The 115,343-nt window shown below is 69.7% G+C and carries 97 protein-coding genes and 1 other RNA gene (2 of these 98 running past the window's edge); 60 read left to right on the top strand and 38 right to left on the bottom strand.

Annotated features, from left to right (window positions below; all coding sequences use genetic code 11):
* The 6 genes from IG98_RS0107325 to IG98_RS0107300 all read left to right on the top strand — a co-directional run.
* Positions 1-357: the 3' portion of a helix-turn-helix domain-containing protein gene (locus IG98_RS0107325; RefSeq protein ID WP_051751716.1), read on the top strand. 474 nt of this gene lie to the left of the window's left edge; 357 of the gene's 831 nt are visible here — the last part of the coding sequence; the start codon falls outside the window, past its left edge; the stop codon is at positions 355-357.
* Complete coding sequence (locus IG98_RS0107320; protein ID WP_037969496.1) at positions 336-548, top strand: DUF397 domain-containing protein; 213 nt, start codon at positions 336-338, stop codon at positions 546-548. Before IG98_RS0107325 ends, IG98_RS0107320 begins: the two co-directional genes overlap by 22 nt.
* A 201-nt stretch (positions 549-749) precedes the next feature.
* Positions 750-1,019: a putative ATP-grasp-modified RiPP gene (gene tgmA / locus IG98_RS0107315; protein WP_030907403.1), complete on the top strand. Its 270-nt coding sequence runs from the start codon at positions 750-752 to the stop codon at positions 1,017-1,019.
* Positions 1,020-1,031: 12 nt separating this feature from the next.
* Positions 1,032-2,009: an ATP-grasp ribosomal peptide maturase gene (tgmB, locus tag IG98_RS0107310; RefSeq protein ID WP_030907400.1), complete on the top strand. Its 978-nt coding sequence runs from the start codon at positions 1,032-1,034 to the stop codon at positions 2,007-2,009.
* Entirely contained in the window at positions 1,997-3,139 is a 1,143-nt protein-coding gene (gene tgmC / locus IG98_RS0107305; protein ID WP_030907397.1) for an ATP-grasp peptide maturase system methyltransferase, read from the top strand. Before tgmB ends, tgmC begins: the two co-directional genes overlap by 13 nt.
* A gap of 107 nt (positions 3,140-3,246) precedes the next feature.
* Entirely contained in the window at positions 3,247-4,056 is an 810-nt protein-coding gene (locus IG98_RS0107300) for a hypothetical protein (protein ID WP_030907394.1), read from the top strand.
* A 78-nt stretch (positions 4,057-4,134) separates the two neighbouring features.
* On the opposite strand, the gene IG98_RS0107295 is transcribed toward IG98_RS0107300, so the two are convergent.
* Positions 4,135-4,356 carry a hypothetical protein gene (locus tag IG98_RS0107295; RefSeq protein ID WP_211263889.1) on the bottom strand — a complete coding sequence of 74 codons (222 nt, stop codon included), beginning with the start codon at positions 4,354-4,356 and terminating at the stop codon, positions 4,135-4,137.
* A 308-nt stretch (positions 4,357-4,664) separates the two neighbouring features.
* On the opposite strand from IG98_RS0107295, the gene IG98_RS50175 reads away from it, so the two are divergent.
* On the top strand, positions 4,665-5,153 hold the full coding sequence (locus IG98_RS50175; protein WP_157594192.1) for a hypothetical protein: 489 nt from the start codon (positions 4,665-4,667) through the stop codon (positions 5,151-5,153).
* 245 nt (positions 5,154-5,398) lie between these two features.
* Here the strand turns inward: IG98_RS50175 and IG98_RS0107285 are convergent, their stop codons facing one another.
* Both IG98_RS0107285 and cofD read right to left on the bottom strand, forming a co-directional pair.
* Positions 5,399-6,718, bottom strand: a complete 1,320-nt coding sequence (locus IG98_RS0107285) for a coenzyme F420-0:L-glutamate ligase (protein ID WP_051751712.1) — start codon at positions 6,716-6,718, stop codon at positions 5,399-5,401.
* Positions 6,715-7,680 carry a 2-phospho-L-lactate transferase gene (gene cofD, locus IG98_RS0107280; protein ID WP_030907382.1) on the bottom strand — a complete coding sequence of 322 codons (966 nt, stop codon included), beginning with the start codon at positions 7,678-7,680 and terminating at the stop codon, positions 6,715-6,717. Before cofD ends, IG98_RS0107285 begins: the two co-directional genes overlap by 4 nt.
* 236 nt (positions 7,681-7,916) lie before the next feature.
* Between cofD and IG98_RS50170 the strand changes: the two genes are divergently transcribed.
* The 4 genes from IG98_RS50170 to IG98_RS0107250 all read left to right on the top strand — a co-directional run bounded on the left by IG98_RS50170 (position 7,917) and on the right by IG98_RS0107250 (position 15,198).
* The gene (locus tag IG98_RS50170; RefSeq protein ID WP_157594191.1) at positions 7,917-9,983 is read left to right on the top strand and encodes a cation:proton antiporter; all 2,067 of its coding nucleotides are present in this window, start codon (positions 7,917-7,919) and stop codon (positions 9,981-9,983) included.
* Positions 9,984-10,388: 405 nt separating this feature from the next.
* Entirely contained in the window at positions 10,389-10,649 is a 261-nt protein-coding gene (locus tag IG98_RS0107260) for a WhiB family transcriptional regulator (RefSeq protein WP_037969494.1), read from the top strand.
* 254 nt (positions 10,650-10,903) lie between these two features.
* Positions 10,904-13,786 carry a glycosyltransferase family 2 protein gene (locus IG98_RS0107255; RefSeq protein ID WP_030907369.1) on the top strand — a complete coding sequence of 961 codons (2,883 nt, stop codon included), beginning with the start codon at positions 10,904-10,906 and terminating at the stop codon, positions 13,784-13,786.
* Complete coding sequence (locus tag IG98_RS0107250) at positions 13,783-15,198, top strand: DUF5719 family protein (RefSeq protein ID WP_030907367.1); 1,416 nt, start codon at positions 13,783-13,785, stop codon at positions 15,196-15,198. The genes IG98_RS0107255 and IG98_RS0107250 overlap by 4 nt, the downstream gene beginning before the upstream one ends.
* Before the next feature lie 17 nt (positions 15,199-15,215).
* Here the strand turns inward: IG98_RS0107250 and IG98_RS0107245 are convergent, their stop codons facing one another.
* Positions 15,216-15,671 carry a metallopeptidase family protein gene (locus tag IG98_RS0107245; protein ID WP_030907365.1) on the bottom strand — a complete coding sequence of 152 codons (456 nt, stop codon included), beginning with the start codon at positions 15,669-15,671 and terminating at the stop codon, positions 15,216-15,218.
* A gap of 249 nt (positions 15,672-15,920) precedes the next feature.
* Between IG98_RS0107245 and IG98_RS0107240 the strand changes: the two genes are divergently transcribed.
* From IG98_RS0107240 to IG98_RS0107220, 5 genes are all read left to right on the top strand, one after another.
* Positions 15,921-16,289, top strand: coding sequence for a DUF3499 domain-containing protein (locus tag IG98_RS0107240; RefSeq protein ID WP_030907363.1), 369 nt, complete (start codon positions 15,921-15,923; stop codon positions 16,287-16,289).
* 356 nt (positions 16,290-16,645) lie between these two features.
* Complete coding sequence (locus IG98_RS0107235; protein ID WP_030907361.1) at positions 16,646-18,001, top strand: phosphomannomutase/phosphoglucomutase; 1,356 nt, start codon at positions 16,646-16,648, stop codon at positions 17,999-18,001.
* A gap of 4 nt (positions 18,002-18,005) precedes the next feature.
* Complete coding sequence (locus tag IG98_RS48405) at positions 18,006-18,179, top strand: Trm112 family protein (RefSeq protein WP_012888128.1); 174 nt, start codon at positions 18,006-18,008, stop codon at positions 18,177-18,179.
* Positions 18,176-19,282 carry an SIS domain-containing protein gene (locus IG98_RS0107225; RefSeq protein ID WP_030907359.1) on the top strand — a complete coding sequence of 369 codons (1,107 nt, stop codon included), beginning with the start codon at positions 18,176-18,178 and terminating at the stop codon, positions 19,280-19,282. Before IG98_RS48405 ends, IG98_RS0107225 begins: the two co-directional genes overlap by 4 nt.
* Before the next feature lie 48 nt (positions 19,283-19,330).
* Positions 19,331-20,260: a cation diffusion facilitator family transporter gene (locus IG98_RS0107220; protein WP_030907357.1), complete on the top strand. Its 930-nt coding sequence runs from the start codon at positions 19,331-19,333 to the stop codon at positions 20,258-20,260.
* Here the strand turns inward: IG98_RS0107220 and IG98_RS0107215 are convergent.
* The gene (locus IG98_RS0107215; RefSeq protein ID WP_037969490.1) at positions 20,252-20,608 is read right to left on the bottom strand and encodes a MerR family DNA-binding transcriptional regulator; all 357 of its coding nucleotides are present in this window, start codon (positions 20,606-20,608) and stop codon (positions 20,252-20,254) included. The genes IG98_RS0107220 and IG98_RS0107215 overlap by 9 nt on opposite strands.
* 221 nt (positions 20,609-20,829) lie before the next feature.
* Here IG98_RS0107215 and ahcY point away from each other — a divergent pair, with 221 nt between their 5' ends.
* The gene (gene ahcY, locus IG98_RS0107210) at positions 20,830-22,257 is read left to right on the top strand and encodes an adenosylhomocysteinase (protein WP_030907351.1); all 1,428 of its coding nucleotides are present in this window, start codon (positions 20,830-20,832) and stop codon (positions 22,255-22,257) included.
* 80 nt (positions 22,258-22,337) lie between these two features.
* Positions 22,338-23,579: an adenosylhomocysteinase gene (locus IG98_RS0107205; RefSeq protein WP_084195173.1), complete on the top strand. Its 1,242-nt coding sequence runs from the start codon at positions 22,338-22,340 to the stop codon at positions 23,577-23,579.
* 132 nt (positions 23,580-23,711) lie between these two features.
* Here the strand turns inward: IG98_RS0107205 and IG98_RS0107200 are convergent, their stop codons facing one another.
* Complete coding sequence (locus tag IG98_RS0107200; RefSeq protein WP_051751710.1) at positions 23,712-24,365, bottom strand: DUF305 domain-containing protein; 654 nt, start codon at positions 24,363-24,365, stop codon at positions 23,712-23,714.
* A 383-nt stretch (positions 24,366-24,748) separates the two neighbouring features.
* Between IG98_RS0107200 and IG98_RS0107195 the strand changes: the two genes are divergently transcribed.
* Together IG98_RS0107195 and IG98_RS0107190 are read left to right on the top strand one after the other, a co-directional pair.
* Entirely contained in the window at positions 24,749-26,188 is a 1,440-nt protein-coding gene (locus IG98_RS0107195) for an LVIVD repeat-containing protein (RefSeq protein ID WP_051751709.1), read from the top strand.
* Positions 26,189-26,425: 237 nt separating this feature from the next.
* Positions 26,426-27,808, top strand: coding sequence for an LVIVD repeat-containing protein (locus IG98_RS0107190; protein ID WP_030907339.1), 1,383 nt, complete (start codon positions 26,426-26,428; stop codon positions 27,806-27,808).
* A 166-nt stretch (positions 27,809-27,974) separates the two neighbouring features.
* On the opposite strand, the gene IG98_RS0107185 is transcribed toward IG98_RS0107190, so the two are convergent.
* Positions 27,975-29,009 carry an RDD family protein gene (locus IG98_RS0107185; RefSeq protein ID WP_084195172.1) on the bottom strand — a complete coding sequence of 345 codons (1,035 nt, stop codon included), beginning with the start codon at positions 29,007-29,009 and terminating at the stop codon, positions 27,975-27,977.
* Between the two features lie 37 nt (positions 29,010-29,046).
* Here IG98_RS0107185 and IG98_RS0107180 point away from each other — a divergent pair, with 37 nt between their 5' ends.
* A complete protein-coding gene (locus IG98_RS0107180) occupies positions 29,047-30,042 on the top strand; it encodes a stage II sporulation protein M (protein ID WP_030907333.1) in 996 nt (331 codons plus the stop codon).
* 63 nt (positions 30,043-30,105) lie between these two features.
* Here the strand turns inward: IG98_RS0107180 and IG98_RS0107175 are convergent, their stop codons facing one another.
* The 5 genes from IG98_RS0107175 to IG98_RS0107155 form a co-directional block, all read right to left on the bottom strand.
* Positions 30,106-31,470 carry a DUF58 domain-containing protein gene (locus tag IG98_RS0107175; RefSeq protein WP_030907331.1) on the bottom strand — a complete coding sequence of 455 codons (1,365 nt, stop codon included), beginning with the start codon at positions 31,468-31,470 and terminating at the stop codon, positions 30,106-30,108.
* A gap of 3 nt (positions 31,471-31,473) precedes the next feature.
* On the bottom strand, positions 31,474-32,397 hold the full coding sequence (locus IG98_RS0107170) for an AAA family ATPase (RefSeq protein WP_030907328.1): 924 nt from the start codon (positions 32,395-32,397) through the stop codon (positions 31,474-31,476).
* A 101-nt stretch (positions 32,398-32,498) separates the two neighbouring features.
* Positions 32,499-33,674 carry a DUF4350 domain-containing protein gene (locus IG98_RS0107165; RefSeq protein ID WP_030907325.1) on the bottom strand — a complete coding sequence of 392 codons (1,176 nt, stop codon included), beginning with the start codon at positions 33,672-33,674 and terminating at the stop codon, positions 32,499-32,501.
* Complete coding sequence (locus IG98_RS0107160) at positions 33,671-34,327, bottom strand: DUF4129 domain-containing protein (RefSeq protein ID WP_084195171.1); 657 nt, start codon at positions 34,325-34,327, stop codon at positions 33,671-33,673. Before IG98_RS0107160 ends, IG98_RS0107165 begins: the two co-directional genes overlap by 4 nt.
* Positions 34,312-35,364, bottom strand: coding sequence for a DUF7847 domain-containing protein (locus IG98_RS0107155; RefSeq protein ID WP_245651422.1), 1,053 nt, complete (start codon positions 35,362-35,364; stop codon positions 34,312-34,314). The genes IG98_RS0107160 and IG98_RS0107155 overlap by 16 nt, the downstream gene beginning before the upstream one ends.
* 595 nt (positions 35,365-35,959) lie before the next feature.
* On the opposite strand from IG98_RS0107155, the gene mtrA reads away from it, so the two are divergent.
* From mtrA to IG98_RS0107125, 6 genes are all read left to right on the top strand, one after another.
* The gene (mtrA, locus tag IG98_RS0107150; RefSeq protein ID WP_030907316.1) at positions 35,960-36,637 is read left to right on the top strand and encodes an MtrAB system response regulator MtrA; all 678 of its coding nucleotides are present in this window, start codon (positions 35,960-35,962) and stop codon (positions 36,635-36,637) included.
* Positions 36,638-36,661: 24 nt separating this feature from the next.
* Positions 36,662-38,401, top strand: a complete 1,740-nt coding sequence (mtrB, locus tag IG98_RS0107145) for an MtrAB system histidine kinase MtrB (RefSeq protein ID WP_030907314.1) — start codon at positions 36,662-36,664, stop codon at positions 38,399-38,401.
* On the top strand, positions 38,391-40,178 hold the full coding sequence (locus tag IG98_RS0107140; protein ID WP_030907311.1) for an LpqB family beta-propeller domain-containing protein: 1,788 nt from the start codon (positions 38,391-38,393) through the stop codon (positions 40,176-40,178). The genes mtrB and IG98_RS0107140 overlap by 11 nt, the downstream gene beginning before the upstream one ends.
* A 105-nt stretch (positions 40,179-40,283) precedes the next feature.
* Positions 40,284-40,988: a ComF family protein gene (locus IG98_RS0107135; protein WP_157594190.1), complete on the top strand. Its 705-nt coding sequence runs from the start codon at positions 40,284-40,286 to the stop codon at positions 40,986-40,988.
* A gap of 614 nt (positions 40,989-41,602) precedes the next feature.
* Entirely contained in the window at positions 41,603-42,244 is a 642-nt protein-coding gene (gene hpf, locus IG98_RS0107130) for a ribosome hibernation-promoting factor, HPF/YfiA family (protein WP_030907305.1), read from the top strand.
* A 94-nt stretch (positions 42,245-42,338) separates the two neighbouring features.
* The gene (locus tag IG98_RS0107125; RefSeq protein ID WP_030907303.1) at positions 42,339-43,043 is read left to right on the top strand and encodes a response regulator; all 705 of its coding nucleotides are present in this window, start codon (positions 42,339-42,341) and stop codon (positions 43,041-43,043) included.
* 159 nt (positions 43,044-43,202) lie between these two features.
* Here IG98_RS0107125 and IG98_RS0107120 read toward each other — a convergent pair whose 3' ends face one another.
* Positions 43,203-44,390, bottom strand: coding sequence for a winged helix-turn-helix domain-containing protein (locus IG98_RS0107120; RefSeq protein WP_030907301.1), 1,188 nt, complete (start codon positions 44,388-44,390; stop codon positions 43,203-43,205).
* Between the two features lie 134 nt (positions 44,391-44,524).
* Entirely contained in the window at positions 44,525-44,770 is a 246-nt protein-coding gene (locus tag IG98_RS0107115; RefSeq protein ID WP_037969486.1) for an HGxxPAAW family protein, read from the bottom strand.
* A gap of 253 nt (positions 44,771-45,023) precedes the next feature.
* On the opposite strand from IG98_RS0107115, the gene secA reads away from it, so the two are divergent.
* The gene (secA, locus tag IG98_RS0107110) at positions 45,024-47,837 is read left to right on the top strand and encodes a preprotein translocase subunit SecA (RefSeq protein WP_030907297.1); all 2,814 of its coding nucleotides are present in this window, start codon (positions 45,024-45,026) and stop codon (positions 47,835-47,837) included.
* Between the two features lie 47 nt (positions 47,838-47,884).
* Here secA and IG98_RS0107105 read toward each other — a convergent pair whose 3' ends face one another.
* The 3 genes from IG98_RS0107105 to IG98_RS0107095 form a co-directional block, all read right to left on the bottom strand.
* Positions 47,885-48,394: an Rv3235 family protein gene (locus tag IG98_RS0107105; RefSeq protein ID WP_030907295.1), complete on the bottom strand. Its 510-nt coding sequence runs from the start codon at positions 48,392-48,394 to the stop codon at positions 47,885-47,887.
* 216 nt (positions 48,395-48,610) lie between these two features.
* On the bottom strand, positions 48,611-49,978 hold the full coding sequence (locus IG98_RS0107100; protein WP_030907293.1) for a PTS transporter subunit EIIC: 1,368 nt from the start codon (positions 49,976-49,978) through the stop codon (positions 48,611-48,613).
* Between the two features lie 49 nt (positions 49,979-50,027).
* A complete protein-coding gene (locus tag IG98_RS0107095) occupies positions 50,028-50,768 on the bottom strand; it encodes a GntR family transcriptional regulator (RefSeq protein ID WP_030907291.1) in 741 nt (246 codons plus the stop codon).
* A gap of 159 nt (positions 50,769-50,927) precedes the next feature.
* Here IG98_RS0107095 and IG98_RS0107090 point away from each other — a divergent pair, with 159 nt between their 5' ends.
* From IG98_RS0107090 to IG98_RS0107070, 5 genes are all read left to right on the top strand, one after another.
* Positions 50,928-51,962 carry an SIS domain-containing protein gene (locus tag IG98_RS0107090; RefSeq protein ID WP_030907288.1) on the top strand — a complete coding sequence of 345 codons (1,035 nt, stop codon included), beginning with the start codon at positions 50,928-50,930 and terminating at the stop codon, positions 51,960-51,962.
* 64 nt (positions 51,963-52,026) lie between these two features.
* Positions 52,027-52,263, top strand: a complete 237-nt coding sequence (locus IG98_RS0107085) for a PTS sugar transporter subunit IIB (RefSeq protein WP_030907285.1) — start codon at positions 52,027-52,029, stop codon at positions 52,261-52,263.
* A gap of 42 nt (positions 52,264-52,305) precedes the next feature.
* On the top strand, positions 52,306-52,761 hold the full coding sequence (locus IG98_RS0107080) for a PTS sugar transporter subunit IIA (protein WP_030907282.1): 456 nt from the start codon (positions 52,306-52,308) through the stop codon (positions 52,759-52,761).
* 120 nt (positions 52,762-52,881) lie between these two features.
* A complete protein-coding gene (locus IG98_RS0107075; RefSeq protein ID WP_030907279.1) occupies positions 52,882-53,139 on the top strand; it encodes an HPr family phosphocarrier protein in 258 nt (85 codons plus the stop codon).
* 293 nt (positions 53,140-53,432) lie between these two features.
* Positions 53,433-54,575 carry a glycoside hydrolase family 3 protein gene (locus tag IG98_RS0107070; RefSeq protein ID WP_245651421.1) on the top strand — a complete coding sequence of 381 codons (1,143 nt, stop codon included), beginning with the start codon at positions 53,433-53,435 and terminating at the stop codon, positions 54,573-54,575.
* 113 nt (positions 54,576-54,688) lie between these two features.
* Here the strand turns inward: IG98_RS0107070 and IG98_RS54210 are convergent, their stop codons facing one another.
* Positions 54,689-54,814 (bottom strand): hypothetical protein, encoded by a 126-nt coding sequence (locus tag IG98_RS54210; RefSeq protein WP_281178442.1) that lies wholly within the window; start codon positions 54,812-54,814, stop codon positions 54,689-54,691.
* A gap of 66 nt (positions 54,815-54,880) precedes the next feature.
* Positions 54,881-59,335 (bottom strand): HAD-IC family P-type ATPase, encoded by a 4,455-nt coding sequence (locus IG98_RS0107060; protein ID WP_030907273.1) that lies wholly within the window; start codon positions 59,333-59,335, stop codon positions 54,881-54,883.
* 81 nt (positions 59,336-59,416) lie between these two features.
* Between IG98_RS0107060 and IG98_RS0107055 the strand changes: the two genes are divergently transcribed.
* A complete protein-coding gene (locus tag IG98_RS0107055) occupies positions 59,417-60,118 on the top strand; it encodes a hypothetical protein (protein ID WP_030907270.1) in 702 nt (233 codons plus the stop codon).
* Between the two features lie 538 nt (positions 60,119-60,656).
* Here the strand turns inward: IG98_RS0107055 and IG98_RS0107045 are convergent.
* On the bottom strand, positions 60,657-61,859 hold the full coding sequence (locus tag IG98_RS0107045) for an acyl-CoA dehydrogenase family protein (RefSeq protein WP_030907267.1): 1,203 nt from the start codon (positions 61,857-61,859) through the stop codon (positions 60,657-60,659).
* Between the two features lie 81 nt (positions 61,860-61,940).
* On the opposite strand from IG98_RS0107045, the gene IG98_RS0107040 reads away from it, so the two are divergent.
* From IG98_RS0107040 to IG98_RS0107025, 4 genes are all read left to right on the top strand, one after another.
* Positions 61,941-62,585: an HAD family hydrolase gene (locus IG98_RS0107040; RefSeq protein WP_030907264.1), complete on the top strand. Its 645-nt coding sequence runs from the start codon at positions 61,941-61,943 to the stop codon at positions 62,583-62,585.
* Between the two features lie 134 nt (positions 62,586-62,719).
* On the top strand, positions 62,720-63,226 hold the full coding sequence (locus tag IG98_RS0107035; protein WP_030907261.1) for a DUF6912 family protein: 507 nt from the start codon (positions 62,720-62,722) through the stop codon (positions 63,224-63,226).
* Between the two features lie 87 nt (positions 63,227-63,313).
* Positions 63,314-63,946: an HAD family hydrolase gene (locus IG98_RS0107030; RefSeq protein WP_030907258.1), complete on the top strand. Its 633-nt coding sequence runs from the start codon at positions 63,314-63,316 to the stop codon at positions 63,944-63,946.
* 145 nt (positions 63,947-64,091) lie between these two features.
* Positions 64,092-64,877: an HAD family hydrolase gene (locus tag IG98_RS0107025; RefSeq protein WP_051751705.1), complete on the top strand. Its 786-nt coding sequence runs from the start codon at positions 64,092-64,094 to the stop codon at positions 64,875-64,877.
* 126 nt (positions 64,878-65,003) lie between these two features.
* Here the strand turns inward: IG98_RS0107025 and IG98_RS0107020 are convergent, their stop codons facing one another.
* Positions 65,004-66,542 carry a penicillin-binding transpeptidase domain-containing protein gene (locus IG98_RS0107020; RefSeq protein WP_030907252.1) on the bottom strand — a complete coding sequence of 513 codons (1,539 nt, stop codon included), beginning with the start codon at positions 66,540-66,542 and terminating at the stop codon, positions 65,004-65,006.
* A 228-nt stretch (positions 66,543-66,770) separates the two neighbouring features.
* Between IG98_RS0107020 and IG98_RS0107015 the strand changes: the two genes are divergently transcribed.
* Together IG98_RS0107015 and IG98_RS0107010 are read left to right on the top strand one after the other, a co-directional pair.
* Positions 66,771-68,765: an acetoacetate--CoA ligase gene (locus IG98_RS0107015; RefSeq protein WP_037969476.1), complete on the top strand. Its 1,995-nt coding sequence runs from the start codon at positions 66,771-66,773 to the stop codon at positions 68,763-68,765.
* A 247-nt stretch (positions 68,766-69,012) separates the two neighbouring features.
* A complete protein-coding gene (locus tag IG98_RS0107010) occupies positions 69,013-69,693 on the top strand; it encodes a hypothetical protein (protein ID WP_030907246.1) in 681 nt (226 codons plus the stop codon).
* Here IG98_RS0107010 and IG98_RS0107005 read toward each other — a convergent pair.
* From IG98_RS0107005 to IG98_RS0106990, 4 genes are all read right to left on the bottom strand, one after another.
* On the bottom strand, positions 69,665-70,303 hold the full coding sequence (locus IG98_RS0107005; RefSeq protein ID WP_030907242.1) for a response regulator: 639 nt from the start codon (positions 70,301-70,303) through the stop codon (positions 69,665-69,667). The genes IG98_RS0107010 and IG98_RS0107005 overlap by 29 nt on opposite strands.
* Positions 70,281-72,350 carry a sensor histidine kinase gene (locus tag IG98_RS44585; RefSeq protein WP_157594189.1) on the bottom strand — a complete coding sequence of 690 codons (2,070 nt, stop codon included), beginning with the start codon at positions 72,348-72,350 and terminating at the stop codon, positions 70,281-70,283. Before IG98_RS44585 ends, IG98_RS0107005 begins: the two co-directional genes overlap by 23 nt.
* 100 nt (positions 72,351-72,450) lie before the next feature.
* Positions 72,451-73,959, bottom strand: a complete 1,509-nt coding sequence (locus tag IG98_RS0106995; protein WP_030907236.1) for an FAD-binding oxidoreductase — start codon at positions 73,957-73,959, stop codon at positions 72,451-72,453.
* Between the two features lie 74 nt (positions 73,960-74,033).
* Entirely contained in the window at positions 74,034-74,474 is a 441-nt protein-coding gene (locus IG98_RS0106990) for an NADH-ubiquinone oxidoreductase-F iron-sulfur binding region domain-containing protein (RefSeq protein WP_030907233.1), read from the bottom strand.
* A 75-nt stretch (positions 74,475-74,549) separates the two neighbouring features.
* On the opposite strand from IG98_RS0106990, the gene IG98_RS0106985 reads away from it, so the two are divergent.
* From IG98_RS0106985 to IG98_RS0106975, 3 genes are all read left to right on the top strand, one after another.
* Positions 74,550-75,098, top strand: a complete 549-nt coding sequence (locus IG98_RS0106985; protein ID WP_245651420.1) for a sigma-70 family RNA polymerase sigma factor — start codon at positions 74,550-74,552, stop codon at positions 75,096-75,098.
* The gene (locus tag IG98_RS0106980; RefSeq protein WP_030907225.1) at positions 75,098-75,301 is read left to right on the top strand and encodes a zf-HC2 domain-containing protein; all 204 of its coding nucleotides are present in this window, start codon (positions 75,098-75,100) and stop codon (positions 75,299-75,301) included. Before IG98_RS0106985 ends, IG98_RS0106980 begins: the two co-directional genes overlap by 1 nt.
* A 548-nt stretch (positions 75,302-75,849) precedes the next feature.
* Positions 75,850-80,730 (top strand): NAD-glutamate dehydrogenase, encoded by a 4,881-nt coding sequence (locus IG98_RS0106975; RefSeq protein WP_030907222.1) that lies wholly within the window; start codon positions 75,850-75,852, stop codon positions 80,728-80,730.
* A gap of 42 nt (positions 80,731-80,772) precedes the next feature.
* Here the strand turns inward: IG98_RS0106975 and IG98_RS0106970 are convergent, their stop codons facing one another.
* Positions 80,773-81,879, bottom strand: a complete 1,107-nt coding sequence (locus IG98_RS0106970; RefSeq protein ID WP_030907219.1) for a DUF8094 domain-containing protein — start codon at positions 81,877-81,879, stop codon at positions 80,773-80,775.
* Between the two features lie 65 nt (positions 81,880-81,944).
* On the opposite strand from IG98_RS0106970, the gene prfB reads away from it, so the two are divergent.
* Positions 81,945-83,066, top strand: a complete 1,122-nt coding sequence (gene prfB / locus IG98_RS0106965; RefSeq protein ID WP_030907216.1) for a peptide chain release factor 2 — start codon at positions 81,945-81,947, stop codon at positions 83,064-83,066.
* A 76-nt stretch (positions 83,067-83,142) separates the two neighbouring features.
* Here the strand turns inward: prfB and IG98_RS0106960 are convergent, their stop codons facing one another.
* Positions 83,143-83,334, bottom strand: a complete 192-nt coding sequence (locus IG98_RS0106960; RefSeq protein ID WP_030907213.1) for a hypothetical protein — start codon at positions 83,332-83,334, stop codon at positions 83,143-83,145.
* 236 nt (positions 83,335-83,570) lie between these two features.
* Between IG98_RS0106960 and ftsE the strand changes: the two genes are divergently transcribed.
* Together ftsE and ftsX are read left to right on the top strand one after the other, a co-directional pair.
* Positions 83,571-84,260: a cell division ATP-binding protein FtsE gene (gene ftsE, locus IG98_RS0106955; RefSeq protein WP_012888192.1), complete on the top strand. Its 690-nt coding sequence runs from the start codon at positions 83,571-83,573 to the stop codon at positions 84,258-84,260.
* 31 nt (positions 84,261-84,291) lie between these two features.
* Complete coding sequence (gene ftsX, locus IG98_RS0106950) at positions 84,292-85,200, top strand: permease-like cell division protein FtsX (protein ID WP_030907207.1); 909 nt, start codon at positions 84,292-84,294, stop codon at positions 85,198-85,200.
* 167 nt (positions 85,201-85,367) lie between these two features.
* On the opposite strand, the gene mpaB is transcribed toward ftsX, so the two are convergent.
* The 4 genes from mpaB to IG98_RS54755 form a co-directional block, all read right to left on the bottom strand.
* On the bottom strand, positions 85,368-86,105 hold the full coding sequence (gene mpaB, locus IG98_RS0106945) for a daptide biosynthesis RiPP recognition protein (RefSeq protein ID WP_169750085.1): 738 nt from the start codon (positions 86,103-86,105) through the stop codon (positions 85,368-85,370).
* Complete coding sequence (locus IG98_RS44580; RefSeq protein WP_051751702.1) at positions 86,105-86,608, bottom strand: LLM class flavin-dependent oxidoreductase; 504 nt, start codon at positions 86,606-86,608, stop codon at positions 86,105-86,107. Before IG98_RS44580 ends, mpaB begins: the two co-directional genes overlap by 1 nt.
* Before the next feature lie 625 nt (positions 86,609-87,233).
* Positions 87,234-87,392, bottom strand: coding sequence for a hypothetical protein (locus IG98_RS51830; protein ID WP_169750070.1), 159 nt, complete (start codon positions 87,390-87,392; stop codon positions 87,234-87,236).
* Positions 87,346-87,447, bottom strand: a complete 102-nt coding sequence (locus tag IG98_RS54755; RefSeq protein WP_169750084.1) for a hypothetical protein — start codon at positions 87,445-87,447, stop codon at positions 87,346-87,348. The genes IG98_RS51830 and IG98_RS54755 overlap by 47 nt, the downstream gene beginning before the upstream one ends.
* A gap of 387 nt (positions 87,448-87,834) precedes the next feature.
* Here IG98_RS54755 and smpB point away from each other — a divergent pair, with 387 nt between their 5' ends.
* The 3 genes from smpB to ssrA all read left to right on the top strand — a co-directional run bounded on the left by smpB (position 87,835) and on the right by ssrA (position 90,964).
* Positions 87,835-88,302 (top strand): SsrA-binding protein SmpB, encoded by a 468-nt coding sequence (gene smpB, locus IG98_RS0106930; RefSeq protein WP_030907201.1) that lies wholly within the window; start codon positions 87,835-87,837, stop codon positions 88,300-88,302.
* Entirely contained in the window at positions 88,299-90,188 is a 1,890-nt protein-coding gene (locus tag IG98_RS0106925) for a penicillin-binding transpeptidase domain-containing protein (protein WP_030907197.1), read from the top strand. The genes smpB and IG98_RS0106925 overlap by 4 nt, the downstream gene beginning before the upstream one ends.
* A 391-nt stretch (positions 90,189-90,579) precedes the next feature.
* Positions 90,580-90,964, top strand: a transfer-messenger RNA (tmRNA) gene (gene ssrA, locus IG98_RS48045).
* Between the two features lie 201 nt (positions 90,965-91,165).
* On the opposite strand, the gene IG98_RS0106920 is transcribed toward ssrA, so the two are convergent.
* Together IG98_RS0106920 and IG98_RS0106915 are read right to left on the bottom strand one after the other, a co-directional pair.
* Positions 91,166-91,516 (bottom strand): hypothetical protein, encoded by a 351-nt coding sequence (locus IG98_RS0106920; protein WP_030907196.1) that lies wholly within the window; start codon positions 91,514-91,516, stop codon positions 91,166-91,168.
* Positions 91,517-91,681: 165 nt separating this feature from the next.
* Complete coding sequence (locus tag IG98_RS0106915) at positions 91,682-92,758, bottom strand: RNA-guided endonuclease InsQ/TnpB family protein (protein ID WP_030907193.1); 1,077 nt, start codon at positions 92,756-92,758, stop codon at positions 91,682-91,684.
* A gap of 34 nt (positions 92,759-92,792) precedes the next feature.
* Here IG98_RS0106915 and IG98_RS0106910 point away from each other — a divergent pair, with 34 nt between their 5' ends.
* Both IG98_RS0106910 and IG98_RS0106905 read left to right on the top strand, forming a co-directional pair.
* Positions 92,793-93,146 (top strand): hypothetical protein, encoded by a 354-nt coding sequence (locus IG98_RS0106910; RefSeq protein ID WP_157594184.1) that lies wholly within the window; start codon positions 92,793-92,795, stop codon positions 93,144-93,146.
* 99 nt (positions 93,147-93,245) lie between these two features.
* Positions 93,246-93,614 carry a roadblock/LC7 domain-containing protein gene (locus IG98_RS0106905; protein WP_030907177.1) on the top strand — a complete coding sequence of 123 codons (369 nt, stop codon included), beginning with the start codon at positions 93,246-93,248 and terminating at the stop codon, positions 93,612-93,614.
* A gap of 92 nt (positions 93,615-93,706) precedes the next feature.
* Here the strand turns inward: IG98_RS0106905 and glpK are convergent, their stop codons facing one another.
* Together glpK and IG98_RS0106895 are read right to left on the bottom strand one after the other, a co-directional pair.
* Positions 93,707-95,224, bottom strand: a complete 1,518-nt coding sequence (gene glpK / locus IG98_RS0106900; RefSeq protein WP_030907160.1) for a glycerol kinase GlpK — start codon at positions 95,222-95,224, stop codon at positions 93,707-93,709.
* Positions 95,225-95,297: 73 nt separating this feature from the next.
* Positions 95,298-96,125: an MIP/aquaporin family protein gene (locus IG98_RS0106895; protein ID WP_030907158.1), complete on the bottom strand. Its 828-nt coding sequence runs from the start codon at positions 96,123-96,125 to the stop codon at positions 95,298-95,300.
* A 381-nt stretch (positions 96,126-96,506) separates the two neighbouring features.
* Here IG98_RS0106895 and IG98_RS0106890 point away from each other — a divergent pair, with 381 nt between their 5' ends.
* Entirely contained in the window at positions 96,507-97,577 is a 1,071-nt protein-coding gene (locus tag IG98_RS0106890; RefSeq protein WP_030907155.1) for a polysaccharide deacetylase family protein, read from the top strand.
* Between the two features lie 21 nt (positions 97,578-97,598).
* Here IG98_RS0106890 and IG98_RS0106885 read toward each other — a convergent pair whose 3' ends face one another.
* Together IG98_RS0106885 and IG98_RS0106880 are read right to left on the bottom strand one after the other, a co-directional pair.
* The gene (locus tag IG98_RS0106885) at positions 97,599-98,642 is read right to left on the bottom strand and encodes a S1C family serine protease (RefSeq protein ID WP_245651419.1); all 1,044 of its coding nucleotides are present in this window, start codon (positions 98,640-98,642) and stop codon (positions 97,599-97,601) included.
* Positions 98,643-98,733: 91 nt separating this feature from the next.
* Positions 98,734-100,197, bottom strand: coding sequence for an AMP-binding protein (locus IG98_RS0106880; protein ID WP_030907150.1), 1,464 nt, complete (start codon positions 100,195-100,197; stop codon positions 98,734-98,736).
* A 300-nt stretch (positions 100,198-100,497) separates the two neighbouring features.
* Here IG98_RS0106880 and IG98_RS0106875 point away from each other — a divergent pair, with 300 nt between their 5' ends.
* The 7 genes from IG98_RS0106875 (at position 100,498) to IG98_RS0106845 (ending at position 114,496) form a co-directional block, all read left to right on the top strand.
* The gene (locus tag IG98_RS0106875; protein ID WP_157594183.1) at positions 100,498-101,643 is read left to right on the top strand and encodes a hypothetical protein; all 1,146 of its coding nucleotides are present in this window, start codon (positions 100,498-100,500) and stop codon (positions 101,641-101,643) included.
* A 138-nt stretch (positions 101,644-101,781) separates the two neighbouring features.
* The gene (locus tag IG98_RS0106870) at positions 101,782-103,998 is read left to right on the top strand and encodes an acyl-CoA dehydrogenase family protein (protein WP_030907145.1); all 2,217 of its coding nucleotides are present in this window, start codon (positions 101,782-101,784) and stop codon (positions 103,996-103,998) included.
* A 57-nt stretch (positions 103,999-104,055) separates the two neighbouring features.
* Complete coding sequence (locus IG98_RS0106865; protein ID WP_051751701.1) at positions 104,056-105,690, top strand: MmpA family trehalose lipid delivery protein; 1,635 nt, start codon at positions 104,056-104,058, stop codon at positions 105,688-105,690.
* 403 nt (positions 105,691-106,093) lie between these two features.
* Positions 106,094-107,413, top strand: coding sequence for a glycosyltransferase family 4 protein (locus tag IG98_RS0106860; protein ID WP_084195170.1), 1,320 nt, complete (start codon positions 106,094-106,096; stop codon positions 107,411-107,413).
* Positions 107,410-111,594, top strand: coding sequence for an alpha-(1->3)-arabinofuranosyltransferase domain-containing protein (locus IG98_RS0106855; RefSeq protein ID WP_084195169.1), 4,185 nt, complete (start codon positions 107,410-107,412; stop codon positions 111,592-111,594). Before IG98_RS0106860 ends, IG98_RS0106855 begins: the two co-directional genes overlap by 4 nt.
* Positions 111,591-112,658 (top strand): cell envelope lipid trafficking protein PgfA, encoded by a 1,068-nt coding sequence (gene pgfA / locus IG98_RS46625; protein ID WP_051751699.1) that lies wholly within the window; start codon positions 111,591-111,593, stop codon positions 112,656-112,658. Before IG98_RS0106855 ends, pgfA begins: the two co-directional genes overlap by 4 nt.
* Positions 112,655-114,496, top strand: coding sequence for a hypothetical protein (locus IG98_RS0106845; RefSeq protein WP_030907134.1), 1,842 nt, complete (start codon positions 112,655-112,657; stop codon positions 114,494-114,496). The genes pgfA and IG98_RS0106845 overlap by 4 nt, the downstream gene beginning before the upstream one ends.
* On the opposite strand, the gene IG98_RS0106840 is transcribed toward IG98_RS0106845, so the two are convergent.
* Positions 114,477-115,220, bottom strand: coding sequence for a class I SAM-dependent methyltransferase (locus IG98_RS0106840; protein WP_030907132.1), 744 nt, complete (start codon positions 115,218-115,220; stop codon positions 114,477-114,479). The genes IG98_RS0106845 and IG98_RS0106840 overlap by 20 nt on opposite strands.
* Positions 115,221-115,341: 121 nt before the next feature.
* Here IG98_RS0106840 and IG98_RS0106835 point away from each other — a divergent pair, with 121 nt between their 5' ends.
* Positions 115,342-115,343, top strand: partial view of a hypothetical protein gene (locus tag IG98_RS0106835; protein ID WP_051751698.1) — a 2-nt sliver only. It continues 1,882 nt past the right edge of the window; just 2 of its 1,884 coding nucleotides fall inside the window; its start codon straddles the right edge of the window (only 2 of its three bases are visible, at positions 115,342-115,343); its stop codon lies off the right edge, out of view.

Here is a 115,343-nt window from a genome sequence, read left to right as displayed (position 1 = left end):
CTGGTGATCCTCGACGAAGGTGCGCTCAGTCGCCCCATCGGAGGTTCGGAAATTATGCGAGAGCAACTGACGCACCTCGTCAAAGCCGCTGAGGCACCCCACATCACAATCCAGATCACGCCGCTTGGCGCCAACTCCGGTCTGAACGGGGCGATTGCCATCGCACAGGCATCCGACAGGCAGCGGCACACGGTCTACCTGGAAACGGTCGGTCAGCCGGTCGTATCAAGCAACTCGGATCTCATCGCTATGGTTACCATGAAGCTGGATGCCCTCAGGGCGGAATCCCTCCCCCAGGGTGCGTCGCTGGAACTCATCCGGAAGATGGTGGAGAAGTGGACCTCACGGCTGAACTGAACACCGCGGCCTGGCGTAAGGCGAGTCGTTCCGGCACGAACGGCGGCGACTGCATCGAGGTCGCTCCGCTCTCCCAGGGGCGCGTCGCCATTCGTGACACGGAAGCCCCTGACCAGGCCCCCTATGTGGTGCGGGGCGAGGTCTGGGCGGCGTTCGTCGATGGTGCCAAGAAGGGCGAATTCGACTTCTAACCCTTCCCAAGCTGAGAAAACCCCCGGCTGTGCAGCCGGGGGTCTTCGTTTTGGATCACACAGCCGTGTCTGTCGTACGACAGACACGGCCGACACCTGGCATGCCCTACTGCTCGCCCCTAGCGTCGGTGGAGATCCGTTCCCCACACGGAGATCTGTCCGCCGGCGCCCCATGCGCCGCCTGACGAAGGAGCGCATGACATGTCGAACGATCGGCCCATGCAGCCTTGGGGCCTGGGACGGATGACCCAACGTCTTCCAGAGGTGTTGCCGCCGTACGAGACGACCAGCTTCGACCCCGCAACACAGCTCACCCGCTTCTACGACGCGGGCGGCGCGGTCGTGGATATGGGGAAGGGCACCAACAGGTCCTTCGTCACCGTCACCGTGTCGCGGGGCGGCGGAGGTGATGGTTCCGGCGGAGCCGCGCAGGTGGCAGACGACTCCGAGAACGATTCCGCATCGGACTAGTGGGGGCGGAACTTGCCGCAGATCGTACTGGTCATCACGTCGGCGGAGGACGTCACCGCCAATCTGGTCATCGAAGCGCTGAACGAGCGCCAAGCGTACGTCGCCCGCGTCGATCCTGCCGATGTCGGCCCCGAGTTGATGTTCAGCGCCTACATCAGTAGCCATCGCCCGGAGTGGATCGGTCGGCTCCGTTCGCCGAGTCGTGACATCGCGCTGGAGGACGTCGGGGCGGTGTATTACCGCCGTCCCAGCCCTTGGCGTTTCGAGAGCCTGGAAAAGTCGGCTCGGGATTTCGCCGTGACGGAGGCCAGACATGGGCTGGGCGGGCTGCTGGCGAGCCTGCCGAACTGTCGCTACGTCAACCATCCCGCCAATATCGGAAGGGCTGATTTCAAAGTCGCGCAGCTACAGGTGGCCACCAGGCTGGGGCTGCGGGTGCCCGCGACGGTGGTATCGAACGACCTGGATGCGATCAGGAAGTTCGTCGTCGACCATGAGCCGGTCATCTACAAATCATTCCGGGGCGCTCCAAGGGCCACGGACGGCCACGTTGCTGCGATATGGACGCAGCGGATCACCCCGCAAGACCTCGACGACTCCTTGTCGATAACCGCCCATCTGTTCCAAGAGGAAGTACGCAAGACCGCTGATGCCAGGGTGACCGTAATCGGGCGAACCGTGTTCGCGAGCAGGATCACCACACCCGATGGCGCACTCGACTGGCGCAGCGGCGATTGGGGCGAGCTAGTTCATGATCAAATTTATGTGCCCGAACCGATCAAGAAAGCTCTACGCGCTTACCTTGACCATTTCGGGTTGGTGTTCGGCTGTTTCGACTTCGCCCTCGAAGCCAGTGACAATGGCGGGCAGAAATCGGAAATCTGGACGTTCATCGAGTGCAACCCCAACGGGCAGTGGGGCTGGCTGCCTGATTCCAATGCGATGGCGGACGCCTTCGCCGATGTACTGCTGGAAGGATGGTGGCCGTGAGCGATACGGCCGCAAAACTTCGCCTCGCACTGGCGGATCATGTGGGTTCTCCCGGCTGGCGTCAGGCGCTGGAAGCGGTGCCGCGAGAGTTGTTCCTGGGCGATGCCGTTTACCGGGCCGATGAGAGCCGTGGTGATCGGTGGATTCCTGTCCGTCGCGCGGAGGTGGGTGTGGACGAGTGGCTCTCCTTGGCCTACACCGACGCCACATGGGTGACGCAGATCGACGGGGTGATGGCCGAGGACGCGACCGGCGTCATGGTGGGACAGCCCAGTTCGTCCTCCACCTTCCCGAGCCTGGTTGTACGGATGCTGGAGGCCGCCCAGATCAGCGAGGGCGAGACGGTGCTGGAAATCGGTACGGGCACCGGTTACTCAACGTCGTTGATGTGTCAGCGACTCGGTCAGGAGGCCGTCACCTCGATCGAGTATGACCAGGAGGTCGCCGCTCGGGCCAGGAAGGCGATCACCGAGGCCGGGTACGTGCCAACCCTCGTGGTAGGGGATGGACTGCTCGGGTATGGCGAGGACGCCGAATACGACCGGCTGATCGCCACGTGCTCGGTGCGGACCATTCCGTGGGCGTGGATGTGGCAGGTCCGCGAAGGGGGAACCATCACCGCCCCCATGCGGGGTTGGATGGGCGGAGTGGCCTTCGCCCATCTGACCTTGGCCGACGACGGCAGTGCCAGTGGTCGTTTCCTCAAGGACGATCTGTACTTCATGACAGCCCGTTCTCACCTGCCACCGCCACGGCCGCCGGTGACGACCGGTTTCGGAGATGCCCGCAGAAGCAGGATCGACCCGTCGATTCTCAGGGATGACGATACGGCCCTGTGGGTCGCCCAACTCGCAGCCCCGCAGGTCCAGTGCTCCTGGGGTGAGGACAAAACGATCCTGCTGGATGTCAGCACCGGTTCGCGGGCTGACACCACACCAGATCCCGCAGGCGGGTGGACGGTGCATCAGCACGGGCCGATAAAGCTGTGGGACGAGGCGGAGAAGGCACTCCTGGTCTGGGAGGAGGCCGGGCGTCCGCATCAGTCCGGGTTCGGGCTCACCGTCACCCGTGATCGCCAGTACGTCTGGCTGGGCGACCCGGACGGCCCGAGCTGGGACCTGCCCGCTTAGCGGCCGGTTTAGAAGGTTCCGCATTTCCGTATCAGGAAGTTCTGAGACGGCGGCGTGATCTTTGCCTGGAAGGATCTTCTTTCCCTCCAGGCGCCGAAGGAAATCGAATGAGACGGATCACCACCGGTCTTGTCGTGAGCCTCCTCCTGCTCACACCGCTGCCCGTCCGTGCCGACGCGCTCGATCCGGTCAAGGCGCTCCGCGCCCAGATCGTACCGGGCAGGGGTGTCACTGTCTCCGCGGTCACCCGCATGTCGGCCGACGGCAAGCACCTGCTCACCAGCCGGACCACGCGGGTCGCCGGATTCCGTAAAGGGGGGCTGGTGGAAACGGACGACATCAGCACACTCTCCTCGCCGCTCAGCTCCGAGCTCCCGGAATTGGACTCTTCCTTCCTCTTCCCGGAGCTGCTCATCAAAGTCGACGGCGCGTACTACACCTCGGGTGGTGAGCTGATCGGCAAGCTGCCGCTGGGCAAGCAGTGGGTGCGCAGCCGATGGTTCGAGTCCAGTCCCATGGATGGCACGGTCGATCTCTTCGAACCCGGTACGCTGCGGGCGCTGCTCGCCACCGCCTCCTCCGTCGGCCCGCGCACGGCCAAGGGCACCATCCGTGCCTCCAAGATCCCCGGTCAGCCCCTCGGCGGAGGGTTGGGACGCGAGGAGAAGGTCGCCTGGGCGCTCTGGTTCGACGCCGAGGGCAGGGTCATCCGCCTGACCACCACGACCTCTCAGCAGACGAACGACAACTACGAGCTGGGTATCCGTTCCGACCTGCGCTTCACCGGCTGGGGCACCAAGGTGACGATCGAGCCGCCGCCCGAGGACCTGGTCATCGACGCCGAGGACCTCCCCGAGGAGGAGGGCCTGTTCTGGGAGCCGCCGGTGACGATCGAGACTCCCCCGAAGGGGAAGTGAGGCCGGGGCCGCACGGTGAGGCCGACAACGCGGACGCGCCGGGGTGGGTCATCGGGGCCTGGACGGAGTTGTCGTGGATCAGGCGCGCAGTGCCTTCGCGACGACGAGCGCCTCGCCGAGTATGCCCAGCGGCAGCGGGTGGTACGGCGCGGCGGGCAGGTCCGTCTGGCTGTCCGCGACCCAGGCGGCGGGTCCCGCGCAGGCGTCGTGCCCGAGCGAAGGGGTGTGGACGTTGACGTAGGTCGCCCCGGTCTCCCCGGCTGTGTCGGACAGGATCGACAAGCCCCCGGACAGCTTCAAGACCCGCTGCCGCCGATAGACGAGGGCGTCAACGGATCACGCGACCTCGGCCGGGTGAGCGGAGGATCCGCCGCGGACCCTTGTGCGGTGACCACTTAGGTTTACCGGGTCGCGGCAGGCCGTATGGCTTGCGCTGTTTGATGCCTGCCTCCGCTCCACTATCGATGCCAGCAGATGGAGAGCGCATGCCATAGGACGAGCACCGCCCAGGCTCGCCGGTCCTCTCCAGATGCAGACCGGTTCGCAAAACCGGTCGGGCGAGAACGACACGACAGGACGATGGGCCGACGTACCTCCGGGAAGGAAGCATGATCACATCAGGGCAAGGAAAGCCCTCGCCGCAGCCGCCGAGGCTCCGTGCGCTGGTGTGCGCGGCCGTGACGGTGGCGGTGCTGTCCGGATGCGGGGAGCCGGCCTCCTGCGGGCCGTGCCCGGGAAACAGGGTTGAGCTCACCGCGCATCACTCGATCGTGAAATCCGGCCACACATACGAACTGTGCGACGCACATGGCCTCTGTCGGAAAGGGGCAGTGGCCGTTCCCGGATCGTCCAGGTTCCCCACCCTTGCCGATAGGACCGGCACCCCGGCCGGAGCCCAGGTTCCCATCTTCGTCATCGACCTTCCTGGGGAGGCCACCGATTACTCGCGCGTGCCCGTCCGAGCCGTCGTCAAGGACGGAAAGGGGCGGGTAATCGGCCAGGGAGAGGCTACCTTCCCCGAATACCAGCCGATCGAAGCCGAGCCGTGCTACTGCTACAACGCGTTTGTGCAGGTGGACGTCTATCCCGGTTCGTAACACGTGGTGGGAGGATGCGAAGGTGCCATCCCGCCGCGCACAATCACCGACGGTACGGCGGTCACCGCTGATTCAGATCCCTGACGCCAAGTCGGCGGCCTGGAAGGCGGTCCGCCGCATGATCGGGGTCGGCCTGATAGTGCTGATCGCGCTCGCGGCGGCCGCGAGCGCGATCAGGCATATATAGGGTAGCGAGCGTCTCCCGCAAGAGAGGCCGGCCGTGACCACCCGGCGTGCGGGGATGGCTAGCGGACGACGATGAAGTCCGATGCCTGGCGGGGGGCGCGGTCGCGGGGTGGGGCCGCGGGGTGGCCGATGGCGACGGCGCCCATCGGGTCCCAGTGCGAAGGCAGATCGAGGATCTCGCGGACGACGTCGCGGCAGAACATCGTGGAGGAGACCCACGCGGAGCCCAGACCCTCCACCGCGAGCTGGACGAGGAAGTTCTGCACCCCCGCGCCGGCCGCGACCACGAACATCTCCCGCTCGGCGGCGTTGCGCCGGTCGTCGCGATAGGTGTGCGAGCCGTCCATGACCAGGCAGGGCACCGCCAGGTACGGGGCCTCGCGCAGCACGTCGCCCCGCCTGACCCGCCTGGCGACCGACTCCTCTGCGAGGCCGTCGCCGCGCAGGTCGGTGATCCAGGCCTCGCGCATGGCGTCGAGCAGCTTCTCCCTGGTCCCCGCGGACTCCAGCAGGACGAACCGCCAAGGGGTCGTGTGGTGCGGGGCGGGCGCGGCGATCGCGGCGTCGACGGCCCTGCGGACCTTGGCGCCGTCCACGGGTTTCGTGGAGAACTCCCGGATGGTTCTGCGGGCGAAGACCACGTCGCGGGAGCCGTACCGGAACATGTCGTCGGCGGACGGGCGGACCAGCTCGTGGATGCCCGGCCCGTCGTCCTCGGTGGTGTACTCGGCGAGGCCCCTGATCACCGCCACCGGGGTCTGCGCGACCTTTCCCTTGACCAGGTCTCCGGCCGCGGCGAACTCGTCGGCGACGGCGGTCAGGGTGACCTCCAGCGCGTTGCCGTAGTCGTCGGACATGCCCCGGTAGTCGAGAGAGGGAGTCACCCCGGCGACGCCGACGGCCATGTCGGTCTGGCCGTTGCGCCACGGGCGGCCGAAGGTGTCGGAGATGATCACACCGACCGACACGCCGAGCAGCTCAGCGATGCGCGCCCTGATGGCCGAGGCGGAGGCGTCCGGGTCGACGGGCAGCAGGACCACCGTGTCCGGCCGGGTGTTGGAGGCGTCGACCCCGGCGGCGGCCATGACGAACCCGTGCCTCGTCTCGGCGATCACGGTCTCGCCCCTGCGGGCGACCACCCGCCTCGTCTCCGCGCCGACGGCCTCGGCGCGGTCCACACCGCGCAGGACCCGGCCCTCGGCCTTACTTGAGATCTTGGAGGTGACCACGAGGATGTCGCCGTCGCGCAGATCGGGCAGGGCCGTGGCGATCAGCTCCCCGACGTCGTCGCCCTCGTGGACCTCGGGTATGCCGGGAACGGCGAAGATCTCCACCCTGACATCGGCGGGATTCCGCCGCCCGCGCCTGATCCGGCTCATCGCGAGCCCTCCCCGCCGGCGGGGGAGGACGCGAGCCGCGTGGCCATGTCCAGGGTCGCGCGGGCGATGGCGGCGGCGGCCTCGACGTCGTGCATGATCAACGGGCGGGCCTCGACGTCGACGCCGGCGAGAGCCACCCCGGCGTCCTCCTCCGCGACCAGCCAGCCGTTCACCAGAGGTGACCCGTACAGCTCCAGGACCGCCTGCGCGGTGGTCCGCACGCCGATCGCGGTCAGGCAGGCGTCGGCCATGCCGCGGACGGGGGCGCCGCCGATGATGGGGGAGACACCGACGACCGTCTTGCTCTCCAGAGCCTCGCGAATGCCCTTGATCTGCAGGATCGTGCCGATGCTGACGACCGGGTTGGACGGCGGGAGGATGACCGCGTCGGCGGTGGCGATGGCCTCCAGCACGCCGGGGGCGGGGGACGCCTGGTCGGCGCCGACCAGGATGATCTGCTCGGCGGGAACCGAGGCGCGCAGCCGCACCCACCACTCCTGGAAATGGATGGCGCGGCGGCCCCGTTCGTCGGTGATGACCACGTGGGTCTCGGTCCGGTCGTCGCTCATCGGGATCAGGCGCACGCCCGGCTGCCAGCGCCGGCACAGCGCCTCGGTGACCGCCGACAGCGGGTATCCGGCGTCGAGCATCTGGGTGCGCACGATGTGGGTGGCGAAGTCGCGGTCGCCGAGGCCGAACCACTGCGGCTCGACGCCGTAGGCGGCCAGTTCCTCCTTGACGACGTGCGACTCCTGCCGTCGTCCCCAGCCCTGTTCCTCGTCGATGCCACCGCCCAGGGTGTACATCACGGTATCGAGGTCGGGGCAGACCCGCAGGCCGTAGAGACTGATGTCGTCACCGGTGTTGCCGATGACGGTGATCTCGGAGTCGGGGGCGGCGGTGAGAAGACCCCGCAGGAAGCGGGCACCACCGATTCCGCCGGCGAGGGACACGATGCGCATGCCGTCCAGTGTTCCACTAGGTCGTTACGGATGTCGGCGGGGTGCCGGGAGAGGGGGCGCAGTCTTTTCATGATCGTTATCAGGGCTGTCCGTGCTGGCAGAATCGCCTGACCCGATGCCCGAATTATGGACATATAAGGTGCAATAGACCACTTATGAGGTTGGTGGGCTTCCTGGGACTACCAACAGCAAAGTCAGCCATGTGCAAAACTGACCCGGGTTTACCTAAAGACCCTATGGGGGTAGTTGTGATCAATGTCGAGGCGGGCCGGCTCCGAGAACCGGCGGCGTGGCTCATGGTAGCCGTCGCGTCCGCGAGCGTTCTCGTCGGCATCGAACGCCTGCTTTTCGGTGGATCGTCCTTCGCCGTGCGCGCGACGGGCTACCTGGGTCAGCTCACCTCACCGACCACCGCCGCGCTGCTCGTCGGCGCCGTGCTGCTGGCCACCCACCTCGGTCCGGTGATCGAGCGGCTGAAGACGATGGCCCTCGTGGCGGCCGGTACCCTCGTGCTCTCCGTGCTCTTCGGTGCGGTCAGCCTGCTCGCCGCGCTGTTCGGGGGGGCGACGGACCTCCAGGAGAAGATTGAAATTCTCCTCATCCACCTGCCCGCCCTCGCGCTGATCACGGTCGCACTGCTCTACGTGCTGCCGAAGGCGATCCCCGCCGACTCACGCGCCGAGGACGGCTTCGGCCGCCCCGCCGAGCACCCCCGGGAGCAGGGGTACCACCCCCACCAGCCCGTTCCCGCGCAGGGCCCCGTTCCCTTCCAGGACCATCAGCAGGGACCGGTTCCCTTCCAGGACCGTCCGCAGGGACCGGGCGGGTACCCCCAGGGCCAGATGGCGCAGCAGGGTGTCCACCATCCGCAGGATCAGGCTCCGCAGGGAGGCCACGGTTACCCGCAGGAGGCGCCGCCCGCCCAGGCTCCGCAGCCTTCGCAGAACCTCCCCGCGCTTCCGCCCGCGCCCGCGCACGTCTCGGCAGGGTACGGGCAGCAGGCGGCCTCCTACGCGCCGTCCGCGCCACAGGCGGGCGACGGGCAGCCCCAGCCTCCCTACACGCCACCAGCCGAGAACCAGCCGCACGTTCCCCCGCCCGGTACCTACGCGCAGTCCCCCCAGCAGTCGGAGCCGCAGGGGCAGGGTTACCCGCAGTCCGTGCCGCCGCAGCCGCCGCAACCCGTCTCCCAGCCCATCGCGCAGACCGGGGGCTACACCCCGAGCCCGTACGTGGCGGCCGATGTCCAGCCCCCGGCACCGGCCAAGCCGTACGAGCCGCCGGCCGCCGCCTATGACCCGCCGATCTATGCCGCTCCGGTGGATCAGCAGCCCCAGACGGAACCCCGGCTGCCGAGCTTCCCGCAGTTCCCCGACTCTTCGGCGTACGGGCAGCCCGAGCCGCAGGGGTTCGGCCGGCAGCAGGACTCGTCGGCGTACGGTCAGGAGTCGCAGCCGGTGAGTTCCGGGCGGCACTCCAGCCCGAGTCTGCCGAGCTATCCGCAGTTCCCCGACTCTTCGGCGTACGGGCAGCCCGAGCCGCAGGGGTTCGGCCAGCAGGCCGACCCCTCGGCGTACGGCCTGCGCGCGGAGCAGCGGCAGCCGGACTACGGGCAGGCCGATCTTCCCGGGTACGGGCAGTCCGAGCCGCAGGGGTTCGGCCGGCGCCCGGAGTCGCAGGTGCCCAGCAGTCCGAGCCGCAGGGTTACCCGCACTCTGAGCCGCCGGCCTATCAGCAGTCCGAGCCGCAGGGTTACCCGCACTCTGAGCCGCCGGCCTACCATCGGCCCGAGCCGCAGGGCTTCGGGCAGCAGGACTCGCAGCCGTCCGGCTACGGCCACCAGTCCGAGCAGCAGGCCCCCGCGCCCTACCCGCCGGTCGACGGCCGCCAGGGCCCGGCGTTCGACGGCCAGGCGCAGTCCTTCCCGCAGCCTCCGGAGAACTACGGCCAGCCGTTCAGCGGTTACCCGAGTGCGGAGTTCGCCCGGCCGGCCGAGCCGGGCCCGCAGTACTCCGCGCCCGATCCGGTGGACCTCAGGTCACAGCAGATGGCCCAGGCGTACCAGCAGGCGGAGAGTTACCAGCAGCAGGCCCAGGGCACCGAGCCGCAGCTTCGCGTTCCCGAGTACGGCTCCCCCGGCTACGACGGCCCGTTCGGGCATCCGCAGCAGGCATCCCAGGCCCCTCAGGGCCTCCCGGCCCCGCAGGCTCCGTACCAGCCGCAGGGCGGCGGTCCCCAGTGGGACCCGCGCTCGGAGGCGACGATCAGGTTCGACCCGAGCGCCTACTCCGGAGACCCGCTGAGCGACCCCTCGCCCGCCGCCAGGACATGGGACTCGCAGCCGATAGACCCCACCGCGATCTACAAGCCCGAACAACGCCCAGGTCAGGGCATGGATTAGGAAAGCCCGGATAGAGAGAGGGTGGGCCCCGGTCAGGATCAGAACATGTCCTGGTACGGTTCCGACCGCCGAGAGCACTGAGCCCCTGGCGATCGCGGCGATCACCTGGTGCAATTGCCGTCGTGGCAGGCACACGACCCACAACCGGGGAGAGCAGGTCTTTCCCCGGATACCAGCATGCCGCTTGACGCCACACCGGGCACGCGCGTGTAATTACACACGTGTTGTTACGCCTTTCTCTGGGTGGGTAAGGGGGAGGCGTTCATAGGGGGGCTCCATTTGCGGGCGTGCGGCAGGGAGGTGTGCAGTGGCCGACCTGGTCATCGCACAGGAGAGCATCGCTGAAGAGCAGCTTGGCTGGCAGGAGCGCGCCTTGTGCGCGCAGACCGACCCGGAGGCGTTCTTCCCGGAGAAGGGAGGCTCCACCCGCGAGGCCAAGAAGGTTTGCCGCTCCTGCGAGGTGCGTGCCGAGTGTCTTGAGTACGCGCTGGAACACGACGAGCGGTTTGGAATCTGGGGTGGACTGTCGGAGCGGGAGCGACGGCGGATCAAGCGTGAGGCGGTCTGAGCCGTCCGGGAAACGGACGGCTGGAAGGCTTGAGCACGCCGAGGTCCGGACGGTCTGGAAATCCAACCACTGAGGAAACACCGAAGAAGTATGTGACGCCCCTCGGGGCGCTTGACGAATATGTCCATGGGGCCACGTGACCGTCGGTCATGTGGCCCTTTTTTCATACGCGCGACCAGATGTAAGACATAGTCAGACATAGGGTGCCGTATCGTTGTCGCGCCGATCATCAACACCTCCTGAACACGGGACGTATGTCCATCACCGACTCCCAGCGCCCCCATCGCCCCCACACGGTCACCGCGATCGTCGTCTCCCACGACGGCTCCCGCTGGCTGGGGGAGACCCTGGAAGCCCTGCTCCGGCAGACCCGTCCCGTGGACCGGGTCGTCGGGGTCGACAACGGCAGCAGGGACGGCAGCGCCGCGCTGCTGACCGGAGCCCTCGGCTCCAGAGCCGTGCTCACCCTGCCGCGCTCGACCGGCTTCGGCGAGGCCGTCGCCGAGGTGCTCGACAAGCTCGGCCCCGGCGGGGGGCAGGAGTGGATCTGGCTGCTGCACGACGACTGCGCGCCGGACGTCAATGCCCTGCGGATCCTGCTGGAGGCCGCTGAGGCGGACCCCCGGGCGGCGGTGCTCGGTCCCAAGCTCCGGGACTGGCTGGACCGGCGGATCCTGCTGGAGGTCGGCGTCACCGTCGACCGCACCGGCCGCAGGAACACCGGGCTGGAGGCCCGTGAGTTCGACCAGGGGCAGTACGACGGGATCAGGGACGTGCTCTCGGTCTCGACCGCGGGCATGCTGATCCGCAGGGATGTCTGGGACGAGGTCGGCGGTCTCGACCCGGCTCTGCCGCTCTTCCGTGACGACCTCGACCTGTGCTGGCGGGTCAGGGCCGTCGGATACCGCGTGCAGAACGTCACCCGGGCGGTCGCCTGGCACGCCGAGGCCGCCACCAGGCGGCGTCGCCGGATCACCGCCAGCGGTGACCACCCCCGCCGCCTGGACCGGCGTAACGCCCTCTTCGTGGTCATGGCGAATCTGCCGTTGAGGCCGCTGCTGTGGGCGCTGGTACGCAACGCGTTCGGCTCCATCTTCCGTACGGTGCTGTTCCTGGTGGCCAAGCAGCCCGCCAACGCGCTGGACGAGTTCCTCGCGTTCGGCTCGGTGTTCGGCCATCCCATTCGGATGATCAGGGCTCGGCGGGTGCGGGCCAAGGGGCGCAGGCAGGCGTACGCGGCGATCAGCCGGTTGCTCACCCCGCCCGGCGCCGGCTACCGGCGGCTTGTCGACCGGGTCCAGAACTACCTGGCCGGGGGCGGGTTCGTGGAGTCCGAGGGGCGCCACCAAGCGGTGGCCGCCTCGCCACACCCGCAGCAGGAGGACGGCGAGGAACTGCTCACCGACGCCGGCGTGATACAGCGTGTCTTCGGCAACCCGGGTGTCCTGCTCTTCCTGGCGCTCGCCCTGGTCACGCTGATCGCCGAGCGTGCCCTGACCGGCGGCGCCAGGCTGGGCGGCGGCGCGCTCGTCCCGGTGATCGGCGGGGCCTCCGACCTGTGGGATCTCTACCGTGAGAGTTACCACCAGACGGGTCTGGGCACCGACGCGTGGGCTCCACCGTACGTGGCGGTGCTGGCCGTGCTCTCCACGGTGCTGTTCGGCAAGACGTGGCTCGCGGTCTCGCTGCTGCTGCTCGGTTGCGTACCGCTGGCGGGGATCTCCGCGTACGCGGCCACCCGGTCGATGATCCCGGGCCGCTGGAGGAGGGTCTGGCTGGCCTCCTCCTATGCCCTCCTGCCGGTGGCCACCGGCGCGGTCGCCGCGGGCCGGCTCGGCACCGCGGTGGTCTTCGTGCTGCTTCCCGTCTACGCGGCGCTCGCCACCACGGTGCTCGCCGGGGAGCGGCGCCGAGCCCGCCGTGCCGCCTGGGGCCTGGGGCTCCTGCTGGCCGTCGGTACCGCCTTCGCCCCGCTGGTCTACCCGCTGACCGCGATCCTCGGCGCGCTGGCGGCGCTGGCCTTCCCACGCCGGGGCGTCGCCGTCTCGATGCTCGTGGCGTTCGCCGTGCCCGTGGTCCTGCTGTTCCCCTGGCTGGCCCAGTTGGTCGCGGATCCCAAGCGGCTGCTACTGGAGGCCGGGCTGCACCAGCCCGCGCTGGTCGACCCGGGACTGCCCGCGCAGTCGTTGCTGATGCTCAGCCCAGGCGGGCCCGGCATGCCGCCGCTCTGGGTGACCGGCGGTCTCATCGCCGCCTGCCTGCTCGCGCTGCTGATGCGCCGCAACCGGATGGTCATCGCGGTCGGCTGGGGCGTCGCCCTCTTCGGCGTGCTGGTGGCCATCCTGGTCAGCAGGACCCCCGTCACCTCGATCAACGGTGATGTCGAGGCGCCCGCGTGGCCTGGTGTGCCACTGGCCTTCGCGGCCACCGGCATGCTCGTGGTGGCCGCGCTCACCGCCGACCGGGTCGTGGAGTTCCGGGCGGCCGGCGGGCTGCGCAGGCTCGCCGCGCTCGGGGTCGTGCTGGTCGCGTTCTCCACGCCACTGCTCGCCGCGGGCATGTGGATCACCGAGGGTGTGAACGGCCCGATCCGCGGAACCGTACGCGACGTCATGCCCGCCCTCGCGGCGGTCAACTCCGCCGGTGGCGAGCGGACCCTGCTGCTGCGCACCTCGCCGAACGGTCTGCTCTTCACGGTGCTGCGCGGGCGTACCCCGGTGATCGGCGAGGCCGACATCCCCGTGCCCGAGGGGCCCAGGGAGCGGGTCCGCGTCGCCACGGCCGGGTTGGTGTCCGGCAGGGGCGGCGACGACGCCCGGGTGCTGGCGGCGCACGGTGTCCGGTTCGTCGTGATGACCGCGCCCGTCGACGCGGCGATCAGCGCCGCCCTCGACTCGCAGCCCTCGCTGGCGAGGATGAGCCTGTCCCGCTCGGTCGGCGTGTGGCGGCTGACCCAGCCGATCGCCGTTCCCGTCACCCCGCCCGGCGACCCCTGGCACAGCCGCTGGCCGTGGGTACAGGCCGCGCTGGTGCTGGTCGTCCTGGTGCTGGCCGCGCCCGGCTCGGGTACCGAGTCCGACCAGCCCACCGCCCCACAGGACCTGCCCAAGTCCCGGAGAGAGCTGGCCCCCCGGTGAAATCCCTGATCGAGAACCGGTTCAGCCTGCTGGTGCTGGTCCTGGTGGCCCTGCTCGCCCTGTACGGGGTGGCCTCCGCGACCCAGCCGCAGGCGGTCGCCACCCCCGCGCCACAGATGCAGAAGGTTCCCGTCGCCTCGGTGACGACGGTCTGCCCATCGCCCGGCGACACCTCCGTCGGCGTGGTGGCTCCACCGGGCAGCCGGGCGCAGGGGACCGCGGCACTCGTCACCGGCGACAGGACCCTCGCCACCCTCGACACCCCCGGCCGTCTCTGGCACGAGAAGATCCCCGCCTCGTCACCGCCCCTTGTCATCACGGCCACCGGGAGCATGGCGGCGGGCCTTGAGGTGGCGCAGACCCGCAAGGAGAAGTCGGGCAGGCAGCGGGGACTGGCCGGGGTGCGCTGCACCGAGCCGGTGGCGAGCACCTGGCTGGTCGGCCCGGGGCCGGCTGCGGCCGAGGTCACGCTCTACCTGACCAACGCCGACCTCGCCCCGGCCATCGCGGAGATCATGGTCTATTCGGGCGAGGGGCCCGTGGTCGCCGACAGCGGTGGTGTGCTCACCCTGAAACCCGGTGAGAACCGTTCGATCAAGGTCCGGGATCTCGCGCCCTCGGCGCTCGTCCTGGCGATCCAGGTGCGCACCAGCTCCGGGCGGGTCACCGCCGCCGCCAGGGCGATCATGAACGGCGGGCGCGGCGTCGACTGGCTGCCCGCCTCTGCGGAGCCCGCCACCCGCGTCGTCGTGCCGGGCATCCCCGGCGGTGGCGGGAAACGCGAACTGCTCGTCGCCTCCGACGCCGAGGTCGACACGCTGGTGGAGGTCAGGGCGCTCACCCCCGACGGGACGTACGCGCTCAAGGGCCGCGAGCTCGTCGAGGTGCCCGCCGGTTCCGTCGCCACCCTCGACCTGTCCACCGGGATCGGCGGCCAGCCGTCCGCGCTGGTGCTCACCTCGGAGACCCCGATCGTCGCGGGGCTCGTCGCCACCGGCACCGGGGCGAAGGTCGACGTGGCCTTCACCGCCGGGGCGGACCCCGTCGACCTGGGGAGCGTCGTCGCCGACAACCGTACGGGAGGCAAGGTGACCTCCCGGCTGCTGCTGACCGCGCCGGACATGGCGGGCAAGGTGAGCGTGCAGGTGGTTCCGCGCAAGGGTGAGCCGGGCGAGCCGTTCCAGGTGGACATCTCCGCCTCGCGTACCAAGCAGGTCAAACTGCCCAAGGTGGACGGGGTCTTCGCGGTGGTCGTGCAGCCGATGCCCGGTTCGGGGCCGGTCTACGGCGGGCGCGTCATGGAGGAGCGGCGGAAGGGCGGGCCGGCGCTGACCGTACAGCCACTGGCAGCGGCCCGGATGTGGGCGCTGATACCGCCGATCGCGGAGTCCGCCGCGACGGTCCTGCCCTGAGCGGCGGCTCGGACGGGTCAGTCGTGGTCGTCGAAGCCGGGGTCGATCGATTCCGGAGAGAGCCCGAGCAGGCCCGCGACCTGCTCGACCACCGCCTCGTGCACCATCGCGCCGAGGTGGTCACGATCGCGGGACCGGCTCTCCAGGGGACGACGATAAATGATCACAATGGCCGGTTGGTTCCCGTCGGCGGGCTTGGCCCGTCCGAACGGGATCGGCTCGCCGGTCAGCAGCCCGGGGCCGTCGCCCAGCTCGCTGATCGGCGGGACCTCCTCGACCGCGAACTCCACGGCCGCCAGCTGCTTGGCCCACCGGGGCTTGAGCCGGTCGACGGCGTCCAGGACGAGATCGTCGAACCGCTCGCTGCGGGACTTGGCGATCGGCACGTGCGAGGGCGCGAGCGGACCGCGCAGGCCGCGGCCGTGCCTGTCGCGCCTGCGGGGAGAACGAGGTCTGCCGGGTGCCGGGCTCACGGCCCCAGCTTAGACGTGACCCGAGCGGGGCGGGAGTGCCGGTGACGGAAGGTGGCGTATCGAGTGCCTGAGGCGGGAGTGCCGGGTGTCGAGTGTGGGGCCTGAGCGGCCGGGTGGCGGGAGCTCGGAGGAGGGGCGTAAGCCATACAGGCGGGTGGAAGCCGGGACACGTGTCCGAATTGTGGCGACACGCTCGTTAAGAGCGCTCAGATAGTGGCGCCCCGGACGCTTACCGGATACGGTCCCACCGTGAGCCCCGTCCGCCGCTGTTCCCGCACCGCGTGCAGTCAGCCTGCCGTTTTCACGCTCACGTACGTCTACGCCGATTCGACCGCTGTTCTCGGGCCCTTGGCGACGTACGCCGAGCCGCACTGTTACGACCTGTGTGCCGAGCACGCCGAGCGGCTCACCGCCCCCCGCGGCTGGGAGGTGGTCCGCCTGCCGACCGATGGCGCCACACCGAGTACGGACGATCTGGAGGCCCTCGCCAACGCGGTCCGCGAGGCCGCGAGACCCGCCCCCAGCGGCGGCACCGAGCCGGTCGGCCAGGGCGTCGAGGTCGGGCGCCGGGGTCATCTGCGGGTGCTCCGCTCCGCTCAGCCCCAGCGCGACCGCTGACCCTACTAGGCTGGGGAGTAGGCGCCGCTCGGATATGAGCGCGCGCCGTTATGCTTTGACATGCTTGGGAGAGTGGTGCGGTCGGTTAACCGTGGCTTCGCCTTGGCCGGCGAGGGTTTTGGTCTCCTGAAGCGTTGATCGTGCTCACGGTCAGGTCGCCCAGAGTTGCGGGGAGACTGTAAACGCTCGTGGAGTCGGTGTAAGACCGGGCCGCAAGGTCAGGCGGTCGACGGTGAAGCGAGAACTCCCACGAGGGAGAACGTTCGCGTCGTAAGGCGCGGACTGCCCGACAATGCGCTGACCAGCGTTAACTGGAAGGCAACGGCAGCGGACACGACGCAGAGGGTGGAGCTGGAGTGGGCGACCTTGTCAAGATCTTCAAAGCGTACGACGTTCGTGGCGTCGTGCCGGACGAGCTCGACGAGGAGACCGCCGAGGCGGTCGGCGCGGCCTTCGTGGAAGTGACCGGGGCCGAGACCGCCGTGGTGGCACACGACATGCGCGAGTCGTCGGTGCCGCTGGCGGCGGCCTTCACCAGGGGGGCCGTCTCGCGGGGGGCCGACGTGATCCACGCCGGGCTGGGCTCCACGGACCTGCTCTACTACGCGAGTGGCAGCCTCGGCCTGCCCGGGGTGATGTTCACGGCCAGCCACAACCCGGCCCGCTACAACGGCATGAAGATGTGCAGGGCCGGTGCCGTGCCGATCGGCGGGGAGACCGGGCTCGTCGAGATCCGTGACCGGGCCGCCGCGATCCTGGCGTCGGGCGGCCTCGGCGGACAGGGGGGCGGGACGGTCTTCGAGCGCGACCTGCTGCGTGGCTACGCCGACCACCTGCGCGGCCTGGTCGACCTTTCCGGCATCCGGCCGCTGCGGGTCGTGGTCGACGCGGGGAACGGGATGGGTGGGCACACGGTCCCGACGGTCTTCGAGGGGCTGCCCATCGAGCTGACCGCCCTCTACTTCGAGCTCGACGGCACCTTCCCCAACCACGAGGCCAACCCTATCGAGCCGGACAACCTGCGCGACCTGCAGAAGGCGGTGCTCGATGTGGGCGCCGACATCGGACTGGCCTTCGACGGCGACGCCGACCGTTGCTGGGTGGTCGACGAGCGTGGCGAATCGGTCTCGCCGTCCACGATCACCGCGCTGGTCGCCGCCCGTGAGCTGGCCAAGCACCCCGGTGCCGCGATCATTCACAACCTGATCACCTCCAGGGGCGTTCCGGAGATCGTCACCGAACTCGGCGGCCGGCCGGTCCGCACCCGCGTGGGTCATTCGTTCATCAAGGCCGAGATGGCCGAGACCGGCGCGGTCTTCGGCGGCGAGCACTCCGCCCACTACTACTTCAGGGACTTCTGGTTCGCCGACTCCGGCATGCTGGCCGCGCTGCACGTGCTGGCCGCGCTGGGCGAGCAGGAGAAACCACTCTCGGAGATCCTGGCCGGATACACCCGCTACACGGCCTCCGAAGAGATCAACAGTACGGTCGCCGACCAGGCCGCGGCGACGGAGCGGGTTCGCGAGAGGTTCGCCACCCGTGACGACGTCACCTTCGACGAGCTGGACGGCCTGACCGTCTCCGGCCCGGGATGGTGGTTCAACCTCCGTCCGTCCAATACAGAGCCGTTGCTCAGGCTGAACGCCGAGGCGGCAGACGAGATTCAGATGGCAGCGATCAGGGACGAGGTCCTTGCTGTCGTGAGGAGCTGAACGAGTGAAGATCGACGACTGGTTGCTGGAGATCCTGGCCTGCCCCAACTGCAAGTCCCCGCTGCGAGCCGAGCCCGAGGTGGACGAGCTGTCCTGCACCTCCGCCTCCTGCGGCCTGGTCTACCCGGTCCGGGACGACATCCCGGTCCTGCTGGTCGACGAGGCCCGGAAGTCGTGAACTGGGAGCCCGATCGGCTCGACGACGGAAAACAGCCGGCCGACGGTGACCCGTCGGGCATGCTGCGGGCGGTGGCCGACTCGGCCGCACAGGTCCGCACCTCCTACCGGGTCGCCATGGAGTCGGGCCTGTCCTCGATCGCCGAGGACGGCCGGCCCCGGGCGATCGTGGTCGCCGGTGTGGGCGGTTCCGGCATCGCCGGTGAAGTCCTCGACGTGGTGTGCGGCCCCGGTGCCCCGCTGCCGATCGTGACGGTCAGGTCCTACCGGCTGCCCGGCTGGATCGGCGCGACAGATCTGGTGATCGCGGTGTCGCGCTCCGGCAGAGCCGAGGAAACGCTCACGGTGGCCGCCGAGGCGGTTCGCCGCGGTTGCCGCCTGCTCGCCGTCGGCGCCCCCGAATCTCCGCTCCACGCGATCGCCAGGCAGGCGGGAGCGCCGTTCGTGCCCGTCACGGACGGTGGCCGGCCGGGTGCCTCGCTGTGGGCGCCGACGGTCCCGCTGGTCGTCGCCGCCGCCGCGCTCGGTCTGGTCGAGGCGGGCGAGCAGGTGTTCGAGGGGGTGGCCAAGCGCCTTGAGGACCTCGCGCACCGCTGCCGTCCGACGAGCGAGTCGTTCATCAATCCCGGCAAGTCGCTCGCCATGGAGATCGCCGAGACCGTGCCGATGATCTGGGGATCCTCCCCGTTGGCGGCCGTCGCGGCCCACTGGTGGGCCTGTCAGCTCAACACGAACGGTAGATATCCGGCGATGTGGGGAGAGCTCCCCGAGGTTGACCACAACCAGGTGGCCGCCCTCGACGGTCCGCTCGCCCACCGCGACATCTTCGCCGACGAGAGCGGCAGGTCGCTCCGGCTGTTCGTGCTGCGCGACGTGGAGGAGCACCCCCGGGTCGTACGGCATCGGGAGGCGTCGGTACGGCTGGCGGAGGATCGTGGCGTTCCGGTCACGCAGATCGCCGCCGAGGGGGAGCACCCGCTGGAGCGGCTCGCCACGCTGATCGCCCTCGGAGACTTCGCGAGTACATACCTCGCTCTCGGGTACGGGATCGATCCGGCCACTGTGTCGGCGATCACAGAAGTCAGGTCGAGGATTTCACAATAGGATCCTGTCTCATCTTTACCAGAGCAAATGAGCTGAGCGGAGGCTGCCGTGAGCGCGGGCGGCGGTACCAAGGCAATCATCGCGGCGTTGGCCGCCAATCTTTCGATCGCGGTGGCCAAATTCGTGGCGTTCCTCTTCACGGGTTCGTCATCGATGCTCGCCGAGTCGGTCCACTCGGTGGCCGACTCGGGCAACCAGGCGCTGCTGCTGCTCGGCGGCAAGCGCGCGCAGCGTGTGCGCACGCCCCAGCATCCCTTCGGATACGGCAGGGAGCGCTACTTCTACGCCTTCGTGGTGGCGGTCGTGCTGTTCACCATCGGCGCGGTGTTCTCGCTCTACGAGGGCTGGCACAAGATCTCCGCTCCGGAGGAGCTCACCTCCCCGATATGGGCCTTCGCTGTGCTGATCTTCGCGATCATCGCCGAGGCGTTCTCGTTCAAAACGGCGATCGCCGAGTCCAACACGGTTCGGGGAGACCAGTCGTGGGTGCAGTTCATCCGCCGCGCCAAGGCGCCCGAACTGCCGGTCATCGTGCTTGAGGACCTGGGCGCGCTGCTCGGCCTGCTCTTCGCGCTCTTCGGCGTGACGATGGCCGTGGTGACCGGCGACCCGGTCTGGGACGGCATCGGCACCATCATGATCGGTGTCCTGCTCGCGGTCATCGCGATCATCCTGGCGATCGAGACCAAGTCGCTGCTGATCGGCGAGGGCGCGGGTCCCGAGGTCGAGGTGAGCATCGTGCAGGCCCTGGAGAGCGCACCCGAGGTGACCCGGGTCATCCACATGCGCACGCTCCACCTGGGCCCGGAGGAGATCCTGGTCGCCGCCAAGATCGCGGTGGATCACGACGACACGGCCGCCGAGGTGGCCCGGGGCATCGACGAGGCCGAGCGGCGCGTCCGCGCGGCCGTCCCCGCGGCCCGGGTCATCTACCTGGAGCCCGACCTGGACAGAGCCAGGGTCAACGGCTCAGTCTGAACCCGGACGAGACGCCTGGGGGCGCTGGAGCAGTCGCAGCGCCTTCTCCTTCTCGAAGTCGAGGGCTCTGCGGGGGGCCTGGAGACGGCCGATCCGCAGCCCCAGGTCCCTTACCGCCTGGGCGACCGCGGGCTCACTCAGCGTCCGCAGCGCGAAGGCCAGTTCGGCGGGGGAGATGTCGAACCGTTTCTCCAACTCGACGCTCTGGGCGACGGCGGAGAGTTCCTCGGGGCCGAACCGCCGGTGCGCGCCCTGGTTCCTGATCTCCGGGAGCAGGCCGAGTGCCTCGCGGTAGCGGAGCATCCGGGGGGACATGCCCAACCTCCTGGCGGCCTCGGTGATCCGCATCGCCGCCCCCCTCTCGTGGATTTTCGGGAAAGCTTACATTCTTGTGTCAGGTTACCCGCTCAGAAGGTGCGCGGAGGCTCCCGGGACGCCTAAACTCGCAACCGTCGACTTTTCCGATGGAGTGGTAAGCCCGGCCCGAGAGCGAAGCGTGATCGCGAGACGAGCGCGATCGGCGAGGGTGTGAGGCAGACGCCGCCCATCAACCAGAGGGGTAACCACACATGGACTTCAAGGTCGCCGACCTTTCCCTTGCGGCCTTCGGGCGCAGGGAGATCCAGCTCGCCGAGCACGAGATGCCGGGTCTGATGGCCGTTCGCGAGGAGTACGCCAAGGCCCAGCCGCTGGCCGGGGCGAAGATCATGGGCTCGCTGCACATGACCATCCAGACCGCCGTGCTCATCGAGACCCTGGTCGCGCTCGGCGCGGAGGTTCGCTGGGTGAGCTGCAACATCTTCTCCACCCAGGACCACGCCGCCGCCGCCGTGGTCGTCGGCCCCGAAGGCACCCCCGAGGACCCCAAGGGCGTCCCGGTCTTCGCCTGGAAGGGCGAGACGCTGGAGGAGTACTGGTGGTGCACCGAGCAGGCCCTGGCATGGCCCGGCGGTGACGGCCCCAACATGATCCTCGACGACGGTGGCGACGCCACCCTGCTCGTCCACAAGGGTGCCGAGTACGAGAAGGCCGGCGCCGTGCCCAGCACCGGAGAGGACGACCCGGAGGAGTGGGGCATCATCCTCGACCTGCTCCGCCGCACGGTCACCGACGAGGGCCGCTGGACCCAGATCGCCTCGCGCATCAAGGGCGTCACCGAGGAGACCACCACCGGTGTGCACCGCCTGTACGAGATGTTCAAGGCCGGCACGCTGCTCTTCCCGGCGATCAACGTCAACGACTCGGTGACCAAGTCCAAGTTCGACAACAAGTACGGCTGCCGCCACTCGGTGCTCGACGGCCTCAACCGCGCCACCGACGTGCTGATCGGCGGCAAGGTGGCGGTCATCGCCGGCTACGGCGACGTCGGCAAGGGCTGCGCCGAGGCGCTCAAGGGCCAGGGGGCCCGGGTCATCATCACCGAGATCGACCCGATCTGCGCGCTTCAGGCCGCCATGGATGGCTTCCAGGTCACCACGCTGGACGAGGTCGTCGGCATCGCCGACATCTTCGTCACCACGACCGGCAACTTCAACATCATCACGGCCGACCACATGGCCCAGATGAAGCACAACGCGATCGTGTCCAACATCGGTCACTTCGACAACGAGATCGACATGGCCGGTTTGGCCAGGATTCCCGGTATCGAGAAGACCGAGGTCAAGCCGCAGGTCCACACCTGGCGCTTCCCCGACGGCAAGCAGATCATCGTGCTCGCCGAGGGCCGCCTGATGAACCTGGGCTGCGCCACCGGTCACCCCTCGTTCGTCATGTCCAACTCCTTCACCAACCAGGTGATCGCGCAGATCGAGCTGTTCACCAAGACCGACGAGTACCCGATCGGCGTCTACGTGCTGCCCAAGCACCTGGACGAGAAGGTCGCCCGCCTTCACCTCGACGCCCTGGGGGTGAAGCTCACCAAGCTCACCAAGGCGCAGGCCGAGTACATCGGCGTGGACGTCGAGGGTCCCTACAAGCCCGAGCACTACCGTTACTGATATCTGCGGTTGAGTCTCATCGGGCCCCCGCGGTGTCGCGGGGGCCTTCGGGCAATCTGGCGGGCGATCTGGGGAGAGACGTGGACAGCGCTCTGGTGGCCGCGGGTGAGCGGAGGATCGGGTGGGCGGCGCGGGCGATGCCGGTGCTCACCGCCCTCGGTGAGCGGTTCGCCGCCGAGCGCCCGCTGGAAGGGCTGCGGATCGCCGCGTGCCTGCACGTCACCGCCGAGACCGCCGTGCTCATGGGCACGCTCAGGGCGGGTGGGGCTGAGATCGCCCTGGCCGCGTCGAACCCCCTGTCCACCCAGGACGACGTCGCCGAGGCGCTCCGTGACTACGGCGTCGTCGTGCACGCGCGGGCGGGGGTCACCAGGGACGTCTACTACCAGCACATCCACCAGGCGCTCGACATCGCCCCCGACATCGTCCTGGACGACGGCTGCGATCTGGTCAACATCCTGCACACCGAGCGGACCGAGCTGCTGCGGACGGTGTCCGGGGGGTGCGAGGAGACCACCACCGGCGTCATCCGGCTCCGCCAGATGGCCGCCGAGGGGGCACTGAGGTTCCCCGTGGTGGCGGTCAACGACACGCGGACGAAGCGGATGTTCGACAACCGCTACGGCACCGGCCAGTCGACCATGGACGGCATCATGCGCGCGACGAACACGCTGCTCGCGGGTAAGACCGTGGTGGTCGCCGGCTTCGGCTACTGCGGCCGGGGTGTCGCCGAGCGGGCCAGGGGCCTGGGCGCGCGGGTGGTGGTGACCGAGATCGACCCGGTCAAGGCGCTGGACGCCCTGCTGCAGGGCTACGACGTACGGTCGATGGCGGCGGCCGCTCGGGCCGGAGACGTGTTCGTCACGGTCACCGGCAACCGTGACGTGATCAGGGGCGAACACCTGGTGGAGATGAAGGACGGCGCGATCCTCGCCAATGCCGGACACTTCGACGTCGAGATCGACGTCCGAGCCCTGGACGGCCTGGCGCAGGAGATCCACCGGGGGGTACGCCCCAACACCGACGAGTACGTTCTCGCGGACGGCCGCAGGATCCTGCTGCTCGCCGAGGGCCGCCTGGTGAACCTGACGGCCGCCGAGGGGCATCCCGCCGCGGTCATGGACATGTCCTTCTCCGCGCAGGCGCTCTCGGTGGCCTGGCTGGCCCGTGAGCGGCTACGGCTGGAGCCCGGGGTCTACGACGTGCCGGGGGAGATCGACGTGGAGGTGGCCCGGCTCAAGCTGGCCGCGGCCGGGATCGAGACGGACGAGCTCACTTCCGAGCAGGGGGAGTATCTCCACTCGTGGCGGCTCGGCTCGTAGTCACGCCCGACTCTCGGCCCGCGCTCCACGCGTCGCCCCGAACGGGCCGGGCCGGTCGCACCGGGGATTCATGACTCTGTCCCCTCCTCGCCCACGCGTCGGCCGACGGAGCCGTTGACGAAGGGGAGCGGGTCAGAGCTCGGCCTGCATCTCCCGCATTCTGCGGATCTCGGCACTCTGGGTGACCGAGACGTCGTTGGCCAGCTCCTCGATCCGTACGTGTGAGCCGGAGGTCAGGACCTGCTCGGACATCGTGATGGCGCCCTGGTGGTGCGCGGTCATGAGCTGGAGGAAGAGCCGGTCGAAATCCTTGCCCGAGGCGGCCTTGAGCGCCTCCATCTGCTCCGGTGTGGCCATGCCGGGCATGTCGCCGTGCCCGGCATGGTGTTCGGGAACCCGCTGGCCCTGCTGCTGGAGCCAGGTGGTCATGAACTGGATCTCCGGACCCTGCGCGTCCTTGATGCGAGAGGCCAGGCCCTTCAGTTTGGTGTGCTCGGACCGGGTCGGGGCCAGGGAGGACATGTCGAGGGCCTGACGGTGGTGAACGATCATGTCCTGGACGTACTTCACGTCGGCCGCGTTGGCGGTGGGCAGGGGTACGAGCGTGGCGGCCTCGCTCGGGCCGACGGTCCTGGCGACCTCACCCGGCCTGCCTGGGACGATCACCGGCGCCGAGGCCTGGGGGGGCGCGGATGGCTCCGGCTCCGAGGTGCACGCGCTGAGAGACAGTGCGGCGATCACGGCGATGAGCGCGGCGCGCACCCGGCCTCCTTGGTGAATGTCCATTGACGTCCTTCCGCGGGCGGAAAGCCGGGGATCTCCGCTTCTGAGCTGTCGGTCGGATCTGTCGGTCCGCAGGTCGGCGCGCCCGAAGCCGCCCCGCACGGACACGGCATTGGAACGCCATGTCCAACGTGGCCGCCGCGGAACACCCCAACCCTAACGGGTCGGGCCGGTGTGACGAGAGGGGGCTCGGCACCGAAGATACGCGGCATTTCGGACTCTCTGTCCAGTGCCGCAAGACCGTAACCCCTCTTGGGGCGGTCCGTAAAGGCCGCATGTCGAAAACAGTTGCTGACACTGTGACGGCTTGCCGACTGACCGTGCAGGATGAACGATTTAGGTATTTATGCACGCTTTATCAGTGCATGTAGCTAGGAGGTTCACGAGTGTCCACCCCCTCTGGGAAGGGCCTGACCGGCCGTTTCCTGTTCGTGGCCGGAGTCGCCGTCGCCACGGTGCTGGCCGCGGTACCCGCGCAGGCCGCCGACATCCCAGCGCCCGGCGAGATCGCCAAGAGCGCGAACATCGAGCACGTCCTCAACGTGCCCAAGCCCGCCACCCTGACGGACATCAACACCGACATGGCGTTCCAGGGTGACTACGCCTTCGTCGGCAACTACAGCGGCTTCTCGATCTACGACATCAAGGAGCCGAACAAGACCTCGGTGGTCAGCTCGGTGGTCTGCCCCGGCGGCCAGATGGACCTGTCGGTCTACGGCGACCTGCTCTTCGCCGCGGTCGACTCCTCGCGCAACAACGACTCCTGCAGCAGCGTCGGCCAGAGCGCCGCGAACAAGGACTCGTGGGAGGGCGTCCGGATCTTCGACGTCAGCGACAAGGAGAACCCCAAGTACGTCAAGGCGGTCGAGACCAACTGTGGTTCGCACACCCTGACGGTGGTTCCCGGCAAGGGCAGGGACAAGAAGAACGTCTACGTCTACGTCTCCTCCTACAGCCCGAGCGCGTCGTTCCCCGACTGCCAGCCGCCGCACGACAAGATCTCGATCATCAAGGTGCCGGTGAAGGACCCGGCGTCCGCCTCGGTCGCCGCCACGCCGGTGCTGTTCCCGGACGGCGGTAACCCCGGCGAGAGCCTGCCGTACCCCTACCGCACCTCGGCGACGAGCGGCTGCCACGACATCACCGCCTACCCGGAGAAGAACATCGCGGCCGGCGCCTGCATGGGCGAGGGCATCCTGATGGACATCTCCAACCCGGTCGACCCGAAGGTCACCGCCACGGTCCGTGACGACGAGAACTTCGCGTTCTGGCACTCGGCGACCTTCAACAACGAGGGCACCAAGGTCGTCTTCACCGACGAGCTCGGCGGCGGCAGCGCGGCCACCTGCAACGAGGCGATCGGCCCGAACCGCGGCGCCAACGCCTACTACGACATCCAGGACGGCCAGTTCGCCTTCAAGGGTTACTTCAAGATTCCCCGCCACCAGGACAACACCGAGAACTGTGTCGCGCACAACGGCTCGCTGATCCCGGTCAAGGGCAAGGACATCATGGTCCAGGCCTGGTACCAGGGTGGCATTTCGGTCGTGGACTTCACCGACTCGGCCAATGCCAAGGAGATCGCCTTCTTCGAGCGCGGCCCCGACAGTGCCCACAGGCTCAGCGGCGGCTTCTGGTCCGCGTACTACTACAACGGCCACATCTACGGCAGCGACTTCAACCTTGGTCTTGACGTTCTGAAGATCGATGACAGGCTCACGGACAAGGCCGACAAGGTCAAGTTCAAGGACCTGAACCCGCAGACCCAGGGGTCCTACCAGCCTGACAACAACGGTCACGGCAATGGCAACGGCCACGGTCACTGACCTCTGATGTGATGGTCGCCGGGCGCCCGCCGGGCGCCCGGCGACCATCACCCATGACGGGGCCGAGTGCCAGGGAGAATCGAAAAAAGAAGGTAGACCGTAAACTTGTTCAGAGCTTCTGTAAAGAGGCTGAATCATATTTTATTGTGACAAAGTCATGCCTTGTTGATCTGGGTGTCAGAGCAGATGGTTTGTTAACTTATGCATGCCTTATGTCTGTTCCTAGGAGGCACCCGAGTGTTCGCTCCACGAAGGACCGTCAGGGCATTGGTCGTGGCGGCGACGGCCGCCGCGATGCTGATGACCACGGTCTCCGCGCAGGCCGCTGACATTCCCCCACCCGGTGAGGTCGTCACCAGCTCCAACGTGACACACGTGGCCACCCTGCCCAAGCTTCCCGGCCTTGAGACCACCGTCAACAGCGACATCGCCTTCCAGGGCGACTACGCCTACGTCGGCAACTACGGTGGTTTCTCGATCTACGACATCAGGAATCCGAAGCGGGCCAAGCTCGTCAGCGGCGTCCTGTGCCCCGGCTCCCAGATGGACGTCTCCGTCTACGGCGACCTGTTGTTCGGCGCGGTCGACGCCTCCCGCAGCGACGACTCCTGCAACAGCGTCGGACAGGGCGCCGACATCAAGGAGTCGTGGGAGGGCGTCCGGATCTTCGACATCAGCGACAAGAAGAACCCCAGGTACATCAAGGCGGTGGAAACCGCCTGTGGCTCGCACACCCTGACGCTGGTTCCCGGCAAGGGCAGGGACAAGAAGAACGTCTACCTGTACGTCTCCTCCTACGCCCCGAGCGACTCGTTCCCCGACTGCCTGCCGCCGCACGACAAGATCTCGATCATCAAGGTGCCGCTGCGCAAGCCGACCGACGCGGCCGTGGTCAGCACGCCGGTGGTCTTCCCCGACGGAGGCAACGAGACGCAGCCCGGCCTGCTACGCCCGACCAGCGGCTGCCATGACATCACCGTCTACGCGGAGAAGGACATCGCGGCCGGGGCCTGCATGGGGGACGGCGTCCTGTTCGACATCTCCGACCGGGAGAACCCGGTGGTCACCGCGCGGACCACCGACCCGAACTTCGCGTTCTGGCACTCGGCGACGTTCAACAACCGGGGCACCAAGGTCATCTTCACCGACGAGCTCGGCGGCGGTGGCGCGGCCACCTGCAACGAGGCGATCGGCCCGAACCGCGGCGCCGACGCCATCTACGACATCGTCCGCGGCAAGCTGGTCTTCAGGAGCTACTTCAAGATCGGCCGCTACCAGGCCGACACCGAGAACTGTGTCGCGCACAACGGCTCGCTGATCCCGGTCAAGGGCAAGGACATCCTGGTCCAGGCCTGGTACCAGGGCGGCGTCTCCTTCGTGGACTTCACCGACTCGGCCCGCCCGCAGGAGTTCGGCTTCTTCGAGCGCGGCCCCGAGCCGAGCGGCGGGGGTGGCGGCATCTGGTCGGCGTACTACTACAACGGCTATGTCTACGCCAGCGACTTCTACCGGGGCCTGGAGGTCATCAAGATCGACGACCGCCGCACCGACCCGGCCAGGAACGTGCGCCTGGACCGGCTGAACGTGCAGACCCAGGCCTCCTACCAGGGCGGTCACTGAACCTCCTGAGGTGAGAGCGGTAGCGGGTTCGCAGGTCTGCTGAGAGGAGGGATGGCGGGGCTCCCGCCATCCCTCTTCGCCTGCCGCGCGTGGTTCGCCCACGGACGGCGTACGAGCGGTCGTCGTCGAGGTCTCGCCGCCCGTACGACGTGCCTGTCCGAGAAGGTCAGGCCGGAGGGACGAAACCGCCGGGCGTGGGGCCGGGGGCCTGCTCGACGGGCCGGGTCGCGGGTGACGGGGGCGCCGGATACGACGGCCCGGCCGGGGGAGGGAGCGGGATCCGCGGCTGTGACGGCCGGTAGGCGGGCCCGCCGTAGGGGTCGGGGGCGGCCCCGGCAGGAGCGTACGGCGGACCTCCGCTTCCGGGAGGCGCATAGGGCCGGGGTGACGGCGCGGTCAGGTAGGGCTGGGGCGGGGCGTGGCCGGACCACTGCTGGACGGGCCGGGGCGTGCCGGTCCGCTGCGCCAGGCGTGCCTGCTCGCGGCGCCGGCGCTCGGCCAGGACGGCGGTCAGGTAGGCGAAGGGCGGCACACCGGGCGGGGCGGGCGGGGACACGAAGGCCGACATCTCGGTGGCGATGCGCACCCCCATCCCGTGCTGCACGGCGGGGGCCAGATCGTGCCAGCGCATGAGGTACTGCCGCGCGGTGGCCGCGACCTGCTCGGGCAGTCGCGACAGCTCCAGCGTCGCCGCCCAGGAGGCGAGCTGCGGCGGCATGTCCAGCGGAGGCCCGTACTGCCGCGGGGCGCGCTCGGAGATCACGATGGTGCCGGAGAAGACGTCGCCGAGCCGCTTGCCCTTCTCCGAGATCAGCGAGCTGATCAGCGCGGGGGCGCCGCTGAGCATCCAGAACTCCAGGACCCCGGCCAGCCCGCGGAACAGGGCCTGCCGGAACCGTTCGGGACCGCCGTCATCGCTGACGACCCGAAGCCCGAGGGCGAGCTTGCCCAGGCTGCGCCCGCGCGTGAGCGTCTCGAACACCACCGGGTATCCCACGATCACGAGCACGGTGAGCACGAGGTAGACCATCGTCGTCAGAGCAGGGTCGCTCAGCAGGCCCAGGCTGCCGACCAGCAGGGAGATCCCCAGCAGCATCAGGACCTGGACCGTCATGTCGATCAGCAGCGCCGCGGCCCTGCTCGGGAGCTGGGCGACGCGGACCTCGACGACTACGGCCTCGCCGGTTACGACATCGGACACAATCAGCACCCTACCCGTGACTGGATAGGCTGCCCGCGTGGACATCGACGCATTCGTCACCGCGCACAGGCCCGCCTGGGACCGCCTTGAGGATCTGGTCCGGCGGCGTGGCTCGTTGGACGGCGTGGAGGTCGACGAGCTCGTCGACCTCTACCAGCGGGTGGCCACGCACCTGTCCCTGGTCCGCTCGGCCTCGGCGGACCCGATCCTGGTGGGTCGCCTGTCGGCGCTCGTCGCCCGCGCCCGCTCCGCGGTGACCGGGGCGCACACCCCGGCCTGGCGGGAGTTCATCCGCTTCTTCACCGTCTCCTTCCCGGTGGTCGCCTACCGGGCCCGCTGGTGGTGGCTGGCCACCACCGCCGCGTTCCTGCTGGTCTCCACGGTCGTCGCCGTCTGGGTGGCGGAAAACCCCGGCGTCCAGGCGGCGATCGCCACCCCGGAACAGATCACCCAGCTGGTCGAGCACGACTTCGCCGACTACTACTCGGAGAACCCGGCGACCTCCTTCGCCGGCCAGGTCTGGGTGAACAACGCCTGGGTCTCGATGCAGGTCATCATCATGTCCATCCTGCTCGGCCTGCCGATCCCGTACGTGCTGTGGGAGAACGCGGTCAACGTGGCCGTCTCCGCGGGGTTGATGGCCTCGCGCGGCAAGCTCGACATCTTCTTCGGTCTGATCACTCCGCACGGCCTGCTGGAGCTGACCGCGGTGTTCCTCGCCGCCGCCGTCGGCATGCGCCTCGGCTGGACGGTCGTGGACCCCGGCCCGCGCAGGCGCGTCGAGGCCCTGGCCGAGCAGGGCAGGGCCGTGATGAGCGTGGCGCTCGGCCTGGTCGTGGTGCTGCTGGTCTCCGGGCTGATCGAGGGGCTGGTCACCCCCTCGGGGCTGCCCACCTGGGCGCGGATCGGCATCGGGGTGGTCGCGGAGGCCGCCTTCCTGGCCTACGTGATCTTCTTTGGCCGCAGGGCCGTGGCCGCAGGCGAGACCGGCGACGTGGAGCGCGCCCCCGACCTCGCCCCGAGCGCCGGCTGAGCACCCCACCGGACCTCCCGGGCTCGGATCCCCCGGACACGCTCCAGGGCGCCCGGACGACCGTCAGAGCCGCCCGGACGCCTTCAGCGCCAGGTAGGCGTCGGCCAGGGCGGAGGCGAGCTGCTCGGGGGCGGCGTCCACCACCTCCACGCCCTGGCGGCGCAGCAGGGTGGTGATCCGCCGCCGCCCCGCGCTCAGCTGCTCGGCCGCCGCCGCGCCGTAGACCAGCTCGGAGGTGCCGCGCCCGGCGGCCATCTCGGCCACCTGCGGGTCGGAGACGGCGGCCAGGAGCACCAGATGCCGGGCGGAGAGCTGGGGGAGCACCGGCAGCAGGCCCTCCTCCAGTGCCGCCGGGTTGAGGTCGGTCAGCACGACGACCAGGCAGCGCCGCCTGGCCCGGGACATGACCGCCGCGACCATACCGGCCGAGTCGGCCTCGACCAGCTCGGCCTCGATCGGCGCCATGGTGTTGACCAGCGAGGACAGCAGCTCCGTACGGCCGGTGCCGGACACCCAGGCGCGCACCGCGCGGTCGTGGGCCAGGAGGTCGACCCGGTCGCCGGCGCGGGAGGCCAGCGCGGCCAGGAGCAGCGCCGCGTCCATCGACCAGTCGAGGCGGGGCCAGCCGGGCACCACCCGAGACCTGCCCTGCGGACCGCTCCTGGGTACCTCGCCGGCCAGCGGGATCGGGGCGGTGCCCACCCGCCCGGCCGAGGTACGGCTGGTGTCGAGCACGATCAGCACCCGCCGGTCGCGCTCCGGCCGCCAGGTGCGGACCACGACGTCGTTGCGGCGCGCGGTGGCCCGCCAGTCGATCGAGCGTACGTCGTCGCCGACCACGTACTCCCGCAGCGAGTCGAACTCGGTGCCCTGCCCCCTGACCATCGACGGATGCTGGCCCTCCAGCTCCCTGAGCCTGGACAGCTTGGCGGGCAGGTGCTTGCGGCTGAGGAAGGGCGGTAGCACCCGGACCGACCAGGGCACCCGGTGCGAGCCCTGGCGTCCCGCGACGCCCAGCGGCCCCAGCGCCCGCACCGTCACCGTGACCGCCTCGCGGTCACCCCTGCGGGTGGGGGTGAGCGTCGTGACCAGCCGACGGCGCTCGCCGGCCGGCACGTCCAGCGGCAGGTGCCGGGGGGCGGCCCCGGCGGATGGGGGCCAGGCGTCCCTGAGCACGCCGCGCACCCTGCGGGGACCGGGGTTCTCCACGATCAGCTCGACCGTGACCGACTCACCGAGCCGTACCAGCCGCTCGCCCGAGCGGGTGAAGCGCAGCGTGCGCACGCTTCCGGCCAGCAGCAGGTCGATCACGACCAGCACCGCGATCAGCAGCGCCACCCCGGCCACGGCGGGCCCCCCGCGGGGGGCGAACAGCACGACCAGGGTGCCCAGCAGGGCCAGCAGCGCGGCCCGTCCTGTCAGCGCCATGGGTCAGCGGGGTACGGGGACGGAGGTGAGGACGGCGTCGATGAGGCCGTCGGCGGTCGCGCCCTCCAGCTCGGCCTCGGGGCGTAGCTGGATCCGGTGCCGCAGCGCGGGCCTGGCCAGTGCCTTGACGTCGTCGGGCGTCACGTAGGCGCGGCCCGACAGCCATGCCCAGGCCCGTGCCCCGGCCAGCAGCGCGGTCGCGCCACGTGGCGAGACGCCGAGCTGGAGCGAGGGTGACTGGCGGGTGGCCCTGGCGATGTCCACGATGTAGCCGAGCACCTCGGGGCCCACGTGTACCTGGCTGACCGCCGCGCGTCCCGCGGCGAGGTCGGCGACGGTGGCCACGGCCCTGATGTGCGACAGATCGCGCGGGTCGAAGCCGAGCGCGTGCCGCTCCAGCACCGCGATCTCCTGGTCGCGGGGCGGCAGCGGGACGGTCAGCTTGAGCAGGAACCGGTCGAGCTGCGCCTCGGGCAGCTGGTAGGTGCCCTCGTACTCGATGGGGTTCTGGGTGGCGGCCACGATGAACGGGTCCGGCAGCCCGCGCGCCGCCCCCTCCACGCTGATCTGGCGTTCCTCCATCGCCTCCAGCAGCGCGGCCTGCGTCTTCGGAGGGGTTCTGTTGATCTCGTCGGCGAGCAGCAGGTTGGTGAAGACCGGCCCCTCGCGGAACTCGAACTCCGAGGTCTTCGCGTCGTAGATCAGCGAACCGGTGATGTCGCCCGGCATGAGGTCGGGGGTGAACTGCACGCGCTTGAAATCGAGCGTGAGCGCCGCCGCCAGGGTACGCACCAGCAGGGTCTTGGCGACGCCCGGCACGCCTTCGAGCAGCACGTGGCCCCGGCAGAGCAGCGCGATCACCAGCCCGGTGACCACGGCGTCCTGGCCGACGACCGCCTTGGCGACCTCGGCGCGCAGGGCTCCCAGCGCCTCCCTGGCACCGTCCGCGCTCTGCGCGGAGGGTGCGCCGGGCGCGGTCCTGACGACGGAGGTCGCCTCGGCGAGATCGCCGTTCCCCGGTGGTGTGGTCACGACTTTCCGACCTGCCTTTCCACGATGTCCATGTATTCGGCCAGGGCTACCAGCCCGGCCTCGTCGAGTGGCGGAGGTCCGTACAGGGCGGCGCCCACATGTGGCGCCGGCTGGCCGGTCCGCTCGGCGATCGCGTTCACCAGCGCGTCGGTTCCCGCCCCTGAGGGCAGCCCGAGACGGGGGGTCACCCGGTCGACGAATCCGGCGCGCAGGGCCGCGGCGGCCCGATCGCGGGCCCGCCTCGCACGGTAGAGCCTGGCACGTCCCTCGACGGTCTCGGCCGCCCTGACGACGACGGGCAGCCGCTCGGCCACCACGGGACCGAGCCTGCGGCCCCGCCAGAGCGCCAGCAGCAACACCGCGACGAGCACCTGCAGCACGGCCCACTTGACCCCGCTGGGGATCAGATCGTAGAAATCCGCCTCACCCCGTGCCGCCGAGGTGGTCTCGGGGGGCGTCAGCCAGATCAGGGTGGGGCGCCCGCCGGCGAGGTTCGTCGCCAGCGCGGCGTTGCCGTCCTCGGTGAGCCGCAGGTTGGTCATGAACTGCCCGTCGCCGGTGACGGTGACCTTCCGGTCCCCGGTGGGGTGGAAGACCAGGGTGGGTCGCCCGTCGGCGGGGTAGCAGCCGGTCGCCCCGGCGGGCAGGGTGAACGCCGTGCCGCCGAGGTAGGCGCTGCCCGCCCTCGTCGCGGCCGGCAGCGCGCACCGGGGCTCGCGGGAGCGCGCCCGCACCTCCCGCACCGGGTGCACCCCCGGCGCGAGCCGCTCCAGATGTGACCGTACGCCTACCAGCAGCAGGTCCGACGGTGTCGCGGCGAGCCGATCCGCCTCCGCCTCGTCGAGTGGGAAGGCGTCGCTCACCAGCAGGGTGCTGCCGGTGGAACCGGCCTGCCTGGCCTGGGACTCGGCCTCGGCGACCGAGGTGACCCGCGCGACCCGCACGCCCCGCGCCTGGAGCAGCCGGGCCAGGCCCTTGCCGCCGGACAGCGAGGTGCCGGCGGGGTCGAGGGGTCTTCCCTCCGGTCCGGAGCCGCCGAGCAGCACACCGGTGACGGCGACGGCGACCACCAGGATCGCCACCAGGAGAGCGCCCCTGCCGCCGCGCCAGAGGCCGCGGGCGGTCGGCGAGGTGGAGGTCGACCCGGCTCGCTCGGGCGCGGCCAGGCTCATGGCGTCTCCATCCGTACGGACGGCGCCGGTCGGGCGGCGCGCAGGTGCTCGTCGAGAGCGCACATGACCCGGTACGCCTCAGGCGTGCCGGGCACCTCGCCGTAGGTCACGTCGTCGAACACCCGGGCCGCCGCGGCCAGTTCGGCGGCGAGCGCGGGTAGCGCGAGCCCGGCCTCGGCCGCCAGCTCCCCGGCGGTGCGGCCGGGCGTGGAATCGACGATCACGCGGTCCTCCAGGTCGCGGGCGACGGCCCGGAGCCGTTCGCGGACCGCCTCGGCCCACCGCGCCTCGGCGGCCAGCCGCTCGGCGGCCTCGCGGTGTTCGGCGGCGCTGAGGCGGCGGTCACCGAAGAGACCCTGCGCGCGCGCGGAGGTGGCCCTGGAGGTCCTGCGGGCGACCAGGAACACCGCGACGGCGATCCCGATCACGATCACGATGAGGACGGCCCGCGCCGCCAGGCTGCCGACGACGCCCGCCGACTCCTGGTCGAGCAGGTCGCCGAGGAACTGGTTCACCCCTCGCCACAGGCGGTCGACCAGGGGCTCCTTGGCGTACTCGGCTCCGAGCAGTTCCTGGATCGCCTGGCGTCGAGCCTCCTCGCGCCCGATGTCGATCGGGGACGTCGGGAACGGGAACGTCAGGAGTGGGACCACGGAGCTCCCTGATCGGGGAACCCGTGCCGTACGGGGCCGGGGGGCGTGATGGAGGGGTCCCACAGGTCGTCGGCCGAGGCATGGACCCAGCCCTGCCGTCGCTGCTCGATCGCCGCGGTCTGGAGCACCAGGTCGAACGCCTCGGTACGCATCCGCCGGTCGGCGTAGAGCAGGCCGTTGACCGCGGCCTGGAAGGGATAGGTGATCATCGCGCCGACGGTCGCGCCCACGGCGATGAGGACCGCCGTGGCGATCTGCGCCCCGAGGGAACCTCCGCCCAGCAGGCCCAGGAGGCTACCGCCCAGGGTGAACGGGAAGGAGAGCAACGTGCCGACCAGACCGGCGAGGATCTGGGTGAGCAGCAGGATGCCGAGTGTCCGCCAGAAGCCGCCGGAGACCAGGTTCCAGGACCTGCGCAGGGAGTCGACGACGCCGCGCCGTTCCAGCACCGCGGCCGCGGGGGCGAGCGCCAGCCGGGTGGTGATGAACAGGGCGTACGCCACGAAGGACAGCAGTGCCAGCAGGCCCGCGATGACCACCGCGGGGAGTCCGGCGTCGGCCGCGTCGAGCACGGCGAACAGCCCGACGATCAGGAGCATCGGGGCGAGCAGGGCCACCGTGCTGACGATCACCAGCCCGAACAGCGTGGGCACCCGGCTCCGGGTCAGCGCCCAGGCCTCGCCCGTCGTCATCTTGCCGCCGAAGACGGCGCGGCCCAGGATGCGCGTCAGCACGCCGGTCAGCAGCGTCACCGCCACGAGCTGCACCGCGTAGGAGAGCAGGGTGCCGCCGTACTGGGAGAGGAAGCTCATCTCCGGGAGGTCCGCCGGCGCGGTCGGGTCCGTCCGGTTCTCCAGGATCGCCGCGGTGGAGCCCAGCAGGAGCGCCTGCGCGATCGCCACGGGGATCGCGCTCAGCGCCGCGGCGATCGCGGACAGACCCAGGACGCTCTTGGGGTTGGAGCGGATCAGTTTGATCGCGCCGTCCAGGATGTCGCCCAGGCCGAGCGGGCGCAGCGGGATGATCCCGGGGCGCATCGCAGGGGGCTCCTGGCGCACGCCGTAGGGCGGCGAGCCATGGGGTGGCGAGCCATGGGGCGGCGGACCGTAGGGGCCCTGCTGGTGCGGTGCCTGGCCGTGGGGTGGCCCGGGAGGCGGTGGGCCCGCGGGGGGACCGGGGACCGAGCCGGGTGCGGTCCACGGCGATCCCGGGGCATCGCCGTACGGCGGAGGTTGGTTGGACGCCCAGCCCGGGGGCGTACCGGGAGCGGAGCCGTGACCGTCTGACATATCCCAATCCTGGCATGTGGTCACACCGTTCGTGATGATCGGGCGATCACGCGGACGTTTCATCTCCCCGAAGAGCGGCGGAGATGCCAGAGGGATGGCCGAGACGCCGTCGCTTACCGCAGACTGGGACCGTGGGCATCGCCGCCCGGCGTTCGCAGTCGCCGGGACCGGTGGTGACCGTGCGGGGGCACCATTGCGCGCTTCGCGTTGTGTACGCCTAAAGTTCGTCATTCGGAAGGCTGGTCGTTGGCCGGTGCCATCTACTTGACGGACAAGGGTAATCTTCGACGACCGAGCGGTTTATCCCAATAACTCCCGAACTGCGTAAACCGAATGAGGGGCCATGAAAGGACGCGTGCTGGTCGTCGACGACGACGCCGCTCTCGCCGAGATGCTCGGTATCGTGCTGCGCGGGGAGGGTTTCGAACCTTCCTTCGTCTCCGATGGTGACAAGGCGCTCGACGCGTTCCGCGACACTCGGCCGGATCTTGTACTGCTCGACCTGATGCTGCCCGGCGCCGACGGGATCGACGTCTGCCGCCGGATCCGGGCCGAGTCCGGGGTGCCGATCGTCATGCTGACGGCCAAGAGCGACACCATCGATGTGGTGCTCGGCCTGGAGTCCGGGGCCGACGACTACATCGTCAAGCCCTTCAAGCCCAAGGAACTCGTCGCCAGGGTGCGAGCCAGGCTGCGCCGCACCGACGAGCCGACGCCGGAGATCCTGCAGATCGGCGACATCACCATCGACGTCGCCGGGCACTCGGTCAAGCGGGAGGAGGAGACCATAAACCTCACCCCGCTGGAGTTCGACCTGCTGGTCGCCCTCGCCCGCAAGCCGCGTCAGGTCTTCACCCGCGAGGTCCTGCTCGAACAGGTCTGGGGCTACCGCCACGCGGCCGACACCCGCCTGGTCAACGTGCACGTCCAGCGACTGCGAGCGAAGATCGAGAAGGACCCGGAGCATCCCGAGATCGTCGTGACGGTCCGGGGGGTCGGTTACAAGGCCGGCCCGGCCTAGTCGATACTCCCCCCGGAGCCCGAGATGCCTCCCGCACCGAAGAAACGTCGTCGCACCCCGCGCCAGTTGCTGCGGGGTGCCCGGCGTCGTACCCGGCGGGCGGCCGGGAGGGCGCGCCGTGTCTTCTGGCGCTCGCTCCAGCTGCGCGTGGTCACCAGCACGATGGTCATCTCCATCGTGGTCGTCGCCGTGCTCGGCGTCTTCCTCATGCAGCAGATCGTCAGGACCACCCTGGAGACCAGGGAGAGCGCGGCGAAGAGCGAGGCCCAGGCCGACCGGAACGCGGTGCTCGGCTATCTCAACCAACCGGCCGAGGCCGCCAAGCAGCCCGTCGAGTCGGGCCAGGCGCTCCAGCCGGGGGGAAGCAGCCCGCTCAGCCAGGCCACCGAGGCGCTCGCGCGGCGGGCCGGGTCCGCCAGCCGCTACTCGGTGATCATCCGTAACGAGGGGCTGTCGGGGGAGTTCTACGGCACCACGAACATCGACCCCGTCAGCATCCCGGCCCGGCAGCGCGACGAGCTGTTCAAGAAGGAGGCGGGCGAGGACAGCACCTGGTACACCCCGCTGTACTACAAGGGGCAGCCCGACCAGCCGGTGCCCGGAATGATCATCGGTACCCGCCTCGACACCTGGGGGACCAGGCTCGACTCGTCGTATGAGATCTACCACCTCGTCCCGCTGGACAAGGAGGAGAAGACGCTCGCCTCCGTCCAGCAGATGATCATCCTTGTCGGCGCCGGCCTCGTGCTGCTGCTGGCCGCGATCTCCTCCCTGGTCACCCGCCAGGTCGTCACGCCGGTGCGGCTGGCCAGGCAGGCCGCCGAGCGGCTGGCCGCAGGGCGCCTGGACGAGCGTCTGAAGGTCCGCGGGGAGGACGACCTGGCCCGCCTGGCCACCTCCTTCAACGAGATGGCCGCCAACCTGGCACTGAAGATCCACCAGTTGGAGGAGCTCTCCCAGGTCCAGCGGCAGTTCGTCTCGGACGTCTCACACGAGCTTCGCACCCCGCTGACCACCGTGCGGATGGCCGCCGACCTGCTCTACGATGCCCGCGAGGACTTCGACCCGATGGCGGCCAGGTCGGCCGAGCTGATGCAGAACCAGCTCAACCGGTTCGAGGCGATGCTCGCCGACCTCCTGGAGATCAGCCGTTACGACGCGGGCGCGGCCGACCTCGACGTCGACTCGGTGGACGTCAGGGACGTGGTGCTGCGCGCCGTCGCCGACTCCGAGGCGCTGGCCGAGCGCCACTCCACCCGCTTCGACCTGCGCCTGCCCGGCGAGCCCTGCATGGCGGAGATGGACAGCCGCAGGGTCGAGCGCATCCTGCGCAACCTGCTGTTCAACGCGATAGAGCATGGCGAGGGCCGGGACATCGTCGTCTCGGTCGCCGCGGACAGGGACGCGGTGGCGGTGGCCGTACGCGACCACGGGGTGGGGTTGAAACCCGGTGAGGAGAGCCTGGTCTTCGACCGGTTCTGGCGGGCCGACCCGTCCAGGGCGCGCACGATCGGCGGTACGGGTCTGGGCCTGGCGATCTCCAGGGAGGACGCCATCCTGCACGGCGGCTGGCTGCAGGCCTGGGGTTCGCACGGGGAGGGGTCGCAGTTCCGGCTCTCGCTGCCCAGGGTGGCAGGGGCGGTCCTGCGGGGCTCGCCGCTGCCGCTGGTACCGCCGGAGGTGGAGATGCGCCGCACGTGGCGCGGGCACATGACGCCGGTGCTGTCGCCCGCGGTGGCCGACGGGGGACGCGATGACGACTGAGAGCGCGCGGAGGGCGGGGACGGCGATCCTGGCCGTCACCCTGGTCTGTGGAGTATCGGCCTGCTCGGTCATCCCCACCGGCGGCAAGTCCGTCGTCGCCGTCGACAACGAGCGCAAGGGCAATCCGCTGGGCGACCCGTACGCGCGGGTCATCGCGATGCCGCCGAAGGCCGCCTGGTCGCCGGAGGAGGTCGTCACCGGCTTCCGCGCCGCGATGGCGAGCCCCGACGACCCCGACTTCCAGGTCGCCCGCCAGTACCTCACCGGTGACTTCGCGAACAAGTGGAACCCGCACAGCGGCGTCACGGTCTACCGGCAGGGCGACTATGAGAAGTTCGCGCCGCTCCGGGAGGGGGACGAGCATGCCCAGGTCACACTCAAGGGCACCAAGACCGCCACCATCGATCAGGACGGCCGTTACCGTCCGAGCGGCGGCCCGCTGAACCAGCCCTTCACGCTCGCCAAGGGGGCGGGCGGGGAGTGGCGCATCAGCACGGCCCCCGACGGGCTCCTGCTCTCCGAGGCCGACGTCGCCCGCGGCTACCTCCCCGTGGATCTCTATTTCCTGGACTCCCACTGGAAGGGGTTGGTGGTCGATCAGGTGCGGGTACCGATCGACCCGGCCGCCAACTTCGCCAAGACGACCGTGGAGCGGCTGCTTCGGGGACCGAGCAGCTCCCTCAAGGGCTCGGTGCGCTCCGCCCTCGCCGACACCGAGCTGATCGACGTCACCACCGAGAACAACCGGGTCGTCGTCGACCTCACCAGGCGGGTGGACCCCGACCTGATCGACCCGATGTCGGCCCAGCTCGCCGCGACGCTCACCGCGCTCACCAAGGGCGGCTGGGGCTTCGAGGTCAAGGTCAACGGCGAGTCGTACTACGCCGACACGCCGCTGCAGATCGACGCCCAGGAGCAGTCGAACTTCGACCCGTGGACGACCCCCGACACCGTCACCTCGTTCTATCTCGCCGATGGCGCCCTGTGGCTGCTGGACAAGGAGAACGTCGGGCGGCCGGTGCCGGGCAGGGCCGGCCAGAAGAAGAGCGGGCTGACCCGCCCGGCGATCAGCGGCCAGCCGGTGCAGCAGGTGGCGGCGCTCGCCCAGGACGGCAAGAGCGTCTCGGTCGCGCCCCTCGCCGCGGGCGGCGAGTGGCGGGTGTGGGCCACCGGCGAGTCCCTCATCCAGCCGTCGTGGGACCGCTACGACACGCTCTGGACCGTCGACCGGCCCAACGACCACACCTCGATCGTGACCAGGCACGACGGCGACAACAAGCACCGCTACCGGGTGTCGGCCCCCGACCTGGAGACGCTCTACGTCAAGTCGCTGAAGGTCGCGCGGGACGGCGTGCACGTCGCGGTGGTCGTCAAGGACGGGCTGGGCGAACAGGTCCACGTCGGCACCGTCATCGGTGAGCGGGAGAACACGCGCATCGCCAACCTCCAGACCGTGGTGGACAGTGAGGGCAAGCGGACGATCGAGGACATAGCCTGGAAGGACGGCAAGACCCTCTACGCGCTCACCGGCAAATCGGAGCTGCTGGAGGCGTCGGTCACCGCGGAGCCGAAACCCCTGGCCTTCGACTCACGGATAGGGATAGAGAGCATCACCGCGCTGGACAGCATCCTGCTGGCCGGGGCCAAGGACGACCAGGGCAACCGGCAGGTCCTCTACTGGACCTCCACCAAGTGGGAGCCACTGGTCAAGAACGAGACCGGTTCGACGGACTTCACCGAGAACGGACCGTCCGCGCCGGCCTTCCCCCTGGGCTGAGCCGCCTCGACCACGGGCCGCCCCGGGCCTCCCATGGCGGGGGCGGGATCCAGGCCGGTGCTCTGGGCTGGGCTTTTTGTCGGTGCGACATGACATCTTGGGCTGGTGACGACCGCCATGCTCGACCTGATCCTGCCGCCCCGCTGCGCCGGATGCGACGCGCCGGGCTCCCTCGTCTGTCCCCGCTGCGCGGCGGAGCTGCACGGAACGCCCGCGCGCCGGATGCCCGACCCCGCCCCGCCGGGCCTGCCGGAGTGCTGGTCGGCGGCCGAGTACACCCCCGCCGTACGGCGGGCGGTCATCGCCTACAAGGAGCGCGGCCGCACGGTCCTCGCGCCTCCCCTGGCCGGGGCCCTGGCCCTGGCCGTCGCCACGGCGGCCGGCGAGCGGCCGGTGCTGCTCGTGCCGGTGCCCAGCGCCCGACCGGCCCATCGGCGCCGCGGGCACGACCCGGTGGCCAGGCTCGCGGAGCTGGCGGCCGGTTGCCTCCGTCAGGCCGGCTGGCCCGCGACCGTGGCGAGGGTTCTCGCCCAGCGGCGGCGGGTCGCCGACCAGGCGGGGCTGAGTTCGCTCCAGCGGGCTGCGAATCTGTCCACAGCCTTCTCTGTCACGGTCGGCCGCAACGCGCCTGTGCCACGCTCCTGGGGCGGCACAGAGGCGGTTGTGCTGGTCGACGACATCGTCACCACCGGGGCGACGCTCGCGGAGGCCGCGAGGGCGATGCGCGAGGTCGGCGTGACGCCGTCCTTCGCCGCCACGGTCGCGGCGACACGCCGGAGAGTCCGAACCGGCGAACGAGACGGAGGGTAACGGGCTCGCGGAGCCGATGGCCGGTCGCCTCCGTCGGGCCGGCCGGCCCGCGACACGCCGGAGAGTCCGAACCGGCGAACGTGACGGAGGGTAAAGGGCGGTTCGACGCCCCACCTCACTCCGGGGCCACACCTCACTGTCTCGATCGTGCCTTCTGGGCTGCTCAGCGGTGGCGAGCGGCTCTCGCCTCCGGCGCCGCCCACCCGTGGGGACAGGGTCTTTGATGATCGGCCGCCAGGCTGTGAACCACCCAAAGTGATCCTTGACCCGATCGCCAAGCTGACATTCGGCCGGGATGCGGATAGCGTCTGAGCCATGGCACCCGCTCGGGTCCGTGGTTGCGCCGGACCGACCTCCGACAGGAGGCCGGCACGGCTAGCCGATGCCAGCCGCAGGCCAAACGGTCCACGTAAGACGACTTTTCGTCGGTCGATCACGGTGCGGCTTAGAGGTAAGTCCTGCCTTCCCGGGGAGCCAGATGTTCCTCGCCAGAAGAGAAGGGCATGTAGTGGCAAAGAGCTGCGAAACCCTCAGCAGGCGGATGTGGGGACGAAGACCAGGTCGGCCGAGCGGGTGCCGCAGTACCACCGTCGAGATTCGAAGGGGGGCCGTGCATGGAGATCATCGTCAAGGGTCGGCACACCGGAGTGAGTGACCGATTCCGTGACCACGTGAACACCAAGCTGGCCAGGATCGAGCGTTTGGACCACAAGCTCATTCGCGTTGACGTGGAGGTGTCCAAAGAACGTAATCCCCGTATCGTCGATCAGCGAGAGCGCGTCGAGCTCACCATTCATTCACGTGGTCCAGCGGTCCGGGCGGAGGCCTCGGCCGACGACCGTTTCGCCGCCCTTGACATCGCACTCGGCAAGCTCGAAGGACGGCTGCGGCGCCTCGCCGACCGGAGAAAGATCCACCACGGCAACCACTGTCCCCCCTCGGTCGCCGAACTGACGGCCACCGCGCTCGCGGAGACGTTCGAGAGCGCCCCGGCCGGGCCGCCCACCGAACAGGCCGAGACCGACCTTTCCGAGGACAAGACCATCATCCCGATCCAGATGGATGGGGACGGGCCGTTGATGGTCAGGGAGAAGTTCCACAGGGCCGATCCCATCACGATCGACCAGGCACTTCTGGAGATGGAATTGGTGGGGCACGACTTCTACCTGTTCCGTGACAAGGAGAGCGGGCAGCCGAGCGTCGTATACCTGCGTCAGGGGTACAACTACGGCGTGCTGCGGCTCGTCGAGCCCTGACGAACGCGCTCAAAGATCCTCTCCGACCAACCGAGGACCATGAAACCCGTGTAATCATGGCGGTCCACCGGCTCTGGCCCCCCGAGGAGGAGGCGTGACGGAACCCGACGACGCGACCAGCTCGACCGGACGCGGCGAACCGATCCGCGTGCTGATCGTTGACGATCACGCGCTGATCCGCCGCAGCCTGGAGATGGCGCTGGCCGCGGAGACGGACATCGAGGTTGTCGGCGAGGCGAGCGACGGGCAAGAGGCGGTCGAGCTCGCCGACCGCCTCACTCCGGATGTCATGCTCATGGACGTCCGGATGCCACGAAGAAGCGGTATCGAGGCCACTCGTGAGATCAAGGCCTCGGTGCCGAGCACGCGGATCATCATGTTGACCGTGAGTGACGAGGAAGAAGATCTCTTCGAGGCGATCAAGGCGGGTGCCACCGGCTACCTGCTGAAGAACGTCCAGCTCGACGAGGTGCCGGAGGCCGTACGCGGTGTCCACGAAGGACAGTCGCTGATCAATCCGGCGATGGCCGCCAAACTCATCAGCGAGTTCGCCAGCATGAGCCGCAAGGAGGCCGAGCGGCCCCCGCAGCTCCCCGTCCCGCGTCTGACCGACCGGGAGATGGAAGTGCTCCGCCTGGTCGCGAAGGGGATGAACAACCGCGAGATAGCCAAACAGCTGTTCATCTCCGAGAACACGGTGAAGAACCACGTCAGGAACATCCTGGACAAGCTTCAGCTCCACTCCCGGATGGAGGCGGTGGTCTACGCGGTCCGCGAGCGGATGCTTGAGATCACCTGACCCGCCCCGGGTGCGGTGACCGCGGGACGGTCACCGCGCCCGTGCCGCCGTACGGGCGCGGAGGCCGGGGCCTCACGGCGCCTGGGCGGCCCAGCGTCGTGGTCCGGCGTCACGGCTCGGCGAGATCGGCCAGGTGCGCCCGTGCTCAGCGCACCCGGCTCAGCGCGCCCGGCCCAGGGCGTCCTGGAGGGGGTCGGCCAGCAGGGGATCCACCCGCTCGACCCGGACGGCATCGCAGCCGACCCAGCTCGCCGCCTCCCAGAGCGCCCCGGCCAGCGAGGTCGCGCCTCTGCCGGGTGTGACGCCGGGTTCAAGGCTCACCTGGCGGGCCACCAGGGTGGCGCCCTCACGGGCGGGGTCGACGCGCCCGATCAGCCGACCCCCGGCCAGGACCGGCATCGTGAAGTAGCCGTGGACGCGCTTCTCCCTGGGAACGTACGCCTCAAGGCGGTGGTTGAAACCGAACACGCGGGCGGTGCGCGCGCGATCCCAGACGAGGGAGTCGAACGGGGAGAGCGGAGTCGTCCGGTGCCGGCCCCTGGGCTCGGTCTCCAGCGCGGCGGGATCGGCCCAGGCGTCGGCGGCACGTTCGGGCCACTCGGGGACGCGGACGGGGACCAGCCCGGCGGACCCGTCGCGCAGGCAGCTGTCGAGCAGCAGTGCCTCGGGCGCCTTCAGGCGCAGGAAGTCGACGAGGTCGGCGCGGGTGGCCACCCCGAGCGCGCGCCCGGCGATGCCGGCGAGCCGGGTGATGCACTCGGCGTCGGACGGCTCCTCGGCCAGCAGATGCCCGGGGACCGTGCGCTCGGCCAGGTCGTAGACGCGGCGCCAGCCCACCCTGCGGGTGCAGACGACCTCGCCGGTGTCGAGCAGCCACTCAATGGCGATCTTGGAGTCGGACCAGTCCCACCACGGGCCGCCCTTCTTGGCTCCGCCGATGTCGGCGGTGGTGATCGGACCGCTCTCACGGACCCGCTGCAGCACCTTGTCGACGCTGTCGGGCACCTCGTGCCAGCGGAACTTCCTGGTCCGGAAATACCTCCGCCTGAAGGCGTACAGCGGCCAGTCGTCGATCGGCAGGACGCAGGCGGCATGACACCAGTACTCGAAGGCCCTGGCGGGCTCGTCCCAGTAGGCCCGCTCGACCTCCCGCCTGCCGACGGCGCCGAGGCGGGCGTACGCGACCAGTTCGTGGGAGCGGGCCAGCACGGAGATCGTGTCGAGCTGGACGGCGCCCAGGCGGCGCAGGGCCGCGGGGGCGCCGCCGCGTCGGGACTCCGCGCCGAGGAACCCCTGAGCGCGGAGGATGATACGACGGGCCTCGTCTGAAGAGAGGGAGAGCTTCATTGACCGCCCCGGGAGAAGACAACACGGTGTGCGGCTGAGGCTAGCGCCTGACACCGACGAAAATGTTATGCCGGTGTCAGAACACCGCCGGACGGGGTGGATCCGGGTCGGGTGAGGGCGAGCCCCACCCGGTGTCAGCCAAGGACGCCCCGGGCGGTCCGGTCGCGCGTCGTGCGCCGCCCGTCCAGGACGACGTCCTGGAAGACCCGGAAGACCAGCACCAGAATGGCCCCGATGGCGCAGACCGTCGTGCCCGCCCACAGGAGAAACCAGTCGGGGCCCATGCAGAGGCCGGTTCCGGCGATGCCGAACCCCAACATGATCACGGTCACCGCCAGCCAGGATGACGCCCTGCCCCAGTGGTTGTCCCTCGCCGTCACGGCCTCTCCCTCCGGGGGGGCGATGTCGGGTCCGCACGGTCACCTGATGCGGACATGACAAAAGACGACATACCCTTTGAAGCTGGCCGTACTCTCTCAAAGAAGCGGGCAAGGAACTCCACAGGCCGCAAGAGCGTCTTTCAGGGTGGCTGTGTCTGGTGGCGGAACCGCCTACGATGGCAGCGGAGAACCATGTCTCGTCCTCAGCCGGGCCGGTCCGGCCGCGGAAGACCTGCGAGGAGCTTTACCTAAAGTGCCAGCCTTTCTCGATAAGATTCTTCGCGCCGGCGAAGGCAAGCTTCTGCGTAAGCTCAAGCGGATCGCCGACCAGGTCAACTCCATTGAAGACGACTTCACGAGCCTGACCGATGCCGAGCTTCGCGCGCTGACCGCCGACTACAAGCAGCGCTACATCGACGGCGAGTCTCTCGACGACCTGCTTCCCGAGGCCTTCGCCACCGTTCGCGAGGCGTCCCGGAGGGTGCTGGGCAAGCGCCACTTCGACGTGCAGATCATGGGCGGGGCCAACCTGCACATGGGCAACATCTCGGAGATGCGCACCGGTGAGGGCAAGACCCTCACCTGTACGCTGCCCACCTACCTCAACGCCATCTCGGGCAAGGGCGTCCACGTCATCACGGTCAACGACTACCTGGCCAAGCGCGACGGCGACGAGATGGGCCGCATCCACCGCTTCCTCGGTCTCGAGGTCGGCGTGATCCTGGCCAACATGCCCTCCGACGAGCGCCGCAAGCAGTACAACGCCGACATCACGTACGGCACGAACAACGAGTTCGGCTTCGACTACCTGCGCGACAACATGGCGTGGTCGCTGGAGGAGTGCGTCCAGCGCGGTCACCACTTCGCCGTCGTCGACGAGGTCGACTCGATCCTCATCGACGAGGCCAGGACGCCACTGATCATCTCAGGGCCCGGTGAGCAGTCCGGCAAGTGGTACTCCGAGTTCGCCAAGATCGTTCCCCGGCTCCGCAGGGGCACCGAGGGCAAGGACGGCGAGGAGAACACCGGCGACTACGCCGTCGACGAGAAGAAGCGCACGGTCGGCATCTTCGAGTCCGGCGTGGAGAAGGTCGAGGACTGGCTCGGCATCGAGAACCTCTACAAGCCCGAGCACACTCACCTGGTCGGCTTCCTCAACAACGCGCTGAAGGCCAAGGAGCTCTACAAGAAGGACAAGGACTACATCGTCGTCGACGGTGAGGTCCTGATCGTCGACGAGTTCACCGGTCGCGTCCTGCACGGCCGCCGCTACAACGAGGGCATGCACCAGGCCATCGAGGCGAAGGAAGGCGTCAAGATCAAGGACGAGAACCAGACTCTCGCCACGATCACGCTGCAGAACTACTTCCGCCTCTACGAGACGCTCTCCGGCATGACCGGCACCGCGGCGACCGAGGCCAACGAGTTCCACCAGACCTACAAGCTGGGTGTCGTCCCGATCCCGACGAACCGGCCGATGATCCGCAAGGACCAGGCCGACGTGGTCTACAAGACCGAGGACGCCAAGTTCCTGGCCAGTGTCGAGGACATCAAGGAGCGCTACGAGAAGGGCCAGCCGGTCCTGGTCGGCACCACGAGCGTCGCCAAGTCCGAGCGCCTGGCCAAGGAGCTCAAGCGCAAGGGCATCAAGCACGAGGTCCTCAACGCGAAGAACCACGCTCGTGAGGCCGCGATCATCGCCGAGGCGGGCCGCAAGCACGCCGTCACCGTGGCCACCAACATGGCCGGTCGAGGCACCGACATCATGCTCGGCGGCAACCCCGACTTCCGTGCCGACCTGGAGCTGCGTAGCCGCGGCCTCGACCCGGTCGAGACCCCGGAGGAGTACGAGAAGGCCTGGGGCGAGGCGCTGGAGAAGGCCAGGGAGGCCGTGAAGGCCGAGCACGACGAGGTCACCGAACTCGGCGGCCTCTACGTCCTGGGCACCGAGCGGCACGAGTCGCGGCGCATCGACAACCAGCTCCGCGGCCGTTCCGGCCGTCAGGGGGACCCGGGCGAGTCGCGCTTCTACCTCTCGCTTGAGGACGACCTCATGCGCCTGTTCAACTCGGCCAGGGTCGAGATGATCATGACGCGCCTCAACATCCCGGACGACGTACCGATCGAGTCGGGCATCGTCTCCAAGGCCATCGCCTCCGCACAGCACCAGGTCGAGCAGCAGAACTTCGAGATCCGCAAGAACGTTCTGAAGTACGACGAGGTCATGAACCGGCAGCGCAAGGTGATCTACGCCGAGCGCCACCAGGTGCTGGAGGGCGCGGACCTGCACGAGCAGATCCGTGGCTTCGTCAACGACGTGATCGACGAGTACATCGCGGGTGCCACCGCCGAGGGCTTCGCCGAGGAGTGGGACCTCGACAAGCTGTGGAAGGCACTCGGCCAGCTCTACCCGATCAGCATCACCGCCGACGAGCTCATCGAGGAGGCCGGGAGCCGCGAGGAACTCACCGCCCAGTTCCTCAACGAGCGGGTGAAGGCCGACGCGATGGCCGCCTACGACCGTCGCGAGGAGGAGATCAACGCGCAGGCCATGAACCCGGAGGGTATGCGGGTGCTGGAGCGCCGCGTCATCCTGTCGGTTCTCGACCGCAAGTGGCGCGAGCACCTGTACGAGATGGACTACCTCCAGGAGGGCATCGGCCTGCGCGCGATGGCCCAGCGCGACCCGCTGATCGAATACCAGCGCGAGGGCTTCGAGATGTTCTCCCAGATGCTTGAGGGCATCAAGGAGGAGTCGGTCGGCTACCTGTTCAACCTTGAGGTCGAGGTGCAGAGCAACCCGATCGTCGAGGAGGCCGAGCCTTCCGAGGACGTGGCGATCGCGGAGACCCGCTCGATCATCGCCCGTGGCCTGCGCGGCCCGCAGCGCCCCGCCGAGCTGGAGTACACGGCTCCGGGGGAGAGCGGTGAGGTGGAGCACACCCGGATCAGGACCAAGGCCGAGCGTGACGCGTACGGCAACGTCGAGCGCAACGCGCCGTGCCCCTGCGGTTCCGGCAAGAAGTACAAGCGCTGCCACGGCGACCCCAAGAACGCCGAGGTCTGATCGCTGACCGGAGGGCCCGCACCCGTGGGTGCGGGCCCTCCGGCGTGTCAGGGAGTCGTCTCGAAATCGGTGCAGAGCCACCGCACGCCCCTGCGCTCCAGCCTGAGCGCCAGGACGCGCGAGCGGTCGCCGCAGTCGACCACCGCGCACATCTCCACCACCCCGTCCTCGGGCTGGGAGATGTGGGCCCTGCCCGCCCGGGGCGGGCGCGCACTGTTGATGATCTTCCCGCTCCTGGTCAGCTCGGCCTGGGCCCTGCCGGTCAGGTGACAGGAGACGCTCGCCGGCGGCCGCCTGCCGGACAGGATCTCGGCGACGGCCTGCGCGAGGGCACGCAGCCGCCGCGCGTCGGGGATAGCCCCCGGAGGGCCCCAGATCAGTGGCTTCCCGGTCGGAGGCGCCGGCGCCTCGGGTTCGAGGGCGAGAGCGAGGGTTCCCTGCACGTACGGAGGCATGGCCGGGATGTCCGTCGCGGGGCGGTCCTCGTCGTAGGGCGGCTCGGCGGCGGGGGACGGCGCGATCCGGGGAAGCGGCGCCGGACGTCGTGGGGGCGACATGGGTGACTCCGATTGGGCTCGGCTTGCGAGTGGAGAAACTGACACATGAAGGAGTTTCCGGCCCACTGCCCAGATACGCGGCCCGCCAACTTTCCGAAAATCCCGGCTGGTTCGTCCCTTCGGGCGGAGAAGGTGACCTTGAGCTGGAGTGGTCCATCCCCGAGGGGGGCGGTTTCCGGCCCGAGCTGTGATCTTCGCTGGACGGCCGAAACCACTTCAGGAGCCAGGCGGTCCGGCCTCAGGGCCGCCAGGCACCGCACCGGGGGGCGCGGCCGGCTCGCCGGAGTCGATGTCGGGTTCGGGCTCGCGGCCGGGGGTCATGATGTTCAGCCTCCTGATCAGGAAGCTGAATACGGAGTAGTAGATCACCGCGTAGACCAGCCCCATCACGATGACGATCGGTATCCCCCGGGCGTTGGGCGCGGTCCCGTACAGGCCCAGGTCGATCAGCCCTGAGGAGAAGCTGAAGGCTAGCTTGGCGCCCAGGGCGGAGGCGAGGGCCATGGAGATGCCGGTCAGCACGATGTGGATCACGAACAGCACCGGAGCCACGAAGATGAAGGCGAACTCGATCGGCTCGGTGATCCCGGTGAGGAAGGCGGTGAGCGCCGCGGAGATCATGATCGAGCCGACCGCGGTGCGCCGGTGTGGCGGTGCGGCCCGCCAGATGGCGATCGCGGCGGCCGGCAGGCCGAACATGAGGACCGGGTAGAAGCCGGCCTCGAAGCCGCCGTAGCCGACGGCGCCGCTGTTGAAGCAGATCATGTCCCCGGCGAGTTTCTTGCCGTCGACCACGCACTCGGGGACCTGGGTCCAGATCACGTTGTTGACGATGTGGTGCATGCCGAGGGGGAGCAGGGCGCGGTTGACCATGCCGTAGATCCCGGCGCCGAGTTCGCTGTTGGAGGCGAGCCAGGTCCCGGAGGCGCGGACCCAGCCGCCGAGCACCGGCCAGACGAAGCCAAGGAACACCCCGATCACCAGCCCGGCGAAGGCGGTGAGGATCGGCACCAGGCGGCGCCCGCCGAAGAAGGCCAGCCAGGTCGGCAGCCTGGTGCGGTGGTAGCGCTGCCAGAGCAGCGCCGAGACCAGGCCCATGATGATGCCGCCGAGCACCCTGGTCGGGTTCTGCGCGCCGAGGTCGAGTACCACGCTGGGAACGCCAGGGGTGGCCCGCTCGAACACCTCGGTGGTGATGGACTCCCTCAGGTCGGCGTCGAACAGGATGAAGAACATGTTCATGCTGACGGCGTGGAAGACCAGATAGCCGACAAGCGCGGCCAGGGCGGTGGAGCCGTCGGCCTTGCGGGCGAACCCGATGGCGACACCGATCGCGAACAGGATGGGCAGGTTGTCGAAGAGCGCGCCGCCCGCGGTGCCGACGACACGGGCCACATCGTCGAGCAGGACGCTGTCGGTCCGGCCGAGGAGGTCGTCCCGTCCGAGCCTGAGCAGCAGGCCCGCGGCGGGCAGGACCGCGATCGGCAGCATCAGGGAACGACCCAGGCGCTGGAGCACGCTCATCGCGGCGGACCCGGGCCGGTGGGCGGCGGACAGGCCCGCGTCCGCCGAGGGGGGACTCATCGGGCTTTCCTCCAGGGGGTGGGGGGGAGGAGTGCGGCGAGGGGCGAGGTCAGGCGCGGCGGGTCGGTAGCTCCAGGATCGTACGGAGTTGATAGCGGTCGGCGCGATAGGTGGAGACCCCGAGTTCGGCGCAGACGCCTCCCGCGTAGGAGCGCCGCTGCAGCAGCAGCACGGCCCCGCCGCGTGGCAGCTTCAACAGGTCGGCGTCGCCGGGGTCGGCGATGCCGCCGTCGATGGTGAGCTCGCCGGCGTCGAGCACCAGGCCGTAGCGGGTCTCCAGCAGGGCGTAGAGGGAGCGGCCTGTCAGGTCGTGGGTGTCGAGGTCGGGTGCGATGGAGACGGGAATGTGTGCCCGCTCGATGCACATGGGCTCGCCCGCCGCGGTCCGCAGCCGTTCGATGAAGTGGACCTCGTCGCCCGGCTGGATGCCGAGCTCCCTGGCCAGGTGCGCGCTGGCCCTGACCACCCGGCGGTCCAGGTCGCGGGAGCCGGGTTCCATGCCCCTGGCGCGCATCTCCTCGCTGAAGGAGGTCAGCCGCAGGGCCATCTCGATCTTGGGGCGGGCCACGAAGGTGCCCTTGCCGGCGACCCGCTGGAGTCTGCCCTCGGAGACCAGGTGGTCGACGGCCTGCCGGACGGTCATGCGGGACAGGCCGAAGCGCTGGCAGAGTTCGCGCTCGGACGGGATCGCGGTGCCGATCGCCAGCTCGTTGTTCTCGATGAGGTCGAGCAGGATCTCCCGCAGCTGGAAGTACTTGGGCACCGGGCTGTCCGGGTCGATCTGGGCCACGGGATCCTCCCCCCTCGATCTGAGGTGTCTGATGAGTTATGGTTCGTACTGGTCTAGTCCGGACTAGACCACAGGCCGGAAAAGGGTGTCAACGTACGGACCGGAGACGGATCGATAACGGCCCGATCTCGTCCGTCCGAGCCGAAGGATGAGCGCGAGATGACGACCAAGATGCGCAGCGAGATAGCCGAGCAGCCCGCCGCGTTGCGAGCCACGCTCGACGCCCTCCTCCCCAGGGCCGGGGAGGTGGAGCGGCTCGCGGGGCAGACCCGCCAGCTGCTGTTCATCGCCCGTGGCACCTCCGACAACGCCGCAGTCTACGGCCGTTATCTGGCCGAGGCGCACACGGGCAGGCTCTCCACGCTCGCCGCACCCTCGATCGCCACCACCTACCGGCGCAGGCTGGACCTCGACGGCGTGCTGGCCGTCGCCCTCTCCCAGTCGGGCAGGACCGAGGAGATCGTCGAGACCCTCGCCTGGGCGAAGGACTGTGGCGCCCGGACCGTGGCCATCACCAACGGCGGAGAGCGGAGCCCGCTGGCCCAGACCGCGGACCTCGCCCTGTGCACGGTGGCGGGCGAGGAGAAGGCCGTCCCCGCGACCAAGACCTACACCACCCAGCTCGCCGCCCTCGCGGTGCTCGCCCTCGGTCTCGGCGCGGACGTCGACCCCGGCGACCTGCGGCGGGTCCCGGACGCGGTGGAGAAGCTGGTCGATGACCCGGGCGACCTGGAGGCGATCGTCGAGGGGCTGGCGGACAAGCCCGGCGTTGTGGTCTCCGGCCGGGGGCTGGCCTTCTCCACCGCGCTGGAGTTGGCGCTCAAGCTCAAGGAGGCGTGCTACCTGCACGCCATGGGCCTGTCGTACGCGGACCTGCTGCACGGCCCGATCGCCGTGGTCGACGCGGACACCCCGGCGATCCTGGTCGCGGCGGGCGAGGGCCCGACCCTGGCCGGCACCGTGGCGCTCGCCGAGCGGGTGACCGGCGCGGGAGCCTCGGCCTATACGGTCGGCGGAGGTACCGCGCTCTCCTCGGTGTCCACCGCCGCGCTGAACGGCCCCGACCTGCCCGAGTGGGTCGCGCCGCTGGGCCTGATCGTCCCCGGTCAGCTGCTCACCGAGGCGCTCGCGCGCAGGCTGGGGATCGACCCGGACGCCCCACGTGGTCTCAACAAGGTGACCCAGACCGACTGATCGCGATACCTCCTCTAGCCTGCCCATAACCCTGGGGACAGGGTGATCACAACTGGAGGGCGACATGGCGGCCGACGCCGACGCGATCATCGCTGGACTCGGTGGTGCGGACAACATCATCGAGATCGAACCGTGCATCACTCGGCTCCGCACCGAGGTGCGTGACGCCTCCAAGGTCGACCAGGCGGCCCTGCGGGCGGCCGGCGCGCACGGTGTGATGGTGGCCGGCGGTGTCGTGCAGGTGGTGGTGGGCCCCGAGGCCGACATGATCGCCGGCGACATCGAGGACATCATCGGCTGAGGGAGGCGCTCTCGCGGACGGGGGCATGCCGAGGGGAGTGCGGTGACCACGGTTCTGGCACCGGTCGCGGGGGTGGCGGTGAGACTCGACTCGGTACCCGACCCGGTCTTCTCCGAGGGCCTGGTCGGGCCCGGCATGGCGATCGAGCCGGACCGGGCGCCCGGCCGGGCGTTCTCTCCCATCGCGGGCACCATCGTCAAGCTGCACCCGCACGCGTTCGTGGTCGTCGGCGACGACGGCAGGGGAGTCCTCGTCCATCTGGGCATCGACACGGTTCAGCTCAGGGGTGAGGGTTTCGAGCTGCTGGTCGTGGAGGGCGCTCGGGTGAGCGCCGGGCAGCCGGTGGTGGCGTGGGATCCGGCCGGGATCGAAGCGGGTGGGCGCCGCCCGATCTGCCCGGTCGTGGCGTTGGACGCCACCGCGGGCGCCGTCACCGGCCTCGCCGAGGGGGTCGTGGACGCCGGTGACCGGCTTTTCGAGTGGCGCGATCCGGCCTGACGGCCCGCGGGACCGGGAGATGGCGAAGAATATGAAATGGTGTTGAAGCCATCGGATGGTCAAAGGCCGACAAACATGCCGTGTGGTCTAGACCGCACTGTCGATTCTGGGGAGGAACACGTGGCCGAGCGCCATGTCACCGTCACGTCGGAGGTCGGCCTGCATGCCCGGCCCGCCGCGACGTTCGTGCAGGCGGCGACCAAGGCGTCCCTGGACGTCACCATCGCCAAGGGGGCCGGCTCGCCAGTGAACGCCAAGAGCATTCTGTCGGTCCTCGCACTCGACGTCAGGAGAGGGGACGTGGTGGTGATCAGGGCCGAGGGCGAGGGCGCCGAGGAGCTTCTCGACCGGTTGGCGGGCATCGCGTCGGCACCGTGAGCCGAGGTGCCTCCGGTTCGCCGGTCGGTTTGGTGCGCGGGCACCGGGGCGTCCGCCCGGATAGCGTAAGAGGCATGGCTCGGTGGATGCGTGTGACGGGGATCGCAGTGATCGCGACGATGGCGGCCGGATGTGCCGGTACCGGAAGGGCCGCTCCACCGGCGTCCGGTGCGGTCGGGGGCGGTGAGTCCGCCACGAGCGTGAGCCCGGCGGAATCCGCGAGCCCGGCGGCCACGCCCGCCGGGACGGCGAAGCCAGGGACGGCGAAGCCAGGGACGGCGAAGCCGGCCGGTGTGGAGATCGTGCTCGCCTCGATGAGCCTGGAGGAGAAGGTCGGCCAGCTCTTTATGCCGGTGCTCTACGGTCAGGCGGCCGACACGGTCTCGGGGGAGAACCAGGCGCGGTTCGGTGTGGACACCCCGGCGAAGATGGTCGCCCGCTACCGTCCCGGTGGGGTGATCCTGTTCCCCTGGGCGGGCAACGTCAAGAACGTCAGCCAGGTCGTGGCGCTGACCAACGGGCTGCAGAAGGCGTCGCCGGAGATCCCGCTGCTGATCGGCGCGGACCAGGAGAACGGCCAGGTCTCCCGGCTCGCCCCACTGGTCACCAACCTGCCGGGAGCCTCGGTCATCGGCTCGACCGGCGACTCCTCGCTGGCCCGCCGGGCCGCGGAGGTGACCGGCAACGAGCTGCGCGTCCTGGGCATCAACCTCGACTTCGCCCCCGTCGCCGACGTCAACATCAACCCGCGCAACCCGGTGATCGGCCCGCGTGCCTACGGCTCCGACCCGAACAAGGTCGCGCCGATGGTCGCCGCCGCGGTCCGCGGCTTCCACGACGCGGGGATCGCGGCCACGGCCAAGCACTTCCCCGGCCATGGTGACACCAACGTCGACAGCCACACCGGTCTGCCGGTGATCAAGCACTCCCTGTCCCAGTGGAAAAGGCTGGACGCTCCGCCTTTCGCCGCGGCCATTGGCAAGGACGTCGACGCGATCATGAGTGCGCACGTCGTCATGCCGAAGCTCGACCCCTCGGGTGACCCGGCCACCCTCTCCAGGCCGATCCTGACCGGACTGCTCAGGGAGAAGCTCGGCTTCGACGGGGTCATCTCGACGGACGCGCTGGACATGGCGGGGGTGCGCAAGAGGTACGGCGACGGGGAGGTGGCGGTACGGGCGATCCAGGCCGGGGTCGACCTGCTGCTCATGCCGCCGGACTACCGCGAGGCCCGTGGGGCGCTGCTGGCCGCCGTGAAGTCCGGGAAGATCTCGGAGGCGCGGCTCGACCAGTCCGTCCGACGCCTGCTGAAACTGAAGGCCGCCCGTGGCCTGCTGGAGAGGGCGCCGGTCGCCGACCCGGCCAGGGCCGAGCGGGTACTGCGCTCGGCCGGGCACCTCAAGGTCGCCCGGCTCATCAACTCGCGGGCCCGCTGAGCGGGCTTCCGATCGTGACCGCGGCCTGGGTGGGGCCCGGTCGCCGTGGTCATGGTCGTGTTCCCGGTCGCGGTTCGCTCACGGCGCGGCCGGGTCCGTGCCGTGGGACCGGGTCAGGCGGCCTGGAGGCTGCCGGTCCTGGCCAGCGAGACGACGAGCGTCTGGATGACGCGCATGAGAAGGGCCTCGATCAGCATGACCGCCGCCTTGGCGAGCACCGTGGAGAAGAATCCGTACATAACAACCTCGCAGGGAGAAGGATCGCTTAATGCGATAATCCATACCAAAAGGGACTAAGTCACCCACTAGGAGATTACCGTTTGGTGAACGTTGGGTGACACCTGTCGGTTGGACGCCTGGAAGACGACCCCGGCGGCCGTGGTGGCGGCGGCACTGCTCAGGGCGATGAACCACCCCACCGGCCCGAGGGGACGGCAGCCGAAGAAGTGGCAGAGCCCGGGAACCGAGACGGTCATGCCCAGAACTCCGAGGGACAGGACCGAGGCCAGCACCACGGTGCGGTCCCGGCTGCCCAGGGCCAGGGTCTGCAGCAACTGGGTCGACACCAGCGCGACCAGTCCCATCGTGTCCGCCCGCCCACGCGTGCCGGTCATCCGGCCGATCGCCCAGGCCGCGCTCGCCGCGCTCGCCGTGGTGGTGGCCCGCAGGTAGATGTCCCGGGTCAGGGAGGCCCCCAGTGAGGCCTCCGGGCCCTCCTCCAGCAGCTTCTCCGGACTGGTCGCGGTCGGCGGTCGGGAGGCCACCGCCATCGCGGGCAGCATGTCGGTGAGCAGGTTGACCAGCAGCAGCTGCCGGGCGTTCAGCACGTTCCGGCCGCTGACCAGGCTGGATCCGACCGTGAAGACGATCTCGCCGATGTTGCCGCCCAGCAGGATGCTCAGGGCGTCGCGGACCGATCCCCACATGGCCCTGCCCTCGATGATCGCATCGACGATCGTCTCGATGCGGTCGTCGGTCACCACGATGTCGGCCGCGGCCCTGGCCGCCGGGGTCGCGCGGGAGCCGAGGGCGATCCCCACGTCCGCGAGCCGGATCGCGGGGGCGTCGTTGGCGCCGTCCCCGGTGACCGCCACGACCTTGCCGGCCCGGCGCAGACAGCCGACGATCCTGGCCTTGTGGGCCGGAGTGGTCCTGGCGAAGACAGTCACGTCCGGCAGGGCCTCCAGCAGGGTGTCGTCGTCCATCTCGTCCAGCTCGGGCCCCGTCATGATCTGCCCGCCGTTCAGCACGTTCAACTCGACGCCGATCGCCTCCGCGGTGCTGGGATGGTCACCCGTGATCATGATGATGCGTACGCCCGCCCGGGTCAGCCGGCCGACGCTTTCGGCCGCCGTGGGCCTCACCGGGTCGGCCAGGCCGAGGAAACCCAGGAAGCACAGGCCCTGGATGCGGGACTCGTCGAGGTCGCGACGGTCGGAGGCGGCGCGCTCCGCGACCGCGAGCACCCGGTAGCCCTGCCGGGCGAGCTGGTCGAGCTCCTTCTCCAGCTCCGCCTCAAGGGAATCCGTGAGGGGCACCACCTCGCCGTCGCGGAGTACGGACGTGCAGCGGGTCACCACGACCTCCGGAGCGCCCTTGACGCTCAGTAGCGGCCCCGAGTCGTTCGCGCCGAGTACCGCGTGATAGCCGCGCCCGGGCTCGAAGGGGAGCTCGTCGACCCTTTCCCAGCTCCCCGTGCCCTCCCTGGGCACCACGCCTAGCCGCTCGGCCCCGTTCACCACAGCGCGATCGGTGGGGTGCGCGATGGGACGCCCCTCATCGTGCCGCGGGCACGCGCGCAGCCCCGCGGCCACGATGTGCCTCATCTCGGGTGTCAACGCCTCGACGAGACGTTCGTCCTGCCCGTCCGAGACGCACCGCAGGCTGATGCGCCCCTCGGTGAGCGTCCCGGTCTTGTCGAAGCAGAGCACGTTCACCCGGCCGAGGGCCTCGATCGTGGAGGGGTTGGGCACCAGGGTGTTGCGGGTCGACAGCCGCCGGGCGGCGGCGAGTTCCGCGACCGAGGCGACGAAAGGCAGTCCCTCGGGCACGGCGGCGACGGCGAGGCTCACCGCGGGCGCGAGCGCCTCGATCATCGACCTGCCGCGCAGCAGGTCGGCGGCGAGCAGGACGAAGCCGGAGCCGATCGCGACCGGAAGGATCCGGCGGCTCAGCTTCCGCAGTCGCAGCTGCACGCCAGAGACGGGTGGCCGCTCCTTGGCGAGCCTGGCGGTCCTGGCGACCTCGGTCGCCTCGCCCGCCGCGACCACCACGGCCAGCCCGCTACCGGCTGCGACGGTCGTACCCTCGTAGACCATCGAGCTACGGTCGGCGACGGCCGGCGCGTTGACGGGCGCCGGTGACTTGGTGACGAGCTGGGACTCGCCGGTCAGTGCGGCCTCGTCGATCTCCAGGCCCGTTGCCCTGAGCACCCGGCAGTCGGCCGGCACGGTGTCGCCCGCGCGCAATTCGAGCACATCGCCCGGTACCAGGTCTTCGGCCGTCACGCTCACGCCGTCGTTGGGGCGGTGCAGCCGAACCCGGATCGCGACCGACTCGGTCAGGCGATGCAACGCCCGTTCGGCGCTGAACCGCTGGCCCCCTCCGATGAGCGCGTTGGCGAACACCACCGTGGCTATCATCATCGAGTCGGAGACCGAGCCGACCAGGGCCGACAGGCCCGCCCCGGCAGCCAGGACCGGCGTCAGCGGGTTGGCCAGTTCCTCGGCGGACGCGCGGAGCAGCGAGGCGGGACGCTCGGACTCCGCGGATCCCGCCGAGGTCCTGCGCCGGAGGGCCTCGGCCTCGGTGATCCCGCTGGGCGAGGAGCCCAGCAGTGACAGGACGTCCTTGGTCGACATCGCGTGCCAGGGGGTCTGGTCCACCCGGACCGGCGGCATCTCCTGCCCGGCGTGCCAGCCCGACCAGACACCCGTGACGATGGCGGCCATCGCCGTGCAGTCACTCGAGAACTGCGCCCTGCCCAGTGACCGCGACGGCGGCCCGAGGGCGGTCAGCGCGCCTCCGGCGGTCGCTCCCGTGGCGTCGAGCCACGCGCACCGCTCGCTTGTCCTCCTCGCCGGGGCCAGGCAGCTCAGCAGCAGGTGGATCTCCCCGAGTTCGCCGATCACGTCCGCGTCCCAGGGCACCCGGCCGGAGCGGGACAGCACGCCGACACCCAGGTCGGCGTGGGCCAGCGCGGTCATGCGGCGTCCCGACACCACGGCGACCCCGTGACCGTCCGCCTGGAGCGCGCGGACCGACCGGGTCAGCCGGGAGGCGTCCAGTACGAACTCGTCGATGCCGAGCCGCAGACCGAGCCGCGGATCACCTCCCGCCAGCAGCACGGTGCCCGCGGCCTTGGCTGCGGTGACGATCGCGTCGGCCAGCGGGTCCATCTGCGGCGCCATGCCGACCAGGGCGACGGGAACGCCCTGCCTCGCCACGCGGACGGCCCGGAGCCCCCGAGCCTCCCATTCCTCGGCGTCCGCCGCGATGAGCCCGGCCGGACCCGGCACCGGCTCGGCGGTCCACTCCTCGTGTTGCCGCCGCGCGCCGGGGTCGGCGAAGTCGAGCAGGGCGTAGAGCCGTGCGTGCAGTCCGTCGGTGTCGGCGTCGCCGAGGGGCACGATGCGGTCGATCTCCCAGGAACCCGTGTCGAGCACGTCGGCGTCGAGGATGACCGTGTCGATGCCGTCCATGTGGCGCAGGGCACGGCTGTTGAGAACGACCGCTCCGCGCCGCGCCAGGGCGCGCCCGATCGCGGAGGCGAAGGACTCCCGGCCCAGCCTCGCGGCGTTGGGGGTCGCCGCGGTGAGCATGGCGATGGTCCGTTCCCGGTTTTTGCCGAGGAGGTACGTCAGCCCGGTGGCGCCCACCGCCACCTGGCTCGCGACGTGCTCGAACCGCCGAACGGGGCTGGTGGTCATGGGGGCCGGACGCGGTTTCCTGGCCACCCGGATGTGGTGGTAGGAGCCCTCCCGCGAACCCAGTTCGTGCTCGTGTCTGTCCCAGGCCCGTCGCGTGTCGCGCGTCTCAAGGTAGCGGCCGACGGCGGTGGCCGACTGGACGATCATCCCCAGCGGACGCAGCGCCAGCGTGTAGGTGACGATGTCCGCCGTTTCGAGCAGGGCGGCGGCGGTCGGAACGCCGAGGCGGAGGTCCAGCTCGGTGCGGACCTTCGGGGTGGACTCGGCCAGGCTCAGCAGGGCGGGAATGATCGGAGTGAGCGGCAGCACGTGCATCACCCGTCCGGCGAGCGCCATACCTGTTCCGACCAGGCTCCCGCCGAGCCGGATGCCCATGCGCGTGTGGCTCCGCACCGGGTTGGCGATGCGGTGCTCCGCGTATTCGGAAGCGAGGGACACCGGGCCCGGCAGCGAGTCGTCAAACTCGGCGTCCTCGTCCACATCCGGCTCGCCGTCGCCGTCGCCGTCGCCGTCGCCGTCGGCGTTGTCGAACGAATCGACGACCGCCACCAGCTCCTCCAGGTCGACCGAGCCGGGGTCGCATCCCACGAACACGGTCCCGAGGGCGCCGTTGACCTCCGCCCGCTCGACCCCCTCCACCTTCAGCAGCGAGTTCTCCAGCCGTTGCGCGGTTCGCCCGCTGCCAGGACCGCCGATCACGTACAGGTCGATACGGAGCCCGCCGGGACAGATTCGCCTCCCTCGGGATTGCCTCAGGGCGTTGCGGACCACCTCGGGCATGGCACCCCAGAGAGTTTCCACGGGAAGCGAGAGCAGACGGGGCACGAACATCCGAATCTCCAACAGACGAGATGACGAGGCCGATCAGGCCGTGGTTACACGTGGCCCGATCGGCCCCATCACTGTGATCACTTGGAGGTGCTCCTGCGGGTCGAGGTCTTCGGGCGGGCGGCGGACCTGATGGACCTGGAGGCGGAGCTCGCGGCACGGGAAACGGACGCCGAGGTCCGCGATGCGGATCCGGCGGCGCGTGACGCGGCTCTGGTGGCGCGCGAGGTGGGTTTCGTGGTCCGGGCCGTCGTCGTCCGCGAGGTGGTGCCTGTGGCGCGTGACGCGGCCTTGGCGGTCCGCGATGTCGTGCCCGCGGTTCGTGAGGTGGGTTTCGTGGTCCGGGTGGTGGTGCTTCTGGACCGGGTGGTGGTGCCTGCGGCGCGTGACGTGGGTCTGGTGGCACGTGACGCGGGTTTGGCGGCCCGGGTGGTGGTGCTTGTGGCCCGGGTGGTGGTGCCTGCGGCGCGTGACGTGGGTCTGGTGGCACGTGACGCGGGTTTGGCGGCCCGGGTGGTGGTGCCTGCGGCGCGTGACGTGGGTCTGGTGGCGCGTGCAGCGGGTTTGGCGGCCCGGGTGGTGGTGCCTGCGGCGCGTGCAGCGGGTTTGGCGGTCCGGGCGGTGGTGCTTGTGGGCCGGGTGGTGGTGCCTGCGGCGCGTGACGTGGGTCTGGTGGCGCGTGCAGCGGGTTTGGCGGCCCGGGTGGTGGTGCCCGCGGCTCGTGAGGTGGGCGTCGGAGTCCGGGGCGCGGAGACCGGGGCACGGCCTCTCCCGCGGGCACGCTGAGCGATCATCGTCCCAATCCCGATGGCGGCCGCGACCGGCCACTCGATCAACCCCGCCACGGCCAGGGCGCCGAGCCCCCCGTAGTAGACGATGCGCTCAGGTGGCGGGAGGAAGGACCTGGCGGCGTCGACGGCTTGGCCCGCTTCCTGCCGGCTGACGTGTGGCATGTGAACATGCGGCGGCCGGAACTGCACGGTCATCATTGGCAGGTTGAACTTCAGTGAGGGGTTTTCCTGCTTCCGGCCTGACGGTGTGTGCGTGGTGGACACGGCGGGTGTGGTCGGCTTTCGCGCCGTATGGGCGCGTGACCGGCTCGCCTGAGCTACTGCCATGATCCCTCCTCATGGGAACCGAGGGAAGGTGCAAATGGAGCCCGCAGGAGGCCGATCACGCCTTCTACGTGCAGTTATATGGCCTGAGTGCCATGTCCGTAATCTTCCTCGAATTGGGGCCGTGAAACTCGTACCGGCCGTTGAATCGGATATTGGGGGAGGAATCTCCGATCCAGTGGACCGTATGCGCCCCGTTCTGGAACGTCCTAGGAGAGGTACGGCTTGAGCTCGCGGCGGGCCACGGTGCGGATGTGAACCTCGTCCGGGCCGTCGAATATGCGCATCGCGCGGGCCTGGGCGTACATCGTGGCGAGCGGGACGTCGTCGGCGAGACCCATGCCGCCGTGGACCTGGATGGCGCGGTCGATGACCTCACAGGCCATCCTCGGCGCGACGACCTTGATCGCGGAGATCTCCGAGGCGGCCGCCTTCACGCCGACCGTGTCGATCATCCAGGCGGCCTTCAGGGTGAGCAGCCTGGCCTGCTCGATGGCCAGCCGTGATTCGGCGATCTGCTGCTGCACCACACCCTGCTGGGCCAGCGTCTGGCCGAAGGCCACCCGGTTGGCGGCGCGGGTGCACATCAGTTCCAGTGCGCGCTCGGCCATGCCGATGGCACGCATGCAGTGGTGGATGCGACCGGGGCCGAGACGGGCCTGGGCGATGCGGAAGCCGTCACCCTCCTCCGCGATCAGGTTCGAGGCGGGCACCCGGACGTCCGTGAAGAGGATCTCGGAGTGGCCGTGCTGCTCCTGGTAGCCGAAGAGCGGTAGGTGGCGGACGACCTCCACACCCGGCGTGTCCATCGGGACCAGGATCATCGACTGCTGGCGGTGCGGAGGGGCGTCCGGATCGGTCTTGCCCATCACGATCAGGATCTCGCAGCGCGGGTCGGCGACCCCGGTGATGAACCACTTACGACCGTTGATCACGTACTCGGAGCCGTCGAGCCGGATGGAGGTGGCGATGTTGGTCGCGTCGCTTGAGGCCACGGCGGGCTCGGTCATCGCGAACGCCGAGCGGATCTCCCCGGAGAGCAGGGGCTTGAGCCACCGGTCCCGCTGCTCGGGCGAGCCGAACATGTGCAGGACCTCCATGTTCCCGGTGTCGGGGGCCGCGCAGTTCAGTGCCTCGGGCGCGAGGTCGATGGAACGGCCGGTGACCTCGGCCAGGGTGGCGTAGTCGAGCACCGACATGTTCGACTCATCGGGCAGGAACAGGTTCCAGAGGCCGCGTGAGCGCGCCTCGGACTTGAGCTCCTCCACCACCGGCGGTAGTTCGTGGTTGTCGTAGCCCTTGGCCTGGCGCCACGCATGGTAGACCGGCTCCGCCGGGTATACGTGAGTTGTCATGAAATCGGTCAGATTGGCGAGGTATTCCTGAGCCTTGTCGCTGAGCGCGAAGTCCATGGCGGCAAGTTTGGCACCACCCCTTCTCCGATCGTTCACCGGCCACACTTAACCTGGAACCCGTTCCACTAAGGAGGACAGATGCTCAAGGGCGTGCTGATCGACTGGGGTGGCGTGCTCACCGTCGGCCTTTCCGAGGCGGTCGCGGAGTGGGTCGTCGCCGAGAGGCTCGACGCGGACCACTACCGGCAGGTGATGCGCGAGCTTGTCGTCCACGCGTACGAGGGGCTGGAGAACAGCGAGAACGTGATCCACGCTCTGGAGCGGGGGGAGATCTCCGGGCTGGACTTCGAACGTCATCTGGCCGCCCGGTTGGTCACCACGGACGGCGTGCCGCCGGTCGCCGAGGGGCTGCTGGACAGGATGTTCTCCCGCTTCCACCGGGTCGAGCCGATGTACGAGATGCTCCGGGTGGCCCGTGCCGCCGGGCTGCGCACCTGCCTGCTCTCCAACTCCTGGGCGAACGAGTATCCCCGCGAGGGCTGGGACGACGTCTTCGACGAGGTCGTCATCTCCGGAGAGATCGGCATGCGCAAACCCGAGCAGAGAATCTTCGAGCACGCGCTCGGCAGGATCGGCCTGGCAGGTGAGCAGTGCGTGTTCGTCGACGACATCGAGGCCAACATCGAGGCCGCCCGGCGACTCGGCATCGTCGGCGTGCACCACCGCGACCCCGAGGTGACCATCGCCGAGTTGGAGACCCTGTTGCGGGTCTCGCTGCGCTGACGCCCGTCCGGTCCGGCGCGGATCGGGTCACTCCACGCGGGCGGTACCACCGCGGGTCGCCGGTACTGGCACACTCGATGCGTGAATCGGCGCCGAACCGGCGCCGATGTCTTAAGAGATAGATCGAGGCATGGATGCGCGTCTACCTGCCGTGTACGCTCCCGGCGCTGGCCCGCGTGGCCACCGTGGGGGAGCTCGGCCCGGCCCCGCTGACCGGCTACGCGGTGACACCCGCGTTGATCGAGTGGTACGTCTCGGGTGACACCGAGGAACTGGAGTACGTCGCACTGACCGAGGCGGCCAGGGATTCTCTGCGGATGCTGGCCGCCGACCGCGCGGACGGGATGGAGGTCGCCGCGCGTCGGGTGGTCGTCGCCGTCGACGTGTCGGAGGGCGACGTGAGCGTGAGCGCCGACCTGGACGAGCGCGCCCGGGTGCGACTCGCCGCGGCGGTCCCGCTGGCGCGGATCGCCGCCGTCCATGTGGACGACCTGTCGGCGGTGAAGGACGTCGAGGCCGCCGTCGCGGCGCTGCCCGCGGCCGACCGGGGCGACGACGACGCCAGGTTCACCGTGGACGGCGTCGAGGCCAACGAACTCCTCTGGTACGCCACCCAGGAGATTCCCGACCTGGTCGGCTGACCCTTCGCGTACGGAGCCCGGAGAGCGGGCCGGCCACCCTGTTGTGGCGCCGCTCCAGCGAGGGTTTTCGCTATCCTGGGAGGCGATATGAGACACATCGTTTGGGATTGGAACGGCACGCTCTTCCACGACATCGACGCCGTCGTCGGTGCGACGAACGCGGTGTTCGAGCCGTACGGGCTGGGCTCCTACGACGCGGACCGCTTCCGTGCCGTCTACACGCGTCCGATCTGGGCCGCCTACGAGCGTATGCTCGGCCGCGCCCTCCAGGAGGGCGAGTGGGAGCTGCTCGACCTCGGCTTCCACGACAACTACCACCGGCTGATGCTGGAGTGCGGGCTGGCCGACGACGCGCTTTCCACCCTGGAAAGCTGGGGGAACGTGGGAGGCAGGCAGTCGCTGCTGTCCATGTGGGCGCATGACCGGCTGGTTCCCAAGATCGCGGAGTTCGGCATCGACCACCACTTCGCCCGGATCGACGGTCTGCGCAGCGCCTCCGGCGGGCACAAGGCCGAGTCGATGGTGGCCCACCTGGCCGCACTCGGCATCGACCCGGCCGACGTCCTCGTGATCGGCGACAGCCTGGACGACGCGCACGCCGCCCAGCACGTCGGCGCGCGCGCGGTCCTCTACACCGGCGGCATGACCAGCCGCGCCGACCTGATGTCCTGCGGCGTCCCGGTCGTCGACACCCTCGCGAACGCCCTCGACCACGCCTAGGGCCCTGCCCTTTTGGCCTGCGCAGGCCGCCGTATCCGGAAAACGGTCGTGGGTCGGACAGGTGAACGGTGGGGTTTCCCCGGTCTGCACGGCGAATGGGTCACCCCACCCAGAACTAACGTTTTCGGCATTGAAGCCGATCACCATGCGCCTCGGGCCGTACCCTGGGCATCCGCACCCATTTCGGGAGGCTCCGATCAACCGCCTCGTTCTCTGGAACATCGACCTCACCCTGGTCGACGTGTCCATCGTCACCCGCGAGGCATACGCGGAGGCCTTCCGCGCTGTCACCGGCAGGCCCCTGGTCAAGCTGACCCAGCCCAACGGTCGCCCGGACTCCGAGATCGTCTTCGAGATGCTCGCCATCAACGGGATCGTCGCCGGGGACGACCACCTCCCCAGGTTCCTCGACGCGCTGGCCGAATCCTTCGGAGCCAGGCGCAGGCGCCTGGCCAAGGAGGGCCGGATGATGCCCGGGGCCCGCGACGCGCTGAAGGCGGTGGCGAAGCTCGACGGCGTGGTCCAGTCGGTGCTCACCGGCACGATCAACAGCAACGCCGTGCACAAGCTGACCGCGTTCGGCCTCGACAAGTACGTCGACTTCGAGATCGGCGGCTATGGCGAGGAGGTCTATCCCAAGGCCACCCTCCTGCAGGTCGCGCAGGGCCGGGCCAAGCAGAAGTACGGGGCGGCCTTCGACGGGAGCAACACCGTGCTGATCGGCGACTCGGCCAGGGACGTCCAGGCCGCCAGGATCGCCGGGGCCGCGATGATCGGCATCGCCTCCGGGCGCTCCCTGGCGGCCGAGCTGCGCGAGGCCGGGGCGGACGTGGTGCTGCCCGACCTCGCCAACCCCTCGGAGGTGGTGGCCGCCGTCGCCGGCCTCACCTCCCCGGCCCGCCGCGCCGGCCACTTCCCCGCCGGCCGCTGACTCCCGCCCAGCGGGTGGGCGGCATGAACTCGATCGCGTGGTGAGTTGTCGGCAGCCGATTCCCATACTCCCTGTCAGCCACCTCGGCAAGATGGCGATCAACCAGCGGCGGTCCGTCGGTGGAGGTCATCGTTGCGGGAGGCCGGTCAGGAAGCGGCTCGCGATGGGGGCGGCCACCGTGGAGCCGGCGCCGCCACCTTCCACCACGATGGAGAACGCCAGGTCTCCCCGGTAGCCGATGAACCAGGCGTGCGACGGTGGTTCCTTGCCCGAGCCGAACTCCGCGGTCCCGGTCTTGCCCGCCGTGCCGGAGGGGAAGGGGACCGCGCTCGCGGTGCCCTCCACCACCACCGCGGGCATCAGCGTGCGCAGTGCCCGCAGGATCTCGGGTTCCAGCTTCCGGGGCTCGGCCTCGGGCAGCAGGGAGGCAGCCACCAGGCGGGGCGGGCGCCAGGAGCCGTCGGCGATCGCCGCGGCGACCGTGGCCATGTTGAGCGGGCTCGCCAGTACCCGGCCCTGGCCGATCGAGGCCGAGGCGAGGTCGGTGTCATCCTTGGGCGCGGGGAACTCGGCCCGTACCGCGGGCACGCCGGGCTGGATGGGGGCGCCGAACCCGAAGCTCCCGGCGACGGCGGCGAGCCGCTGTCCGCCGAGCCGGTCCACGGTGAGCGCGCCGAACGTGGTGTTGCACGAGTGCGCGAACGCCGTGCGCAACGGGAGTGTGCCGTAGTCCTTGAACCCGGCGTTGTGGAAGGCGAAACCGCCGATGTTCTGCTCGGCCGGGCAGCTCACCCGCTCGTCCGCGGTCATGCCGTCGGCTACCAGGGCCGAGGTGGTGATCACTTTGAAGGTCGAGCCCGGCGGGTAGTGGCCCAGCAGCGCCCGGTTGAACCCGCCGGGCTTGTTGACCACGGCGAGGATCTCCCCGGTCGAGGGCCGGAGCGCGACCAGCGAGGCGGGCCTGTCCACCGGTTCCAGTGCCGAGGCGGCGGCGCGGTGGACGTCCAGGTCGACGGTGGTGCGCAGTTCCCGGCCCGCCTTGGCGGTGGCGGTGGCGAGCGTGGCGACCTTCTCGGTGCCCCTCACCAGGTCGATCCGCGCGGACGAGGTGCCGGTGAGGCGGGAGGCGTACGTCTGGGTGAGTCCCTCGACGAGTTGCTGCACCGAGCCTGGCGTGCCGGGGGTGTCGATCCGAGTACCGTCGGCGGCGAGGATCGGCGCCCGCTCGGCCTTGACCAGCGTGGTCTTGACCCGCAGGCCCGCTCCGAGCCTGGGGTGGACGGCGGCCGGGTTCCAGTCCACCCGCCAGGTGCGCTCGTGCTCGACCAGTCTCAGTGACCCCTCGTAAGCCCAGTTCACCGGCCCCTCCAGCGCCGCGCGGAACCCGACGGTGGCCGGTTCGCCGTCCCGGGCGTCTCCCAGCACACTGAAGGCGGCCCCCGTCAGCTTCAGGTCGGTACGGAAACGCCGGTACCAGCGCTCGAAGTCGTCCGGCGGCTTGACGGTCAGCGCACGCATCGCCGCGTAGTCCTGCCGGCTCCACGCGGTCAGGAACATCTGTGCGGTCTCCTCGGGCGAGCCCTCGGTGTGCAGTGCCCATACAGTGCCCGCGCTCGCGGCCGCCAGCACCAGCGCGGTCGCGGTGGCCAGGTGTCTCAGCCTCATGGCAGTGGTCGCCCTTCGTCGTCGGGGACAGAGAAGACCAGAGAGTTGTCCCTTATGTCCAATATTTGGGACAGGGTAAGTTCGATAGCCGAACGGATATCGGTGCTGGTGGTGACGGATTTTCCGGGGCTGCCGGCGAGGACGTGTGTGGCCGGTCCACACGGTATGCCGGGACGATGTGTGAACCTCGGGGATGACATTCGGCCGGGGCGCCGAGAGGATAGGGCCATGGTTGAGGAAGGTGCGCTGCTCTGGGAGCCCTCCCCGGAGGTCGTGAGGAACGCGAAGGTCACCCGTTATGCGGAGTGGCTGGGACGGGCCGGTGACTACGAGTCCCTGTGGCAGTGGTCGGTTGACGCCCCGGCCGAGTTCTGGACGTCGGTCTGGGACTACTTCGGAGTCGTGGGGGAGCGCGGTGACGGACCGGTCATGTCGGGGGAGATGCCCGGTACGGAATGGTTCGCCGGGTCGACGGTGAACTACGCGGCCAACGCGCTGCGCGGGGCCGCCTCCGACCCCGGGCGGCTCGCGGTGGTCGCCCGCGACGAGCTGGGCGGGCGGCGGACGTTCACCAGGGGTGAGCTGGCCGATGAGGTGGCGCGGGTCCGCGCGGGCCTGGTGGCGCTGGGTGTCGGACGGGGCGACCGGGTCGCGGCCTACGTGTCGAACGTCCCCGAAGCGCTGATCGCCTTCCTGGCGACCGCCTCCCTGGGAGCCGTCTGGTCCTCCTGCTCGCCCGACTTCGGGGCGTCCAGTGTGATCGACCGTTTCACCCAGATCGAGCCGAAGGTGCTCATCGCGGTCGACGGCTACGACTACAACGGCAGGAACTTCGACCGAGGCGCGGTCGTCGACGACATCGCGGCCAGGCTGCCGACGCTGGTGGCGCGGGTCCGGATCTCAGCCGAGGACCTGCGGGGCGCGGATATCCCCGGCGGCTCCGGCGCGGCGGCCCCGGCGGACGCTCCGGTGCCCGGGACCGGGGTCCGTACGGTGAGCTGGGCGGAGTTGCGCTCCGTCGAGGGGCCGCTCGACTTCGAGCCGGTGCCGTTCGGGCATCCGCTCTGGATCGTCTACTCCTCGGGCACCACCGGACTGCCCAAGCCGATCGTGCACGGCCACGGCGGTGTGGTGCTCGAACACCTCAAGGCGATCTCCTTCCACCAGGATCTGGGCGAGGACGACGTCTTCTTCTGGTACACCACCACCGGCTGGATGATGTGGAACTACCTCGTCGGCGGCCTGCTGGTCGGCTCGACCGTGGTGCTCTACGACGGGGCGGCGACCTACCCCCGCACCGACGCGCTCTGGCGGCTGGCCGCCGAGGAGGGGGTCACCTACTTCGGTACGGGCGCTCCGTACGTGATCGCGTCCATGAAGGCCGGCCTCAAGCCGTCGGGCCTCGACCGGCTGCGGGGGCTCGGTTCCACCGGCTCGCCGCTGCCGCCCGAGGGGTTCGGCTGGGTGCACGACGCGCTGCCGGACGTGCAACTCGGTTCGTTCTCCGGGGGCACCGACGTGTGCACCGGTTTCGTCGGCGCGGTCCCGCTGCTCCCGGTCCGGGCGGGTGTGATCCCCTGTCGCTGCCTGGGGGCGAAGGTGGAGTCCTTCGATCCGTCGGGCAGATCGGTGGTCGGCGAGGTCGGCGAGCTGGTGGTGACCCTGCCGATGCCGTCGATGCCGGTGATGTTCTGGAACGACCCGGACGGGTCGCGCTACCGCGACAGCTACTTCTCCGAGTACCCCGGGGTCTGGCGGCACGGTGACTGGATCAAGATCCTGCCTGACGGAGGCTCGGTGATCTACGGCCGCTCCGACTCGACGCTGAACCGGGGCGGGGTGCGGATGGGCACCAGCGAGTTCTACCGCGTGGTGGAGGGTTTCGAGGAGATCGCCGACAGTCTGGTGATCGACACCGGCCAGCTCGGGCAGGAGGGCCGCCTGCTGCTGTACGTCACCATGGTCGAGGGGGAGACGCTGCGGGACGACCTGGTCGTGCGCCTGCGCCGGGAGCTCAGGGAGAGGCTCTCCCCACGCCATGTGCCGAACGAGATCATCGAGGTCCCCGGCATCCCCCGCACCCTCAGTGGCAAGAAGCTGGAGGTCCCGATCCGCAAGATCCTCCTCGGTGTCCCCCCGGAGAAGGCCGCCAATCTCGACGCCATGGCCAACCCCGAGGTCCTCTCCCACTTCGTTCCGGAGGCCGACACCGCGCGGCGCTGACCTCCCGGCCCCCCACGTCACCGGGCACGGTTTCCTCGGGTACGGTCTTTTCGAGTACGGGCCCGAGGGGCGGTTCGAGGACCGGATTTTCCCGGGCCGCCCGAACCGCGGAGGCCGCTGCGGCGTGCCCGAGGTGCGCCCCGCGGGACGTGGCGGGGTGGTCCCGGGCTCCGGGGACATTCCTCCCGGGAATCGGGGGCATCGGCCCAGGCGGCCTGGGACGGGGGCCGGGTTCGCTGTCCAGGTGATGAAAAATCCTGATTCATTCCGCCGGATCGTCGCCGGAATCGCCCTGCTCGCCTGGCCGCTACTGGAGTTTCTCGCCTTCCTCGCCGCGCCGCCGGGAAAAAGCCACGCCCCCGCGGTCTTCCGCGAGAACGCGACGACAGTGCAGGTCAGCGCGCTTCTCTACCTGTGGGCGGCGCTCGCCCTCATCCCGGTGACCTTCGCCCTGGCCCACCTGCTGCGCAGCCGCGCCCCGAGGACGAGCAACGTGGGAGCCACGATCGGCCTGATCGGCTCCGGACACGCGCTGACGCTCTTCACCACCGACTTCTACGACCTGGCCCTGGCCCAGACACTGTCCGACGGGCAGGCGGAGGCGGTCACGGCTCGGGCCGGTGAGCTGTGGGGATTCCTGTTCGGCATGCTACTGCCCGCCTTCCTCGCCCACGTCGGGCTGTTCACCCTGCTCATCGCGCTGGCCGCGGTCAGGATCACCCCCCGGTGGGTTCCGGTCGCCGCGTTCGCGGGAACGCTGGTCCCCTTCCTGGCGATCGACCAGGCGCCGGCCGTACAGGCGACGGGCGCCCTGTTCCACCTGGCCGCGTACGGCTGGATCGCGCTGCGCGTGCTGCGGATGCCGGATGCCGAGTGGAGCGGGAAGGTCGGCGGGGAGGTCACAGCCCCGCTTCCCGCGCGCGCATGATCGCCTGTGCCCGGTCCGCCACCTGAAGCTTGGTGAAGACGGCCGACACGTGATTGCGCACGGTCTTCTGGCTCAGCCCGAGCCTGGCGGCGATCTGCGGATTCGTCAGATACTCGGCGACCAGGCCGAGGATCTCCCGCTCCCGTCTGGTCAGCTCGGGCAGCGCCTCCTCCCGCCCCTGCTCACGCCCCTGCTCGCCGAAGTAGCCCACCAGCCGGGTGGCGATGGCCGGGCCGAAGATGGCCTCGCCCTCGGCCACCGCCTGCACGGATCGGACGATCTCCGCCTTCCTGGCGCCCTTGAGGACGTAGCCCCTGGCGCCGGCCCGCATGGCCGCGAACACCGAGTCGTCGTCGTCCGACATGCTGAGCACGACCACTCGGATGTGCGGGTGGTCGTGGGTGAGCCGCTCGGTGGCCGCGACCCCGCCCATCCCCGGCATCGTCAGGTCCATCAGGACCACGTCGGGCTGCGCCCGTCCGACCAGGGCCAGCGCCTGCTCGCCGCTGGCGGCCTCGTCGGCGACTTCGATCCCCTCGGCCGTCGCCAGCAGGGTCCGCAGCCCCGCGCGAAAACCCGGATGGTCGTCAACCAGCAGGACCCGGATCACCGCTGTCTCCTTCCTCGGCCGCCGGCAGCGCGACCCTGACAAGGGTCCCGCCTCCCGGATGTTCCTCGAACACGCACGATCCGCCCAACTCCACGGCACGCTCCCGCATCGACGCCAGCCCGACCCCCGCCCGGCCCGGCCCTCCGGGACCGTCGGCGACGGGCACCTCCTGGCGTATCCCCCGGCCGTCGTCGGAGACCTCCAACCTCAGGGTGCCGTCCGCCACCTCGATTCGCAGCTCAGCGCGGGTCGCTCCGGCGTGCCTGCGCACGTTGGCCAGCGCCTCGGACACGATCCGGTAGGCGGCGACCTCGGTGGCGGCCGGCAGCGGCGGCAGGTCGTCCGGGGCACGCAGGGCCACGCGCAGACCGGACGGCTGCCGGATCGCGTGGGCGCGGAGCGCGCCGAGCAGCCCCAGGGAGTCCAGCGCGGGTGGGCGCAGGCCGTCCACCAGGGTCCGCACGTCGGCCACCGCGGCCTCGGCGTCGGAGACGATCTCGGCCAGCAGTCGCCGCGCGTGCTCGTCCTCGACCAGGTCGTGCACGGCCTCGGCACGCATGGTCAGCGCGGCCAGCGTGGGTCCGAGCCCGTCGTGCAGGTCGCGCCTCAGCCTGCGCCGCTCCTCCTCGCGGGCCATCACCAGCCGCTCCCGCGAGCGCCGCAGGTCGGCGGAGAGCCGTACGGCGTGCACGGCCACCGCGATCTGCCTGGCCAGGTCGGCGAGGACACGCAGGTCACGGGGGCCGAACCCGCTCTCTCCCGGCCTGGGCGACAGGATGAGGTCGCCGGCCCGCTCGCCGTTGTGCGTCAGCGGCAGCCGTACGAGCTCCCCGCCGGGCGTGCCGGACGCGTACCGCGCGCCCCCGGCTGTTTCGACCGCCGCGTACGGCAGGCGCAGTGCCTCGGTGACCGACCGGGCGACCCCCGGCAGCACGGTGCCCGGCTCGGCGGTGCTCTCCAGCCTGCGGCCCAGGCGGGTGAGCGCCGCGTACGGATCGTCACGCTCCCCGTACGTCAGCAGGTTGACCCAGCCCTGCAGCCGTTCCCGCAGCGGTGCGAAGGCGAGGGCCACGAGCCCGGCGGCCAGGATCGAGATCGGCAGGTCCCCGGTGGGGAAGAGTGCGCCGAGGTAGCCGACAACGACCACGTACCCGCCGGTCACGCACCCCGACAGCAGCGCGTAGACCAGCGTCCGATTGATCACCAGGTCGATGTCGAAGAGCCGGTGGCGCAGGATCGCGACGCAGATGGCGACCGGCAGGAGGGTTATGCCGGTCGCGCCGACCAGCTCCCACAAGGTGCTGGTGGTGGGCCAGATGGCGCCGGGGACGTCGTCGGTCAGCCCGGCCGCCAACCTGGCCGCGATGACCACCACCTCGACGCCGACCGCGTAGACCAGCCAGGCGACCTGGCGGCGCTCCCGGCCGCCGCTCCGAAGAGCCCGCACGCCCAGGTCCAGCGCGCCCACGAAGAACACCACGGCGAACAGGGCGGTCATCGCCGTCTCCACCACCGGTGCCACGTCCGCGAGACCGGCCACCCCGAGCGGGTTGACCACGCCGCTGCCCTCGGCGACCTGGCCGTTCTCACCGGGCCGGAACGCGCCGGCCACCATGGTCACCGCTCCCGCGGCGGCGGCGCCGATCACCAGCCGGCGCGTTCCCGCCGAGGACAGCGGCCCGTCGGGGAAGAACAGCGGGATCAGGCAGACCGACAGGTTCGCCGGCACCCAGAGCCAGGTCTGCGGCCAGGCCATGGCTCCGGCCAGTGGCAGCCCGGGACGGGTGACGAGGCCGAGGATCGCGTACTGCCCGCAGAACTCCATGAGCGCGAAGCAGAACGCGCTCACCGTCAACAGCAGGCCCACTCCGTGCTCGGGGTGGCGCGAACAGATGAGGCCGCCCACCAGCGCGCAGGCCGTCACGAACAGCAGGTGGGACAGGGCGAGCGGATTCGTCCCGTTGAGAACGGCCAGGACGACGGCGAGCACGGTCAGCACCAGGGTCAGGGCGCACCACGACCATGCGATGCGCGCCGCTGCCGCCACTGTGCCTCCCGAGCCGGTCGCCACACCGTATCCGGCCCGGGGGGCGCTGTCTCGGGGGTGGGACTCGCCGATCAGCCGGTGGTCCGGGCGGTCCCCGGGATCAGATTCCCTGGGGGAGCCGGAACAGGCGGCCCGGGTCGCGGGCGGCCTTGACCTGGGCGAGCCTGGTGGCGTTCGCCCCGTAGTAGGCCGCGCGCCAGCCGCCGAGCTCGGGGTCGGTGTAGTTGACGTAGGCGTGGTCGCCGAAGTGGGGCCGCATCGCCGCGTGCGCGGTCCTGGCCCAGGTGGCGGCTCCGGTGCGGTGGGCGTAGTACTGCACGCTGTAGAGGGCGGCCCGGTGCGGGAAGGCGGTGGCGTCGGGGCGGACCCGGGCGACGGCGCCGCCGAGGGCGTCCAGCAGCACGGTGTGGTTGCCGGGGCGGGCGACCTGGGCGACCAGGCTCCCGGCCCCGGCCTCGGAGAGCGGACGGTAGGCCATGTGCGACTTGGCGGTGAAGGTGTCCCTGGACAGCCGCCCGCCCCTGGTCTGCCCCGGCAGGGATCCGCCCAGATGGCACTGGGTGACCGAGAGCGAGCCGCAACCCGCCATGGTCAGCATGGCCTGGCGGTAGGAGGTCTGCCGGACGTAGCTCGACGAGGGCGACCCGGCCGCGTCGGCCAGCCGGTCGAGCAGCCGCTCGCAGTCGGCCCTGCCGCCGAGGTAGAGCCCGACGACCTGCACGTCCATCCCGCCGTCGCGGCTGAGGTGCATGCCCGACCACAGGGCGTCCGGGGCCGAGGGGCCCCACGCCTGCCAGGCGCGCAGCGCCCTGACCGCCTTCGACCACGGCCAGTGCAGGAAGAACACCGTGACCTCACGGGCCGGGTGGGTCCGGAACTCGAAGGAGACCGCCACGCCGAGGTTGCCCCCGCCGCCGCCCCGGGAGGCCCAGTACAGGTCGGCGTTGTGGTTCGCGTCGCAGGTCAGCAACCGTCCATCGGCCGTGACGATCTGGACGGACTCCATCACGTCGCAGGTCAGGCCGTACTTCCTGGAGACCACGCCGATGCCGCCGCCCAAAGCCAGCCCGCTCACCCCGACCGTGGCGCAGGTCCCGGCGGGGATGCTGACCCCGCTCGCGGCGAGCCTGTCGTAGACGTCGATCAGCTTGGCGCCCGCCTCGACCCTCGCCCGCCCGGCGGTGTGGCTCACCTTGCTCATCCGGGACACGTCCAGGACCAGGCCGGTCCCGGTGGACCAGCCCGCGTAGGAGTGCCCGCCGGACCGCACGGCCAGCGGCACGTTCAGCCGGCGCGCGAAGCCGACGCACTCGGCGACGTCGGAGGGGTTGGCGCAGTAGGCCACGCCCGCGGGCCGCACCGCGTCGAAGGTGGGGTTGAACAGCCGTCGTGCGCTGTCGTACGAGGCGTCACCAGGCCGGATGATCTTGCCGGCCAGCCCGTCCGCCAGAGCCCGCCAGTCGGCGGGTCGCGGGCCGCTCATGGCGCCCGTGGTATCCCGGCCGGTCGTACCGGTGGCGCCCAGGGCGGGTGTGCCCTGAGCGCCCAGTGCCAGAGCGGCCAGGCCGCCGGTACGAAGGAATGCCCGCCTGTCAGGAGCGGTCCGCATACGTTCTCCCCGAGGTTCCGTGTCGACTACCTGATAGGACGACCGCACCCATCACCTGGTTGATCACATTCCCATCACTGTTCGCTCTCCTGCGGGGGCAGGGGGAGCACGCCGTGCACCGGGCGCCCGCAGGTGCCGTGCAGGAGGTGTTCCTCGATGTCGTCGGGGAAGGCCTCCAGCGCGGACAGCACGAACCTGGCCGTACCGTCCGGGTGGAAGCACGCGCCCCTGCCCCTGACGCTCGCCGCCCTGGCGCGCAGTTCGTCCAGGGCGGCGGCGGAGCCGCCCATGAACTCGGCCATCGACCGCGCGACGTCCGGGAGGCCGAGCCGGCACGGACCGCACTGCCCCGACGACTGGTCGGCCAGGTATCCCGCCACCCGGACCCTCTCGCCCAGCGGGCAGGTCTCCCCGCCGAGCGGCGCGATGATCCCGGCGCCGAGCCGGCCACCAGCCTCGGAGATGCCCTGCCGGGAGACGGTCGCCACGGCCGCGGCGTCGCCCGGGGGGTTCACGGAAGTGAGCAGATAGTCAGAAATGACTGGAGTTACGGGAGTTGCAGACGTGACTGATAACGAAGGTGTAAAGATGTGCCCGTGCGTCGTCAACTCGGCAGTCGGTTCGAGAGCACGGACACCGATGTCGTCCTGGTGGAGGACCTGCATCGGGAGTTCGGTGCCCCCTTGCTCCGTCATGTGCGCAAAGCCATCGGTAACGACCTGCAATGGGCGGAGGACGTCGTCCAGGAGACGCTCGTCCGAGCCTGGCGTAACGCAGGGAGGTTGCAACGAGAGCCAGGTCTGCTGTGGGCCTGGCTCCTCACCGTCGCCCGCCGTATCGTCATCGACGGTCGTCGCAGGCGAGGGACCAGACCACAGGAGGTCGAACCCGCCGACGCGAACGCTGTGCCGGTTCCCGACGGAGCCGATCGCGCGCTGGAGGCGATGATCGTCGCCGAGGCGTTGCGAGAACTGTCCCCAGAACACCGTGAAGTCATCGAGCAGACTTACCTACGGGACCGTACGATTAACGAGGCGGCGGAAATCCTCGGGATACCGCCGGGTACGGTCAAGTCCCGGCTCTACTACGGGATCCGGGCTCTCCGAAAGGTTCTGAAGGAGAGAGGTGTCGCGAGCTGATGTTCTCCTCCCCGCATCATGACGTGGCGGCGTACGCCCTCGGGGTGCTCGACGAAGAGGACCATGAGGCGTTCCAACGTCACCTCATGACGTGCGAGGAGTGCCAGATCGAGCTCCGGGAACTGTGCGAGGTGCCCGGATTCCTCGATGGGCTCCGGCGGGACCGCTCCAACTCCATGGACGACGGCCGAATGTCACATTGACGTTTGGCCGGTTTTCGGGTGATATCAGTAACGGTGGTGTGCCCCGGTCAACGAGGATCGAGGCAAAGGGCCACTGGAGGTGTCGTGCCACGGGCCAAGCCCGATGGGCGGAGTGCGGGCCGGACGGCCCCGCCCGCCGGGCGAGGTGCAGGGAGCGAGACCCGACTCGCCCGGCTGCGCCGTCGCCTCGCCGAGGCGACCCTGTGGGATGATTGTCCTACCGCTATCTCCCAGGGAGAGCCCGTCGTCTCCGGCCCGGAGACCTTCCGTTCTCCACGGGCGACGGTGAGAGATCTCGGCTCACATGACGAGCCGAGGCGACCGGCCGAAACCCCACCCACCCGTGACGAGACGGCCACCGTGTGGCGGGCGTTCCGCGCCCCGGGTCTCCGAACGAGGAGCGTGACCGGAAACGGGTGGCCCGAAGAGGGCGCCGCTCAACGGAACGCGGGTGTGGAGACATCACTTTCTCCCTGGCGGGAATCATGAGTTTCAACATGATTCCTTATCAAAATGTGCAAAATCCCTCACAAAGGAGTGAGAGCGACATGCCGCTCGACGAGGCCAAGGACGAGCTGCTGAGGAGTGCCGCCGAGACGTGCGCGCACACACCTGGCAGCGACCACGTGGGCGTGGAGGAGGCGCTCGCCTTTCTGCGGCTCTACTACCGGCATGTCGCCCCGGAGGACCTGCTGAGCCGGAACCCGGTCGATCTGTACGGCCCGGCGATCGCCCAGCGGCAGCTCGCCAGGGAGCGCCCCCAGGGCCGAGCCCTGGTCCGGGCCTACACTCCGAGCCTGGAGGAGCACGGCTGGGACCCCGGGTTCTCCATCGTGGAGATCGTCACCGATGACATGCCCTTCCTCGTCGACTCGGTGACGATGGAGCTCGACCGCCACGACATCGGCACCCACCTGGTCATCCACCCGCAGATGCGGGTGCGCAGGGACATGACCGGCAAGCTGCTCGGCCGCGGCCAGGAGGACGTCACCGGGCAGCTGCTCGCCGAGTCCTGGATGCACTTCGAGATCGACAGGCAGACCGACCCCGCCGTGCTCAGGTCGATAGAGGCCGAACTGCAGCGCGTCCTGGAGGACGTGCGCGGCGCCGTCGAGGACTTCGTCAAGATGCGTGCGCTCGCGCTGCGGACCGCCGAGGACATCTCGGCCAACCCGCCGCCCCTCGATCCCGCCGGGGTGGAGGACAGTCTGGAGCTGATGCGCTGGCTGGCCGACGGGCACTTCACCTTCCTGGGCTACCGCGAATACCGCCTGGAGGAGAGCGAGAAGGGCGACAGGCTGCACCCGATGCCCGGGACCGGGCTAGGCATCCTCCGCAGCGACCGTGCCGACTCCGGCAGCTTCGCCGCGCTCCCTCCCGAGTTGCGCGCCAAGGCCCGCGAGAAACAGCAGATGCTGATCATCACCAAGGCCAACACCCGTGCCACGGTCCACCGGTCCGCCTACCTCGACTACGTGGGCGTCAAGCTCTTCGACGCCTCGGGCGAGGTCGTCGGTGAGCGGCGCTTCCTCGGCCTCTTCACCCACGTGGCCTACAGTGAGTCGATCTCGCGCGTCCCGGTGCTCCGGCGCAAGCTGGCCGAGGTGATCGTGCTCGCCGGCCTGACCGCGGACAGCCACGACGGCAAGGACCTCATCGAGATCCTGGAGACCTTCCCCAGGGACGAGCTCTTCCAGACCTCGGTGGAGCAGCTGCTGCCGATCGCGCTCGGCGTGCTCAGGCTCCGCGAGCGCAAGCAGGTCAAGGTCTTTCTCCGCCCTGACGACTACGGCCGCTACGTCTCGTGCATGATCTACCTCCCGCGCGACCGCTACACCACCAAGATCCGCATCAAGATGCAGGACATCCTGCTCAGGGCGCTCGGCGGCACCTCCTTCGACTACAGCGCGATGATCGGCGAGTCGGCCCTCGCCCGGCTGCACGTGGTCGTGCGCGGTGAGCGCGGCAGGCCGCTGCACGCCGACGCGGTGAACGTCGAGGAGCTGGAGGCGAGGCTGGCCGCCGCCACCAGGTCCTGGGAGGACGACCTGGCCACCGCGATCACCGAGCTGAGCCCCGAGGACGAGGCCCCCGGACTCGTCCGCCGCTACGCCTCGGCGTTCCCCGAGGGGTACAAGGCCGACTTCCCCGCCCGGATGGCGGTCGCCGACCTGCGCCGCCTGGAGGCGTTGGCCAACTCCTCCGACGAGATCGGGATGAACCTCTACGAGCCCTACGACGCCTCGGAGGGAGAGCGTCGCTTCAAGCTCTACCGCCTCGGCGCGCCCGTCTCCCTGTCGAGGGTGTTGCCGCTGCTCCAGCGGATGGGCGTGGAGGTGGTCGACGAGCGGCCCTACGAGATCGACCGCGACAACGACCCGGCGACCAAGGACGCCTGGATCTACGATTTCGGCCTGCGCTACACGCCCTCGCCCGAGGTGGACAGGGACGAGTTCAAGCGGCTCTTCCAGGACGCGTTCGGCGCCCTGTGGGCCGGGCGGGTGGAGAGCGACGGGTTCAACGGGCTGGTCCTGACCGCAGGCCTGACCTGGGAGCAGGCCGAGATCCTGCGCGTCTACGCCAGGTACCTGCGCCAGGCGGGCACCACGTTCAGCCAGCAGTACATCGAGCGGGTGCTGATGGGCAACGTGCGGCTCGCGCGGTTGCTGGTGCGCCTGTTCGAGGCCAGGCTCAACCCCCGGCGCCCGGTGGAGGTCCGCGCGGACCTGGCCGACGCGCTGCACGAGGAGATCCTCGCGGCCCTGGACGAGGTGGCCTCCCTGGACGAGGACCGGATCCTGCGGGCCTACCTGGAGATGATCGGGGCCACCCTGCGGACCAACTACTTCCAGCGGGTCGACGGTGAGCGCAAGCCGTACGTCAGCCTGAAGCTGGACTCGCCGTCGATCAGCGTGCTGCCGCTGCCCCGGCCGAAGTTCGAGGTGTTCGTCTACTCGCCCCGGGTCGAGGGTGTTCACCTGCGGTTCGGCAAGGTCGCGCGAGGTGGGTTGCGCTGGTCGGACCGGATGGAGGACTTCCGCACCGAAGTGCTCGGGCTGGTGAAGGCGCAGATGGTGAAAAACACCGTCATCGTTCCCACTGGCTCCAAGGGTGGCTTTGTCGTCAAAAATCCGCCAAAGTCGGGGTCGCGGGAGGACACCCTGAACGAGGGCATCGCCTGCTACCGGATGTTCATCTCCGGTCTGCTCGACCTCACGGACAACCTCGTCGACGGCCAGGTCGTCCCGCCCGCCGACGTGGTCAGGCACGACGAGGACGACACCTACCTGGTGGTCGCCGCGGACAAGGGCACCGCGACCTTCTCCGACATCGCCAACGCCGTGTCCAAGGAGTACGGCTTCTGGCTGGGTGACGCCTTCGCCTCCGGCGGCTCGATCGGCTACGACCACAAGGCCATGGGCATCACCGCCCGAGGCGCCTGGGAGTCGGTCAAGTACCACTTCCGCACGACCGGTGTCGACATCCAGAACACCGACTTCACCGTGGCCGGAATCGGCGACATGTCCGGCGACGTGTTCGGTAACGGCATGCTGCTCTCCCAGCACATCCGGCTGGTCGCGGCGTTCGACCACCGGCACGTCTTCGTCGACCCCCACCCGGACGTCGCCCGGAGCCACGCCGAGCGCGCCCGGCTGTTCGCGCTGCCCCGCAGCTCATGGGCCGACTACGACGCCTCGCTCATCTCCGCCGGAGGCGGCGTCTGGCCCCGTACGGCCAAGTCGATCCCGGTCTCCGCGCAGATGCGCACCGCGCTCGGCCTCGACGACGACGTGACGTCGCTGGCCCCGGCCGACCTGATCAGCGCCATCCTGCGGGCACCGGTCGACCTGCTGTGGAACGGCGGCATCGGCACCTACGTCAGGGCGTCGAGCGAGTCCAACGCCGACGTCGGCGACAAGGCCAACGACGGCCTGCGGGTCACCGCCGCCGAGCTGCGCTGCAGGGTGATCGGCGAGGGCGGCAACCTGGGCTTCACCCAGCTCGCCCGGATAGAGTTCGCGCTCAACGGCGGGCTGATCAACACCGACTTCATCGACAACTCCGCCGGTGTGGACACCTCCGACCACGAGGTCAACATCAAGATCCTCCTGGACCGGGCGATCCGGGAGGGGGAGCTCACCGATAAGCGGCGCAACCAGCTCTTCCTGGACATGACCGACGAGGTGGCCCAGCTGGTCCTGCGTGACAACTACGACCAGAACGTGGTGCTGGCCGCCGCCCGCGAGCAGGCGACCGACATGCTGCACATCCACTCACGCCAGCTGCGCAAGCTGGAGCGGGCCGGCCTGCTCAACCGGGAGCTGGAGTTCCTGCCGTCGGACAAGACGCTCGCCGAGCGCCGCCAGGCCGGGATCGGGCTCACCGCCCCGGAGTTCTCGGTGCTGCTGGCCTACACCAAGCTGGTGACCGACGCCGAGATCCTCGCCTCCGACCTGCCGGACGACCCCTACCTGACGTCCTGGCTGGTGTCCTACTTCCCTTCGGCGCTGCGTGACGGGGAGGTGCGCGCCCACATGGACACCCACCCGCTCCGGAGGGAGATCATCACCACCGGGGTGGTGAACGACCTGGTCAACTCCAGCGGGACCACCTTCATGTTCCGCCTCGGCGAGGAGAGCGGCGCGTCCACTCCCGACATCGCCCGCGCCTACCTGGTGACGCGCGAGGTCTTCGACCTGCCCAGCCTCTGGCGCCAGATCGAGGAACTGGACAACAAGGTCGACACCTCCGCCCAGATCGCCATGGAGCTGGAGGCCCGCAAGCTCGTCGAGCGGGGCACCAGGTGGCTGCTGGGCAACCGGCGCCCGCCGCTGGACCTGGCCTCCACGGTCGACTTCTTCGGCAAGGGCATGAACGGCCTGCTGCCGCACCTGCCCAAGCTGCTGACCGGGACCGATCTGGTCGCGTTCGAGGAGCGGCGCGACGGTTTCGTCTCCCGGGGCGTCCCCGCCGAGCTGGCCGAGCGCGTCGCCGCGATGGTGCCCGCCTACTCCACGTTCGATCTGGTCGAGGTGGCCGCACGCACCGACAGGCCGGTGCACGACGTCGCCGAGGTCTACTTCGACCTCGCCGACCGGCTTCAGCTCTCCAGGCTGCGCGAGCGCGTCATCGCGCTGCCCAGGGACAGCCGCTGGAACTCCATGGCGCGGGCCGCGCTCCGCGACGACCTCTACGCCGCGCACGCGACGCTCACCCACAACGTCCTGGTGCACAGCGCGCCGGGGCTGTCGCCCGAGGAGCGCCTGGCGCGCTGGGCCGAGGCCAACTCGGCCGCGGTCTCGCGGGCGAAGCAGACCCTGTCGGAGATCTGGGAGAGCGACAACTTCGACCTCGCGACCCTGTCGGTGGCGCTGCGCGCGATCCGCACGCTGGCGGCCACCGTCAACCTCCCGCACGCCGAGGCGTGAGCCGCCCGCCCGGGTCCCTCGCGGGGGACCCGGGCGGACCGGTCAGCTCACGATGACCTTCGTGAGGCCGCCCAGGTAGCCGATGACCCTGGCGGGCCGGCCGCTGTCCTTGGCCGGGACCGTGCTCACGTACAGCTGCGTCTCCACGGTGCGCAGTTCCTCACGGATGAAGCTCTCGGTCGTCAGCTTCCTGGCGTCCGGCGGGATACGGGCGTCCGACGCGCACGGATCGATCTTGACGCTTCTGGTCGTCGTCCTGATCAGTGAGTAGACGACCAGCGCGCCGCCGTCGGCGGTGCGCAACGCGTGCACCGGATAGCTGCTCGCGGCGAAGATCGAGTCGTAGCCCAGGCACGCGCTCTTCCCGTCCGTGCGCCGCTTCGCGATCTCGTCGGCGAAGCCGGTCGTGTGCGGGCTCTTCTCGATCAGCCCGGCCGCGAACCCGCGCTCGCCCTCCTCGGCCGAGGTCGCGTGCAGCGGGGCCATGAGCCGCGGGCTGATCGCCACGGTCGCGTCCTCCTCGCCCAGCGCCGTCGCGTACCCGTCGGCGTCCTTGGCGACCTCGGGGGGCCTGACGCCCTCGTCGAGCAACGAGGTCGAGCTGAGCCGCCAGTCCTCCCCACCCTGTCGGATGAGGGTCAGCACGGCGGTACGGACCTTGCCGGAGGGCTCCCGGCGGTCCACGATCGCGGTGAACCAGCGGGGTCCCTCCTGCACGCGCGGGACCAGCAGCTCGGGGGTGCCCCAGGTGTACGGGGGAAGCGCCTCGACGGAGCCGCTGAAGGCCGCCGCGGTGAGGGCCTGCTGTCCGTCGCGGGTCTGCTCCAGCATGAGCCTGCGGTCGACGTCCAGCTGCGGTGTCGCCGCGCCCAGCACCCCGTCGGCGCCCAGGAGGCCGGCCAGGGCCTTCGCGGCCTCGTCGAGCGTGACCGGAGGTGCCGGGAGCGACGGCGTCGTCGTGGGGCGGGCGGCCGAGGTGTCACCGGCCGGAGATCCCGACGGGCTCCGCCCCGGCCGCGCGTCACCGGAGACGGAACGGGAATCGGAACACCCCGAGGTCGCGGCGACCAGCGCCAGCGCGAGCGCGAGCACGCCCCTGCGCCTGTGTCCGCGCACGTCCACCTCCCGATGCTCCCCGATGCGGGCCATGCTAGCCATGGTGGGGGAGAGTCCCGTACACGATCGGGTGCGAAGGTCGCGTACCCTTTACAGACGTGGCACTCATCGATCCGGCAGAACAGATCAACGAGCTTACCGGGACGCTGAACAGCATCCAGGACGTGCTCGACCTCGGCGCGATTCGCAAGCAGATCGAGGAGCTGGAGGATCAGGCCGCCGCGCCGGACCTGTGGAACGACCAGGAACGCGCACAGAAGGTCACCAGCAAGCTCTCCTACCTCCAGGGCGAGGTCAACAGGGTCGAGTCGCTGGTGCGGCGGCTTGAGGACCTCTCCGTGCTGTACGAGCTGGCCGCCTCCGAGGACGACGAGGACACCCAGCAGGAGGCCGAGCGCGAGCTGGCGTCCCTGAAGAGCGACATCGGCGCGCTGGAGGTCCGCACCCTGCTGTCCGGCGAGTACGACGCCCGCGAGGCGGTCGTCACCATCCAGTCCCAGGCCGGTGGCGTGGACGCCGCCGACTGGGCCCAGATGCTCCAGCGGATGTACCTGCGCTGGGCCGAGCGCAGGGGCTACCCGACGGACGTCTACGAGACCTCCTACGCGGAGGAGGCCGGGATCAAGTCGACGACCTTCACGGTCAAGGCGCCGTACGCGTACGGCACCCTCCGTGGCGAGCACGGCACGCACCGCCTGGTCCGGATCAGCCCGTTCGACAACCAGGGCCGCCGCCAGACCTCCTTCGCGGGCGTCGACGTGGTGCCGGTCGTCGAGACGACGGACCACATCGACATCAACGAGGACGACCTGCGCGTCGACGTCTACCGCTCCTCGGGCCCCGGCGGCCAGGGCGTCAACACGACCGACTCCGCGGTCCGGCTGACCCACCTGCCCACCGGCATCGTGGTCTCCTGCCAGAACGAGCGCTCGCAGCTGCAGAACAAGGCGACCGCGATGGCGGTCCTGCAGTCCAAGCTGCTGGAGCGCAAGCGGCAGGAGGAGGCGGCGGCGCTGAACGAGATCCGGGGCGAGTCGACCACGTCGTGGGGCACCCAGATCCGTAACTACGTGCTGCACCCCTACCAGATCGTCAAGGACCTGCGGACGGGCGCCGAGGCGGGCAACCCGAGCGCGGTGCTCGACGGGGACCTGGACGGCTTCATCGAGGCCGAGATCCGCTGGACCCGCCGCCAGGAGGCGGGCGTCGAGGGCGGGTAGGCCGCGTCCGCGCCTCACGGGCGCCTCGGACGTCCGTGAGCCGTGTCTTCCCGTCCTTTGCCCCGCAGGGGCGCCGTCAGGCCCCGCTGAGGTGTCTCAGGGCCAGGGTGAGGAAGAGGAGCGCGATCAGCACCAGCGCGATGAACGCGGGGGTCATGCCGCCGAACGGGCCGTGGTGGTGTTGAGCGCGGTATGCGCGGCAGCGGGGGCAGCGGCCCTCGGCCACGGGGTGAGCGCACCCCGCGCAGACCAGGTCTTCACAGCTCATGCCGTCCTCCCTCTTCGAGGTCAGAACCACTTTATCCGGTCGTTACCGGGCGCCGAATCGTTTTGTTTCCGTTATGGACGTTCCATGCCAGTCTTCCCCCTAGACTGGGCACCGGCCAACCGGAACGTCGATCAAGCGCAAATGACCGGCGCCCCCCGACCGGCGAGAGGTGGAAGTGGCCCTCTGCCACTCCTGCGACCGTCCTACCCCCTAGACTGGCATGCCGTGATGCGCCCGTGATCCATTTTGATAATGTCACCAAGGTCTACGCGAACCAGAACCGGCCCGCGTTGGACCACGTCAGCGTCGATGTCGACAAGGGCGAGTTCGTGTTCCTGGTCGGCCCCTCGGGGTCCGGGAAATCGACCTTTCTCCGCCTGGTCCTGAAGGAGGAGCGCCCCAACTCGGGCGCGATCCACGTGGCCGGCAAGGACCTCGCCCGACTGTCCAACTTCAAGATCCCGCACCTGCGCCGCCGGATCGGCTGTGTCTTCCAGGACTTCCGGCTGCTCCCGAACAAGAACGTGTATGAAAATGTCGCGTTCGCTCTGGAGGTGATCGGCAAGCCACGGCGTTTCATCCGTAAGGTGGTCCCCGAGGTCGTCGAGCTCGTCGGCCTTGAAGGCAAGGCACACCGGATGCCCGACGAGCTGTCCGGTGGCGAGCAGCAGCGGGTCGCGATGGCCCGGGCGTTCGTCAACCGGCCGATGATCCTGCTGGCCGACGAGCCGACCGGAAACATCGACCCTGCGACGAGCATCGGCATCATGAAGGTGCTCGACCGGATCAACCGGACCGGCACCACTGTCGTCATGGCCACGCACGACGCGGCCATCGTCGACTCCATGCGCAAGCGGGTGGTGGAACTGGAGGACGGCAAGATCGTCCGTGACCAGTCGCGGGGCGTGTACGGCCAGGCGTACTGACACCAGGACCGGAAAGAGCGACAGGAAGAGCATGCGGGCAAACTTCATCTTCTCCGAGGTCTGGATCGGCCTCCGCCGCAACCTCACGATGACCATCGCGGTCATCGTGACCGTGGCGATCGGCATGGCGTTGCTGGGCGTCGGTCTGATGATCAACTCCCAGATCTCCAGCATGAAGGACTTCTGGGCGGACAAGGTCGAGGTCTCGGTCTTCCTGTGCAAGAAGAACGACCCCTTCCCGCAGTGCAAGGGCAGCGGTGGCGTCAACGCCCAGGAGCAGGCCGAGCTGAAGGCGACCATCGAGGCCATGCCTCAGGTCCAGCAGGTCACCGTGGAGAACGCGGCCGAAGCCTACAAGAACTTCCGGAACCAGAACGCCAACAACACCGTGCTGCTCTCGGCCATCCAGGTCGAGGACATGCCGGAGTCGCTGCGGGTCAAGCTCAAGGACCCGGAGGCCTACGGGCCGGTGATCGAGGCGGTCAAGGGTGCCCCGGGCGTCTCCAACGTGGTCAACCAGAAGGAGCTCCTGGAGAAGTTCTTCGGGCTGCTGGAGAAGCTCCGCTGGTCGGCGATGACAGTGGCGATCATCCTGGTGTTCGCCACCTTCCTACTGATCGGTAACACCGTCAGGCTCTCCGCGTTCAGCCGCAGGCGTGAGACCGGCATCATGCGCCTGGTGGGTGCCTCGAACCTCTACATCCAGCTCCCGTTCGTGATGGAGGGCGTCATCGCCGGCCTGCTCGGCGGCGTGGTGGCCGCGGTGATGCTGATCATCAGCAAGGTCTTCCTCTTCGACGGGGTGCAGCTCTACCTCTCTCCCAACAGCCAGCTCTCCTGGGAGACCGTCGCCTCGGTGATCAGTGTCACCATGGTCTTCGGCGTGCTCATCTGTGTGCTGGCCTCGTTCTTCACGCTCCGCCGCCACCTGCGTGTGTGATGTCTCAATGAGGATGTGACCGGTCGGCCGAGGCTCGTTGACCTGTGACGCCATCGACGGTTGTGGAGTGTGGACTCCGAGGCGGAGGCTCCACAACCTCTGGGCAATCATGGTTGTTGTCGAGGCGGCGACGATCTGGGGTGATGCGGTCGGCCCGAGGCGCGGCCTCAGTTTGTTTTCCGAGCCTCGGAACCGGCCGCATGACGTTCGTCATATCCGGGCCTCGCTACGTTCTGCCCGGTGGTCAGCCTGGGGAGGCCGTACTCCATATCCGAGATTGACGGACCACCGGTGGACGTCACGCGTCCGCGGGCGCGGCTTTCGTCCTCAAGTTCGGCGAGGCCGTCACCGACGGTGCCGATCCGCTGGCCTGCGGGAGAAATGGACACCTCTCCTTCGAGGTTCACATGCAGTCTCAGCCGGGGGCCGTCGATCACCGGCCCCGCACCCAGTCCGGGGACATCGGCAAACCGGACGGCTGAGGCCACGGCGAAGCCGGGGAGGACCCTCTCCTGTCTGGCCCGGTCGGCGTCCTCCAAAAATCGCGCGAAATCAGCTTCGTCAACGACCCGGATCAGGGTCGGACCGAGTAGCGACATGAACTCGCTTGTCGCGTAATCCTGGATCTGCAGAAAGAAATCGTCACCGATTGAGACTTCGGTGCCCGGCTCGCTCATCGAGCCCTCGTAGGCCACGATATTCAAATCGTCCGCGTGCACCTCGTATTCCCGAGCGAAGAGCAGGGAGGAGGCACCGGCGAGGTCGGAGCCGAGGACTGCTTCGAGGTGAGCGGGATCCTCCAACACAATCGTTGGCGCCGCTATCTCGCCCTGCCCTGTTCCCCAGGACGTCAGCCGCTGACGCATCCGGGTGGTTCCTGTCGGGCTCATGTTTCCGTTCTTCATCAGGCAACCTCAGCCAGGATGGTCTTGAGGTCGGTCAGCGTGGCCTGTGGTCCACAGAGCTGATAGACACCGGTCAAATTGAGGACGATCTCGTCGACTCCGGCGTCGGTATACTCCGCCATTTGCTCGGTTATCCGGTCGATGTCACCGCTTAGGAAAGCACCACCGTCCACCAGCGCTTTGGCTGCTATCAGCGGGTCGTCTCCGGTGACATCGACTCCCGCTCTGCTCAATATGTCAATGTAGTGCGCCGCTTTTATATGCGCAGCGTTGCTGGCCAGTGCCAGTTCCGCGGGCTCGCGCTCGGGTCGGCTGAGTGCCATGGGCACGATCACGGTCACTTTGGGCATCTGGCGGCGGGCCTGCTCGGCGCCCTCCCGCAGGGCGGGGATCACAGTGTCCCTGATGTAGGAGGCTGGAGTCAGCCACATGATGGCGACATCGGCTGTCTCACCGGCGAGCCTGGCCATCCCGGGGGGCAGGGCGCCCAGGCCGATCCGCACGTCCGGAGCCGGATAAGGGTGACGCCCAGCCCGATTGGCACTCGAAATCCGGCGCCGGTCGCGTAGACAAATCCTTGATGCGGCTCGACCAGCATCGACTGGCCTTGCCGCAGTCGATCCGCATTACTCCAGTTCACCAGCGCGGCGTATGGCAGTAACTGTTCCGGTCTCCGAGGGGCGAATGGAGTAAGTATCGAGTACAAGGTCAAGCAAGACTCTAGAGTGCAAAAGACAAGGTCGGGCAGCGTGGATCACCATACGAAAGGGGCTGCCGAAACCCTATTTGCCCCCTGGTGCTGTCATTTGTTTTGACAACATAGAGAATCACTCATTTTGTGAGATGTCAAGGCATTCAGTCGGCGCTTTAAATCTGCTCTGCGGGCAGTTTTTTACTTAAGTGCATTCTGGCGCTAAGTGATCGTGGTGTGTGATCATCTTGAGGTCTTGGGAAAGTGGTGTCGGCGAATCCGATTTCCGGCCCGAAGCTTAGGGGTAATAAAGTGTGACCGAAAGTGAGTGGTGCGGGTAGCCGGTGAACGAGGCGATCTCAGCGAGAACAAGCCAAGCGCCTTTGGTGGTCTGCCGCCAAGCGTCATCGACACGTACCGAGCATGAAAGCCAGAGGTTACGCCGGGTCGGGGATCATCGGTCCGGTCTCGGCGATGAAGCCGTTCGGGAGGTTCTGCCCGGACTCATCGGCGAAGACGAGCCGGGAGCCCCAGATCGCCCAGGTGCTTTCAAGGCGGGCAGCACCGTCGCCTCCGGCTGGAGATCTCCTCGTCATCGCGCTGGACCGCCCGATGCACCGGCACCTGGAACGACCATCCCAGACTCTCCATCAGGTAGGCCACCCCGCGCGGGGTTGGAACCTCTCGGCGATCAGGGCGGCGATGCGCGTGCCCGTCCAGCGCCGACCGTCCTATCCGCGCGCGCCCTCGTCCAAGAACGTCTCCAGCCGGGCGCACACCCACGAAGCAAGGTGCGCGTCGATCATGGGTCGACGGCGGAATCCTGTCCGGCGCGACACCTCCGGCGAAGGATGCCGCCATGTGGATCAGCAAGCTCAAGGCCGAGGGAATGGCGATTTGGTGATATATGCCTTGAAGCCCTCGTTGTCATGATGTGTGCGGGTTCTCTCTGCCGATCCATGGATTTGCCCGGGCGCCGGCGGGGTTCTGGGGGAGCGGTTGGAAAGCATGCAGGCCCAACGCCGGTAGGCTCAAGACATGCCACGTGAGACCGGGCGGAAGGTAATAGCCCAGAACAAGCGTGCCTGGCACGACTACCACATCGAGGACACCTACGAGGCTGGTCTTGTGCTCCAGGGCACGGAGGTCAAATCGCTGCGGCTCGGCCGCGCCTCCCTCCTCGACGGGTACGCCGTCATCAAGGACGGCGAGGCCTGGTTGATCAACGTCCACATCCCCGAATACACCATGGGTACCTGGACCAACCACGCCGCGCGCCGCACCCGCAAGCTCCTGCTGCACCGCAAGGAGATCGCCAAGCTGGTCGCCAAGACCAAGGAGGGCGGTCTGACCCTGGTGCCGCTCGCCATCTACTTCAAGGACGGCAGGGCCAAGATCGAGATCGGCCTCGCCAAGGGAAAGAAGGACTGGGACAAGCGGCAGACACTGGCCGAGAACCAGGCCAAGCGGGAGATGGCACGCGCGCTCAGGCACAGGAACAGATGACGGTGAGAGGAAGGGCCAGGCGTGCCGCCTCCGCGGTGCTCGCGCTGGCGGTGACGGCTCCCATGCTGTCCGCCTGCTTCGAGGAGCCCTCGGCCCACGAGGCGGTGCGCGACTTCCTGATCGGCTGGCAGACGGGCGACTACGCCGCGGCGGCCAGGCGCACCGACGGCGATGAGAAGGTTGTCAGCAAGGCGCTCGAAGACGCCAAACTCCAGCTCGACGCGGCCTCGTTCCGCTTCGACGTCAAGAGCATGCGGCGCGCCGCGGACGAGGTCGAAGCCGACTTCGACGCCGAGGTCGACCTGGGAGAGAACAACCCCCTGTGGGAGTACGAGGGCAAGCTCCCGCTCCATCTGGTCGACGGCAGCTGGAAGGTGCGCTGGTCGCCCAGCGTGCTCCACCCCCAGTTGCGCGAGGGGCAGCGGTTCGCCGTGAAGGTCACCCCCGAGGGGCGCCAGCCGATCCTCGACCGCAACCGCGACCCGCTGCAGGAGAAGGCCATCCTGCACGTGGCGAGCGTGATTCCGGCCAATCTGAAGAACGACGAGGCGGACAGGCTCTGCCAGCGGCTCTCCAAGATCACTGGCTTTCCGCATGACCGTCTGCTGAGCCGGATCCGTTCCGCCCAGCCCAACCTCCAGGTCCCGCTGGTCACCTTCGGCCGTACGAAGTTCGGGCAGCTCAGCGCCCAGTTGGAGGCGATCCCCGGCATCATCCTCTCCGAGCAGGAGCAGTCGGTCGCCCCCGCCTCGCCCACCCAGATCGTCGGCACCGTCACCGCCGTCACCCCCGAGACCGAGCAGCAGCTCGGCGGCCCGCAGCGGGCCGGGGACACGGTCGGCAGGGCCGGCCTGCAGAAGGCATACCAGGAGCACCTGACCGGCTCGACCGACACCCGGGTGATCACTGTCGATCTCAAGACGCTCAAGGTGACCGAGCTCAAGAAGTGGCGGCCCGACCGTTCCACCTCACCGGTGCAGACCACGCTCGACCGCACCCACCAGAAGGCCGCCGACAGCGCGCTGCTGGGCGGGTCCGGCATGCTGGTGGCGGTTCAGGCCTCGACCGGCGACATTCTTGCAGTGTCCAGCACCAGCGAGTACAACCAGGAGAAGCACGCTCTCGCCGGGAGGTTCCCGGCGGGGACCGCGTTCTCCATCATGTCCGTCGAGGGCATGCTCAAGGCCCGGATCAGCCCCAAACAGAAACTGGCCTGCCCCGCGGACAGGACCGTCGGTGGTGTCGCGTTCCATCAGGATGGCGCGCCCGTCGGGGTGACGCCGACCCTTCAGGCCAACTTCGCCACCGGTTGCGTGACCGCGCTCGCCTCGCTGGCCCGCAGGATCGACGGCTCCGAACTGACGTCCGCCGCCGCGAAGTTCGGCATCGGGGCGCCCTGGGCCCTGCCGCTGAAGGGGTTCAGCGGTTCCATGAGGCCGCTCAAGAACGACGCCGCCACGGCGAAGGCACTCGCCGGGCAGAACGTGCTGGTCAGCCCGCTCTCCATGGCACTGGTCGCCGGGGCGGTCGCCTCGGGCACCTGGCGTCCGCCGGTCCTGGTCACCGACCCCCGGACCGCCGATCCCACGACGGAGACCGAGCCTTACAAGGCGCCCGATCCGATCAAACTGGACGACAAGACCGTCGGCATGCTCCGCACCTTCATGCGCAGTGGCGTGACCGCGGGCTCGGCACGTGCCGCCGCGGCTCCCGGTGACCCCGTCCACGGCATCACGGCCGCCGCCTCGCAGAACCGCAAGCCGCTCGCCTGGTTCGTCGGATGGCAGGGAGACGTGGCCGTCGCCGTGCTGATGCAGAGCCCCGACTCCGGGGCAGGGGCGGCCGTCGCGGGACGGTTCTTCCAGGGGCTCCACGCAGGGCTGTGACCTCCCGGAATATTCTTTTCACCCTGAGCAACCGCAGGGCGCCTCGTCTGCGTCCTTCTAAATGACCGGGCGCCGATCGGGGGGTTTCGGGCTCGGTCGCTGTGATGAGATCAGGGCCTCATCTCGGGGGAGGCCCTGCCCGTCAGGACCGGCTCGACCCTGCCGGTCGGCCCCGGGGACGCACGCGATTCGCGGGCGTCCCCGGGGTTTCGGCGTTTCCGACCGGTGTTCCCGGCGGGATGCCCACGCTCCGCCGCGCCCCCACCGCCTCGTGCGATGCCTGCGCCACCTCGCCCGGCGCACCGGGCGGGAATTCGATTGGCGTTACCTCTGTTGTAACAGGTATCTTCGGATAGCCCGCCCCCTCGGGGATGGGTTGAAAATTCAACAGGGGGGTGACTGGTTTCGACTTTGGCTTTGCAAGCCAGGTGAAGCGGGTCGAGGACTGCGGACATAACCTCGTTAACACTGTGACCGCGACCAACAAGTGCCAATAAGACGCACTCCGAAGTCAGCCAGGGCAACCTGGCACTCGCCGCCTAAGCAGCGAGTGACTTCTGCCGGCCCGGGAGCGCCTCCGGCCCGGATCCGGCATCGCTAGGAGGCTCAACCGATCAACCCGGCCACGGGGAAGATCGGGAAATCTTACAGTGGCTGAGCCCGTCGGCGACTTGCCTGCGTGATTGCCGGGGCTGAGAAAAGCACAGCAGGCTGCACCCGGAGAAGCCCTGTCTTGAAGTTGAAGGACGCGGGTTCGATTCCCGCCACCTCCACCCCCGTTCCGTGCTCGAACCGTACGGAACAGATCGCCGAAGGGCGGTCGGGGCGGCGATCTCGCCGCCCCGACCGCCCTTCGTTCGTATGAGGGGCATCCGCTGTCAGCACGGTGACCTCGTTCTCGTCGGAGGCGTGGCTGCAGGATGTGGCGGACTCGCGCGCCGGGATTCTCCCCGCACCCGGCGGTGGTTCTCCCGGGCCTAGACGGTGAGCGAGCTCTCGATGCGCCGCAGGTGGTGCCTGGCCAGGGCGAGGTTGGCACGGTCCCGGTCGAGCACCAGGTAGAGGAAGGTGTGGCCGCCGCTGTCGGCCAGCAGCCTGATGATGTGATACTGCCTGGTCAGCGTTATGAGGATGTCCTCCACGGAGTCGTTGATGTTCAGCGCCGCCATGGTCCGGACCTTGGCGCGGACGACCTCGGTGTTGCCCGCCGCCGCCACCTCCAGATCCAGGTCGCGACTTCCTCCGATCGTGCCGAGGCACATGCCGCTTTCGTAGTCGACCAGTGCCGCGCCGACCGAGCCATCGATCGTCGTGAGCTTCTTTCCCAGGGGGCCGGTACGGACGCCGCCTCGCCGGACGGAGTTGTCGGACGTGCGGACGAGGTCATCTGTGGCGGTAGATACGTAAAGTACACCCACCTACTACCGTTAGTCAGCTTCTCGGCCCTGAAAGGGCCGAGCTTGCAGCTCCTCGCCGTGCATGGGGTGCACGGGTCAGGCCGCGTCGTCGGCAGCGTGACTCACTGCCCTGCGACCGATGTTGATCGCAGCGTTGTGGTCGGCGGGGCCGGCGAACCCGCAGCCGAGACACGTGAAGTCGTCCCGGTTGGGACGGTTGCTCTTGTCGCAGTGCCCGCACCGGTGGCAGGTGCGGGAGGTGTTGCGGGGGTCGACCAGACGCACGGGCACGCCGGCGATGGCGGCCTTGTAGGTCACGAACGTGCGGAGCTGGTAGAACGCCCACGAGTGCAGGTCGGCACGCTGAGCCTTACGAACCGTTACCCGGTCGCGGATGCCCTCGAGGTCTTCGAGGGCGATCCCGGTCTGGGTGTCTTTGGCTTTGCCGACCAGCTGCTTGCTGATCACGTGGTTGACGTCACGGGCGAACCGGGACTCCTTGCGCTTGCGCTTTTTCAGGAGTCGCTTGGCGGACTTGGTGCCCTTGGCCTGCAGGCGTGCCCGCAGGCGGGCGTTGCGCCGCCGCACAGCCCGTACACCCTTGCCGGTGTGGGTTTCGCCGGTGGAGTCGGTGGCCAGGTTGACGATGCCGAGATCCACACCCAGCCACCCGTCCGGCTCGTCACCCTGCGGTGGTTCGGGTACGTCGATCACGGTGGCGAGGAAGAACATGCCGTCGCGGTAGAGGAGATCGGCCTGTCCCCGTGCGGTGGTCCCGCTGGTCTTCAACCAGCGGCCCTGGTAGGCGACGGGGATGACGATGCGGCCGGTGAGGGTGAGGATGCTGACCGCGTCGCGACCCTTCCAAGTGAGGATTCGCTGGTCGTAGGCGACCGCACCCAACTCGCGGAACACCGGCTTGATCTTCTTGTCTCGCTTGTAGGCTTCACATGCCTTGGCGATCGACCGGATGGCCATCTGCGCCGACAGGCCGAACCGGGCTCGCAGGTCGGCGTACACCAGCTTCTGCAGGGCGATCTTGTTGGCGGTGTGGTGCTCGAACGCCACCTCGGCGGCACGGTTGGCGGCGGCGTTGCACGCTCGCATCGTCGCCAGTAGCGCCTCGCGCTGCTCAGCGCTCGGGGCGAGCTTCAGCATCTCCGTCACCAGCATGCATTGAGTATGGCATTCAATGCTTCGCCGTTCCGTGCTTTCTCTACACGACTCACACCTGCCGCTGCTGTCGGTCCTGCCGGGCGTCGAACCCGAGCGGCTCGCGCGGGAGACCGCCCGCCGGATGGAGCACGTGGCCGGCTGGCGCCGGCTCGACCTGTCCATGCGGGCCAGGCTGGTGCCCCTGGCCATACCCGTTCCCACGATGCTCGGTTCCGACTGCATCCGCCGCGCCGTAGCTGACCAGTTGCCCCGCCGCCCGGGTACCAGCAAGGTCAATGAAGTACTGGCCCCCGCCGGAGGAGGACCGGCCCTGCCCCGTCCCCTCCTCGCCCTCAGGTCCCTGCCTCCGCAGGAGGCGGACGCCCCTGATCTCACGGGTGGATGAGGGCGCCGGGGATCGGATGTCTCACAGGCCGCGCCCGCTCAGATTTCCGAGAAGAACTCGTCGAGTGGCACCGCGCCGCTTCTAAGCTGGAGGTATTTGATGAGCAAGCAGGCGGTGCTCGCCGAGCTGAAGATCCTGCGCGAGCAGGTGACCGGCGTGCTGGAGACGGCCGTCGCGTCGGTGGACGGACTGCTCGTCGCGGCCGACAGCGACGGTGCGCGGCCCGAGGTGCTGGCCGCGCTGGCCGCCGCCACCCTGGGGCTGGGGAAACGTACGGGCTACGAGGTGGGCATGGGGGAGCTTCGTGAGGTGGTGACCCGTTGCCGCGGCGGATACATCGTCGTCTACGCCATCCGCCAGGAGGCGCTGCTGGTCGTGCTCGCCGATGAGGGGCTGGACGTCTCCCGGCTCCACGTGGAGTCCCGGCCCACGGTGGAGCGGCTGGGCAAGCTGCTCACCGCGGCCTGACCGGGACGCAGGGGAACGCGGGCGCCCCGATGCCCGAGCGGTCATCGGTCAGGGGCGACGGGAGAGACAGGCGGCGCGACGGAGCGGGCCGTTCAGGACACGTCGACCCAGTTGAGAGTCCGCTCCACCGCTTTCTTCCAGCCGGCGTAGCCGGCGGCCCGCTGCTCCTCGGACCACTGCGGCTCCCAGCGGCGGCCCTCCTGCCAGTTCTGTTTGAGCTCGTCCTTCGACTTCCAGAAGCCGACGGCCAGCCCCGCCGCGTAGGCGGCCCCCAGCGCGGTCGTCTCGGCCACCACGGGCCTGGAGACGGGTACGCCGAGCAGGTTGGCCTGGATCTGCATGCACAGGTCGTTGGCGGTGACGCCGCCGTCGACCCGCAGGACGTCGAGGGTGACGCCGGAGTCCTGCCGCATCGCCTCGACCACGTCGCGGCTCTGATAGCAGATCGCCTCCAGGGTGGCCCGCGCCAGGTGGGCGTTGTTGTTGAAGCGTGACAGGCCGACGATCGCGCCCCGGGCGTCCGACCGCCAGTACGGCGCGAAGAGGCCGGAGAAGGCGGGCACGAAGTAGACGCCGCCGTTGTCCTCGACCTGCCGGGCGAGCGACTCGCTCTGCGCCGCCCCCGAGATGATGCCGAGCTGGTCACGGAGCCACTGCACGGCGGAGCCGGTCACGGCTATGGAACCCTCCAGCGCGTACACCGGCGGCTCCTCACCGAAGCGGTAGCAGACGGTGGTGAGCAGGCCGTGCTCCGAGCGGACCAGATCGGTGCCGGTGTTGAGCAGCAGGAAGTTGCCGGTGCCGTAGGTGTTCTTGGCCTCGCCCACCTCGAAGCAGACCTGTCCGACGGTGGCGGCCTGCTGGTCGCCCAGGTCACCGGAGAGCGGGACCTCGCCACCCAGCGGGCCGCCCCTCCTGGTGGTGCCGTAGAGACCGGGATGGGAGGAGGGGGCGATGGCCGGCAGCATCCGGCGGGGGATGCCGAAGAACGACAGCAGCTCGTCGTCCCAGTCGAGGGTCTCCAGGTCCATCAGCATCGTGCGGCTGGCGTTGGTGGGGTCGGTGACGTGCACGCCGCCGTCGATACCGCCGGTGAGATTCCACAGCAGCCACGTGTCGGTGTTGCCGAAGATCGCCTCTCCGGCCTCGGCCGCCTCGCGTACCCCGTCGACGTTCTCCAGGATCCACTGGATCTTGCCACCGGAGAAGTACGTCGCCGGGGGGAGGCCCGCCCGGTGACGGATGACGTCACCCCTGCCGTCGCGGTCCAGGGCCGAGGCGATCCGGTCGGTGCGGGTGTCCTGCCAGACGATCGCGTTGTGGTACGGGCGTCCGGTGGTCCGGTTCCAGACCACCGTGGTCTCGCGCTGGTTGGTGATGCCGAGCGCGGCGAGGTCGGCGGCCACCAGGCCCGCCCTGTTCAACGCCGTTTCGATCACCGCCCTGGTGCGCTCCCAGATCTCCGTGGGGTTGTGCTCGACCCACCCCGCCCGCGGCAGGATCTGCTCGTGTTCGAGCTGGTACCGGGCTATCTCGTTGCCGCCGTGATCGAAGATCATGAAACGGGTGCTCGTCGTACCCTGGTCGACCGCTCCGACGAAGTCAGGCATTGCGTGGTGCCTCCTTGGTGAGACTCTCCGGGAGATCTGCTGCTGTTCTTACCCGCGGTCGCCGCGCGCCCGTTCAGAGGTGGCGCGGCTCTTCGGGCGTTACCCGACCCACCTCGGGGCCGGCCTCCTCGGGAGGAAGGAATCTGGCCACCAGGATCTCGTAGAGGAACGCCCCGATCAGCCCCCCGATGAGGGGTGCCACGATCGGCACCCAGAAGTAGAGCTGCCCGTACTGATCCTGCCAGGCGGTCTCGTACCCGGTCAGGAACGAGGCGAGCCGCGGTCCGAAGTCGCGGGCGGGGTTGATGGCGTAGCCGGCGTTGCTACCCCAGGCCATGCCGATGGCCACGACCACCAGGCCGGTCATGAAGGGGGCGAGGTTGGCCATGGGCGCCGTGTTGCGCGTGTCGGAGAGGGCGAGGACGAGCAGGAGCAGGATGGCGGTGCCGATCACCTGGTCGCGGAAGGCGCCCCAGGTGCCGACGGGCAGGGACCCGTTGCCCGGCAGGGTCGAGAAGACGCTCTGGGTCTTGATGGTGAGCCCGGGGTCCGCCTTCTCCAGCACCTCGCCGTAGTTGAAGCGGACGATGAGCGCCGCCACGAACGCGCCCGCGGTCTGCGCCAGGCAGTACGGCAGGACCTTGCGCCAGGAGAAGCCCCTGAAAGCGGCCAGCGCGACGGTGACGGCGGGGTTGATGTGGGCGCCGCTGGTGCGTGCCGCGACGTAGACGCCCAGCGCCACCCCGAGTCCCCATGCCCAGGCGATGCTGTCGTGGTCGCCGATCCCGGCCGCCACGACCTGGGCCACCACCGCGACTCCGAACAGGATCAGAACCAGGGTGCCGGTGAACTCGGCCGCCATCTCGCCGAGAAGCGCGCGGCTCCTCAGTCGCTCCGCCATCTCTCCTCCTCACGATGCCGCCTCACGATGCCGCCCGGACCCCGCTCGGATGCCCGGACGGTAGGCGCGAAACAGAGGGAGGTCAACGATGGCGTGACTGAATTGGTGAATAATGGTCAACAAAATGAGTCATCGGTAACACCGTCAAACAGCCGGAAGACACCTGGCACCCGCGGCTCCCACACCGGGTGAGAATCCCGCCACCGATCGATTTCCCGTGGCGGACGCCCTTTCTGGGCGGGGCCGATGCGACGCGGAAAGGGCGGCGCCCGCACGCCGTCGCCGAAAGTGGCTCCGGCGCGAACCTTTGCCAGTGGCGGAGGTCAACCCGCAGGTCAGAGGGGGATGAGAAGCGTATCGTCAGCGCGCTTGGAGGATTCGATGGGCCGTCTCAGAATAGGCAGGGCCGGTGTGCTGGTCGTCGCGGCGGGAGTCGTGCTGGCCGGATGCGGATCGGGACAGGACGAGGCCGAGGAGCACAAGGCGAAGCTGGCCGCCGCGGCCAAGGCGTCGGCCGCCGCGGCGGCCTCGCAGGCCAACCTCCTCAAGGCCAGGACGGCGGCCGCCGCCAAGGTCAAGGCCAACGAGCTCGGTCAGGTTCCCGTTCTCATGTACCACCGGGTGGTCGACAAGCCCGCGACCCAGGACGACCGCACTCCCAAACAGTTCCGCACCGAACTGGAACGGCTGGCCAGGGAGAACTACGTGCCCATCACCGCGGCCGAGTTCGTCACCGGGCGCATCGACATCCCGGCGGGCAAGCACCCCGTCGTCCTCACCTTCGACGACTCCTCACCCTCGCAGTTCGAACTGGACGGGATGGGCGTCCCCCGGCCGAACACCGCGGTCGCGATCCTGCAGAACGTCGCCAAGGCCCACCCCGGCTTCCGCCCGGTCGGCACGTTCTATGTCACGCGCGACATGTTCGGCAAGGAGACGCCCGAGGAGGGCACGCAGATGCTCCTCTGGCTCACCGACAAGGGCTTCGACATCGGCAACCACACCCGCGACCACCTCAACCTGCGCGGCAAGGAGAAGAAGGCGGTGAACGCGGAGGTGGCGGCCGGCCACCGGCTCATCACCGGGCTGATCAAGACGCCCCCGGTCACGTTGGCGCTGCCGTACGGCAACCAGCCCGACACCAAGGAGTGGGGTCTCAAGGGCTCCTCGGGTGATGTCTCCTACAACTACGGCGGCGTGTTCCTCGCCGGTTACACCCCCGCGCTGTCGCCGTTCAACAAGAAGTTCGACCCGCTCGGCATCCCGCGCATCCGCTCGATGGACAAGACGGGCGACTGCGCCAAGTTCTGCTCCGTGGCCTGGCTCGACTGGCTGAAGGCGAACGCCGACGAGCGCTACACCTCCGACGGCGACGCCAAGACGATCGCCTTCCCCAAGTTCAAGGCGCCCTTCGTGGCCAAGTCCTTCAGCGATCGCGTCCTGCCCTACTGAGCCCTCCGGTCCTGCCCCGGCTCAGCTTCCGTGCAACTCCTCAAGGGGAACGGAGAGGGTGGTCCTCGAACCGTCGGGGCGCAGGATCTCGACCTTCGCGTCCTCGCCGGGCCTGAGGGACGACAGGACCGTCGACAAATCCTGGGTCGACGGGGTGGGCGTGCCGTCGACCGAGATGATCAGGTCTCCGGCCTTGAGGCCCGCCCGCTGCGCGCCGCTGTTCTTCAGCACCCGTACGATGCTGACGCCCGCGGGCTCCCCGCTCATGTCGATCACGGTCCGTACGATGACACCGAGCGCGGCCCGGTGGGTGTTGGTGACCTTGCCGTCCCTGATGATCTGCGTGGCGATGTCCTTGACGGTGTTGGAGGGGATCGCGAAGCCGATGCCCGCGGCCTGGGCGTTACCGAGTTCGGGGTTGACGGCGGTCAGGGTCGGCACGCCGATGACCTCGCCCGCGAGGTTGACCAGGGCGCCGCCGCTGTTGCCCGGGTTGATCGGCGCGGAGGTCTGGATGGCCCCGTTGATCGTCGCCCCTGGCGAGTTGTCGCTTGAGGGCTCGTTGACGGTGCGGCCGAGCGCCGAGATGATCCCGTTGGTGACACTGCCGGACAGGCCCAGCGGGTTTCCCATGGCCATCACGATCTGGCCGACACGCAGCCGGGCGGAGTCGCCGAAGACGGCGGGCTTCAGCCCGGTCGGGTCGTCCACCTTGATCACGGCCAGGTCGCCCAGCTCGAACGAGCTGATCAGTCTGGCCGTTCGGGGGGTGCCCCCGGTGGCGAGCGTGACCTCGAACTGCTTGTTGCCCCCGACCACGTGGGCGTTGGTGATGATGTGGCCGGCGGTGTCGTACACGACCCCGGAGCCGAGGCTGTCCCTCGTGGTGATCTGCACGATGGACGGCAGCACCTTGGTGATGATCTGCTCGTAGGCGGCCTCCAGGGAACCGGGACCGCTTCCGGGAGCCGGTGTGGCCCCGGGCGAGCCTCCTGCGGAGGCACCGGGGGAGGTGTTCGCCGAGGCGCTGGGTGAGTCGGCCACCCCGGGGGGCTGCAGACTCATGCCCTGGCCGCAGCCCGCGAGCGTCATGACGGCGGTCGCAAGCAATGCGACGCCTGTCTTTGATCGTCCCATGCATGGGTATCTTCCCAGCTCAGGCAGGAAGATACGTCTCACGCAGGCCGCTGCGGCTGAGCTTGCCCGTGGGGGTGCGCGGCAGCCGGTCACGGTATTCGATCACCCGGGGGTGCTTGAGGCGTGCCAGCCGGCTCGCGCAGTGGGCCAGCAACTCGCCGGTGAGGTCCGCGCCGGGCACGGCGTCCGCCGAGGGCTGGACCAGCGCGACGACGCGCTGGCCCCATTCGGGGTCGGGTACACCGATCACGGCGACGTCCGCCACCGAGGGGTGTTCCTGGAGCACCGCCTCGATCTCGGCGGGGTAGATGTTGACCCCGCCGGAGATGATCAGGTCGGTGCGCCGGTCGCAGAGGAACAGGTAGCCGTCGGTGTCCAGATAGCCGATGTCGCCGGGGGTGTAGAGGTGGCCGCGCATCGCCGAGGCGGTCTTGGACGGGTCCTGGTGGTACTCGAAGCGGTTGATGCCGCCGATGTAGACCAGGCCCGGCTCGCCGGGCGGGAGCTCGTCGCCGTCGTCGCCGACGATGCTGAACTCCATGCCGTCGATGGCCCGGCCGACCGTGCCGGGCCGTTGGAGCCACTCCGCCGAGGAGACCATGGTGACCACGGCGGCCTCGGTCGAGCCGTAGTACTCCCACAGCACGGGGCCGAGCCAGTCGATCATCGCCTGCTTGGTGGCGGGCGGGCAGGGAGCAGCGCCGTGAAAGAGACGTGTTAACGATGATAAATCGTGCTTTGTCCTGACGGAGGCGGGCAGGGCCAGCAGCCGGTGGAACATGGTCGGCACCATGAAAGCATTGGTCACCCGGTGCCGCTCGATGAGCGCCAGTGTCTCCGCGGCGTCGAACCGCTCGGTCACCACCACCGTGTGGCCGAAGTGCAGGGCCATCATCGTCTGCCCGTACGGTGCGGAGTGGTAGAGCTGTGACAGTAGGAGGTGCACCCCGCCGGATTCGAGCCCGAAATGCCGCCAGCTCTTGCGCATCAGGATCGGATGGAGGCCTTCCGGGGGCAACTCGATCAGCCGTCGCCGCACGCCCTTGGGTTTGCCGGTGGTACCCGAGGTGTAGAGCATCATCGATCCGGCCCTACGCCCCTCGGGCGGGGTGGTCGGCCGCCCCTCGGCGAGGACGCCGGTCTCCACGAACCCGCCCGGCACGGCGTGCCCGTACCGCTCGGAGCCGACCACCACCCGCGCGGCGCAGTCGGTGATGACGTAGCCGATCTCCTCGGCGGTGTAGTGCCAGTTCACCGGGACGTGATAGGCGCCGATCTGGTACGTCGCGAGCATCATCGTGATCGCGTCGATCCCGTTGGGCAGGACCGTCACGACCGCGTCGCCGGGTCGGGTACCGCGTGCCAGAAGGCCGTACGAGACCTGGTTGACCCGATCGTGCAGCTCGCCGTAGGTCACGCTGTCGTTCGCGACGACGGCGACGCGTCCGGGGTCGGCCGTTGCGATCTCGTAGAAGCCCTTCATAGGCGCGACCCTACAGAATGAGATTCTGTTCATGGAAGGGGAAGGGGGGTTACCTGGACTGATGCACATCCCGTGGCCGAAGCGTAATAAACGACGATGCGTCGAATCTTTCCCAGGTGACATACCCTGACGCGTATGGCGGACGTCGGCGGCAACCCCTCCGGGCGCTCTAACGAGAGATATATCCCCTCATATGACGCGCCCACGGCCCCCATTCCCGCCATTCCCGCTGAAGACGGTTCGGTCATCAGCCCCCGGGTGCCCAGAAGATTTCCCATCGGAGACGGTGAGGAGACCGTGTTGGTCTCCAGACCAATGCCATCTGGATCGTTCCCCTACTCGCCGCCCGGCTCCGGCCGTTCCGACGCGACTTCCGGGGACGGGGTGGACGATCCGGGGGCGGAGACCGACCAGGTGCGCGAGTCCGGTGGACTCGGGACGATCCCGGTCAGGCAGATAGGCGGCTCCGCGGGCCCCTGGCGTCCCGACCGGAGCGGCGCTTCCGGTCAGACCGGCACTTCCGACCGGACCGGCGCTTCCGGTCAGACCGGCACTTCCGGTCGGGCGGGCACGGAGGGCAGGGCGGACGGCGGGGTCGCGACGGGGTGGCCCGGCGCGTCGCAGCGGCCCGGTGTGTTCGGCGAGCCGGGGGCGCAGGGTCGGCCGGCCGGGCAGGTCCGTCCCGGCGTGCCGAGCGGAGCGGGCCGGAGGTCCGGCGGCCTGCTGATGCGGATCGGCGACATCCCGATCCGGGTCGCCTACAGCCTGGGCGCCGCCGTCATCACCGGCGTCATCGTGGTTCTGATCTTCGTACTCTTCTCCGGCGACGAGCCCTCGGACCCGGTGGGGGCCCGCCGGAGTGCGGCGCCCACGGCGCAGCCTTCGCCGACCGTGTCTCCGATCACGCTGCCCGCCCTGCCGGACCCGACGGCGCTGAAGGCGCTGCCGGGCACACCGAGCGTGGTGCTGGGCGCGGTGACCGACACCAAATCCGCGGTGACCTATGCCAGCCTGGGCAAGCCGTGGGCCGCCAAGGCCGTGCCGTCGTTCTCCGCCGGCCAGCAGGTCGGCCCGGCCGGACTGCCGCGCACGGTCATCGCCTCGGGACCCCTGCCCGGTGCCACCCCGGCCAAGCCGCTCAAGAGCGACGCCGACTACCGCAAGGCGGCGTTGAGCGCGGTGAAGTGGACGATCCGCAACCACCATCCCGAGGGAGGCAAGGTCACCTGGACCGCCTCGCAGCGCCTGGCCACCGGCAAGGGGTGGGTGCTCGCCTACCGGGTGACCTACGAGGTCGAGGGCAAGGAACGTACCTCCCGGGCGGCGCTCGCGGTGATCGACGTCGGCCGCCGCAAGCCCTCGGTGCTCTTCGTGACCGTGCCCGACACACGCAAGCGGCTCTGGGCCGACATCGCCCCCGTGATGGCGAGCGTCCGCGCGCTCTGACGCACCCCTGCGGCCAGGTCTGTTCTGTGTGAGCCGGGCCTTTTGTGATCATCGGCGTACCGGGGGCGGATTCGCGCGTTGTGATGGAAGCACCTTCTAGAATATGATTCTGTCATTGAATCGCGGCTGGAGGCTGTCATGGCGATCGGATTGAGCGAGGAGCACGAGGCGCTCCGGGAATCGGTGACCGGATGGGCGGAGCGCAACATTCCGTCCGAGGTCGTGCGTGCCGCCATCGCGGCCGAGGGTGAGGAGCGCCCCGGCTTCTGGTCGGGACTGGCCGACCAGGGCCTGCTCGGCCTGCACATCCCCGAGGAGCACGGCGGCAGCGGTTACGGCCTGCTGGAGACCGCCGTCGCCGTTGAGGCCCTCGGCGAGCGCGTCGCCCCCGGGCCCTACGTTCCCACGGTGCTCGCCAGCGCCGCGATCCTCGCCTCCGACGGCAAGGCGCACGGCGAACTGCTGCCCGGCCTCGCCGACGGCACGCTGACCGGTGCGGTCGCGCCGTTCTCCTCGATCACCGCCACCCGAGGCGAGGACGGCGCTCTGACGATCGGCGGCACCGCGGATCTGGTGCTGGGCGGCGCGCTGGCCGACATCCTGGTGCTCCCGGTGAGCACCGACCGCGGCGAGGAGTGGGTGGCGGTGGACGCCTCCGCGGCGACCGTGACGCCGGTCGGCTCGCTCGACCTCACCCGGGGCGTGGCCAAGGTCGAGCTGGACGCGGTCACCGTACCGGCCGGTCGGGTTCTCGACGGGCTGCAGGCCTCCGAGGTCCACAACCTGGCAGTGATCCTGCTCGGGGCCGAGGCCGCGGGCGTCGCCTCGTGGTGCGTGACCGCCGCCGCGGAGTACGCCAAGGTCCGAGTGCAGTTCGGCCGTCCGATCGGGCAGTTCCAGGGGGTCAAGCACAAGGCCGCCCGGATGCTCGTCGCTCTGGAGCAGGCCCGCGCGACGGTGTGGGACGCCGCCCGCGCCGCGGACGGTGGCGACGTCTCGGCGGACGAGCTGGCCTACGCCACCGCGATCGCGGGCGTGGTCGCCCCCGACGCGGCCGTGCTCTGTGCCAAGGACGCCGTGCAGATCTTCGGCGGCATCGGCTACACCTACGAGCACGACGCCCACCTGTACTACCGCCGCGCGCTGACCCTGCGCGCCCTGCTCGGCTCCTCGGCGGAGTGGGCCGAGGTGGTCGCCGAGCTGGCGCTGAACGGGGTGAGCAGGGAGCTGGAGATCGAGCTGCCCGAGGAGGCCGCCGAGCTGCGCGAGGGCATCCGGGGCGAGGTCGCCGCGTTCGCCGCACTGGAGGGCAAGGAGCAGAAGCGGGCGCTGGCCAAGGCCGGTTACGTCATGCCGCACCTGCCCAGGCCGTGGGGCCGTGACGCCAAGCCGCTGGAGCAGGTGCTCATCTTCCAGGAGCTCAAGGCGGCCAGGGTCAAGCTGCCCCAGATGATCATCGGTGCCTGGGTGGTGCCGTCGATCGCCGCGTACGGCACCCCCGAGCAGCAGGAGCGCTTCCTGCCGCCCACGCTGAGCGGCGAGATGATCTGGTGCCAGCTCTTCTCCGAGCCCGGCGCCGGCTCCGACCTCGCGTCCCTGCAGATGAAGGCCGAGAAGGTCGAGGGCGGCTGGCGGCTCAACGGCCAGAAGATCTGGACCTCGGTGGCGCACGTCGCCGAGTGGGGCATCTGCATCGCCCGTAACTCCTCGGAGGGGTCCAAGCACGAGGGCATCACCTACTTCATCGTCGACATGAAGGCCCAGGGCGTCACGGTCAGGCCGCTCACCGAGATGACCGGCGAGAACCTGTTCAACGAGGTCTTCCTCGACGACGTGTTCGTCCCGGACGAGCTGGTCGTCGGCGAGGTGGGCCAGGGCTGGAAGGTCGCCAGGAACACCCTGTCCAACGAGCGGGTCTCGCTCTCGGGGGGCTCGGGCGGCACCGGCGCGTCCGTTCCCGACCTGCTCGGCCTGGCCGGGCGCCTCGGCCGGGAGTTGACCGCCGCCGAGCGCCAGGAGCTGGCGCGGGTCGTCTGCGAGGGGCACTCGATCTCCGCCCTCGGCCTGCGGGTGACCCTGAAGCAGCTGACCGGCGCCGAGCCCGGTGCCGACGCCTCGGTCCGCAAGCTCCTGTCCACCTCGCATGCCCAGCACGTCTCGGAGTGCGCGATCTCGCTGCTCGGGCCCTCGGCCGTCGTCGCCGCCGACATGAAGCTCGGCGACGCCGGTTACTGGAACCGCGCCGTGCTCGCCACCCGCGCCATGACGATCTACGGCGGCACCACCGAGGTGCAGCTCAACATCATCGGCGAGCGCATGCTCGGCCTGCCCCGCGACCCCGAGCCGGGTAAGTAGTCCACAGCTCCGGATATATGCACGTATATCCGGAGCAAGCACATAAAGTCGGTCAGCATGGGCGGCGAGTGGGGCGAGACGGCGAAGCGGTTCGCCCCTGCCCTGCTCGGCCTGCTGTTCGGGCTGCTCGCGCTCTGGCCCGCGCTGGGACCGGGATTCGTGCTCAGGTACGACATGGTGTTCGTGCCCGACCCGCCGCCGATGCTGCCCGGGGAGGGGTTTCCCCGGGCGGTGCCCAGTGACCTGGTGGTCGCGCTCCTGTCCCGGGTCGTCCCCGAACAGGTGGTCCAGAAGGTCGTCCTGCTGGGTGTCTTCGTGCTGGCCGCGTCCGGCGCGGCCGCGCTGGCGCCCTCCCGGAGGCTGGGGCCCCGGCTGGCGGCGGCGGCCTTCTACAGCTGGAACGCCTACCTCGCCCAGCGGCTCCTGCTCGGCCAGTGGGCACTGCTGCTGGGGGTCGCGGGACTGCCCTGGGCGGTGCGCGCGGTGGCGCTCGGCGGGCGGTCGCGGCTGGTCGCCGCGCTGCTCCCGGCGGCGGTGGGCGGATTCCAGGCGATGCTGGTCGCCGCGCCCGCCCTGCTCGCGACGGCGGCGACGGCGACGGTGACGGGGCCGGTGACGGTGACGGCCGCTGGAAGGTTCGTGACGCCCGCCGGGAGGGTGCGGGTCCGGCGGGTGCTGGAGGTCACGCTGGTCATGGCGGTGCTGAGCCTGCCCTGGCTGGTGCCCGCGCTGAGCAGCCGGGCCGTGACCGATCCGGCCGGGGCCTGGGCGTTCGCGGCCAGGGCCGACGGCCCACTGGGTACGGTCGGCAGCCTGCTCTCGCTCGGTGGGATCTGGAACGCCCATGCCGTCCTGCCCGGCCAGGAGACCTGGTGGTCGGCGATCGTACGGCTGCTGCTCGCCGCGGTCGCCGTCTGGGGATTCGCCCGTCTGCCGGGCTCACCGGCGCGCCACGGTGCCGGGGCGGTGGAGCAGCCCCGGGCGGGGCTGGCGGTGGCGGCGGTGGCCGGGCTGGCGGTGGCGCTGACGGGGGCCTTCGCCCCCGGCGTGCTGGGCGGCCTGATCGGCTGGTGGCCCGGGTTCGGGCCGCTCCGCGACGGGCAGCTGTACCTCGCCCCGTTCGTCCTGCTGCAGGCGGTGGGCCTGGCCGCGGTCGTCGCGCGCTGGAACTCGCGTGCCGTCGCGGCCGTCGCGGTGGCCGTCCCGGTCCTGGTCCTGCCCACCTTCGCCCTCGGCGCGTTCGGCAGGCTGTCGGCGGTGGACTACCCGGACGAGTGGCGAGAGGTCCAGGCGATCGTGAACGCCGACCCCGCGCCGGGGGCGTTGCTCTCGCTGCCGTGGGGGGCGCACCGGGCGTTCGGCTGGAACGGTGACCGGGTGATCCTCGACCCCGCGACCAAGATGTTCCGGCGCCGGGTGCTCTGGAACGACGCGCTGCTGGTGGGGCTGCCCGGCGGAGACAGACTGCGGGTCGCGGCGGAGGATCCGGCCTCCGCCGAGGTGGAGGCGGCGCTGGGCGTCGAGCCGGCTGGGCGGATAGCGGCACTATCAGGGCTAAATGTCCGTTATGTTCTTATTCATGGGAGTGACAACCCGTTCCACATCCCGGGGGGCGATGACCCGTTCCGTGGGGCCGCGACCGTCTTCCGCGGGCCCGAACTCCGGTTGCTGCGCCTGGACGCACCTTCCTGAGCTGGGGGTATCCCCGGACCTCCGCACTACCCGGGGGTAACTTTATTTGTCACATTTTCCCCAAAGCTATGGCTTATGAGATGAATCACGTTCTACTCTCGGCACACTGTCCGCATTCTGGAGGGAGAGCTCAGTGTTACGAGTGATCGCAGCCTTGGCCGTTGGCACCGTGCTTGCGGTAGGTGCCTCCGTGGCAGTGGTGAACGTGGCCGCCCCCACACCGGAGCCGCCCAACCGGCCCCTGTACAACTACGGCGACAGGTGATCCGAGGGGCCGGACAAGGGCCCCTCGGACGCGGTCTTTTCCCAGCCGCTCAGGCTGATCACCAATGGGCAGTACGGAGCGTGGCTCCGCCATGCCCCGAGTCGGGCGCGCGTCGCCGTAGAGGACCGAGGAGACAGTGTGGCCGACACCGTGGCCTTTTCCGGCGGGAACGTGAACGCCGGATCCCGTCTGTTCAACCCAGCGTGGCCCAACCTGAGCATGGAGGTCACCGAGACCCCCGAGACGTCCCTGCGCGGGGTCCGGGTGGCGGTGCTGAACTTTCGCGAGCCACAGCAGTCGGCAGCCGGCGGCGCCGAGGAGTACGCCTGGCAGGTAAGCCGCTACCTGATCGCCCAGGGAGCCCTGGTCCACTTCGTGACCGGCCGTGAGCCCGGCCAGGCCAGAGCCGAACGGCGCAACGACGTCGAGCTGCGCAGAATGGGCAACCGCTACCTCGTCTACCTGCTCGTGCCGCTCTGGCTGCTGCTGCACCGCCGCCGCTTCGACGTGGTCGTCGACTCGATGAACGGCATCCCGTTCTTCTCCCCCCTCGTGGTACGACGCCGCACCACGGTGATCTGCCTGGTGCATCACGTGCACGACCGGCAGTTCCACGCCTTCCTGCCCTCCTGGCTGGCCAGGATCGGCTGCTTCATCGAGGGGCCGGTGGCCCGGCTGCTCTACCGCCGCCGCACCACGATCACGGTCTCCGAGTCCTCCAGGACGGACCTCCGCGCCAGGCTGCGCTGGCTGGCCCCGATCCAGGTCGTCCCCAACGGCAGCCCGGCGGCCCGTTCGGTCGCGAGGCATCCCCTGCCCGGCGACCCCGCCGTGGTGTACCTGGGCCGGTTGGTCGGCCACAAGCGGGTCGACCGTGTCGTCGGCCTGGCGGCCGAGCTCGCCGAGAGCCGTCCGGGGCTACGGGTACACGTGGTGGGCCGCGGGCCCGAGTCCGGCGCCCTCGCGGCGGTGGCGGCCGAACTGGGTGTCGCCGACCGTGTGCACCTGCACGGATTCCTCAGCGAGCCGGACAAGAACGCGGTGCTCGGCTCGGCCCTGCTGAACGTGACCGCCTCGGAGTTCGAGGGCTGGGGGCTGACCGTGATCGAGGCGGCCGCCTTCGGCGTGCCCACGGTCGCCTACGACGTCGCCGGGCTGCGTGACTCGATCAAGGACGGGGTGACCGGCTGGCTGGTCCGGGACGGCGAGACGCTCGCGGACGCGGTGGACCGGGCGATCGGGGAACTGGCCGACCCCGTGCGGCGCGCGGCGATCCAGCAGGCTTGCCGGACCTGGGCGGGCGAGTTCACCTGGGGAAGAACTGGCGCTACTATAACCAGACTTATCGCCACAGAGCTTACGGTAGCCGCCCGTCGACAGCAGCCCGTGAGCGCTGTGAGCTCGCCGGTCAGGACCTCCGACCTCCATCTCGCCATGGGTGAGACCGACCCCATTTGAGCACCGCATTGACCCCTGACAGCACGGACACCGGGCCCGCCCGGCTTCGACACCGGCTGCACCTGCTGGCCGGTTGCCTCCTGCTCGGGGCCATCGCGTTCAACACCTCGCCCGGCCAGGTCATCTCCGAGACCAAGCTCGACATGGCGCTCAACCCCCTCGGCTTCCTCGCCCGGGCGCTGCACCTGTGGGACGGTGCGTTCTTCGGTCACCTGCAGAACCAGGCGCACGGCTACCTGTTCCCGATGGGCCCGTTCTACGCGCTCTTCGAGGCGCTGGACATGCCCCCCTGGAACATCCAGCGCCTGTGGATGACCCTGGTCCTGTGTGCCGCGTTCGTCGGTGTCGAGCGGGTGGCCCGGGCGATGGACATCGGCACCCCCGCCACCCGCGTACTGGCCGGGCTCGCCTACGCCCTGGCGCCGCACGCCGTCACGCTGATCGGGGTCAACTCCTCGGAGTTCCAGCCGAGCGCGGTGCTGCCCTGGATCCTGCTGCCGCTCGTGCACGGTGCCAGGCAGCGGGCGAGCCCGCGCAGGGCGGCGGCCCTGTCGGCGCTGGCCTTCCTGTTCGCCGGCGGAATCAACGCGGTGGCCGTGCTCGCCGTGCTCGTCGTGCCGCTGCTGTACCTGCTGACCCGTGAGCGTGGACCCCGCAGGAGGCACCTGCTGCTGTGGTGGCTGGGCTGCGTGGGCGCGGTGTCGATGTGGTGGCTGCTGCCCCTGCTGGTGATGGGCCGCTACATCTTCTCCTTCCTGCCCTTCATCGAGACCGCCGACGCCACCACGCACGTCACCTCGCTGATCAACGTCCTGCGCGGCACCTCGGGGTGGATCGCGTTCCTGCCGGTCGACGGGGCGGCGTTCCTGCCCGCGGCGTTCGAGCAGGCGACCGGGCCCGTGATGATCGCGCTGACCGCGCTGGTCGCCGGACTCGGCCTGGTCGGGATCGCCGCCCGCTCCACCCCGGAGCGGGGATTCCTCGCGATCAGCCTGCTGGCCGGGGTCGTGATCGTCTCCGCCGGCCACGCCGACGTGCTCGCCCACCCGTGGACCGAGCAGGTCAGGGCGTTGCTGGACGGTCCCCTCGCGCCCTTCCGCAACCTGCACAAGTTCGACGCGCTACTGCGGCTCCCGCTCGCCCTCGGTCTGGCCGCCCTGCCGCTGGCCGGTCCCGCGCGGCTGCGCAGACCCGTCCTCGCGGCGTCCGCGGTCCTCGTCGCACTCGCCGCGTCGCCCGTCGCCACCGTGGGCACGACCCCGGCCGGCGCGTTCGAGGACGTGCCCTCCTACTGGCGGGACGCGGCGACCTGGTTGAACCGGAACACCGGGGACGGCATGGTGCTGGCCGCCCCCGGATCGCGCCGGGGCGAGTACCTGTGGGGCCGCCCGATGGACGAGCCGATGCAGTCGCTGCTGACCGTGCGCTGGGCCACCCACACCAACGTCCCCTGGGGATCTCCGGGACTGGCCAGGCTGATCCAGGCGGTGGACGAGCGCTTCGCCACCGGCCGGGGCTCGCCGGGGCTCACCTCTGCGCTGCGCCGGATGGGGGTCAGCTACCTGCTCGTCCGCAACGACCTGGCCAGGGAGAGCCTGGGCACCGCCTGGCCTGCCCGGGTGCACGAGACCATCGCCGAGTCCACCGGCCTGGAACGGGTCGCCGCCTTCGGTCCGGAGCTCGGGACCAGGGCCAGCACGACGGCCGCGGGCTGGTTCGAGCAGCCCTACCAGGCGCTGGAGGTCTACGCGGTCCCCGACCCCGCGCCGCTCGTCGCCACGGTGCCCCGCGAGGGAACCCTCAGGGTGACCGGGGCCCCGGAGGCGGCGCTGGCCCTGGCCGAGGAGGGCCTGCTCGACGACGACCGGCCCATGGTGGTCGGTGACGAGCCGGGCGCGGGCGCGACGTCCCCCGAGCACACCGTGATGACCGACACGCTGCGCCGCCGCGAGATCATCTTCGGCGACCTGCGCCGGATCGGCACCGCCACGCTCACCGAGGACCAGCCGCTGGAACGCGGCAGGGAGAGCGACCTCACCGACCCCGCCTGGACCGCCGCCACCGCGACCGCCCGCTACGCCAGCATCCTTGACGTGCGGGCCTCCTCCGCCGAGTCGCGGATCGGGGCCGCCGACCGGCGCGACCCCGGGCGGCAGCCGTACGCGGCGCTCGACGTCGACCCGCGCACCGGATGGCGCTCCGACGGCTGGAGCGGAGCCGTCGGGGAGTGGCTGGAGGTGCGCCTCGTCGAGCCCGTCGACATGCCGAAGATCACCGTCGCGTTCGAGAGGGACGGGCTCGGACCCGCCGTGGCGGAGGTCGCCCTGGAGACCGACGCGGGAACGCGCCTGGTGCCGGTCGCGGACTCGACGGAACCGCAGCTGCTGAACCCGCCGGCCGGCAAGACCTCCCGGTTGCGGATCCGGGTCACCAAGCTGGTCTCGGAGCCCGCGTCGCGGGTCGGCACCCGGGTCGGCATCACCGAGATCGCGATTCCCGGCGTGCGGGCGACGCGCAGCATCGTCGTTCCCGCCGACGGCGAGCGGGATCCCGGCACGGTGCTGCTGACCCGCCAGGGGTCCGCGTCGCCGTGCATGCACGGCTCGGCGACCTGGACCTGCTCGCCGTCCCTGGAGATCACCGGCGAGGACGGCTCCGGCTTCGACCGCACCTTCACGGTCCAGGACGCGGGGGAACGCGTCGTCACCGGCAGGACGGTGCTCACCGACCCCGCCTCCGCTCAGCTGCTCACCACCGTCGCGGGTGTCTACCCCCAGGTGAGCGCCTCCTCCACGCTGGTCGACCATCCGGCCGTGCTCGGCCGCGCGGCCATGGACGGTGACCTGGACACGGCCTGGTACGCCCAGACCACCGACCGCCACCCGACGCTGACCGTCAAGCTCGGCAAGAGGACCACGATCTCGCAGCTCATGGTCCTCTTCCCCGACTCGTTCCTGGGGCAGCCGCCGATCAAGGTGAGCGTGCGCGGTGGCGGCCGTACCGCGCAGGGCTGGGTCGGCTCCGACGGGCGCGTCTCCTTCGCACCGATCCGCACCGACCGCCTGGAGATCGGTTTCACCGCCCCGGCGTCCCGGTCGATCGAGGTGTCGGAGATCACCATCCCGGGGGTGAAGCCGCTCGGCTCGCTGCGGACCTTCCCGCTGAGGCTGCCCTGCGGCTACGGTCCCACGCTCACCGTGAACGGCAACCCGGCGGCCACCGAGATCGTCGGCGGCACGCTGGACGACGTGGTCAACGCCCGCCCGCTCGGCTACCGGACCTGCGAGCCGGTCGAGCTGGGCGCGGGAGAGGCGCGGATCAGCGCCTCCCCCAGCGACGCCTTCAGGATCGAGTCGATGGTGGTGCGGACGTCCGACGACGGCGCCCGGGACGCGGTCACGGCCACGCCCGCCACCGTGCGGGCGTGGGGGCAGGAAGAGCGCCGGGTCCAGGTCTCCAGCACGACCCCCTCCTACCTGGTGGTCAACGAGAACCACAACGTCGGCTGGCAGGCGTATCTCGACGGCAGGCGACTGAAGCCGGTCAGGCTGGACGGCTGGCGGCAGGCATGGGAACTGCCTTCGGGCCAGGGCGTCGTGACCATGCGCTACGAACCTGACTCCGCCTACCGAACGGCGCTGGTCGGCGGCTGGACGCTGGTGTTGCTGGTGGTGGCGCTGGCGCTCATCCGTCCCGCCCGTCCCGCCCGGTCGCCGGGGACGGGGCCCGCCGCGATCCGGGCGCTCTGGGTCTGGCCGTTCGTCCCGCTCCTCGGCCTGTGGACCGGAGGTTTCGCGGGCGTCGTGATCGTCACCGGGGCGGCGGTCCTGTTCGCCTGGCTGGGGGCGGTGGCCCAGGCCAGGCACGCCCGTCTCGGTGTGCTCCCCGGCCTGGCGGGCGTGGCGGCCACGCCCTGGGCACTGGTCGTGCCGGCCGGCCTGGCCGGTCTCGCGCTCGCCGTCGGCACCCGGTACGGCGGGGTCGACGCGACCGAGGTGTTCACCGGGCCGCTGACCGGTGTCGTGCCGCAGGTGCTCTGCCTGCTGGCGCTCGCCTGGCTGACGGCCTGGCTTCCCGATCGCGCCGCGGCCGAGGCGCCCGAGCCGCCGCGCCGCGGGACGGCCCGGCGACCCGAACCCGAGTCCGAGTCCGAGTCCGAATCGATGGTGGTGGGCCGGTGACCCGGGCCGGTATCCCCCGGACGGTGTTCGCGGGCGCGGGGGCCTTCCTGCTCACGCTCGCCGCGCTGTTCCGCTTCTACGTCTACGAGAGCGTGCTGGTCCTGCCGCTGGAGCAGGGCAGGACCTACCAGATGGTCGCGCCGGCCGCCGACTACTTCGACACCGGCATGCTGACCTCGCACACCGGTGTCCGTCTGGTGTCCACCACGACGTTGAGCGGGGACGCGGGGGCCGGGAACGCCGGTACGGCGGTGTGGGTGGAGTCCACCTCACTGACGACCGACACCGGGAAGCGGATCGACTACCACGAGCGTCGGACCGCCTTCGACCGCCGTACCGGGATGGCCGTCGACTGCTGCGGGAGCTATGTCGACGAGGACCCCGACGCCCGGCAGTCGGGCCTGGCCTTCCGCCTGCCGTTCCGCGCCGAGCCGCGCTCGTACCCGATGTACGACACCACGCTCCGGCTGGCCGTCCCGCTCCGCTACGAGCGCCAGGAGCAGATCAACGGTCTGCGGACCTACCGTTACACCTACACGGCCGGCCCGGTGAAGATCGAGGACTTCCCCGAGCAGTTCCCCGGCAAGGTGCTGGGCCTGCCGGCCTGGCGGGCCATCGGCGTCTCCCGCTACGCCCAGGTGACCCGTACGCTCTGGGTCGAGCCGGAGAGCGGCCTGACCGTGAAGGCGGAGGAACAACACCGCCAGGGCCTGCGCACCCCCGACGGCATCGAGCGCAAGGAGAGTCTCCGGGCCGACCTGGTGATGTCCGAGGAGGACGTCGACGCCAGGGTCTCCGACGTCCGCGCCTTCACCCGCTGGGTCCTCGTCGTCCGTGACCTGCTGCCCGCTGTCTTCCTCGTCGCCGGCCTCCTGCTGGTCCTCTGGGGCCTGCGTCCCGGTAGGAAACCCCGGGCTCCGGAGCCTGCCGATGCCGATGCCGGCGCCGATGACGGTCCGGGGCGGCCGGGGCCGGCCGAGCCCGCTCAGTCCGCCGGCGTCTTCATGGAGCGGGTGTGGCCTCCCAAGGCCGCCGGTGCCGTACCGGAGCGTGAGCGCGGATGAGCGGCGGCCAGGTGGAGGTGGAACTGCGGCTGCCCGGCTGGGGGCGCGGTCCGTTCGCGCGGCGGCACGGGCTCACGGTCGCGGCGCTGTTCCTGCTGCTCGCGGGGCTCGTGGTCAAGGGATGGCTGCTCAGCCGTTCCTACTTCGCCGAGGACGACATCGTCTTCGTCGGCAGGGCTCTGGCCGAGCCCTTCGGCTGGGATCACCTGTTCCGGGTGCACATCGGCCATCTGATGCCGGGCGCCCTCGCCCTGGTCCGGGCCCTGACGGCGATCTCCGCCTACGACTGGGGCCTGGTCTCGGTCGTGATCATGGCGCTGTACGCGGGCACGGCCCTGGCGCTCTACCGGTTGCTGCGGCTGATCTGCGGTGCCAGGCCGCTCATCCTGGTCCCGTTCACCCTCTTTCTGTTCGCCCCCGCCAACTTCCAGGTCGGCACCTGGTTCGCGGCGGCGCTCAACATCCTGCCGCTGCAGATCGCCATGATCATGGCGATCCGCTCCCAGTTGCTGCTGATCCGTACCGGCCGCGCCGGGCACGCGGTCGCCGGGATCGCCTGGACGTGCGCCGGACTGCTCTTCTTCGAGAAGGCGGTGTTCATCCCGCCGGTGCTGCTGCTGTTCACGGTGCTGCTGCTGGCACGCGAGCACGGCCTGGTCGGGGCGGTGCGCAGGCACTGGGGGCTCTGGTCGGCCTACCTGGTGCTGGGCGGCGGCTATCTGACCGGTTACCTGCTGGCCTCGGGACGGAGCGGCGGGAAGGGGTTCGTGCTCCCCGAGTTCTACACGGCCATGGAGTACCTCGGGGGCTTCCTCGGTGGCACGGTGCCGACACTGCTCGTGGGCGGCCCGCTGAGCTGGGGGGCGGAGACCACGGCGGGTCCCCTGGTCGCCCACCGGGCCGTCGAGGTCATCGTGGCCTGGCTGGTCCTGGCGGCCGTCGTCGTGGGCACCTGCCGCAGGCGCCCCGAGGCGGCCGGTGCCTGGGCACTGGCCGTGGGCTACCTGCTGGTCGCGGACGCACTGCTGATCATGTTCAGCCGGTCGGGGTCGGCACAGCACGCCTTCGAGAGCCGCTACATCGCCGACGCGACGCCGGTGCTCGCCGTCTGCCTGGCCCTGGCCCTGATGCCGTGGCGGAAAGCCGACCCTCCGGGGCGGGACTCGCCCGGGAACGGCGTGGTCTCACCGTTCGTCCTTCCCACCGCGTGCGCCTACCTGGCGCTCACCCTGGTGTCGGCCGCGGGGTTCGCCCAGGGGCTGCCGGGCGAGCGCAACCGCGCCTACTTCGACGCGGCCCGCGCGGACCTGGCCAGGCTCGACCCCCAGACGGGTGTCTACCCCTCGCTGATACCCGACCGGATGCTCTTCCCCTGGCAGGCCGTCGAGGACCGGCTGACCTCCCGGGCGCTCAGCCCGCTCGCCGAGGGCGCCCTCGGTGAGCGGATCAGGTACCCGGGGGCGGCTCACCGCGCGGTGACCTTCGACGATCGCGGCCACCTGGTGCCCGCCGCCGTGTTAGGCGCCCGGGCGGCGGCCCGGGACGGCGGCTGTCTCCCGCTGAGCGACCGCACCGCCGTCGCCGACCTGCCCGCAGGGCAGGAGGGGAACATCCTCCGCATCGACTACCGGGTGCCGAGGGACACGCGCGCCACGGTGCTCAGGGACGGGCGGCGGACCGAGGTCCCGCTCAGGGCCGACCGGGACCGGGTCTACCTGCCGGCCGGGGCCGTCTCGGGGCCGGTACGGATCTCGGTCCGGGACGACGGGGTCTGCCTGCGCGCGGTGGTGCTCGGCATGGCGGTACCGGAGGAGGCGGTCAGTGGCGGCGCAGAATGAGCAGCAGGTTCCAGCTCACGATCTCGCGCAGCCCGGGAACGTGGATCACCGGGGTCGCCCAGCGCGGGTGGTAGCGGGGCAGGGCGTCCAGGACCGTGGCGTCCGGCTGTCGCTTCGCCCAGCGCAGCGCCGCGCCGACCGAGACCGGGTAGAGGCTCTCGCCGTAGCGGTTCTTGGGCGGCTTGCCGTACCTGCGGGTGTAGCGTTCGGCGGCGCGGTGGCCGCCGAGGTAGTGCCAGGGCGAGGTCTCGTGACCGCCCCAGGGCGAAAGCCAGTTGGTGAAGGACAGATAGATCACGCCGCCGGGACGGGTCACCCTGACCATCTCGTCGGCCATCCGCCACGGTTCCGGCACGTGCTCCAGCACGTTGGAGGAGAAGCAGACGTCCACCGAGCCGGTCGCCAGCGGCAGATCGAGCGCGCTGCCCAGCACGGCGCCCTCCGGAGCGGCGCCCTGGCGGGCCATCATCTCGCCCGCGTCGCAGTCCACGCAGACCGGCCGGGCGCCCGCGGCCCGCAGCACGTCCGTGAAGTAGCCGGGGCCGCCGCCGACGTCGGCGACGAGCGCGCCGTCCAGTTCGGTGTAGGAGGCGAGCTGGGCCACCGTGTCCCTGGCCAGCATGCCGTAGAAGAAGTCCGGGTCGCTCTGCTCCTTGCGGAAACCGCTGAGCAGGGCGACGGACCGGCCCAGGGTGGCACGGAACAATCCCGGGTGGGTCTCCAACGCTGCTCCTTCACGGAGTAGAACAAACCAGGTGGGGCGGAGCATAACACCGCATCGCCGGCGAACTTTTCACAGTCGTAGGGTGTTCCGCCGGAACACGGGGATCAGCAGGGGAGGGCCAGT

This window comes from Streptosporangium amethystogenes, from assembly GCF_000721075.1.
GTDB classification, from domain to species: Bacteria; Actinomycetota; Actinomycetes; order Streptosporangiales; family Streptosporangiaceae; genus Streptosporangium; species Streptosporangium amethystogenes.
This window is presented reverse-complemented; position numbering and strand designations above follow the sequence as displayed.

Bases quoted from the DNA above. Each gene is read 5' to 3' on its own strand.
- tgmA (WP_030907403.1), top strand. From the start codon at position 750: ATGTCGAACGATCGGCCCATGCAGCCTTGGGGCCTGGGACGGATGACC.
- tgmC (WP_030907397.1), top strand. From the start codon at position 1,997: ATGGTGGCCGTGAGCGATACGGCCGCAAAACTTCGCCTCGCACTGGCG.
- IG98_RS0107300 (WP_030907394.1), top strand. From the start codon at position 3,247: ATGAGACGGATCACCACCGGTCTTGTCGTGAGCCTCCTCCTGCTCACA.
- IG98_RS50175 (WP_157594192.1), top strand. From the start codon at position 4,665: ATGATCACATCAGGGCAAGGAAAGCCCTCGCCGCAGCCGCCGAGGCTC.
- IG98_RS0107285 (WP_051751712.1), bottom strand. From the start codon at position 6,718: ATGAGCCGGATCAGGCGCGGGCGGCGGAATCCCGCCGATGTCAGGGTG.
- cofD (WP_030907382.1), bottom strand. From the start codon at position 7,680: ATGCGCATCGTGTCCCTCGCCGGCGGAATCGGTGGTGCCCGCTTCCTG.
- IG98_RS50170 (WP_157594191.1), top strand. From the start codon at position 7,917: ATGGGGGTAGTTGTGATCAATGTCGAGGCGGGCCGGCTCCGAGAACCG.
- IG98_RS0107255 (WP_030907369.1), top strand. From the start codon at position 10,904: ATGTCCATCACCGACTCCCAGCGCCCCCATCGCCCCCACACGGTCACC.
- IG98_RS0107215 (WP_037969490.1), bottom strand. From the start codon at position 20,608: ATGCGGATCACCGAGGCCGCCAGGAGGTTGGGCATGTCCCCCCGGATG.
- ahcY (WP_030907351.1), top strand. From the start codon at position 20,830: ATGGACTTCAAGGTCGCCGACCTTTCCCTTGCGGCCTTCGGGCGCAGG.
- IG98_RS0107200 (WP_051751710.1), bottom strand. From the start codon at position 24,365: ATGGACATTCACCAAGGAGGCCGGGTGCGCGCCGCGCTCATCGCCGTG.
- IG98_RS0107175 (WP_030907331.1), bottom strand. From the start codon at position 31,470: ATGGCGCTGACAGGACGGGCCGCGCTGCTGGCCCTGCTGGGCACCCTG.
- IG98_RS0107165 (WP_030907325.1), bottom strand. From the start codon at position 33,674: ATGAGCCTGGCCGCGCCCGAGCGAGCCGGGTCGACCTCCACCTCGCCG.
- IG98_RS0107155 (WP_245651422.1), bottom strand. From the start codon at position 35,364: ATGCGCCCCGGGATCATCCCGCTGCGCCCGCTCGGCCTGGGCGACATC.
- mtrA (WP_030907316.1), top strand. From the start codon at position 35,960: ATGAAAGGACGCGTGCTGGTCGTCGACGACGACGCCGCTCTCGCCGAG.
- mtrB (WP_030907314.1), top strand. From the start codon at position 36,662: ATGCCTCCCGCACCGAAGAAACGTCGTCGCACCCCGCGCCAGTTGCTG.
- IG98_RS0107140 (WP_030907311.1), top strand. From the start codon at position 38,391: ATGACGACTGAGAGCGCGCGGAGGGCGGGGACGGCGATCCTGGCCGTC.
- hpf (WP_030907305.1), top strand. From the start codon at position 41,603: ATGGAGATCATCGTCAAGGGTCGGCACACCGGAGTGAGTGACCGATTC.
- IG98_RS0107120 (WP_030907301.1), bottom strand. From the start codon at position 44,390: ATGAAGCTCTCCCTCTCTTCAGACGAGGCCCGTCGTATCATCCTCCGC.
- IG98_RS0107105 (WP_030907295.1), bottom strand. From the start codon at position 48,394: ATGTCGCCCCCACGACGTCCGGCGCCGCTTCCCCGGATCGCGCCGTCC.
- IG98_RS0107100 (WP_030907293.1), bottom strand. From the start codon at position 49,978: ATGAGTCCCCCCTCGGCGGACGCGGGCCTGTCCGCCGCCCACCGGCCC.
- IG98_RS0107090 (WP_030907288.1), top strand. From the start codon at position 50,928: ATGACGACCAAGATGCGCAGCGAGATAGCCGAGCAGCCCGCCGCGTTG.
- IG98_RS0107085 (WP_030907285.1), top strand. From the start codon at position 52,027: ATGGCGGCCGACGCCGACGCGATCATCGCTGGACTCGGTGGTGCGGAC.
- IG98_RS54210 (WP_281178442.1), bottom strand. From the start codon at position 54,814: ATGTACGGATTCTTCTCCACGGTGCTCGCCAAGGCGGCGGTCATGCTG.
- IG98_RS0107060 (WP_030907273.1), bottom strand. From the start codon at position 59,335: ATGTTCGTGCCCCGTCTGCTCTCGCTTCCCGTGGAAACTCTCTGGGGT.
- IG98_RS0107045 (WP_030907267.1), bottom strand. From the start codon at position 61,859: ATGGACTTCGCGCTCAGCGACAAGGCTCAGGAATACCTCGCCAATCTG.
- IG98_RS0107040 (WP_030907264.1), top strand. From the start codon at position 61,941: ATGCTCAAGGGCGTGCTGATCGACTGGGGTGGCGTGCTCACCGTCGGC.
- IG98_RS0107035 (WP_030907261.1), top strand. From the start codon at position 62,720: ATGCGCGTCTACCTGCCGTGTACGCTCCCGGCGCTGGCCCGCGTGGCC.
- IG98_RS0107030 (WP_030907258.1), top strand. From the start codon at position 63,314: ATGAGACACATCGTTTGGGATTGGAACGGCACGCTCTTCCACGACATC.
- IG98_RS0107025 (WP_051751705.1), top strand. From the start codon at position 64,092: ATGCGCCTCGGGCCGTACCCTGGGCATCCGCACCCATTTCGGGAGGCT.
- IG98_RS0107020 (WP_030907252.1), bottom strand. From the start codon at position 66,542: ATGAGGCTGAGACACCTGGCCACCGCGACCGCGCTGGTGCTGGCGGCC.
- IG98_RS0107015 (WP_037969476.1), top strand. From the start codon at position 66,771: ATGGTTGAGGAAGGTGCGCTGCTCTGGGAGCCCTCCCCGGAGGTCGTG.
- IG98_RS0107010 (WP_030907246.1), top strand. From the start codon at position 69,013: ATGAAAAATCCTGATTCATTCCGCCGGATCGTCGCCGGAATCGCCCTG.
- IG98_RS0106995 (WP_030907236.1), bottom strand. From the start codon at position 73,959: ATGCGGACCGCTCCTGACAGGCGGGCATTCCTTCGTACCGGCGGCCTG.
- IG98_RS0106980 (WP_030907225.1), top strand. From the start codon at position 75,098: ATGTTCTCCTCCCCGCATCATGACGTGGCGGCGTACGCCCTCGGGGTG.
- IG98_RS0106975 (WP_030907222.1), top strand. From the start codon at position 75,850: ATGCCGCTCGACGAGGCCAAGGACGAGCTGCTGAGGAGTGCCGCCGAG.
- IG98_RS0106970 (WP_030907219.1), bottom strand. From the start codon at position 81,879: ATGGCCCGCATCGGGGAGCATCGGGAGGTGGACGTGCGCGGACACAGG.
- IG98_RS0106960 (WP_030907213.1), bottom strand. From the start codon at position 83,334: ATGAGCTGTGAAGACCTGGTCTGCGCGGGGTGCGCTCACCCCGTGGCC.
- ftsX (WP_030907207.1), top strand. From the start codon at position 84,292: ATGCGGGCAAACTTCATCTTCTCCGAGGTCTGGATCGGCCTCCGCCGC.
- mpaB (WP_169750085.1), bottom strand. From the start codon at position 86,105: ATGAAGAACGGAAACATGAGCCCGACAGGAACCACCCGGATGCGTCAG.
- IG98_RS51830 (WP_169750070.1), bottom strand. From the start codon at position 87,392: ATGACGAGGAGATCTCCAGCCGGAGGCGACGGTGCTGCCCGCCTTGAA.
- IG98_RS54755 (WP_169750084.1), bottom strand. From the start codon at position 87,447: ATGGAGAGTCTGGGATGGTCGTTCCAGGTGCCGGTGCATCGGGCGGTC.
- smpB (WP_030907201.1), top strand. From the start codon at position 87,835: ATGCCACGTGAGACCGGGCGGAAGGTAATAGCCCAGAACAAGCGTGCC.
- IG98_RS0106925 (WP_030907197.1), top strand. From the start codon at position 88,299: ATGACGGTGAGAGGAAGGGCCAGGCGTGCCGCCTCCGCGGTGCTCGCG.
- IG98_RS0106915 (WP_030907193.1), bottom strand. From the start codon at position 92,758: ATGCTGGTGACGGAGATGCTGAAGCTCGCCCCGAGCGCTGAGCAGCGC.
- IG98_RS0106905 (WP_030907177.1), top strand. From the start codon at position 93,246: ATGAGCAAGCAGGCGGTGCTCGCCGAGCTGAAGATCCTGCGCGAGCAG.
- glpK (WP_030907160.1), bottom strand. From the start codon at position 95,224: ATGCCTGACTTCGTCGGAGCGGTCGACCAGGGTACGACGAGCACCCGT.
- IG98_RS0106895 (WP_030907158.1), bottom strand. From the start codon at position 96,125: ATGGCGGAGCGACTGAGGAGCCGCGCGCTTCTCGGCGAGATGGCGGCC.
- IG98_RS0106890 (WP_030907155.1), top strand. From the start codon at position 96,507: ATGGGCCGTCTCAGAATAGGCAGGGCCGGTGTGCTGGTCGTCGCGGCG.
- IG98_RS0106885 (WP_245651419.1), bottom strand. From the start codon at position 98,642: ATGAGTCTGCAGCCCCCCGGGGTGGCCGACTCACCCAGCGCCTCGGCG.
- IG98_RS0106880 (WP_030907150.1), bottom strand. From the start codon at position 100,197: ATGAAGGGCTTCTACGAGATCGCAACGGCCGACCCCGGACGCGTCGCC.
- IG98_RS0106870 (WP_030907145.1), top strand. From the start codon at position 101,782: ATGGCGATCGGATTGAGCGAGGAGCACGAGGCGCTCCGGGAATCGGTG.
- IG98_RS0106865 (WP_051751701.1), top strand. From the start codon at position 104,056: ATGGGCGGCGAGTGGGGCGAGACGGCGAAGCGGTTCGCCCCTGCCCTG.
- IG98_RS0106845 (WP_030907134.1), top strand. From the start codon at position 112,655: ATGAGCGGCGGCCAGGTGGAGGTGGAACTGCGGCTGCCCGGCTGGGGG.